Raw genomic sequence first — 111,834 nt, 5'->3', positions numbered from 1 at the left:
ATGCGCATCGCGCCGTAGCTCGCGGTCAGCAGCAGCGGCGAGGCGATCACCCAGAGATGCCAGTTGTCGGCCTGCACAGGCGCGGTGTTGGCGCCGGTCAGCGCATCCGTCGCCCATTTGAAGCTGAACGGTACGGCCAGCGTGATCAGCTTGGCGGCGAGCAGCAGCACCAGCGACCAGACCACCCGCATCTTCAGATCGACGCGATCGCCCGGCCAGATATAGGGCCACAGATGCGCCAGCGTGCCCATCAGCGTGGCCCCGGCCGGAGGTCCTCCGGCGGGAGGACCAGGAACATCGGCGCCGTCGAACGATTGAGGTTGGTCCATCAAGAAGCCCGAAAGCCCGCCGGATGCGGGCGCAACTGCGATTGACGATTTTCGTCCGTCATATAGAGCCTTCCCGATGCAAGCGCACCCCGCCAGATGGCGAATCTTTGATTGTTTGTCGTCATTTACCGGTAGATTTGCGGGAGTAGCGAATCACCGATTGGGCTTGACGCCTGTTCGCTGCAATGCATCATGACACCAATGAGCACGATCAAAACCGTCTGTGTCTATTGCGGCTCCGGCCCTGGAACAAATCCCCGCTTCACCGAAGGCGCAAAGGCGTTCGGCAAGGCGCTCGCCGAAAACGACATCCGCCTGGTTTATGGCGGCGGCTCGCTCGGCCTGATGGGCGCCGTCGCGACCTCCGTGCTCGACCATGGCGGCACCGTCACCGGCATCATCCCCGACTTCCTGCGGATGCGCGAGAACGCGCTGACGCGCGTGCAGGAGATGATCGTCACCCCCGATATGCACGAGCGCAAGCGCTTGATGTTCGAGCGCTCCGACGCCTTCGTGGCGCTGCCGGGCGGCGTCGGCACACTGGAGGAGCTGGTCGAGCAGATGACCTGGAAGCAGCTCGGCCGTCACGCCAAGCCGGTGCTGCTCGCCAATATCGACAATTTCTGGGAGCCGCTGTTCTCGCTGCTGTCGCACATGCGTCAGACCGAGTTCATTCGCGCGGGCCTTTCGATCGACATCCTCAAGGCCGATCGCGTCGAGGAGATCCTGCCGAAGCTGAAAGCGGCCGCGGCACAGATCGACGAGGCAGAGAAGAGGCTCGCGCCCGAAGTGGCACGCAAACTTTAATCCGCGGGAAACGTCACCGCCTCGATCCGGTTGCCATCGGGATCGGTGATGAAGGCCGCGTAGTAGCGTACGCGGTCGTGCGGGCGAATGCCGGGCGCGCCGTCGGAGGCGCCGCCAGCGGACAGCGCCGCAGCATGGAATGAATCGACCTCGGCGGTGGACTTCGCCCGCAGGCAGATGTGCACGCCGCTCTCCGGGGCTACGGGCAGCATGCCATCGCGCAAGTTGATCCAGAACTCCGGATACGCCTTGCCGAAGCCGACCGTCCGCGGCCGCGTGACGAGGCGCGCGAGGCCGAGCGCGGCGAGGGCCGCTTCGTAGAATCTTGCTGAGCGATCGAGATCGCTGACCCCGACGGAGATGTGGTCGATCATTGCCGTGCTCCCCCTCCCTCAGTCATTCCGGGGCACGCGCAGCGTGAACCCGGAAACTCGAGATTCTCAGGTGCGCAACCGCGCACCATAGTTCGGTCCTGCGGACCGCCCCGGAATGACTCCCTGCTAGCTACGCCGGCGCGCCCGACTTCACGAGCTTGTAGATCACCGAATCCATCAGCGCCTGGAACGAGGCGTCGATGATGTTCGGGGAGACGCCGACCGTGATCCAGCGGTCTCCGTTCTCGTCCTCGCTCTCGATCAGGACGCGCGTGACCGCGCCGGTACCGCCATTGAGGATACGGACGCGATAGTCGATCAGCGTCAAGCCCTCGATATATTTCTGGTACTTGCCGAGGTCCTTGCGCAGGGCGACGTCGAGCGCATTGACGGGGCCGTTGCCTTCGGCCGCCGAGATCAGATGCTCGCCGGCGACGTCGACCTTGACCACAGCGAGCGCCACGGTGACCCGCTCCCCCAGCGCGTTGTAGCGCTGCTCGACATTGACGTCGAACTGCTCGACCTCGAAATAGTGCGGCACCTTGCCGAGCGTGCGGCGCGCCAGAAGCTCGAACGAAGCATTGGCGGATTCATAGGCATAGCCGGCCGCTTCGCGTTCCTTCAATTCCTCGACGAGGCGCGTCAGCTTCGGATCGCTCTTCTCGTAAGCAATGCCGGCGCGGTCGAGCTCGGCGATGACATTGGAGCGGCCGGCCTGATCGGATACCAGCACCTTGCGGTGGTTGCCGACCAGCTCCGGCAACACGTGCTCGTAAGTCTGCGGATCCTTCAGCACGGCGGAGGCGTGGATGCCGGTCTTGGTGACGAAGGCGCTCTCGCCGACATAGGCTGCATGCCGGTTCGGGACGCGGTTGAGCATGTCGTCGAGCGTGCGAGAGACTTTTACGAGCGTCGCCAGCTTCTCGGACGTAACACCGATCTCGAAGGCGTCTGAAAACTCCTTCTTCAATTTCAGCGTCGGGATCAGTGAACAGAGATTGGCATTGCCGCAGCGCTCGCCGAGGCCGTTCAGCGTGCCCTGGATCTGCCGCGCGCCGGCGCGCACCGCGGCCAGCGAGTTGGCCACCGCCTGCTCGGTGTCGTTATGGGCGTGGATGCCGACATGATCGCCGGGAATGTGCTTCGTCACCTCAGTGACGATGGCTTCGACCTCGTTCGGCATGGTGCCGCCGTTGGTGTCGCACAAAACCACCCAGCGCGCACCCGCCTCATAGGCCGCCCTCGCGCAGGCCAGCGCGAAGCCCGGGTCTTCCTTGTAGCCGTCGAAGAAGTGCTCGCAATCGAGCATCACTTCGCGGCCGGCAGCCTTTGCGGCCGCGACGCTGTCGCGGATCGAGGCGAGGTTCTCCTCCTTCGTCGTCTCCAGCGCGACCCGCACCTGGTAGGCCGAGGATTTCGCCACGAAGCAGATCGCGTCCGCCTTCGCCTCCAGCAGTCCGGCGACGCCGGGGTCGTTGGAGACCGAGCGCCCTGCCCGCCGCGTCATGCCGAACGCGGTGAACCGCGCCTGATTGAGCTTCGGCCTGGTCGCGAAGAATTCGCTGTCGAGCGGATTGGCGCCGGGATAGCCGCCCTCGACATAGTCGATGCCGAGATCATCGAGCATCGTGGCAATGACCTGCTTGTCGGCCAGCGTGAAATCGACGCCGTTGGTCTGCGCGCCGTCGCGCAGCGTGGTGTCGAACAGATAGAGGCGCTCCTTCTTTGCCGAGTTCATCGCGAGCGTCCGTTCTTGTTACCTCCTCCCTTGTGGGGGAGGTCGGCGTCACTTAGTGACGCCGGGAGGGGGGTGCCACACGGGCGGTCTGAGCGCGAGGCTACCCCCCTCCCCAACCCTCCCCCACAAGGGGGGAGGGAGCGGAGAGAGGCTCGCGCTTGGTGAACAAGCTGCTCGCTCATTGCGCCGCTCCCAGCGTCTTCTTCATGGTGGTGTTGGCGAGCCACTCGTCGTTGATGGTGACGCTGTTGCGCTGCTGGGCGGTGTAGCCGCGCCTGGCGAAGAAGCCCTCTGCGGTATCGCTGGCATCGACCGACAGGCTCGTCGCGCCGCGGCCGCCGGCGAGTTTCTCCAGCGCGTCCACCAGCATGGTCGCGATACCCTGCCCGGCCACGGCCGGATGGACATAGAGCATGCGGATGTGATCGTTGCCGCGCAGCGAGGCGAAGCCGACCGGCGAGCCCTCGAGCGTCGCGATCAGAGTCAGGTCGGACGCAAGCCGCTTGCCGAACTCTTCGTCTTCAGCCGCCTCCATCCAGGCTTCCTGCTGCGCCTCGCTGTAGTCGTCGCCGGTCAGTTCCTCGATGCTGGCGGCGAAGATCGCGGCCAGCACCGGCACGTCGTCAGGCAGGAAGGGCCGCAGGGCGGGCTTTGGCAAACTCTGTCCCATCGTCTTCACCACATCCCATAGAGCTTGAGCACCAGCGCCACGGCGCCGGCGAGCAGCGCGATCTTCAGCGCGATGTAATAGAGCCAGTGCCGCGGGAAAGGCGTGTCGGGTCGCTTCATCGCGCGACCTCCCAGGTCGTGCCTTCCTTGGAGTCCTTGATCGCAACGCCCATCGCGGCGAGCAGATCGCGGATGCGGTCGGACTCCTTGAAGTCCTTGCGGCTACGCGCGGCCGTCCGCTCCGCGATCAGGCGCTCGACCTCCTTGGCATCGACGCCGCTTGCCTGCTGCTTGCGCCCCTCCCACTGCGCATTGCTCTCGGAAAGAAATCCGAGCAGCCGCAACGAGCCGGCCAACGCATTCACGTCGCCGCCGCGCAGACCATGCAGCGCCGCGATCGCCTGCGGCGTGTTGAGGTCATCGAGCAGCGGCTCGATCACGGGTGCGGCCGGCTTGCCGGGCGCGACATCGGCGGCGACGCGATACCAATCATCGAGCGTCTTGGCGCTCTCCTCCAGCGACTTCATGGTCCAGTCGATCGGCGAGCGGTAATGCGTCTTCAGCATGTTCAGGCGAAGCACCTCGCCCGGCCAGTCCTGCAGCAACTCATGGATGGTAATGAAGTTGCCGAGGCTTTTCGACATCTTCTCGCTCTCGACCTGGAGGAAGCCGTTGTGCATCCAATAGTTCGCCATGCGCTGCCGGTGGAAGGCGCAGCAGCTCTGCGCGACCTCGTTCTCGTGGTGCGGAAACACGAGATCGATGCCGCCGCCGTGGATGTCGAAATGCTCGCCGAGATGCTTCCAGGCCATGGCCGAGCACTCGATATGCCAGCCGGGGCGGCCCTGCGCGGCGATGCCGGCCGGCGACGGCCATGACGGCTCGCCGGGCTTGGACGGCTTCCACAGCACGAAATCTGTGTTGTCCTTCTTGTAAGGCGCGACATCGACCCGGGCGCCGGCGATCATCTCGTCCAGCGAGCGGTTGGACAGCGCGCCGTAGTGCGGCAGCACCGAATTGGCCGCGTTCATCGCCTGCGGCGAGAACAGCACGTGGTCCTCGGCGGCGTAGGCAAAGCCGCCGGCGATGAGCTTCTCGATGATCTCGCGCATCTCCGCGATATGCTCGGTCGCGCGCGGCTCGACACTCGGCCGAAGTGCACCAAGCGCGTCGACGTCGGCGTGAAACTGCTTGCCGGTCTGCTCGGTGACCTTGCGGATCGCCTCGTTCAGCGGCAGGCCGGGGAAATCCCACGCGGCGCGGTCGTTGATCTTGTCGTCGACGTCGGTGATGTTGCGGACGTATTTGACATGAGCTTCGCCATAGAGATGGCGCAGCAGCCGAAACAGCACGTCGAACACGATGACCGGCCGCGCATTGCCGATATGGGCGAAGTCATAGACGGTCGGTCCGCAGACATACATGCGGACGTTGTTGGCATCGAGCGGCACAAAGGTCCGCTTTTCCCGGCTCAGCGTATCGTAAAGACGCAATTCCATGACAACCCATCCCTCTCGGCCGGGCGTCCAAGGCTCTCAATGATTTTGAGAAAAGACGGCTCCAGCCAGCGAATCGCTAGCTCGTAATCTCGCAAATGATGCAAATGGCGAGGAGACCGTTCATGGGCCGACATATGGGCTATGAGGCGGCCCCACGTCAAGAGAGCCGCGAAAACGCCGTTTTATCTCCGCAAAGCGCGGCGGCTCGCCCTGATGGTTCATGATCCCCTAACCATTTGAGGTCATTCTGGAACCGGCGGTTCCTTCATTTTTGCCTCCAGGTATTTTCATGCGATCCTTGCTCGCGTTCATTTCCTGCGCCTCCATCCTTGCGGCTTCCGGCGCTTACGCCGAGACCCGCGTCTTCATCATTGCCAATCAGGCGGATGGCCATGGCAGCGACCAGTGCCTGGCCAAGGGCGAGACATGCGGCGCCTCAGTCGCGCGCACCTATTGCCAGTCACGAGAATTTGCCCAGGCATCAAGCTATCGCCGGGTCGATCCCGACGAAATTACCGGTTCTGTCCCCAAAACCGGCGCAAACTGCTCCCATGGCCGTTGCGACGAATATGTCGCAATCACCTGCCAGCGCTGAATTCGCTCGGAGCTGGCGGACCTTAGGCCCAATCCTTGGCCCTTGAAACGACGTGACGATGCCGCAGGAAGCGGCTATGGGAGGGCGCGCTTCGGCCCCCCAAAGCCACTTGGAACGTCACATTGGGCCGTGACCTCGCTAGAATGGCGGATATGCCTGAATTGTTGTCCCTGCCCCGTGCCCGCTTCCTCCTTGCCTGCACCATGCTCTTGAGCACGGTCGTGCTTGCTCATGGCGCCTTCGCGCAGGCGGGCCCGCCCGGGCCGCCGCCTCAGCCCGGCCAGAACGGGCTCGGACCGAACCCGATGTGCGTGCGACTGGAAGGCCAGCTCGCCGCGCTCGATCGTGGCGGTGGCGGTGACCCCGCGCGCGAGGACCAGATCCGCCGCTATCAGGATTCCCAGGCCAAGCAGCAGGCCGAGCTCGACCGCGTCACCATGCAGGCCAAGCGCATGGGCTGCGATTCCTCCGGCTTCTTCTCGCTGTTCAACGGCCGGTCGGCGCAATGCGGCCCGGTCAACACCCAGATCCAGCAGATGCGCGCCAATCTGGACCAGATCACCGCCAGTCTCGAGCGCCTGCGCGCCGGCAGCGGCGGCTTCAGCCCGGAGCACGACAACCAGCGCCGCTCGGTGCTGATCGCGCTGGCGCAGAACAATTGCGGCCCGCAATATGCCAACGCCGCGCAATCGCAAGGCGGCGGCAACTTCCTGAGCAATCTGTTCGGCGGCGGCAACAACCCGAACAATCCGCAAGGCGTGCCGCCCTCCGATCTCGGGCCACAATCCGGCACCTACCGCACCGTGTGCGTGCGCACCTGCGACGGCGCCTATTTCCCGATCTCGTTTGCGACCGTGCCGGCGCGCTTCGCCGACGACGAGAAGACCTGCAAGGCGCTGTGCCCGGCGGCCGAAGCCGTGCTCTATACCCATCGCAATCCCGGCGAAGACATGAACTCGGCGGTCTCGATCGGCGGCCAGCCCTACACCGCGCTGCCGACCGCGTTCAAATTCCGCAGCGAGTTCAACCCGTCCTGCTCCTGCAAGGCGGCGGGACAGACCTGGGCGGATGCGCTGAAATCGGTAGACGACAAGGCCGCGGCCGAGCAGCAGGGTGACATCATCGTCACCGAGGAGAGCGCCAAGAAGATGCAGCAGCAGCGGCTCAACAGGGGCACGCCTGCGAACGCGAAGAAGGGCGCAGCTCCGGCGCCGACGACGGCGAATGCGCCGCCCGCAACGCCGCCCGCGGACACGGGCCCCGCCGCCAGCTCCGAGAACAAGCCGATCCGCTCGGTCGGTCCCACGTTCCTGCCGCAACAGCAGAAATAGGTCCTCGCCCAAATAGGATGAGATATATCGGCTCCAGCGTTCCTCCTCCCCTTGCGGGAGAAGGTGGCGCGAAGCGCCAAATGAGGGGTTCTGTCCGCACGCAGATGCGTGCATGAGAGTACGCGGATAAAACCCTCACCCGAATGAGTCCGTTTCGACAGCAGCGCCGCCCTCTCCCGCAAGGGGCGAGGACAGAATAACACCCATCTCGCTCGCGGGTACGAAAGAGATAATCCGCAAGCCTGCCCTACCCCTCGAACGCGTCGATCGACGCCCGGCTGCCGCGCGACACCAGCGTCTCGTCAGGCACAGGGAACGGCTCGCCCCTGTCGCGGAAGCGGTTGGTGATGGGATAGCGACGGTCGCGGCCGAAATTCCTGGCCGTCACTTTCACGCCGGGGGCGGCCTGGCGGCGCTTGTATTCGGCGACGTTGAGCAGATGATCGATTCGGGTGACGATCTCGCGGTCGAAGCCGGCGGCGATGATCTGGTCCAGCGGCTGCTCGCGCTCGACCAGGCGCTCCAGGATGGCATCGAGCACGTCATAGGGCGGCAGCGAATCCTGGTCGGTCTGGTTCTCGCGCAGCTCCGCGGTCGGCGGCCGCGCGATGATGTCGGGGGGAATGACCTCGCCGGCTGGGCCGAGCGCGCCTTCCGGCTTCCAGGAATTGCGCAGGCGCGCCAGGCGAAACACCTGCGTCTTGTAGATGTCCTTGATCGGGTTGAAGCCGCCATTCATGTCGCCATAGAGCGTGGCATAGCCGACCGACATCTCCGACTTGTTGCCTGTGGTCACCACCATGAGGCCGGTCTTGTTGGAGATCGCCATCAGCAGCGTGCCGCGCGTGCGGGCCTGGAGATTTTCCTCGGTGATATCGGGCGGCAGATTCTTGAAGATGCCGGACAGGATGGTCTCGAAGCCGCTCACGGCCTCCGCGATCGGCAAGACCTCGTAGCGGATGCCGAGATGGCCGGCGAGCTCGCCGGCGTCGGCGATCGAGTGTGCAGCCGTGTAGCGATAAGGCAGCATCACGCCATGCACCTGGTCGGCACCGAGCGCGTCGACCGCGATCGCCGCGCACAGCGCCGAATCGATGCCGCCGGAAATGCCGAGCAGCACGCCTGGAAAGCCGTTCTTGGCGACGTAGTCGCGCAGGCCCAGCACGCAGGCGGCGTAGTCTGCCTTGTCGCCCTCGGGCTGCTCGGCGATCGGCCCCGCGCAGCGCCAGTCGTCGCCGTTTCTGGTGAAGCGCAGCGTCGCGATGCTCTCCTCGAAGGCCGGCAGTTGCGCCGCGAGCGAAAGATCGCCGTTGAGCGCGAAGGAGGCGCCGTCGAACACCAGTTCGTCCTGGCCGCAGACCTGGTTCAGATAGACCAGCGGCAGCCCGCTCTCGGTGACGCGCGCCACCGCAACCGACAGGCGCACGTCGTTCTTGTCGCGGGCGTAGGGCGAGCCGTTCGGCACGAGGATGATCTCGGCGCCGGTCTCCGCCAGCGTTTCGACCACGTTCTCGTAATCCTCGGATTCCTCCAGCCAGATGTCCTCGCAGATCGGCACGCCGATGCGCACGCCGCGCACCGTGACCGGACCGGCGGCAGGGCCGCGCGAAAACAGCCGCTTCTCGTCGAACACGCCGTAATTCGGCAGATTGCACTTGAAGCGCAAGCTCGCGATGCGGCCGCCGTCGAGCAGCGCGCAGGCATTGTAGAGCCTGCCCTCCTCGACCCAGGGCGTGCCGACCAGCATGGCCGGCCCGCCAGCGGCGGTCTCGCGCGCCAGCGCTTCGATCGCGGCGCGGCAGGCCGCCTGGAAGGCCGGCTTCTGCACCAGGTCTTCCGGCGGATAGCCGGCGATGAACAATTCCGGAAACAGCACGAGATCGGCGCCGTCGGCGATCGCCTGCACCCGCGCGGCCCGCACCTTGGCGGCATTGCCCTCGATGTCGCCCATGGTCGGATTGAGCTGGGCGAGCGTGACCGCGAATGCGTTGAGACGTTCGGTCATGGCCGCCCCTGTTCGATCTGCGTTAGACGAAACCCAACCGCTCGACGACGGCAAAGATCCAGAACGCGCCGGCCATCAGCAGCGCCACGCCGACCGCGGCCGAGCCCATGTCCTTGACCCGGCCGATCTGCTTGTCGTGGTCCATGGTCAGGCGGTCGGCCAGCTTTTCGATCGCGGTATTGAGCAGCTCGACGACCAGCACGAACGCGACGGCACAGATCAGCTCGACGGCGCGCATCGCGGTCGCGCCGATGAACCAGGCGAGCGGCACCGACAGCAGGAGCGCAAAGATCTCCTCGCGGATGGCCTGCTCCGATTGGAACGCAAAGGCCAGACCGTTACGGGAATTGATCGTGGCCTTCCAGATCCGCAGCAAGGTCTTAGAGCCCCGCTGCGACCGGCATCGGCTGGGCTTTGCCGGCGCGTTCCTGCTTGAGGAGCTCCGCGACCAGGAAAGCCATGTCGATCGATTGCTCGGCGTTGAGGCGAGGATCGCAGACCGTGTGGTAGCGGTCGTTGAGATCCTCGTCGGTGATCGCGCGGGCCCCGCCGAGGCATTCGGTGACGTCCTGGCCCGTCATTTCCAGATGCACGCCGCCGGCATGGGTGCCTTCGGCGGCGTGGATCGCGAAGAACGACTTCACTTCGGACAGGATGCGATCGAACGGCCGCGTCTTGTAGCCCGACGTGGAGGTGATCGTGTTGCCGTGCATGGGATCGCACGACCAGACCACCACCCGCCCCTCGCGCTTCACGGCACGGATCATGTTCGGCAGGTGCTCGCCGACCTTGTCCGAGCCGAAGCGGCCGATCAGCGTCAACCGGCCCGGCTCGTTGTCGGGGTTGAGCACGTCGATGAGCTTCAGGAGTTCGTCCGGTTTGAGCGACGGGCCGCACTTGAGCCCGATCGGGTTCTTGATGCCGCGGAAATATTCGACATGACCGTGATCGAGCTGGCGGGTTCGGTCGCCGATCCAGATCATGTGGCCCGAGGTCGCGTACCAGTCGCCGGTCGTGGAATCGACGCGGGTCAAGGCCTGCTCGTAGCCGAGCAGCAGCGCCTCGTGGCTGGTGTAGAAATCGGTGGCGCGCAGTTCGGGATGGCTCTCGAGATCGAGGCCGCAGGCGCGCATGAAGTTGAGCGCGTCCGAGATGCGGTCGGCCAGCTCCTTGTAGCGGCGGGACTGCGGACTATCCTTCAGGAAGCCGAGCATCCATTGATGCACGCTGCCGAGATTGGCGAAGCCGCCGGTGGCGAAGGCGCGGAGCAGGTTCAGCGTCGCCGCCGACTGGCGATAGGCCATCAGCTGGCGCTGCGGATCCGGCACGCGCGCTTCCCTGGTGAAGGCGATGTCGTTGACGATGTCGCCGCGATAGCTCGGCAACTCGACATCGTTCACCTTCTCGGTCGGCGATGACCGCGGTTTTGCGAATTGGCCGGCGATGCGGCCGACCTTCACCACCGGCACCGCGCCGGCATAGGTCAGCACCACCGCCATCTGCAGCAGCACCCGGAAGAAGTCGCGGATGTTGTTGGCGCCGTGCTCGGCAAAGCTCTCGGCGCAATCGCCGCCCTGGAGCAGAAATGCCTCGCCGGCCGCAACGCGGCCCAGCGCCTTCTTCAGATTGCGTGCCTCGCCCGCGAACACCAGCGGCGGAAAAGTCGCAAGCTGCGCCTCGACGTCGGCCAGGGCCTTGGCGTCGGGATAATCGGGCACCTGTAGCACCGGCTTGCTGCGCCAGGACTCGGGCGTCCACCGCTCGGACATCGAAATCTCTCCGTGAAGCAAAAAGCACAACCTGATCTGTGGGTTGCGAGGGCCGCCTTATACACAGGCTGGCAAAGGACCGCCAGTTGTAAATCCGTTTCGCATTGCAAACCCTTGCGGGCAAAGCCGAATTCGCATTTGCTTGGGCCGGCAAAGAAACTGACGGGATACCGACCGCCCATGGACGCGGTACTGGACGACGTTTTCATCGACGAGATCAGCCTCCCGGCGACCGACGGCTATACGCTCGCCGGCACCCTGTTCCTGCCGCGCGGCGCCAAGCGCCATGCCGTGCTGATCAATTCGGCCACCGCCGTCCCGCGAAAAATCTATCGGGGCTTTGCCTCCTACCTCGCCCATCGCGGTTGCGCGGTGCTGACCTACGACTATCGCGGCATCGGCGGCTCCCGGCTGCCGGCGATGGTCGGCTACAACCGGCCGAAATCGCTGGCCGGCTTCAAGGCCTCGATGTCGGACTGGGCCGCACTCGACGTCACCGCCGCGGTCGACTGGATGCGCGAGCGCTATAGCGCCTTGCCGCTTGCCTATGTCGGCCATTCCTTCGGCGGCCAGGCGCTCGGACTGATTGCGAACAACAGCGAGGTCTCGCGCGCCGCGTTCGTGGCCTCGCAGGCGGCGACGTGGCGGTTGATGACCTCTCCGGAAAAATACCGCGTCTTCGTTTTCATGAAGCTGATTGGGGTACCCCTGGCCCACGCGCTGGGCTACGCGCTGGGCTACGCGCCGGGCTGGGCCGGCGTCGGCGAGGATCTGCCCAAGGGCGTCTTCCTGCAATGGACCGAGTGGGTCTCGAGCCCCCGCTATCTCTTCGATTCAAACCTGCCGGCGCTGGAGAATTTTGCCAGGTTCAAGGGTGAACTGCGCGCGCTGTGCTTCTCCGACGATCCCTGGGCGACGCGGCCTGCCGTCGAGCTGCTCGCGAGCGGATTCACCGCGACTATGCCCGAGGTGCTGACGGTAAAGCCGTCCGACGTCGGCGCCAGGGCGATCGGCCATTTCGGCTTCTTCCGCCCCGAGCACCGCGACACGCTCTGGCGCGGCGTCGCGGAATGGATCCAGAGGGAATGAGATCAGAAATTTGCCGCGGGCAACCTGATCAGAACGCGCAATCCAGTGAGCCCGCCTTCTGCGAGATTCACAGCTTCAATCGCTCCGCCCAGCCGGTCGACAATCCGCTTGACGATCGAGAGCCCAAGCCCGGAGCCATCGCCTTCCGGACGCTGCCCACGGAAGAACGGCTCGAAGATGCGGCCGATCTCGTCTGCGGCAACGCCGGGCCCGCAGTCGTCGATTTGGAGGATCGCGGCATCGCTGCCCCGGTAGACGTATGCATCGATACGACCGTTCCGCGGTGTGAAGCGCATCGCATTGTCGAGGAGGTTGCGGACCACGGCCGCAATCATCATGGGGTCACCGCGGACCATGGCGGAATCGACGTGGGCAAAGCCAAGATCAACGCCGCGATTGGTCGCCTCGGGCAGCAGTTCAGCGACGACCTCCTTCGCAATATCGTCCAGCTTCACGACAGGCATTGTCGCGGCGTCAGCTTTTCCCGCTTCCTCTCTTGCCAGCGCGAGCAGTTGGTCGAGCAGATGCCTGATTCGACCGACGCCCTGCCGGAGCGCAGCAACGCGATCACGCGCACGCAGAGGCAGATCGACCGGGTCAAGATTCTCGACCTGCAGGCTCAGCGCCGCGATCGGCGTGCGCAATTCGTGCGCAGCATCAGCCACAAAGCTCCGCTGCTGCTCCATCAGGCCACGCATTCTTTGTAACAGCCCGTTGATCGAGGCGATGAAAGGATGCAACTCACTCGGCATCTGCCCGGTCGGCAGAGGCGTCATGTCGTCAGCGCGCCGTCCATCGAGATCACCAGCAAGACGCACCACCGGTTGCAGCGAGCGCGCGACGACGATCGCAGTTACCAACAGCAGACAGGGGATGAGTGCCGCAATCGGCAGCACCGTGCGAAATGCCATGTCGCTCGCGATCTCGTCGCGCATCGAAGTGCGCTGCGCCACCGCGAACCTCGTCCCGTCGTGCCGCGTCTGCATTAGCACACGAATCGGCTGCCCCTTTCGAGTCGCCAGCGCGAAGCCGTCCTTGAGCTTCCACAGTCGTGACTCGTACTCAGTATCGTGCGCCGTTGCAGCCTGGTCGATCAGCCATACCTCGGCGTCCTCGTCCACGCCATGCAGATCTCGGCCGCCGGCAAGGCTACCCGTCTGCACGAGGCCGGCGATCTGGATCAGAACGGAATCCTGCATCTCGATGGCCTCGTTGAAGGCCCAGCGATGGGCGAACAGGCCACCGATGATTCCAGTCAGCAGAATGATCGCGGTGAGGCCTGCGAATAGACGGCCCCGCAAGGACGTAATCATGGGCGATCCACCATCCAACCGACGCCGCGTACGTTGCGGATCGCGTCGGCTCCGAGCTTCTTGCGTACCGCGTGGATCAGGAATTCGATCGCGTTGCTCACAACCTCGTCATTCCAACCGTAGATCTGCCGCTCCAACTCGCTGCGCGCGAGGATTGCGCCGGGACGCGATAGCAACGCCTGTAGCAATGCGAATTCGCGCGCCGTGAGCACCGCGGATTTTGTCAGGTACGATGCCTTTCGACTCGCAGGATCGAGAGTGAGCTTACCATTGCCGAGCTGTGCCGGCGAACCGCTGGCCTCGCGGCGCGTGACCGCGCGCATCCGCGCCAACAATTCGCGGATCTCGAACGGCTTCACCAAATAATCGTCCGCGCCAAGATCGAGGCCTTCAATCCTGTCGTCGATGGCATCGCGTGCGGTCACGATGATGATCGGAATCTTGCGACCGCCGAACCGCAGCCGCCGCAGGATGGCGCGGCCATCCATGTTCGGCAAGCCGAGATCAAGCAGCAGCACCTCGTAGAACTCGCTCGCGGCGGCAAGCAGTGCAGTTTCGCCATCCCTCACCCAGTCGACGGCATAGGCAGCGTCCTTCAACGCCTGCTCGACAGCGGCACCGACCATCCTGTCATCCTCGATCAGCAACACGCGCAAAATTCGATCCTCAAAACCACAGGGCCATCCGGCCGCCGAAATCATGCCGGTGCCGACTTAGCACACAGTTAGCAACCGCCAGCGGGCCCGAATTGCGGCGAAGCCCTCCCCGTCTCGAAATTTCCGATCCCCTAAGCCAGGCCTAAGTCGCCTGCATTACGACCTTACATCGCTTCGCTTTGGGAGATTTTGGCGTGTCGCAACATTCAGGCTTGGGCGCAAGACGAATGCTGAACAAGGTTCCCGAGGTCACTGCGATCTTCTGGGTCATCAAGATCCTTTCAACCACCGTCGGCGAGACCGGCGCCGACTATCTTGCCGTGCATGTCGGCCTCGGCGCCGGCCTGACCGCGATCTGCACGAGCAGTCTGCTCGTCGCCGCACTGCTGTTTCAGCTCAGTCGCCGCGCCTGTGTTCCGTGGTTCTATTGGCTCACCGTCGTTCTTGTCAGCGTGGTTGGCACGCAGCTCACGGACCTCCTCACCGACAAGCTCGAGATCAGTCTCTACATCAGCACCGCCGCCTTCGCCGGCGCGCTCGCGGCCACCTTTGCGGCTTGGCACGGCGTCGAACGTACGTTGTCGATCCACAGCATCGTGACGACGCGGCGCGAACTATTCTACTGGACCGCGATCCTATTCACCTTCGCGCTCGGCACCGCTGCGGGGGATCTTGCCACCGAAGCGCTTGGCCTCGGCTTCCAACTCGGCGTCGCCGCATTTGGCATGCTGATCACGGCGGTGATGATGACTTACTACATGGGCGCGAATCCCGTCCTCACCTTCTGGCTTGCCTACATCCTTACCCGCCCGCTCGGCGCCTCGCTCGGCGATCTCTTGTCGCAGTCGCGCGAGTACGGCGGCCTGGGCCTCGGGACGATCCAGACGAGCATCGTCTTCCTGACCGTGATCGTTGGCCTTGTCGCCTGGGTCGCGTTCGAAGGCGACGGCGCGCGCCGTGCCGATGCGCCGCAGTAACTCCAATCGCCGACCTCAATGCCTCCTGCATGGACGCAGGAGCATCACCAGGAGAAACCACATCATGAAGTTCATTACCGCTGTCGCCGTCCTTCTGGTGACGAGCTTTGCCGGAGAGCCGCGCATACACGCGACCCAGAACTTCACTTTCGTGCCGCTTGCGGAAGCCGCCACCGCAAAGCTTGGCGACCTCACGCCGTTCCGCAGCATCGTCGTCGACGTCGCCGCGCTGGTCGACAAGGGCGACCTTCCGGGCGCCAAGACCCGCATCAGGGACCTTGAGACCAAATGGGACGAGGCCGAAGCCGGACTGAAGCCGCGCGCAGCAAGCGAATGGCACACCGTGGACAAGGCGATCGACCGCGCGCTGGAGGAGCTACGCGCGAGCACGCCGGATGCTGCAAAGTGCAAGCAAGCGATTGCCAATCTGCTCGCGACCATGGATGGCGTGGCCAAGACCTGATCCCACCCGCACCGCATCCCGCCAGCCACGGACATCCGCAGCTGACGCCGCAACGAGGATATCATGGAAGACCTTACGAGAAACAACATCATCAGGGAGAGCAAGGTTCCGGAAGTCACGCTTGGCTTCTGGATCATCAAGATCGCAGCGACGACGCTGGGTGAGACTGGCGGCGACACCGTCACGATGACGCTGAACTGGGGTTACCTTGCCGGCACCTGCCTGTTCCTGGTGGCCATGATCGTCCTTGTCGCAGCGCAAATCCGTGCCAACAAATTCCATCCGGCACTGTACTGGGGCACGATCGTCGCATCGACCACCTTCGGCACCACGATGGCCGATTTCGCCGATCGTTCCCTTGGCATTGGATACATGGGCGGCTCGACGCTGCTGCTCACCTGCCTCATGCTGGTGCTCGGCCTTTGGTATCGCACCGAGGGAACGATCTCGGTCGACAGCGTCAGTACTCCGCGCATAGAGGCGTTCTACTGGGGGGCGATCACCTTTTCCCAGACGCTCGGCACCGCGCTCGGCGACTGGATCGCCGACACCGGCAACATGGGTTACCGCGGCGGTGCGCTGATCTTTGCAGCCGGGCTCCTAGTCGTCGTAGCCCTCTACTTCGGGACGCGAGTATCGCGCGTAGTGCTTTTCTGGGTAGCGTTTATTCTGACTCGCCCACTTGGCGCGACTGTCGGCGACTTCCTGGATAAGCCGCTCGACCACGGCGGGCTGTCATTGAGCCGACCGCTCGCCTCACTTGTGATCGCGGCGCTCATGGTGGCATGCCTGTCGCTCATTCCGCAACGCGCGGGGCAACATCCCGGCGACACCGCGGCGCCCGAGCAGAGGTGAGTGACTAACCGTCAGCGGATGATCGTCGTCAGCGACGAGTAGCGCCTGTTCGGCTTGGCGTCGCCAGGTGCGAACTGCGCGAAGGCGTCGCTGACGCGCACGGCCGGCGGCGTGTTGCTCGCAAAACGAAACTCCCTCGGCCGCGGCGCGTAGAAGCTGGCGCGGTAGTAGGCGTCGTCGAAGCGCGCCTCGCCGACGCCGAACAATACGTCGCAGACGAGCAGGAGCGCGTAGACTCCCGCGACCGCAGCAACGACCTCCCTCACGATTGACATGTCAATAGCCCTGCCCTTTTGCGGGCAGGATGCAGGATGGTTGCAAAGGCCTGGTTTAAGGCGCCGAGCTTCTTGTCAGCAGCATTTGCCGCTGCTGAACGGATTGCCGACAACTTTATCGATCTCGACGAGCCCGCCGGATCGGATGATCAGGCGGGCTCCAGTATTGGCCGCTCGGGAGGTCTCAGGCGGCCGGGTTCAGCCGCCGTGGCCAGCCTCCTCCTTGCGATGGCCGCTCTCGCTGAGGCGGTCGACCCAGGCGATGCCGATCGCCGAGATGATGAAGGTCAGGTGGATCAGGACCTGCCACATCACGCCGCCCTCGGTGAAATTGCTGCGGTTGGTGCCGAGATTGCCGGCCTCGATGAAGGTCCTGAGCAGCGAGATCGACGAAATGCCGATGATTGCCATTGCGAGTTTGATCTTGAGCACGCTGGCATTGACGTGACTGAGCCATTCCGGCTCATCGGGATGCCCGCTCAGGTTCAGGCGGGAGACGAAGGTCTCGTAGCCGCCGACGATCACCATCACCAGCAGATTCGAGATCATCACGACGTCGATCAGCCCGAGCACGACCAACATGATCTGCTGCTCGCTGGCGTCGAACGAATGTACGACCAGGTGCCAGAGCTCCTTCAGGAACAGCAGCACATAGACGGCCTGTGCGACGATGAGGCCGATATAGAGCGGCAATTGCAGCCAGCGCGAGCCGAAGATCAGTTTCGGAAACAGGCCGATCGGCGGCTGCGGCGCGGTCGGCGCCGAAGGTGCCTGGGGTTCGGACGTCATTGATCACTCCGGATTGCAGACAGGAATGCGTCTCAGAGACTCGCGATGACAGGCGCGAGCTCGAGCGAGCCCCGATAGATCATCTCGAAGGCGACGTAAATAATGATCGCGAGGCCGACATAGGCGACCCAGCGCTGCTTCTGGAGCACGCGGCCGAGCAGATCGGCGGCGACGCCCATCATAGCGACCGACAGCAACAGGCCGAAGGCGAGGATGTAGGGATGCTCGCGCGCGGCGCCCGCGACTGCGAGCACGTTGTCGAGCGACATCGAGACGTCGGCGGCGACGATCTGCACCGCCGCCTGGCCGAAGGTCTTTCGCTGTACAGGCGCAGCATCCGCGCCGTTGCCATGGCTGAACGCGAGCTGCTCCGAATGCGCAGCCTGCCCGCGCAGCTCGCGCCACATCTTCCAGCACACCCAGAGCAGCAGCACGCCGCCGGCGAGCAGCAGGCCGATCACCTGCAGGAGCTGGGTGGCAACGCCCGCGAAGACGATACGGAGCGCCGTGGCGGCGGCGATGCCGACGATGATGGCGCGGCGGCGCTGCTGCGCCGGCAGGCCCGCCGCGGCGAGGCCGATGACGACGGCGTTGTCGCCGGCGAGCACGAGATCAATCAGGACGACTTGAAACAGCGCGGTCAGCGCTTCGGCTGTGATGAATTCAGTCATGTCTCGTCATTTTTCGATACCGACGGATCGAGCCAATGCGGCTTGCGGCGTTCGATCCAGTCGAAGACCTTCGACCGGGAGGAGCGCAGCGCAGGTACGTCCTCGGCGAGCAGCGCGAGGCCGAGCGGCAGCATCCAGACGCCGAGCAGCGGCAGGAAGGATAGCACACCGCCGGCGATCAGCAGCGTGCCCGAGGGGATCCTGACCCAGCGGCTGGACGGCTTGAGCAGATAGGTGAAGGTGTCGCCCATGCGCGGCGGCAGCCGGTCGACGAGCTTGGCCAGGCGCGGATCACCACCGGCGATCTCGCCGGTGGTGCCCTCGGCTTCCTTGGTACGCTCGTCCGAAACTGCGCTCATGCTTACTCCTTCAGGGCGACCTGCAGCTCGGCGCCCGCTGCACTGGGCACGACCGGCTTCGCGCGCGGCAGCACCAGCGTCAGCAAGCGCAACAACTTGATCGCCTGGACTTCGTGGGGATGTACGTCCTCATCTGCGGCAGCAACGCGCTCCGACAGCTCCATCAGATGGGACGAGAGCGGCAGGTTCGAAACCGGCCGCAGCGTGTCGATCACGACGTTGGCAAAATCCGGCTCCTCGAGCCGTTCGGCGAGTTCATCGAACATCGCATAGAGCCGTTCGTCCGAAATGTGAGGCGCCAGCTTGCGGTCCCTGATGAAACGGATCACCTCATCACGCTCGACCGGCGAGACGCGCCGGTCGGCAACCGCAACCAGCGCGCCCACGATCACCAGAGCGACCGCAGCCTGCTCGTTCAGGCTGGACGGCTCCGTGATCTCGATGTCGGTCGGATTGGAGGTTTTGGCGTCAGACATCGTAGCTCCCTTAGCTTGCGAAATGGCCGCACGGAGCTGCGATCGGGACGAATAGTCGGAGAGAACGAACAAAGGCCCGACGATCGGCCGATCCATCGCATTCGCGCGGGACAGGTCATCCGACATCACGAGGTTTGCCGACATCGTCGGCGTCCTCGCCAGAGGGGCCCGGATTCTTGTTCCGCCCAGAGATAAAGATGGCTCTGTCGGAATCAAGGCGAGATGACTGCGACCAGCCGCCGCATCGGCCATGTTGCCATGTTTGGTTGAGCAGTCGCGCGCCCCTCCGGTGACTTCGCGGTCGTGTCACGATGAAGTGCTACGATCTCGGGAACGAGCGCTCCGGATGGCGCGCAGTGTGCCGTCATAGCGCCCGCGCAAGCTTCGGCAACGAAAATGCCATTCCTGAATTCGACGATCGCGGAGGAGCGTATGAACCGCATCACATCCTGCACCGGCTGCGGCCACGCGCTCGTCCCGGTGCTGACGGCCAAAGGCCGCGCGGAACCGATCTGCCTCTGGTGTGAAGGCCTCGATGCCCGCGCGCTGGACATGGCGAAGTGGGCGGATAGCCCGTTCGGCAAACCCGGGCGGAGCGTCCGTCAGTCGTTCGAATGAACGGCTTGAGACACTGAGCCGCCGGGCATTTGCTTGTTGACGCCGCGAGCTGCACGGCTGCATGCCCTGCAGAACCTGCCGACAAATTAGACAGGATAGGTCGCTCCACCGAACTTGCGCACCTGCACGGAAAGGTCGGGCAGGTTGGCGAACCCGTTGTCTAACCTCTGGTGCAATCTCGCTTTTCTTACGCGCCGCGTGCGGCTGGCGAGTCTGTACGCGCACCGCGCAGGGACTGGCCCAAAATTCGCAAGACAGCATCTGGCCCATTCCCAGCCCGGCCACGATAGAGAGCGGAAAGTTGCGTGCGCCCAGCTCCGGGATGGACGGCCCCAGATCGGAGAATGCCATGAACGTGCATGCTGCCGGAGATCTCAAATTTGCCGGCCTCACCCATCCGAACGGCGCGCGGCTGCGTCTCAACGATCAGGACTTCGTGGCGATCGACCGCGACCGGGATGCGAAATTCGAGGCGACGTACCGGCCGCAGGCCCTCTACAACCGCGCCAACGAAGGCTTTCACGCCAACAACGAGACCTTCCTGCTGCACGAGGTCGCGACCAATCTACCGATCTATCGGCCCGACACCGGCCCCACGGATTTCCACCTTCATCTTCCGCCGGGCGGCTTTCAGCTCGTCCTGGTCACCTCGGGCGCGTTCACCTTCGACTATGACGGGCGCTTCTACAATGTCGGCCCCGGCGCGGTGATGCTGCAAAGCGCGATCGTCCACCGCCAGCTCTTCTACACCTGGTCGGGACTGCCGACCGAAGAGAATTTGAAGACGCCGCAGACCGTGGTGCCCGATCCGATCTCGATGGGCTATTCCGGTAAATTCCTCGAAGCCTTCATCACAGATCCGACGACGTTTCCGAACCCGACGATCGTCGGTCCGGATCAGATCGACGAGGCCGAGACGCCGCGCGTGGCCTGGAGCCACCCTCTGCATGACCGGCCGGCCGATGCCGGCTTCTGGCTTCAGGATCCGCTGACGCTGGATGCGCTGTTCAGGCCGCTCACCGATGGCTCGGTCAAATCGGCCATGCCGGTCCACGTGCGCGATATCGGCATCGAGATTCCGAGCGGCCATCTCGTCACTGGCCACATCATCGCGACCGACCCGCGCGGTCAGTCGCTGCTGCCGAAGAGCACGTCGAGCGCCGCGGACCCCGCTTGTTTCGCCAAGGGCAATGTCGTGATCTATCGCGTCATTCGCGGCACGGCCGAGTTCAAGAGAAAGACCGGCGAGAGCTTCGAACTGTCGGCCGGCGACGTGGTGACGGCGGGCAGGAATTCCATCAGCCTCACGGGTGTCGGCGAAAACACGCAGGTCCTGCGGCTCGGCCTGCTCAAGGGCATGAACGAGCTGCGCAGCTGGACGCCGACGCAGCGTGACGAGATCGACGGCCTCGCCGGTCAGATCATCACGCACAAGGACGTCCGCCCCCTGCGCACCGAGGGCAAGCCGGTCGGGTATCTCTACGGCTGAGCGCCGAGTTTACTCCGCCGCCTGACGCACGTGGCGCGCGGTCGGCGTGCGCATCGTGACGAGCTCTTCGGCCGCAGTCGGATGCAGCGCGATGGTCGCATCGAAATCGGCCTTGGTCGCCTTCATCTTCACCGCGATCGCGACAGCTTGCGTGATCTCGGCGGCGGCATCGCCGACCATGTGACAGCCGAGCACGCGATCGGTCGTGCCGTCGACCACGAGCTTCATCAGCACGCGTGTGTCGCGGCCGGACATCGTCGCCTTGATCGGACGGAACGTCGTCTTGTAGATGTCGACGCGGCTGAATTGCGCGCGCGCCTCGGTTTCCGTCAGACCAACCGTGCCGACCTCCGGCTGCGAGAACACGGCGGTCGGGATGTTGGCGTGATCGACCCTGACCTCGCGCTTGCCGAACACGGTGTCGGCAAAGGCGTGGCCCTCGCGGATCGCGACCGGCGTCAGGTTGAAGCGGTGGGTGACGTCGCCGATCGCATAGATGCTGTCGACCGAGCTCCTGGAGAAATGGTCGACCGCGATGCCGCCATTGTTCGGGTTGATTGCGACGCCGGCTTTCTCCAGCCCGAGATTGGCGACATTGGGATGGCGGCCGATGGCGAACATGACCTGCTCGGAGCCAATGCTCGATCCGTTCGACAGATGGGTGGTGAAGCTCTCGCCGTGGCGATCGACCCTGGTCACCGTGCAGCCGGTGAGAATCGTGATGCCCTGCTTCTCCATCTCGGTGCGGACATGGGTCCGGACATCCTCGTCGAAACCGCGAAGGACGTTGTCGCCGCGATAGATCACGGTGACGTCGGAGCCGAAGCCGGCGAAGATGCCGGCGAATTCCAGCGCGATGTAGCCGCCGCCCTGGATCACGATCCGCTTCGGCAGCTCCTTGAGGTGGAACGCCTCGTTGGACGAGATCACGTGCTCGATGCCTGGAATCGAGGCGCCGTGGTTGGGCGCGCCGCCGGTGGCGATCAGGATGTATCTTGCGGTGATCTTCTTGTCGTTCTCGAGCAGGCGGACGGTGTGCTTGTCTTCGATCACCGCGCGGCTCTTGACGATCTGCGCGCCCGACTTCTCGACATTGGTGGTGTAGGCCGCCTCCAGCCGCGCGATCTCCTTGTCCTTGTTGGCGATCAGCGTCGGCCAGTCGAAGCCGGCGGACGGAACGGTCCAGCCGAAGCCCGCGGCATCCTCGAGCTCCTGACGAAAATGCGAGCCGATCACGAACAGCTTCTTCGGCACGCAGCCTCGGATCACGCAGGTCCCGCCCATGCGGTACTCTTCCGCGATCATCACGCGGGCGCCGTAGCCGGCCGCGATGCGGGCGGCGCGCACGCCGCCCGAGCCGCCGCCGATGACGAAGAGGTCGACATCGAATTCAGCCATTGTCCACTCCGCCCACTTTCAACAATCTCTGATCAAATAGGATTGATCAGATCTCCTTGCCACGCTTGCGCATCTCGGCACGAAAGGCGCCCATCACGGTCTCGGAGAAGTTCTGGGCCCAGGAGTTCATGAAGGCCATGCTGAGCCCGATGGCGCGTGGTTCGGCCTCGATCAGCTTCTTGCCCAGCGGCGACTTGTAGAAGGTGACGAGATCCTTCAGTTCCTGCTCGGTGAACTCGCTGGCATAGATTTGCGCCATGCCTTCGCCGATCTCGTTCTGGCGACCGGCGAGCTGCTGGGCCACGATGGGCGCGACCTCGTTGAGGTCCTTCTGATAGTTCAGGTTCTGCTGGGTCAGCGCGATCTTGGTCTTCTCGACGAGGCCGGGCACGGCGCCCTGATACATCGCGGTCGCGTTCTTGATCTGCAATATCTCCCTGGCTGCCGCAATCGCGGCGGGCGAGGCCTTCGGCTGGGCCGGCGCCGCAGGTGCCTTCGGGGCCGCCGCCTGCTGCGCCACGGCCGGGACGGCCGCGAGGGCCAAGCCCGCAGCGAGGGTCGCGGCCGGCAAGAATTTCAAAACGCTCTTCATTCCTGGTCTCCTTTCGGCTTGCGCCGTTCAATCACGCGAATTCCTTCGCTGCCCGCCAGAACGGCCGAGCTGGCCAAGCCGATGAACAAGCCATGCTCGACCACCCCGGGGATAGCGCTCAACGCCTTGGCGAGACCGGGGGGATCCACAATACGTCCGAGCTGGGCATCGACGATCCAGTGGCCGCCATCGGTGACGAAAACGTGGCCGTCCTTGTCCCCGTCCTTGGCCTTGCGGACCGCCATTTGCCCGGAAACGCCGCATTCGGCAAATGCCTTTTCGATCGCCCGGCGCGTCGCCCCGAGGCCGAACGGGATGACCTCGACCGGCAACGGAAAGCGGCCGAGCGTCGGCACCCATTTGGTGTCGTCGGCAATCACGATCATGCGATCGGAGGCGGCCGCCACGATCTTCTCGCGCAGCAGCGCGCCGCCGCCGCCCTTGATCAGATTGAGCTCAGGATCGATCTCGTCAGCGCCGTCGACGGTGATGTCGAGATGGTCGATCTCATCCAACGTCGTCAGCGGCACGCCGCAGCGCACCGCATCGAGGCGCGTCGCCTCGGAGGTCGGCACGCCGACCACCTTGAGCCCGGCGGCGACGCGCTCGCCGAGCAGCTCGACGAAATGTTTGGCAGTCGAGCCGGTGCCGAGCCCGAGCTGCATGCCGTCGCGCACCTCCTCGAGGGCGCGCGCAGCAGCCTGCCGCTTCAACTGGTCCATGTTCACGTGCGCCCGCCTCTGAATCCCAGGGATGAGCCGCCGATGGCGGCCGCTTTCGGCGGCCTATGTAGCCTCGTTTTTCTTGCGGGAACAGACCTATAAGGTGATCTTATGTACCCGCCCCTTGCGCGGATACGACCGGGCCGGTAGCGCTTGGATCATGACCTCCTTCAAAAAGACTTGCCCTCACACCATCGTCTTCGATCTCGACGGCACGCTTGTGGATACGGCGCCCGACCTGATCACCGCCCTGAACTACGTGCTCGACCGCGAAGGGCTGCCGCCCGTGCCGATGGCCTCGGCCCGCAACATGATCGGGGCTGGCGCCCGCAAGCTGATCGAGCGGGGGCTGGAGGCCGAGGGCCGCACCGTCACCCCCAAAGACATGGACCGGATGACCGCGGATTTCATCGCCTATTACGCCGAGCATATCGCGGTCGAATCCCGCCCTTTCGAGGGACTCGAGGCGACGCTCGACCAGTTTGCGGCGCGAGGCCATCGCCTCGCGGTCTGCACCAACAAGCTCGAATGGCTGTCGAAGCGGCTTCTGGACCAGCTCGACCTCAGCCGCCGCTTCGCGGCGATCTGCGGCGCGGACACGTTTGGCGTTCAGAAGCCCGATCCGACCATTTTCCGGGAGACCGTTGCGCGCGCCGGCGGAGACGTGAAGGCCAGCATCATGGTCGGCGATGCCGGAACCGACGTCGGGGTCGCCCGTCGGGCCGGCGTGCCCGTGATCGGGGTCAGCTTCGGCTACACCGACGTGCCGATCGCCGAGTTGAAGCCGGACCGGCTGATCCATCATATGCGCGACCTGCCGGCAGCCGCCATCAGCTTGATGGCGACTCCATCCTCGAAACTTATTGATAAGACTATGTAATTTATCGGAACCCTGCATTAACCATTTATTATCTATGTGCTGCGCGCCGATTGCCTGCCCCAGGCGACACTTCTAGGGTCAGCCCCGGGGATGTGGCGGTTCGCCGCGGTAGAAGTGGATGGTTCATGCGTCGTGTCATCGCGATTGCGCTAGCGGGGGTGAGCCTGGGTGGCTGCTCCTCGATGTCCTGGGACATGTTCAAATCGGCGCCGCCGACCGTCCAGGTCCGGCTCGAATCCAATCCCCCCGGTGCCGACGCCACCACCTCACTCGGTCAGGGCTGCAAGACCCCCTGCTCCGTCTCGGTTCCCGCGCCCGACACGCCGTTCACGGTCGCTTTCGCCCTGCCCAAGTACCAGCCGACGTCCGTGCCGGTGAATGTGGTCAAAAATCCCGGCGATTTCACCACACCCGCCTCCGTCACCACCGATCCGAATCCGGTGTTTGCGGAACTTCAGCCGGCGGTGCCGCCGAAACCCGTCCGCAAGCCGCATCGACCGAAGAAGCCGAAGCCAGCCGCGCCCGCCGCAGCGCCGGCCGATGCTGCACCCGCAGCAGGCTCGCCGTTCCCCGATCCGAATGCAGGCAAGCGCTGATCTGTGCACACCATCGATTGTCCTGGCCGCGTCCGATGCTTAGATTGCTTTTACGGCACCGCTGAAGCAAAGGTGCACCGTCGCCGTAAGTGACAAGGCATTTGGTATGAACGGACCTTCTGCGAGCCCCCGCGCCGCGCTGTCGAGCGCGATGACCGATCCGTTCGGGCGGACCATCAGCTATCTGCGTGTCTCGGTCACCGACCGCTGCGACCTGCGCTGCTTCTACTGCATGTCGGAAGACATGACGTTCCTGCCGAAGGCCGACCTCCTGACGCTGGAGGAACTTGACCGGCTCTGCACGGCCTTCATCGCCAAGGGGGTGAAGAAGCTGCGGCTCACCGGCGGTGAGCCGCTGGTCCGCCGCAACGTCATGACGCTGGTGCGCTCGCTGTCGCGGCATCTTTCGAGCGGCGCTTTGAACGAGCTGACGCTGACCACCAACGGCACCCAGCTTGCAAAACACGCGCGCGAGCTCGCCGATTGCGGCGTCCGCCGCATCAACGTCTCGCTCGACACGCTCGATCCCAAAAAGTTTCGCGAGATCACCCGCTGGGGCGAGATCGACAAGGTGCTCGAGGGCATCGAGGCCGCCCGCGCCGCAGGACTTGCCGTCAAGATCAACGCCGTCGCCCTGAAGAACCTCAACGAGGACGAGCTGCCCGAACTGATGCGCTGGGCCCACGGCAAGGGCATGGGCCTGACGCTGATCGAGGTCATGCCGATGGGCGAGATCGGCTCGGGGCGGATCGATCAGTATCTGCCGCTATCGCTGGTGCGCGCGCGTCTTGCCCAGCAATTCACTCTGACGGATCTGGCCGAGAGCACAGGCGGTCCGGCCCGATATGTCAGCGTCGCCGAGACCGGCGGCAAGCTCGGCTTCATTACGCCGATGACCCATAATTTCTGTGAATCCTGCAACCGCGTGCGCATCACCTGCACGGGAACGCTGCACACCTGCCTCGGCCACGAGGATGCCTCCGACTTACGCAAACCTCTGCGTGCATCGAGCGACGACCTGCTGCTTGCGGATGCGATCGACCGCGCCATCGGGCTGAAGCCCAAGGGCCACGATTTCATCATCGACCGCCGCCACGACCGCCCCAGTGTCAGCAGGCACATGAGCGTCACCGGCGGCTGACACCGTCGGATTACGGCCTTATTCCCCTTAACTATCAACAAACTTCCGATTGACTGGCGGCACGCCCGCTGGTTTGGTGCGGCTGCCTCATGCCTGCGCGGCGAGACAAGCCACGCGCCCAGATCGGCGCAGTCAAGACGGCCGGGGCACAATCGGGGGAGGACCTATCGTTGCAAGCGCTCCTAAAGTTGAGCAGCAGGATTGACGCGTTCACGCGCTGGACGGGCAAACGCCTGGCGTGGCTGATCGTGGCCGCCGTCATCATCTCCGCAGTGAATGCGACCGTCCGCAAGACATTCGACACGTCCTCCAATTCGTGGCTCGAGCTGCAATGGGTGCTGTTCAGCATCGTGTTCCTGCTCTGCTCGCCCTGGACATTGCTCGACAACGAGCACATCCGCATCGACATCGTGAACAACGCGCTGCCGAAGACGGTCCGCAACGTGATCGACGTGATCGGTCACCTGTTCTTTCTCATGCCGCTGTGCATCGTCATGATCGTCACCGGCGTGCCGTTCTTCGAGCGCTCGTTCGAGATCAACGAGCAGTCCGGCAACGCCGGCGGCCTGCCGCAATGGCCGACCAAATCCCTGATCATGATCGGGTTCGCTTTCCTCCTCGTGCAAGGCATCTCCGAACTGATCAAGCGGATCGCGGTGATGCGCGGACTGATGCCCGATCCGCATGAATCCCAGGTCTCGGCGCTGGAGGCTGAAGTCGAGCATCTCGTCGAGGCGATCGAGAAGAAGTAGCCGTTGGCGACGGTTTAGGGGGAATCATGACCGCATTCATCATCGCCAATCTGGCGCCCATCATGTTCGCGTCGCTGGTCGTCGTGCTGCTGCTCGGCTATCCCGCGGCATTCTCGCTCGGCGCCGTCGGCCTGTTCTACGCCATCGTCGGCATCGAGCTCGGCGAATTCCGCCCGGACTTCCTCCAGGCCCTCCCCGAGCGGGTCTACGGCGTGATGAACAACGACACGCTGCTCGCCATTCCCTTCTTCACCTTCATGGGACTGGTGCTGGAGCGGTCGGGCATGGCCGAGGATCTGCTCGACACGATCGGCCAATTGTTCGGCACCGTCCGCGGCGGCCTTGCCTATGCCGTGATCTTCGTCGGCGCGCTGCTCGCTGCGACGACGGGCGTCGTCGCGGCGTCCGTGATCTCGATGGGTCTGATCTCGCTGCCGATCATGCTCCGCTACGGCTATGACCGCCGCGTGGCCGCCGGCGTCATCGCCGCGTCCGGCACGCTCGCCCAGATTATTCCGCCCTCGCTCGTCCTGATCGTGATGGCCGACCAGCTCGGCAAGTCGGTCGGTGACATGTACGAGGGCGCCTTCATCCCGGGCCTCGTGCTCGCCGGCCTCTATACCTCCTACGCCTTCCTCGTCAGCATGATCTTCCCGAAGGCGACGCCGGGCCTGCCAAAGGAGGCTATCGGCTTCCGCGAGGAGAGCGGCAGCCGCGGCCTTCTCTCCCTCGGCATGCTGTTCCTCGCGAGCTGCGTGTTCGGATGGTTCATGATGCGCGGTTCGGAGGTGCATGGCGCCGACTATGTCGTGCTCAGCATGTTCTACGGCATCATCTTCGCGTTCGTCGTCGCCGTGCTGAACTGGGTCATCGATAAGCTCACCGGCTTCCGTTTCCTCTCGAAGATGGCCCAGCAGACCACCTTCGTCATGGTGCCGCCGCTGTTCCTGATCTTCCTGGTGCTTGGCACGATCTTCATCGGCATCGCGACGCCGACCGAAGGCGGAGCGATGGGTGCGGCCGGTGCTCTCATCCTCGGTGCCGCGAAGCGCCGGCTGAGCTGGGACCTGATCCGACAAGCCACGGAATCGACCGCCAAGCTGTCGGCCTTCGTCGTGTTCATCCTGGTCGGGGCCCGCGTGTTCTCGCTGACCTTCTACGGCGTCAACGGGCACGTCTGGGTCGAGCACCTGCTCACCTCCCTGCCCGGCGGCCAGGTCGGCTTCCTGATCTTCGTCAACATCTTCGTGTTCGTGCTGGCCTTCTTCCTCGACTTCTTCGAGCTGGCCTTCATCGTGATCCCGCTGCTCGGGCCTGCGGCCGAGCACCTCGGCATCGACCTGATCTGGTTCGGCGTCATCCTCGGCGTCAACATGCAGACCTCGTTCATGCACCCGCCGTTCGGTTTCGCGCTGTTCTATCTGCGGTCGGTTGCGCCGAAGGAGCGATACACCGATCGCGTCACCGGCAAGAGGATGGACCCCGTCACCACGGGCCAGATCTATTGGGGTGCGGTGCCGTTCGTCGTCATCCAGATGATCATGGTCGGTCTGGTGATCGCGTTCCCTGCAATGGTCATGCACTATAAGGGCGTGCAGACCAACATCGATCCCAACACGATCAAGATCGAGGTGCCGCAGATCGAGCTGCCGCCGCTGGATCTTGGCCCACCGTCGAAATAGCGGGCGGCAAGGCAAGCCGCCTTTTGCCCTCCCCCTCAGGGCAGGGCTATCGCAAATGACTCGTGGCGGCGGCCTGCGCGCACGCCTCGTCCGTCGAGACGGCGCCTGCGCGCCTCCTCGGGATGAGGCTATCAGCGTCAGTGCCCGTCGAAACTGCTGCCACGCACTCCGTCCTCATCCTGAGAAGCACGCCTAAGCGGGCGTTTCGAAGGATGGCCGCAGGGAGAAGCTCTCAAGTGCGATAGCCCTGCCCTCCAGAGGAGGGTGAAGAGGTCACCTCGTCCGCCAGCCGAAACCGCAGCGTGAACTCCGCTCCGCTCCCCGGAAGATTCTCCACCGCAACCGTGGCCGCGTGATCGTCCACCACCGCGCGCACGATCGAGAGTCCCAGCCCCGCGCCGTCGCTGCGCCGGCGGTCGGCGCGCCAGAAGCGCTGGAAGATGAGCTCGCGCTCGGCTTCCGCGATGCCCGGGCCGCAATCGCGCACGCGCACCGAACCGTCGTCGCGCACCTCGACGTCGACGGAGGTGTCCTTCGCGGTGAACTTGATGGCATTTTCGGCGAGGTTGAAGATCGCGCGCTGGAGCATCTCAGAACTGCCGTGGATCCTGACCGGCGCGTCGGTCCCCTTCAGTGCGATGTCCTTGTGCTGCGCGATCGCGAACGGGGCGATCGCACCGACGACCTCGGCGCAGACCGCGCGCAAATCCGCGGTCTCCCCGGGGTCGAGCATCAATGTGTCGAGCTCGGCGATCTCCAGCAGCTGGGCGACGAGGCGGCTCATGGCTTCGATGTCGGCCTGCAGCGCCTGCCGTACCGCTCGGTCATCGAGCGTCTCGATCCGCGTGCGCAGAATCGCAAGCGGCGTGCGCAACTGATGCGCGGCGTCCGCCGTGAACTGCCGCTGCACGCGAAATCCGCCCTCGAGGCGATCGAGCGCCTGGTTCACTGCTGTGACCAGCGGCACGATCTCGCGCGGGATCCGGGCCGTGGGCAGGCGGATGTCGGTGCGCGCCGGGCCGATATTGCTGGCCTCCTGCGAGGCCTTCCACAGCGGCGCAATCGCGCGGCGAAAGATGATGATGTCGGTGGCAAGCAGGACCAGAAGGATCGGGATGGTGATCCATCCCACCCGCCGGAAGAAATTCGAGACGATGTCGTCGATGATCACGTCGCGGTGCGCGAGGTCCTCGGCGACCTGGACGCGCACCGTCTTGCCGTCGATGTCCCGCATGACACCGGCGCCGGAGATGGTCTCTGGGAAGCGTGGCGGCGCCGCGGCGGCCGAGCGCCGGTGCGAGGAGAACAGCAACCGGCCGTCAGCATCGCGAATGTCGAACTGGTAGCGGCCGTAGGCGTCCGAATAAAGTCCCTTGAGGCTGTCGGGCAGGTTGAACGTCAACGTGCCGTCCGGCTGCGCGACGATGCGCTCCGCCAGCACCTCGGCCTGCGCGCGCATGGCATCTCGATGCAGCTGGTCGATCTCGGAATTGAGCAGCCAGAACAACACCAGCGGCAGGAAGATCGCGACCACCGCGACCGCGACGATGTGCAGGAACACGATGCGCGAGATCAGCGATTTGAACGTGAGCGATCTGGCATGGCCCCCGGCGGGCACGCTATTTCTCCTCGGCCATCAGATAGCCGACGCCCCGGATGGTGTGGATCACGACCTTGGCGCCGTGTTCCGTGAGCTGCTTGCGCAGCCGCGAGACATAGACCTCGACCGCGTTGGAAGCGACCTCGCCATCGAGACCGAAGATGTGGTCCTCGACGTTCTTCTTCGGCACCACCCGCCCCTGCCGGCGCAGCAGGATCTCGAGCACCGAGGTCTCGCGCGCGGAGATGATCCGCGGCTGGTCGTCGACGAAGATCTGGCGGCTCTCGGTGTCGTAGACGAGGTTGGCGAGGCTGAGCGAGCGGCCGAGCAACTGGCCGGGCCGCCGCAAGATGGCCTCCAGCCGCGCCACCAGTTCCTCCATCGCGAACGGCTTGGCGAGATAGTCGTCGGCGCCGCTGCGCAGGCCGGTGACGCGGTCCTGCAAGCCGCCGCGGGCGGTCAGCACCAGCACCGGCAGCGGCTCCATCCTGAGGCGCAGCTCGCGCAGCACCGACAGGCCGTCGCCGTCGGGCAGGCCGAGATCGAGGATCATCGCAGCATAGCTGACGCTGCTCACCGCCTCCCGCGCCTCGGCGGCGCTGCCGACGATGTCGCTCTCATAGCCGGCCGCCGCCAGCCCGCCGGCAACGAGCCGCGACAGCTCAGCATTGTCCTCGACGATCAGAAGGCGCATGACATGTCCGCCGGATGCTCATGTGACCGCACGGCCGACACCATGGCCTTGCTCTCTTCCATCATTCGGGCCGCCTCGGCCAGCGAAAAAAGCGCAACCCTGGCCGCCCTGCCGTGTCAGATTCACGTAAGCCGAAGCCGCGCACATCTCCAGCGGACGAGCCGCTCGCACAGTTGATCAACCATCGCCGCGCTTGCCGTCCATCGGCTCGCCATCGACAGCGACCATGCCTTGCGCAGCGCTCCTTGAACGTCATCGGGATCGAATCTCATCGTCGTCTCCAACGTGGGTGCCGACGAACCAGATTTCGGATTATTCGATGACAGCATTCTGCCACTGTTTTGCCCGACAGGTCAAACTGCGGCTGGTCGCAGGAGCGGCCGAGCAAAACGATCCCATCGTCGGCGTGTTCCGAGTCGCCTTCTTCCACACACCGCAGCACCGGCCCCGCCTTCGCGAAGGCTGCTTGTACGAGAAATTTTTTCGTGACTTATCAAGCCGGTGGCTACTGTGCATGGGGTTGTTTTCATCTTTTCATTCCAGCCGCGCCAACAGCAACGCCCCGGAGGCTTCGCTCCGGGGCGTTGCGTGCGGCGGATCGGGCGATCAGCTCTGCGAGCGCCGCGCCATGAAGATGTCGTAGCCGACCTCGGCGACCTGGAACCAGGCGTAGCCGTCGCTCGTGAACTTGGCGAGCGAGTCGTGCACCTTCTTGAAGTTGGGGTTGGTTGCAGCGACTTCGGCGTGCAGCTCCTTGGCGGCCTTGTGGCAGGCGTCCATGACCGGTGGCGAGAAGGCGTGCAGCTTGGTGCCGCCCGCGAGCAGCTTCTTCAGCGCCAGCGGATTGGCGTTGTCGTAGCGTGCCATCATGTAGTTGTTGGCGTAGTGGCCGGCCTGCTCGAGCACGCTCTGGTAATATTTCGGCAGCGCGTTCCACTTGTCGAGGTTGACGAAGGCGAGCAGCATCGGCCCGCCTTCCCACCAGCCGGGATAGTAGTAGTGCGGTGCGATCTTGTAGAAGCCGAGCTTCTCGTCGTCATAGGGACCGACCCATTCGGCGGCGTCGATGGTACCCTTCTCCAGCGCAGGATAGATATCGCCGCCGGCGAGCTGCTGCGGCACCACGCCGAGCTTCTGGAGCACGCGGCCGGCGAAGCCGCCGATGCGGAATTTCATGCCCTTGAGATCCTCGGGCGTGTTGACCTCTTTCCTGAACCAGCCGCCCATCTGGCAGCCGGTGTTGCCCGCGAGCAGCGAGACGACGTTGTATCCCTTGTAGAACTCGTTGAGCACGTCGCGGCCGCCGCCCAGCATATACCAGGCCTGGTTGATGCGCATGTTGGGACCGAACGGCACGGCCGAGCCGAAGGTGAAGGTCGGGTCCTTGCCGAAATAATAGTAGGACGCGGTGTGGCCGATCTCGCAGGTGCCGTTCTGGACGGCGTCGAGCACCTGGAGGCCCGGCACGATCTCGCCGGCTGCGAAGATCTGGATCTGGAATTTGTTGTCGGTCGCTTCTGCGACCATCTTGCACATCATCTCGGCGCCGCCAAACAGCGTATCGAGCGATTTCGGCCAGCTCGTCGGCATGCGCCATTTGATTTCCGGCATCGACTGCGCGATCGCGGGCGCCGCGAGCGTGGCGGCGCCGGCCGCGCCAAGTCCTGTGACCTTGATGAAGTCTCTTCTCTTCATGATTTCCTACCCTGATGTACCAGTGATTGCGGGCCTTCTTGTCGAGGCTTGCCGCCAGCATGACGCAAGCCGCAGCCGAATGCCATCCCGATCGCACTGCGGCAAAGAAAAAGCCCGGCCTCCTGGGAGGCCGGGCTACTGGTCCTACGACTTAAGCCGTAGATCAGCCGCGGGTGCGCGAGCGGATCATGAAGCTGTCATAGGTGTATTCGGCAACCTGCCACCACAGATACTCGTCGGAGCGGTAGGCCTGCATGGCGTCGATCGACTTCTTGAAGTCGGCGTTCTTGGCCGAGGTTTCCGCCCACAATTCGTTGGTCGCCTTGAGGCAGGCTTCCAGCACCTCGTTGGTGAACGGGCGAAGCTGGGTGCCGCCGGCGACCAGGCGCTTCAGTGCGGCCGGGTTCTGCATGTCGTAACGCGCAGCCATCCAGGTGTTGGCATGGGCGGTCGCGTTGGCGAGGATCGCCTGGTAGTTCTTCGGCAGCGCATTGTACTTTTCCAGGTTGGCGAAGGCATGGACGGTCGGACCGCCTTCCCAGAAGCCCGGATAATAGTAGTATTTGGCGACCTTGGCGAAGCCGAGCTTCTCGTCATCGTAGGGGCCGACCCACTCGGCCGCGTCGATGGTGCCCTTCTCCAGCGCCGGATAGATGTCGCCGCCGGCGAGCTGCTGCGGCACCACGCCGACCTTCTGAAGCACCTGGCCGGCGATGCCGCCGATGCGCATCTTGAGGCCGGACAGGTCGGCAACGGTCTTGATCTCCTTGCGGAACCAGCCGCCCATCTGGGTGCCGGTGTTGCCGCAGGGGAAGCCGATCACGTTCGACTTCTTGAAGAACTCGTTGGCGAGTTCGTTGCCGCCGCCCTGATAGAGCCAGGAATTCTGCTGGCGCGCATTGAGGCCGAACGGCACCGAGGCGAAGATCGCAAAGGTCGGGTCCTTGCCGACATAGTAGTAGGAGACGGTGTGGCACATGTCGACCGTGCCGTTCGAGGTCGCATCGAGCGCCTGGAGGCCGGGGACGATTTCGCCGCCGGCGAACACCTGGATCTGGAACTTGTTGTCAGTCATCTCGGCGACGTACTTCGCCACCTGCTCGGCGCCGCCATAGATGGTATCGAGCGACTTCGGAAAGCTCGAAGTCAGGCGCCACTTCACCTCGGGCGAGGACTGCGCGATCGCCGGCGAGGCCACTGCGGTCGCCGCCGCGCCTGCTGCCGACACTTTGAGAAAATCACGACGCTTCATCTTCAGGTCTCTCCTTGCTGGGGCGTTTCCCCTTGACTTCTCTTCTTGCCGCCGCTCATTCCGGCGACGCGTTGGGACCGCATCGAACCGAAGGGGCTTGACTGCCGTGGGCCTTTAACACGGAAGTCCCGCTTGCGGAACGCGACAATGGCATGACGGGGCTCTACGAAAGTCGCATGTCCCCGCAGCTGGCTGTAGCGACCGGTTCAGGCCGCCGCGATGACACCCTTGAGCTGGTCCCGGACCTGGCCGGCGATGGCGCGGTAGATCGCCGCATGGGGACCGTCCGGCTCGCTGTCGACGACGGGCTTGCCGGCATCCGAGGTGGCGCGAATCGCCATGTGCAGGGGGATCTCGCCGAGGAACGGCACCTTGAGCTTTTCGGCCTCATGCCGGGCCCCGCCATGGCCGAAAATGTCCGAGCGCGTGCCGCAATGCGGGCACTGGAAGTAGCTCATGTTCTCGACGATGCCGAGCACGGGCACGTTGACCTTCTTGAACATGGCAAGCCCCCGCCTTGCGTCGATCAGGGACAGGTCCTGCGGGGTCGAGACGATCACGGCGCCCTTGAGCGGCACGTTCTGCGCCAGCGTGAGCTGGGCATCGCCGGTGCCCGGCGGCATGTCGACGACCAGCACGTCGAGCTTGCCCCATTCGACGTCGCGCAGCATCTGCGTCACTGCCGACATCACCATGGGACCGCGCCAGATCATCGCGGTCTCTTCCTCGACCAGGAAGCCGATCGACATGATGGCGAGGCCGAAACGCCGAAGCGGAATCATCTTTCGCTCGTCGTTCAACTCCGGCTTGTCCCGCAGGCCCGTCAGGCGCGGCACCGAGGGACCGTAGATGTCGGCATCGAGCAGGCCGACCTTGAGGCCGAGGTCGCGCAGGCCCAGCGCCAGATTGAGCGCAGTGGTCGACTTGCCGACGCCGCCCTTGCCGGAGGCGACCGCGATCACGGCGGCAACGCCCGGGATTTCCGCTTGCCGCGCCATCGGCGACCCACCGCCCTGCGGCGGCTTGTGAGCATGGGCCGGCTGCACGCCGGGCGCGCCGCGGCTCGGCTGCGGGGGTGGCGGCGGCGCGGAGCCCGGCTTGCGCTCGGCGGTCAGCGCCACCATGACGGTGGTGACGCCGGGAATGGTGCGCACGGCGGCTTCCGCTTCGGCCCGGACGGATTCCCAGGCCCTTGCCTCGGCGGCCTCGACATTGATCGAGAAGAACACCTTGCCGTCGGAGGCGCTGATCGTGCTCAGCACATTGGCAAGGGTGAGCGCGACCCCGCGGGGCGACTTGACCCCCTTGAGGCTGTCGAGAACCTGTTGCTGCGTCACGCTCAAAGCGCATCTCCTGAACAAAGCATGATCCGGAAAAGTGTGGAGCGGCTTTCCGATAAGATCATGCTCAAGGCTTGAGGATGCCCCATTAGAGCGGAAACGCCCAAAAGGCTACTGCCTGCCGATATCGTCAGCCTTTTCGGCGGGCGCCGCCCCCTGCTCCCTGGCCGCCTCGTAATTCAGCTCGATCATGACCCCATTGGGATCGTGGACGAAGATCTGCCAGAGGTCGCCGCCGGGCACCTGGCGGGACTCGAACTTCATCCCCTTGGACGCCAGCCGCTGTTTCATGCCCTCAAAGCCGCGACTGACGAAGGCGACATGGTGGACAACGCCGGAATCCGGCTTTTGTGGCTCGGCGGTCGCAGAAATGTCGACGAGGTGCACCACCGGTCTACCCTCGCTGTACATCCAGGCGCCCGGGAAGGCGAAATTCGGCCGTGCGCCTTTTTCCAGGCCCAGCACGTCCGCGTAGAAGCGGACGGTCTCGGCCAGATTCCGGGTCCGGATGTTGAAATGATCGAGGACGCCAACGCTCACGCCGCCCATGCTGTCGCTCCCTTTTTCGAAGTCCTTGGGTTCGCCATCCTAGCACAGGGGGCCGCCAAACGAAGCCGTTGCCCTCCCGGCCTAACGGTTTATGGTGCGCGTCCGATCCGCCCTCACCGCGGAACCCAGGCATCCCTCGCTTGGCAAGAACCGTAAAACCCAATCTACGGACAAGGTACCACAATGGCTAAAGTCGCTTTCCTCGGTCTCGGCGTCATGGGCTTCCCCATGGCCGGACACCTCGTGAAAAAAGGGGGCCATGAGGTCACCGTCTACAACCGCACCGCGGCCAAGGCGAAGGAATGGGCGGACAAGTTCGGCGGCAAGACCGCACCGACCCCGAAGGCCGCCGCCGAGGACCAGGATTTCGTGATGTGCTGCGTCGGCAACGACAACGATCTGCGCGCGGTCACGATCGGTCCCGACGGCGCGTTCGCCGGCATGAAGAAGGGTGCGACCTTCGTCGACCACACCACCGCCTCCGCCGAAGTCGCGCGCGAGCTGGACGCGGCCGCCACCAAGGCCGGCTTCAAATTCGTCGATGCGCCGGTCTCCGGCGGCCAGGCCGGCGCCGAAAACGGCGTGCTGACGGTGATGTGCGGCGGCGCGCAGGACGCCTATTCCGGCGCCGAGCCGATCATCGCAGGCGCCTATGCGCGGATGTGCAAGCTGCTCGGGCCCGCCGGAAGCGGCCAGCTGACGAAGATGGTGAACCAGATCTGCATCGCCGGTCTGGTGCAGGGACTCTCCGAGGGTATCCACTTCGCCAAGAAGAGCGGCCTCGACGTCGCCGCCGTGATCGAGACCATCTCGAAGGGCGCGGCCCAGTCCTGGCAGATGGAGAACCGCTACAAGACCATGAACGAGGGCAAGTACGATTTCGGCTTCGCGGTCGAATGGATGCGCAAGGACCTCTCGATCTCGCTGGCTGAAGCCCGCCGCAACGGCGCCAACCTGCCCGTCACCGCGCTGGTCGATCAGTTCTATTCCGAGGTCGAGAAGATGGGCGGCAAGCGCTGGGACACGTCGAGCCTGCTCGCGCGCCTGCAACGCTGAGGAGAGTGTTGCGCCTCGTCGAGGGCCATACAGCATCGAACCTCGTCGCGACCTCGGCCGTGACGAAGTTCGGCAAAGCGCGCTAACCGAAACAAGTCACAAACTTCCGGGGGAACCTTGCCCAGCGTGATCGCCGCCATCATTGTTGTTGCCCGTGTCGGCGTCGCGCCGGAGTTCCGGCTTGAAATTACCCGCCTCATTGCTCGCCTGCTCCCGGTCGCGCTCCTGATCCTGGCTGCAACACCTTCGCAGGCGCTGGCCGCATCGCTCGATGGGGCGAGCATTCGCCCGCAATGGGCGCTTCCCTTCGCCGGCATGCTGCTGTCGATCGCGATATTTCCGCTCGCGGCGCCTCACTTTTGGGAGCACCACCAGGGCAAGATTGCCGCGATGTGGGCCGCCCTGATCGTGCTGCCGCTTGCAGCCTGGCATGGCCTGCTTCCAACCGTCCATGCACTCATTCATACCGCGCTGCTCGAATACATCCCTTTCATTCTGCTGCTCCTTGCTTTGTTCACCGTGGCCGGCGGGATCGTGGTGCGCGGCAATCTTCACGGCTCTCCGATTCTGAATACGCTGCTGCTCGCACTTGGCACTCTGATCGCGAGCGTCATCGGCACGACCGGCGCGTCGATGGTCATGATCCGGCCGGTGATCCGCGCCAATGACGACCGGCGGCACAACGCGCACGTCGTTATCTTCTTCATCTTTCTGGTATCCAACATCGGCGGCTCGCTCTCACCCCTGGGAGATCCGCCGTTGTTTCTGGGATTCCTGCGCGGCGTGGACTTCTTCTGGACGACGAGGCACCTGTTCCCCCAGACCACGTTCGCGGCCTGGATTCTGCTCGCGCTGTTCTTTTGCATCGATGCTTATCTCTATCGCAAGGAGGGCCGCGTCAAACCGGACCCAACTCCGGACAATCCCTTGCGGATCAGCGGCGGCCTCAACTTCGTTCTGATGGGAGTCATCATTGCTGCGATCCTCTTGAGCGCCAAGCTCGACCTCGGCGGGTTTGAGGTTCTCGGCACGCACCTCCATGTGCAGAATCTTCTGCGCGATGCCGTCATGATCGTCGTCGTGTTCGCATCCCTTGCCGTCACGTCGAAGGAGGACCACGACGCGAACGGCTTCTCCTGGGGCCCTATGATCGAAGTGGCAAAGCTGTTCGCCGCCATCTTCATCACCATCATTCCCGTGCTTGCGATTCTCAACGCCGGCCGATCCGGCGCGTTTGCCTCCATCGTGAACATGGTCACCAATGCCGACGGCACGCCGAACAATGCCGCATATTTCTGGTTGACCGGCCTGCTCTCGTCCTTTCTCGACAATGCGCCGACCTATCTGGTCTTCTTTGAGCTTGCCGGAGGCGACGCCCAGCATCTGATGACGAATAGCGCGCTGACCCTTGCCGCGATTTCCGCCGGTGCGGTGTTCATGGGCGCAAACTCCTACATCGGCAACGCGCCCAACTTCATGGTGTACGCGATTGCGCGAGCGGGTGGCGTCGCAATGCCAGGCTTCTTCGGGTACATGGCCTGGACCTCCGTTCTGCTGCTGCCTGTCTTCGCGTTGGTCACGCTCGTTTTCTTCAGGTGAAGGGGTCGCGCGTTTCCGCGATCCGAGGCCGGCAAATTAACGCCGCGTTAACGTAATTCTTTAGCTCCTTAAGTCACCTCTTAAGGATTTCTTGCCAGAGATAGACAATGCAGAAGGCCCGCGTCAGGCGTGGGCAGGAATCGTGTTGCTTGATGAGTAACCCCGCTGAAAAGCCTGAGGTTGTGCAGCTGCCGGCCGAGCCGGTGAGCGCGCCATCGGCGAGCAGCCGAAGGGCTGCGGCGCAGCGGGTGCGCGAGGCGCGCGACAAGTTGACATCGACCAGTGGAACCCGGCCGGCTTTCGACGCCGAGATGCTGCGACAATACGCCCAGACGCGGCTGTCGGCCTCCTATGTCGTGATGCTGCTGGTGGTCGCGACCGGCGTTCTGTTCGGCCTGTGGATGCAGCCGATCCCGGCAGCGGCCTGGACGGTCGGCATGCTCTGCATCCACGGCGCCATGATCCGCAATTGCCGGCGCTTCCTGACCGAGCCCGCCTCTCCCGCGGCGACGCGCGCATGGCGGACGCGCTTCGTCGTGCTCGACCTGCTCCATGGCCTGTGCTGGATGACGATCCTGATCCATCCCGTGCTCGACATGGTCACGGAAACGCTGATGATGTTCCTGATGCTGCTGGTGATCGCAGTATCGAGCATGCTCGCTGCCAATCTGCCGATCGCAGCCCTTGCCGCCACGGCGCCGGTCGCGGTCGCGATGGCGCTGAGCTTTGCAGTGACCGGCTCGCTGGACAATTACATACTGGCAGCGCTGGCGCTCGCCGCCGAAGGCTATTTCGTCCTGCTGGCGCACCGCCTGCACTCGTCCACCTTCGCCACGCTGGAAGCGCGCGCAGAGAAGGACGCGCTGATCGGCGAGCTGGAACAGGCCAAGGCAATCTCGGACGAGGCGCGCCACCGTGCCGAAGCCGCCAACGTCGCCAAATCGCGCTTCCTCGCGCAGATGAGCCACGAGTTGCGCACCCCGCTGAACGCCATCCTCGGCTTCTCCGAGGTGATGAAGAGCGAGATTTTCGGTGCGCACGCGGTGCCGGTCTACAAGGAATATTCCGCCGACATCCATAATTCCGGCGTACACCTGCTCAACCTCATCAACGAGATCCTCGATCTGTCGCGGATCGAGGCCGGCCGCTACGAACTCAACGAGGAAGCGGTGTCGCTGGTCGGCATCGTCGCCGACTGCCATCATTTGATGAAGCTGCGTGCATCGAGCCGCGGCATCACCATTCACGAAACGTTCGAGCAGTCCATGCCGCGGCTCTGGGCCGACGAGCGCGCGATCCGCCAGGTCGTGCTCAATCTGCTCTCCAACTCGATCAAGTTCACCCCGCAGGGCGGCGAGATTTGGCTCAAGGCGGGATGGACCGCCTCGGGCGGACAATACCTCTCGGTGAAGGATTCCGGCTCCGGCATCCCCGAGGACGAGATCCCTGTCGTGCTCGCCTCGTTCGGCCAGGGCTCCAATTCGATCAAATCGGCTGAACAGGGCGCCGGCCTCGGCCTGCCGATCGCCAAGAATCTGATCGACCTGCATGGCGGCACGTTCACGCTGAAATCGAAGCTGCGCATCGGCACCGAGGTGATCGTCACCTTCCCGCCGGAGCGCGTGATGAGTGCGCTTGCCCCGCTGTCGGATGATTCTCCGCCGCTCCAGCCGGAGAGTTCCGTCCTGCCCGACGAGAAACGCCGGCCACGCCACAAGCCGATCATGAGCGCTGGTACAGGCTCTTAACGAGATGCTTGCAGAAATGTCCGACGATCCCTCACTATGTCCGAATGAGCAAAGAAACACCGTGCGTCGCCGTCTGCATGATCGATCCCAAGACCAAGCTCTGCTTCGGTTGCGGCCGGACTTTGCCCGAGATCGCACGCTGGCACGCCATGGAAAGCGCGGACCGGCTTGCGATCATGGCCGTCTTGCCGGCGCGCATGACGGAAGCCGGACTTGCTCCGATCGCGGGGTTGGCGAAACACATCTGATTGGCCTGCGTGCCTTCGGGGGCGCGCGATGATCCGTTTCCTGCTCGTTCTGGTCATGCTCGCCGGCACGGCAGGTGCCGTCGTCGCCTATGGCGATCCCGGCCAGATCGCGCGCGCCAGCCACAAGGTCTCGCACATTTTCCGTAAGCAGACCGCAATGCCTGCGCCCGCCGTGCAGATCCAGCGTGGCCAGGGCGGCGAATTCGCGCTGCGTGCGAAGATCAACGGCGTCACCGCACCGATGGTGATCGATACCGGCGCGACGTCGGTGGTGCTGACCTGGGAAACCGCGAAAGCGATCGGGCTGCCGCTAGAGATGCTCGAATATGACGTCGATCTCGAAACCGCCGGCGGTCATACCAAGGCTGCCCGCCTCACGCTCGACCGTCTCTCCGTCGGCCAGCTCGTCGAAAAATCGGTGCCCGCTCTCGTCGTCCAGCGTGGGCAGATGAAAACCAATCTGCTCGGCATGAGTTTCCTCGATCGCCTCGAGAGCTGGGGGGTGCGTGCCGACACGCTGATGCTCACCGGGTATCCGGAACTCCAGCGTAGTCATCGCCGCTCGCGCATGGCAGTCGACTAGCCGACTTACGCCGCCTCCGCCGGCGCGCGCGCGGCGACGTGCGCGATCGCATCGCGCAACACCTCGAGACCGGCGCCCGGCTTCACCCCTTGCTCGGCCAGATGACGGCGGAAGGCCCGCGCACCCGGCACGGCATGGAATGCGCCGACGAAATGCCGCGTGATCGCATGCAGTCGCGTTCCGCGGACGAGCTGCTGCTCGATGTAGGGCATCGTCGCCTCGAGCGCATCCTGCATGGTCGCATGCGGCGCCGCTTCGCCGAAGATCTCCCGATCCACGGCGAGCAGCCGCCACGGTTCCTGATAGGCAGCGCGGCCGAGCATCACGCCGTCGACATGTTCGAGATGTGCTTTCGCGTCTTCGATGCCGGGAATGCCGCCGTTGATGATGACGGTCGCACCAGGCATTGCGCGCTTGAGGCGATAGACGCGGTCATAGTCGAGCGGGGGAATGTCGCGATTCTCCTTCGGAGACAACCCGTTGAGCCAGGCCTTGCGGGCATGCACGATCAGTGCGTCGCAGCCGGAGGCGACCACCGCATGTGCAAGCGCATCAAGCGCGACTTCCGGGTCCTGCTCATCGATGCCGATGCGGCACTTCACGGTGACGGGAATTGCGACCGTGCGCTTCATCGCATCAACGCACCTCGCCACCAGCTCCGGCTCTGCCATGAGGCAGGCGCCGAACCGGCCATCCTTCACGCGATCGGACGGGCAGCCGACATTGAGGTTGATCTCGTCATAGCCGAACGCCTCGCCGATCCGCGCAGCCTCGGCGAGTTCGCGCGGATCCGAGCCGCCGAGCTGAAGCGCCACCGGATGCTCGCATGGATCGAACCCGAGCAGCCGCTCCCGGTCGCCATGAATGATTGCGCCCGTGGTCAGCATCTCCGTATAGAGTAGCGCCCGCCGCGTCAGGTGACGGTGGAACACCCGACAATGCCGGTCCGTCCAGTCCATCATGGGTGCCACGGAAAAGCGATAGTCTTGATATTTCAAAGTTTTCCTATCTTTACAATGGGCTACTAGAGCAGGAACAAGTGCACACGTGTGCACTCCAAACCAGCCAAGATTGTATACGTTTGTACCGCATTTGATCTCGCGGTGCACGCGTAGCGCACACGAAATCGGAGTGGGAAAGCCCGCCTCCGCCGTTCCCCAAAAGCAACGACCGGCCAAATCAAAGCCGAGGTGACCATGATGCTCATGGCACCGGGCGGCCCATGAGCCTTTGCTGCGGCGCACGCCGCCGGAGCGCATTCCGCCATCAAGCATTGGACCGGTTCATCGATGCCCGATCGGCGAAGAGAAAACCGGCGGTGCCGGTCGGTACGGAGCGACGGACACACCAAAGTTCCGGCCATATTGCTGCTGAACGCCGGAGATAGTGACGACCACCCACCTTGGGGTCCGGCGACCTGGCGTCTTTCGACGGCGGGTTGATGCTCGGATTGACCTGATCGTTCGATGATCACGGTCGCGAACGGTGTCGGCGATTGCAGATCGCAATGGTCCCAGTTGCTGCGCCAGAAACCGTCGAGATCGCGAACGGACCACTGCCGCATCTCCTTATGGCTCGAGAAGAAAAGGCCGCGCGTATTGTGATGTGCGTGTCGCAGCCGTTCAATGACTCGTCCGACGATGCGCGAGCATCACACCTCAAGCCATTCCTGGCGAACCGCAGCGTTCGCCTTGAGCTCATCGGGCGTGCCTTCGAAAACCACGCGGCCGTGCCCCATGATATAGACGCGCTTCGAAATGCGCATGGCGATCGACAGCTTCTGCTCGACGAGCAGGATTGCGACGCCAGCTTGCGCGATCCGGGCGATGAGATCTCCAACCTGTTGAACGATCAGCGGCGCGAGCCCCTCCGTCGGTTCGTCGATCATGATGAGGTCAGGGTCACCCATCAGAGTGCGGCAGGTCGTGAGCATCTGCTTTTCGCCGCCGGAAAGTACGCCGGCGGGCGTATCGGCTCGCGCGGCGAGATTGGGAAACATGTCGAGCATGTCCTGCAGCCGCCACTTGCCCGGACGGCGGATGTCTTTGATGCCGAGCAGGAGATTCTGCCGTACCGTCAGACTCGGGAAGATATCGCGATGTTCGGGCACATAGCCGAGCCCGAGACGGGCGATCTTGTAGCTGGGGAGGCCCGCGATATCCCTTCCCTTGAAGCGGACCGTGCCCTGTGGGCTCACCTCGCCCATGATCGCCTTGACCGTGGTGGAGCGCCCGACGCCATTGCGGCCGAGCAGACTCACCACTTCGCCCGCCGCGACGTCGAGGTCGACGCCCTGAAGGATGTGGCTCTTGCCGTAATAGGCGTGGAGATCCCTGACCTCGAGCATCAATGTGCTTCCTCGCCGAGATAGGCTTCCCTGACCTTCGGATCGCGCCGGATCTCCTCGGGTGTGCCCGAGGCGATAATATGACCATAGACCAGCACCGAAATGCGGTCGGCAAGGCCGAAAACGACGCTCATGTCGTGCTCGACGATGACAAGCGTGCGCCCTTCGGTCAGGCGCCGGATCAGCGACACTGCTCGCTCGGTTTCGGCGTGGCTCATTCCAGCGGTCGGCTCGTCGAGCATGACGACGGTGGCGCCGCTTGCGATCGTGACGCCGATCTCCAGTTCGCGCTGCTCGGCATATGTCAGGAGGCCGGCCGGGACGTCCCGCCGATGCGTGAGATGAATGTCCTCAAGAATCCGGGCGGTCCGCTCTCGGACCTCCGGCAGGCGGTCCACGTTCTTCCAGAACGCATAGCGATGCCCCGTGGCCCAGAGCACGGCGCAACGGACGTTCTCCCAGACCGTCATGCGGGCGAACACGTTGGTCACCTGGAACGAACGCGACAGGCCGCGCCGATTGATCTCGAACGGCCGCAGGTCGGAAATCAGCTCACCGTTGAGGCGCACCTCGCCCGAGGTCGGCCTGATATGCCCACTGATCAGATTGAACGTCGTCGACTTGCCTGCGCCGTTTGGACCAATGATGGCGTGCCTCTCGCCCTGCGCGACGCTGAGGTTGAGATCACGGATGATGCTCACATTACCGAAGCGCTTGTCGACGGCGCGAACTTCGATGGCTGCGGTCATGCCAGATACCCCCGATCCCGCGCGACCGTCGCAGCCCTGTCCCAGGCCTCCGCGACCCGCCGCCAGGTCAGGCGAGCGACGAGGAACCCGCCGACAAGGAGAACCGCAGCAGCGATCCACGTCACCGGCGACGTCGGTTTGAAACCGATGCCGAATAGGTTGATCGGATTGCCTTCCCCACCGGAATAACGCGCGATCGTCTCGATGGTCAGGATGACGCCGCAGGCGAGCGCCACAGTCGGCACCATCGAGACGATATAAGATGGGATCACGGTCCGTAACGTTCCGGCGCGGAGAAGCGGCCGGTGCATCATTACGAGCCCGGCGATGCCGCCGGGCGAGAACATCACGATGCCGACGAAGATGATGCCGAAATAAAGCTGCCAGACACTGGTGACGCTGGTCAGTCCGAGTTGCAGATAAGTCACCAGGATCGCGCCGAGGATCGGCCCGAAGAAATAAGCCGTACCGCCGATGAAGGTTGAAAAGAGCACGAGCCCGGATTGGATCGCGCCGAGATAGGCCGAGTTCGCTATCTCGAAACTGATGGCAGCAAGTCCCCCCGCGATGCCAGCGAAGAATCCTGCAAAGCAAAAAGCGAGATAGCGGACGACGTGAGGATCGTAGCCGATGAACTGGACGCGCTCGGGATTGTCACGGACGGCATTGCTGATCCGACCGAGCGGGGTCCGCGTCAGCGCGTACATCGCAATCGCCGATATCACCAGCCAGAATGCGATGAGATAATAGATCTGAATCTGCGGCCCGAAGGTCCAGGTCAGCATGCGCGGCAAGGCGGTGCGGTCCGTCGTGATGCCGGCTTCGCCGCCGAACACCGACCGCAGGATCAGCGACGAGGACGCAACCAGTTCACCGATACCCAGCGAGATCATGGCGAATACGGTGCCGGCACGCTTGGTCATGACCCAGCCGATGACCATTGCGAACGCAAGACCGCCAAGGCCGCCGAACAACGGGATGAACGGAAGCGGGATAGGCCAGCCATGAGACACGACCGCGTTCATCATATGGCAGGCGGCGAAGCCGCCGAGGCCGTAATGCACGGCATGGCCGAACGACAACAGGCCGGTCTGACCGAGCAGGATATTGTAGGACAGCGCGAACACGATCGCGATGCCGATGAGGCTGAATGACGTGAGCGAGCCGCCCGATGAGAACACCAGCGGCAGGACGATCAGCACGATCACGCCGATCAGCCACATACCATAGAAGCGAAGGTTCTCGCCGGCCGCATTCGCCGCGCGTGCGGATCCCGATATCGTTGCCGTCATCATGATTCGCGCGTCCCCATCAGGCCCATGGGGCGTACGATCAGGATGATCACCAGCAGAAGATAAGGAATAATCGGCGCGACCTGAGCAATCGTGACGTTCCAGATGTCGGCCAGGGCTGACGGCTCCCACCAGGGATCGAGCGGACCGAATACGCTTGCGAGGGAGCCATTCAAGGCGACGGCAAAGGTCTGCACCAGACCGATGACGAGCGAGGCGATGAAGGCGCCGGGCAAAGAGCCGAGGCCGCCGAACACGATGACCACAAACAGAATGGGCCCGAGCGAAGCCGCCATGTCCGACTGCGTGACCAGCGCGGGCCCGGCTATGACTCCGGCAAGGCCTGCTAGCGCGCTCCCCACGCCGAACACGACCATGAACAAGCGCCCGACGTTGTGACCTAGATGCCCGACCATGTGCGGATGCGTGAGCGCTGCCTGCACGATGAGGCCAACCCTTGTGCGTTTGAGCACCAGCAAGAGGGCGACGAAGATAAGGACAGATACCCCGAGCATGAACATCTTGTAAGCGGGATAGTTGGTCGAGAAGACGGTGAACGCGGGAAAGTCCAGCAGCGCCGGCACACGATAGTCGACCGGACTCTTGCCCCAGATCATCGACACGATCTCTTCGATCGCAAAGGCGAGGCCGAAAGTCAGCAGCAATTCCGCGACATGGCCGTGCTTGTGGGTGTTGCGGAGGCCGTAGCGCTCCACCGTCATGCCGATACCACCGACCAGGAGCGGTGCCATCACGAACGCCGGCCAGAATCCGATCCATTTCGTCAGTTGAAAGCCGAAGAAGGCACCCAGCATGTAGAAACTGGCATGAGCGAAATTAAGCACGCCCATCATGCTGAAGATGACAGTCAATCCGCTCGACAACAGGAACAGCAGCATGCCGAACAGCACACCGTTCAGGGTTGAAATGACAATGAGTTCAAGCACAGCGTACTCGTGAATACCCGGGGCGCTCGGCCCCGGTGTCAGTCATCTGACCGGTGAAGCATTCTGGCCGCCGCCTGCCCGCAACGACGACGTCGCGGGGAGGCGCAACGTGCATGGTTTATGGCCGCGTCATCTTGCAAGTCGTGGAGACCATGGCCTTGGGTGTATCGACCTTGGCAACCAGATGCCAGCCCCAGCCTGTGTTCTCCTCGTCGAACGGCTCGTTCGCAGCAAGCTTGCCGAACGAGGAGATGTAGATCGGCTGAAAGAACTGGTGGTCATCCTTGCGCATGACACCCGTCCCACCGTCGAGGACATCGAACTTCAGGTCCTCGAGCGCGGCCGCCACCTTCACCGGATCGATGGAATTGGCCTTCTCGGCTGCGGCCTTGAACATCCGCATCTCGTTGACCGCTCGCGGATACCAAAGCGACATGTTCACCTTGGCACGGAACGCCTTTTCGTAGTCCATCGCACTCTGATTGCCCGAATTGGCGAAGCCTTCGGTCAGCTGGAACACTTGGTGATCGAGGCCGGTTTGCTTGATCGCGGTCGGCCCGCCCGCGCCACCGGCATAGTAGGTGTACCAGTTGACCTTCAGGCCGGCATCGGCGGCCGCCTTGAGCAGCAGCGCGATGTCCTGGCCCCAGTTGCCGGTGACGACGCTATCGGCTCCGGAGGCCTTGATCTTGGCGATGTAGGGTGAGAAGTCGGTGACCTTCAGCAGCGGATGCAGTTCGTCGCCGACGATCTGGATGTCAGGCCGCTTCGCGGACAGCATCTTTCGCGCATCGCTGCGTACCGACTGGCCGAAGGAATAGTCCTGGTTGATCAGGTACACCTTCTTGATCGAAGCGATGTCCTTGATGTAGTTGGTGAGAGCTTCCATCTTGATGTCGGAGCTCGCGTCCCAGCGGAAATGCCAGTAGCTGCATTTCTCGTTGGTCATGGCCGGGTCGACGGCGGCATAGTTGAAGTACAGGACTTCCTTGCCGGGGTTGCGCGTATTGTATTTCGTGACGAAATCCTCGAGCGCGAGGCCGACCGACGAACCATTGCCTTGCGTGATATAGCGGACGCCCGCGTCGATCGCCTTTTGGGCCTGCACCAAGCTTTCTTGCGGATTGGTCTTGTTGTCGAACGGTACAATCTCGATCTTACGACCGAGAATGCCGCCCTTGGCATTGAGCTCATCAGCCAGATACTGGAATGTCTTCAGACCGCCCTCGCCGACGCTGGCTCCGCCGCCGGAGAGCGGATCGATGTAGCCGATCTTGACGGTATCCTCCGCTCGTGCCGCATGGCCGAGCATTGGGGCGATCAGGGCGACGGCTAAAATCAATCTACGCATTATGTTTCCTCGCTGATTTTCGACTTTAGTCGATGCGTGCATGCACATCGCAGCACGATTTGAACCGACACTGAGCAGAATAAACTCCGGCTGACAAGCTCACCCTGGCATAGCTGCAGACGCAGGTACGCTAAAATGTAAAAGCGCGGACGCCACCTTTGCCAGCGGGTTTTCCCGCGACGCGAAATCAAGAGGCTGCTCGTCCATCTCGCCTTTCGTTATTCCCGTTGACCGGGTCCGCCTGCCACCATGTGCCGAATATTCCCGGCCAAGTCAGCGAGCCGGGAGACGCTTCCGCAGCTCCGATGGGCCATGGCCAAATCTGCGTCGGAAGACTGTGCTGAAATGCGACGAACTTCTGGAGCCGAACCGGTAGGCGACCTCCGTCACTGACAGGGAGCGCAGCTCCGGACGGGTCCTCGATCCAGGCCTAGACTGAGCGAAGACACGCCTTCTCAGCCGTCGCGTCCTCGGAAAGCTCCCACAGTCCTCCCTTTATCCTTGCAGTCGCTCACCAGCGAGTCGGCCCAGCCGAGATAGCGTCAGTCGACGGGAGCGCGTCGCGTATGCCAGTCGGTCACCGACTGGAAGGCATGGGCCGCGCGAGCAAGCACATCCTCGGACAGATGCGGGCCGACCAGTTGCATACTGAGCGGCAAGCCGTCCGACGCCATGCCGTTCGGCAGCGTGATGGTCGGGCTGCCCGAGAAGTCGAACACCGCGGTGAAACGCAGGATGCTGAGCAGAACGCTGGGATCGGCGCCGTATTCGCCCATCCTGGTCAGCGTCGGGATCGGCACCGGCATGGTGGGGATCAGGAGCAGGTCGATATCGCCGAACAGCGCCGCGAGGCTGCCACAGAACTTCAGCCGCTCATGATGGATCTGCGCGATCTCGACCCCACTCACCGACCTGCCCTGCTCGATCAGCTGTGCCAGATCGGGGCCGTATTCCGACCTTCGTGACGGATAGGTCTCCAGATGCGCCTCTGCGGTCTCGATGGAGCACATCGGAATCCACATGCTCACGAGCTTCTCGTAGGCCGGAAACTTGACCTCGCGGATATCGGCCCCGAGCGCCGCAAGCGTACGCTCGGCTTCGAGCAAGGCGGCGACCACCTGCGGATCGATTCCGTTCTGGGTGTAGCTGCGGTCCACGCCGATCCGCAAGCCTCGGATGCCGTCTCCGATGCCGGCCAGATAGTTCGGCACCGGCGCCAGCAGGGCCGTCGGGTCGTTGACATCCGCCCCCGCGATGACGCCGAGCATGGCGGCCGCATCGGCTGCGCTGCGGCACATCGGCCCGACATGGTCGAGCGAATCCGCCAGCGGAAAGACGCCGTGACGGCTGACGCGTCCCCACGTCGGCTTGATTCCGGTCAGCCCGCAGGTTGCCGACGGAAACCGGATCGAGCCGCCGGTATCGCTGCCGATCGAACCGAAGCAGAGCCCCGCCGAGGTCGCCACGCCCGATCCGCTCGAGGAGGAGCCAACCCAGTAATCGACGGCCCAGGGATTGAGCGGCGCCTGATCGTTCGGATGGTGGCTGGTGTAGGCGCCCTCGGTCATCTTCAGCTTGCCTAACGTGACGGCGCCGGCGTGCTCGAGCCGATCCACGATCGTCGCATTGAAGGAAGGGATGAATTTGGCGTGGATCGTGGTGCCGCCCGCGGTCGGTGCGAACGTCGTGTAGCAGAGATCCTTTAGTCCCACCGGCACCCCGTGCAGCGGCCCGCGCCAGATGCCCTTCGCAAGCTCGGCATCGCAGCGCTTCGCCTGCGCCAAGGCGCGCTCGGCGAGGACGAGTGCATAGGCGTGGAATTTGCCGTCGAGCTTCGCAATCCGGCTCAGCATGGCCTCGGTCACTTTCGAGGGCAGCAGCTCGCCGCGGCGGAACAGCTCGGAGAGCTCGGTGATCGACTTGTAGTGAATTGGATCTGCTGACATCTGACAGCCCTGTTGTTATCGGAAACGGTCTCGCCCACCGGCGCCACAGACGGCCCGGCCTCGAGTCTGCGCGGCTCTGGATGCGCCTAGAACTGCACTCCGCGCGTGAGCGCACCATCGATCACAAGGTTGGTCCCCGTGATGAAGCTTGCAGCCCTGCTGGCAAGGAACACCGCACCGTTCGCCATTTCCTGCGGCGTCCCCATGCGGCCGGTCGGGTTCAACGCCAGTGCGGTCTTGTACAACTCGGGATTGCCGTCCTTGATCTGATTCCAGACACCACCCTCGAAATAGGTGTTGCCCGGCGAGACCGAATTGGCGCGGATACCCTTGCCGGCAAGCTGGAAGGCCAGCCCCTGCGTGTAGTGAATGATCGCGGCCTTGAACGTGCCGTAGGGGCCGCTGGCGAAATCGACCTCACGGCCCGACACGCTGGAAATGGTGACAATCGCGGCGGCCTTGCTCTTCTCGAGATATGGCATCGCCGCGTTGACCAGCCGCACCGTGCCCATCATGTCGGTGGAGAACTCCTTCTCCCAGCTCTCCTCGTCCTGCCCGATCGACAGCGCGCTGACATTGGCGACGACAATGTCGATGCCGCCGAGCTTGGAGGCCATATCCTCCACCCAGGCCTTGAGCGCCGGGCCGTTGGAGACATCGACCGAGCTGCCGAATGCAGCGACGCCCTTCGCCTTGATCGCGGTGACTGCGTTGTCGACGTCGGTCTGGTTGCGAGCGCAGATGCCGACATTGGCGCCTTCGGCCGCGAAGGTATCGGCGATCGCCCTGCCGATGCCCTTGGTGCTGCCGGTGACGAGAACCTTCGCTCCCTTGAGTCCCAGATCCATGTCCATTCCCTCCCTGTTGACGATTTCAGAACATGCATGCGGCCATTCAGAGCAGGAGCTGCTCGCGGACATTGTCCTCGTTGACCTCGCCGCCCGCCAGCGACTGCGTGATCCTGCCCTTCTCCATGATGTAGCAGCGCTCGGCGATCGCCAGGATCGTGTCGAGATTCTGCTCTACGAAGATGATGGTGGTTCCGAGCTCGTTGCGGAACGACCTCAGCGCCTCGCAGATGTGCTGGACGATCGACGGCTGGATGCCTTCGGACGGCTCGTCCAGAATCATCAGGGATGGATTGCCGATCAGCGCTCGGCCAATGGCAAGCTGCTGCTGCTCGCCACCCGACATCGTGCCCGCAGCCTGCCGCCGACGCTCTTTCAGCCGCGGAAAATACTCATAGACGAGCTCCGGCAGCTTCTTGCCGCCGGGACCGCCGATCAGCTCGCCGACCTGCAGATTCTCCTCGACGGTCATCTGCGGAAAGACGTCGCGCCCCTGCGGGATGTAGCCGAAGCCCGCCCTCGCCCGCGCGTCGGCCTCCAGCTTGGTCACGTCTTGCCCCATGAAGCTGATCGTGCCCCGCCAGGTCTGCAGCAGCCCGATCAGGCACCGCATCAGGGTCGACTTGCCGACGCCGTTACGGCCGATTACGCCGACGATCTCGCCGCGTAAGACCGACATGGTGACACCCTGCAGGATCGGCGTCGCGCCGTATCCCGCCCATAGTTCCGATACGTCCAGAATCCGGTCAGTGCGCACGACTTTAGTGAGCATGGGTTTTACCGAGATAGATCTCCGCGACTTTCTCGTCCTGCAAAATGCTTTCGAGATTGCCGCGCGCGAAAATCTTGCCGAGATGCAGCACCGTGACGCGCTGGGCGACCTGGCGCACGAAGGCCATGTCATGCTCGACGACGAGAACGGTCATGCCCTCGGCATTGAACGACTTGATGAGCTCGCCGGTCCTGAAGGTCTCCTCCGGCGACATGCCGGCGGTCGGCTCGTCCAACAGCAGGAGTTGCGGCTTCAGCGCCAACGCCATCCCGATCTCGAGCCATTGCTGTTGACCATGCGACAGCGCACCCGCGAGCTTCTCGCTGTCCGGCCTGAGGTTGAGCAGCGTCAGCAGGCGATCCTCCTCGGCGATGCGTTCCGCGCCTGACAATCGCTCCTGGAGCGCAGTCTGGATGTTCTGCCGAACCGGCAGCTCTTTGAACACGCTCGGAGCCTGCATCTTGATGCTCATGCCTCGCTGCACGCGCGCATATGGGCGCTCGGCAGTGATGTCGATGGCATCGAAAAAGATGCTGCCCTGGGTCGGCGGATAGAGGCCCACGATCAGCTTGAACAGCGTGCTTTTGCCGGCGCCGTTGGGGCCGATCAGGCAGTGGACCTCTCCAGCGTTGACGGTGAGGTCGACGCCAGAGACCGCTGTCAATCCGCCAAAGCGCTTGGATACGCCTTTGACTTCGACCAGCGCCATGATCAGGACTCCTCCGACTGCAAGCGGCCAGCCTCCGCCATCACGGCGCCGTCGTCGCGACGACGTCCGCGCCACCAGCCGGCGACGAGCCTGCCGATACCGAGCACGAAGCCCTGCGGCGCCAGCATCACCGTGGCGAGCAGCAACGCCCCCATCAGCACCAGCGCAGCCTGCTGACTGTAGACCGTGATGGTCTGAAAGCCGAACAGCAGCAGAACCGACCCAACCAGCGTCGCCGTCAGATCGCTGCGCCCGGAGAAGGCCACCCATACGATCGGCATCGCAGCCGCGGGCAGGCCGATGCTGGACGGCGTGATGAACTGCCCCCAGGACGTGTACAGCGCGCCGCTCAGCCCAGCGAGGCCGCTGCCGATCACGAAGGTCAGAAGCTGGTACTTCCGGACATCGTAGCCAAGCATCTCCGCGCGCTGCGGGTTTTCGCGCGTCGCCACTATGACATTGCCGATCCCCGAATTCACCAGCATGCGCAGCGCGAGATAGACGATCACGATCAGCGCGATCATGACGTAATAAAGCGCCGATCCCTCGATATAGAAGTCGCCTACCGTCAGCGGGTCCATGCCCTTCATGCCGTTGAAGCCGTTCAGCCGCGCCGGCCCGATATGCCATTCCGGCCCTGCGGTCTGGCCGAGGAAGAAGGCCAGCACCAGTGTTGCGGACAGCGTCACGATACCGAAGAAGATGCCGTTGATACCGCCCCAGATCATGAAGTAACCGAGGATACCAGCGGCGACCATGGCAAGAAAAACCGAAAGGACGAGCGCGCCGATCGTCGCAGTGCCACCCCCCATGTTGATCGCGAGCACGCCATAGCCGTACCCTGCGATGCCGAAGAACAGGGTCTGGCCGAAAGACAGCATGCCGCCATAGCCCCACATCAGGCAGAGGCCGAGCGCCATGAAGATCCAGATCAGGAAGTAAGCGAAATTGCCGACGTCGTAGGAATCGGCGAAAAGCGGATAGGCTAGCGCGCCCGCGAGCACGGCGAGGAAGCAGGACCAGAAGATCTTGCCACGTCCGAGCGTCTGCGGGCCTTCCAGCAGCTTGAACATCAACTTCCCCTTTAGCGCCCGCGACGAACCAGAACGCTGGAGAGCCCTTCGGGCATCACGCGGATGATCAGGATGACGGCGACCAGCATGCCGATCTGCCCGATGATCTGACCATAGCTCGCGTTCAGCGCCATGCGGATCATCGCCAGTAACACGGCGGCCGGCGCCGTTCCGAGCAGAACGTTCGCTCCCCCGATCACGACGGTCACGAAGCTTTCGACCACGAAGGTCGCACCCATGGTCGGGATCAGCGTCATGGTCGGCGCGTAGAGCGCTCCGCAAAGTCCGGCGAGGCCGGTACCGATCCCGAAGCTGATCGCATAGATCCGGCCGGTACGCGCGCCCAACGCCTTCGCCATCGCTGCATTCTGCATGGTGGCACGGGCGATCACGCCGAAACGCGTCTTCATGAAGATGACATAGAGACCGGCCAGCACGGCCACCGCACAACCGAACAGCACCAGGCGATAAGTCGAAAACGTATAGCCGCCGATCGCAAAACTTCCCTCGGGCGTGCCGATGCCTCGTACGGCAGACCCGACGATCAGGAGCATCGACTGCGTGACGATGAGGCTGAGCCCCCAGGTCGCGAGCAGAGAATCCAGCGGCCGTTTGTAGAAGCGCCGCACCACCAGGAATTCGACGAGAACACCGATGAGTCCCGCCGTCAGCGCGGCAAGCGCCTGAGCGATCGCGAGCGGCACACCCAGATTCACCAGGCCGACGGTGACATAGGCACCGCACATGATGAACTCGCCATGCGCCATGTTGATGACGCCCATCATGCCGAACACGATGGCGAGACCCGCGGCCGAGAGAATGAGGAACGCAAACACATCGGCGAACTGGTAGAATACCGAGAATACCTCAGCCGACATCTTGATCCCCTTGCCGCTCCCGGCGCCGCATCGTTGCGGCGCCGGCCTTGTTCAAGATCGTGACGTTCAACACGAGCAAGATCCGTGCCCGCCAGATGTCACGACTTCTTGGGCAGATGACTCGGCGTGTACTGATCCTTGTCGTTCTTCTTGGTGAGGTCGCAGCCGATCTCGCCGAGCCAGTAGGGCTGGATAGTGCCGTAGTCCTTCTCGACTTTCACCTCGTGCTTCGGCCCGACCGAGATCAGGCGCATGCGGTGTGAGGTGTGCTGGCTCTTCGGATCGATGCAGACCTTGCCCTCGGGAGCGTCGATGCAGGCATCGCCGGCCGCGATCACCTTGCGCATGTCCTCGAGCTTGGTCGACTTCGCCTTCTCGACCAGCGTCTTGTACATGTAGAGCGCGTTATAGGCGTTGTAGCCCATGTCGTTGATATAGAGCTCGTCGGGGAATTTCGCGTGCCATCGCTTCTTGAACTCGGTGGCTTCGGGCGTGTCGATCTCCTCGAACCAGTTCGCGGTCGCGTGCATGTTGTTGAGCGCCGGCGGCTTGAAGCGCTTGTGCTCGAAGCCGAGCATGATCTTGATCGACGAGCCCATCGGCAGGTTGAGGTTGGCCGCGGCCGCCTGCTCGAAGAACGAATCCTGGGCAGCACCGACATTGATCGTCAGCAGCCAGTCCGGCTTCGCTTTCTGGATGTTCTGGATGGTCTGCGCGAACTGCGACACGCCGAGCGGGATGAACTCCTCGCCGACGACCTCGCCGCCGAGATCCCTCATGATCTTGCGGTTCCACTCCGCCGAGATCTGACCGAAATTGTAGTCGGCGGCGATGACATAGACCTTCTTGCCAAACTTCTCGACCATCCAGGGAATCAGCGTCGAGAACTGCTGTTCGGGCACCGCGCCCATGCTGATCATGCTGGCGTCGCACACACCGCCTTCGTACTGATTGGTGTAGAAGTACGGCGTCGTGGTGCGGTCGACGATCGGACGCAGCGCCTCGCGCGAAGCCGAGGTGATGCCGCCGATCAGCACGTCGACCTTGTCGCGATTGAGCAGGCGCCGGCCGAATTCCTGATAGCGTGCATTGTCGCCTTGCGGATCGAGATGGATCAGCTCGATCTGCCGCCCCAGAATGCCGCCGCTCTTGTTGATCTCCTCGACCGCCAGCTGCGACCCGTGCAGCTTCGGCATGCCCATGAAGGCAAGATCGCCCGACACGTCCTCGAGCAGCCCCACCTTCAGCGGAGGCTCGGCCGCCTGGGCAGCACTCATCGACGCCGCAGTACCGAGCATGGCGCCGAGCAAAACCATTCCTAACTTGCGTCCCGAAATCATCGTGATGTCCCCTGTTCCTGAAAGCGGCTGGATGTCATGGCTTGAGGTAATTCTTCAGGATCGACGCCCCCATCGTGTATTTGGGGTCGACCATGTTGCCGAGGCGCATGCGGCCGGCCTGGCTGAGCAGCATGTAGGCGTCGATCTCGTCGAAGCCGTAGTCGGCCGCCATCCACCGCACGAGCTCGCGATAGGCGATGCGTGCCGCGTCCTCGAGCGGACGCGCGCTGCCGATCGTCATGATGAAGTCCCTGGTCTCAAGCCGGGGCCAGGCGAAGCTCCAGTTCTTGATCAGATCGACCTGCAGCGTAACGGTTGCGCGCTGCTCGAGCGCCACGCCGGAGAGCTCGCCGTCCCCTTGCGTCGCATGGCAATCGCCGACATAGAGCATCCCGCCGTCGGTATGCACCGGGAAATAGATGATCGCGCCGGGGGCAACATCGGGCAGATCCATGTTGCCCCCGTGGTAATCCGGCTGCAGCGACGAAATCGCCTCGATCTCAGGCGAGACTCCGATGGTGCCGATGAACGGTTCGTAGGGCAGCGTGAGCTTGTCGTTCCAGCGCACGCCGTTCCTGTCGACATGCAGCTTCTTCACGCGTTCCGGCAGCGGCGGATTGAGCAGCGCCGTCGAGCCGGTCCCGACCAGTCCGCCGAACTCCGGAATGATGCAGGTCGTGCCGGCCGGCTGCTCGCCCCGGGTCTCGACGTCGCGGATGTAGATCGCGAGGCAATCGCCCTTCTTGGCGCCCTTCACCGCGATCGGCCCGCATTGCGGGTTGAGATAAGGGAAGTTGAGCTTGGCGGTGGGGCTGTCGGTCTCCTTGGTCAGCACGCCGCCGAAGGCATCTTCGGTTTCGACGACGACCACCCCACCGGGGTCGATCGACAGGGTCGGCTTGGCATAGGGACCGTAGACGTAGTGGAAGCCGCCCTGCTGCTCGATCGTCAGGCTATGGGTCGCTCCGGTCGCGCCCTTGGCGACCGCGCGCTTGGCCATGATGGATGTCTTCAACCAGTCTTCGGACATGAGATCGGCTCCTCGGCTCAGATCGCGGGATGACGCTTGTGCCAGTCGGTGACGCGCTGGAACGCATCGCCTGCGCGAACGAGGCCGGCCTCGTCGAAATGGCGGCCGACGAACTGGAAGCCGACCGGGCCGCCGTTCGCCGCGAAGCCGCCGGGCAATGTCACGGTCGGACTTCCCGTCATATCGAACGGACATGTAAAGCGGAGCAGGCCTCCAATCAGCGAGGCGTCCTCACCGAGCGCCGCCATCTTGTCGAGCGTGGGCGCCGCGAACGCCTGCGCCGGCACAGCGATGAGATCGACCGTCTCGAACAGCACACGCACCGCACCACGAAACGCTTCGCGGCGGAGCACGATCTTCTGGTAGTCCATTCCGGACTGCTGCCGGCCGAGATCGAGCAGGCCCGCGAGCGCCGGGCCGTACTCGTCCTTGCGCGCCGGATAGGTGTCTTCGTGCGCGACCGCCACTTCGATGCCGCAGAGCGGGAACCAGTCGTCGATGATCGCCTTGGGATCGGGAAACGTGATGTCCTTGATCTTCGCACCGAGATCGGCCGCCACCCGCAAGCCCTCGGCCAGCACCTTGGCCGCATCGCCGTCGGTGCCTTCGCTGGTCCAGCGCCGGTCGAGGCCGATCGTCACGCCGCGCAGGTCACCGGAGAGACCGGCGAGATAGTCGGGCACGGGGAGCCGGACCGATGTCGTGTCCTTGGGATCCTGGCCGGCGATCACGCCGAGGATGGCGCCGCAATCGACTGCGCTCCGCGCTATCGGGCCGATGTGATCCAGCGTCGCCGCGAGCTCGAACGCGCCGTAGCGGCTGACACGTCCCCAGCTCGGCTTGAGCCCGGTGACACCATTGGCCGCCGACGGAAAGCGGATCGATCCACCGGTATCGGTGCCGAGCGAACCGAAGCAGAGGCCCGCCGCGGTGGCGACGCCGGAGCCGCTGGAAGATGCGCCGGGCCAGAGATCCGCGTCCCATGGATTTTTCGGCGGGTCGATCTTCGGGTGATGATCGGCGTAAGCGCCTTCGGTCTGCTGCAGCTTGCCGAGAATGATTGCGCCGGCGTCCTTCAACCGTGCGACCACCGTTGCGTCCTCAGTCGGACGGAAGTCTCGATGGATCGTCATGCCATGCGCGGCCGGCGCGCCCTTGGCCCAGCAGAGGTCCTTGACCGCCACCGGCACACCGTGTAGCGGCCCCCTGATCTTGCCGGAGGCGATCTCCTTCTCGGCAGCGGCGGCATCGGCAAGCGCCGCGTCAGCCATCACATACGCGAAGCTCTTGAGCTTGCCGTCGAGCTTCTCGATCCGCCCGAGCATCGCCTTCGTCGCTTCGACCGGCGACAGCTCCTTCGCCTGGATCTTCCGTCCGACATCAACGAGTCCAAGATAGTGGAGATCTGCTGCCGCCATCGTTCTTCATCCTCCCACTCGACAAGGCGCACGGTTGGCCACACGCATAAGTCACCGTTCTGGCGACGCGGACGCATCGTCAGCTCCCTGGCGGCAAACGAAAAAAGCCACCCGCCCCTCCCGAATGAGGTGACGAATGGCGCAAATGCCGCGGCTATGATCTGTCGCTTTAGGGTCCGTGATCGAACGAAGCACTTAGTGCAAAGAGCTGGACGTCATCGGCCAGATCGGCGCACGCGAGGTTCGACAGGTAGCCCTGTAAGAGAAAAGTCTAAGTAACTGCCCATCGCATTGTCAACGTTGCTGTCTGCCTAAATTTCGAAAGTGCTGCGCAGCAAAACGGCAACCCACTTGCGCTGCCATGGGCGATGATGATTTCATCTTCGCGTTGCGTCGTCGAAAGCTGTCAATGACAAAGCCGTCTGTTCCCGTTGGCATCATCTGCTCGCAGTCCGGGCCCTATCAGGCCATGGGCCGCGAGATCCTCAAGAGCGCGATGATGGCGGTCGATGAGATCAACAAGCAGACCGAGTTCGAGTTCTCGATCGCGCCCCATATTCGCGATCCCCGCGGCATCATCTCCGAATATCACACGGTCTGCGACGACCTCATCCGCAATGTCGGCGTCGAGCACATCATCGGCTGTTACACGTCGGCATCGCGCAAACAGGTGCTGCCGATCGTGGAGCGCACCGATCGCCTGCTCTGGTATCCCGCCCGCTATGAAGGTTTCGAGTGTTCCGACAACGTCATTTATGTCGGGGCCTCGCCCAATCACAACGTCCTGCCGCTCGTCCGCTACGTGCTCGACAATCTGTCGCGTGAAATCTTCTGCGTCGGCTCCAACTACGTCTGGACGTGGGAGACCAATCGCGTCACCCGCGAGCTGGTCAGCGCGGCAGATGGCCACATCCTCGCCGAGCGGCTGCTCGAGCTGGGCGAAAGCGCCGTCGGTCACATCGTCGACGAGATCGTTCGCCGCAAGCCGCCGATCGTGTTCAACACGCTGGTCGGAAGCTCGAGCTACGACTTCATTCGCGCTTTCCACGTCGGCACCAGGGCTGCGGGGCTGGAGATTCCCATGCTGAGCTGCAGCCTGTGCGAGCCGGAACTGTCGATCGTCGGGCCGGCATCGGCCGGATGCATCACATCGTCGGCCTATTTCGAGAGCATCCGCCTGCCTGAGAACCGCGCATTCGTTGCGCGCTGGAAGGCCCGCTATGGCGAGCACAGCAGCCCCTCTGTTGACGGCCAGTCCGCCTATGTCGCGGTCTACCTGCTGGCGCGCGCGCTGCAGCGCGCGGGTACATCGAACATTGCCGAGGTGCGGCGCGCCGCGGCCGGCTATCGCTACAATTCGCCGCAGGGGCCGGTCTGGATCGACGGCGGCAACAATCATTGCGTCCTTACACCGCGGCTTGCCGTATCCAATCCGCAAGGACAGTTTGATATCTTCTGGGAAGCCGATACGCCCGTTAAGCCTGACCCTTACCTGACGCAGCTCGACGTTGCCGTCAGCCCCACGAGGGAGACCTCGACGGGCGGCGCATTGCCGAATGCGCCGCATCTGCGGGTTGTGAAATGAGCAGACGGTCTTCATTTTCGCTGCGCGGCCGCAAGGCGCTCATCGCCATCAAGGACGAACGCGACGCGACCATCGTGCGACGCCAGTTCGAACGTCTAGGGATCGACGGCGTCGCATGGACCCCAGGCGAGCCAGCGAACTTCGTTCCGGATCTGTCGCTGATCGACGACGAGTTTCTGCATTTGCTGCAACCGGCGCAACGTGCATTCCTGGCGCGGTCGCCTGTCATCGCCCTGCTCGGCACCGAGACGCCGAGCCGTCTGAAGCTGGTGTTCGAGCTCGACCCGGCCTCGTTCCTGGTCAAGCCGCTGCGCTCGGCCGGTATCTACGCGGCGCTCGTCATGGCGTTCGAACGAAACGAACGCACCAACGAATTGAAGCAACAGGTCCTCAAGCTCGAGCAGCGTCTCCGGTCGCGTCGCGTCGTCCTCGCCGCCGTTCTCCAGGTGATGCATTCGCACGCGCTGGCGGAACCAGCCGCCTTTGCACTGATCCGCAGATCCGCCATGGAACAACGCAAGACGATCGAAGAGCTCTCGGCGGAGATTACGGCAAAGGGCCTTCTTCCGCGTGCCACTGGTTAGATCAACTGCGGGTTGGCCGCGGTGCGCTCATGTCGCGCAGCTCCAAGGAACGCCGAGCCTGCTTGTGCACAGGGCATCGCGCAGGCAACGAATGGCTTTGGCATGAGCGATTTTGCGTGTACCCAGAAGCGCCATGTGATGGGCTGCTGTTCACAGCAGCCCACCAAGATCGCTGTTCACCGACAGACGCGCACCCGAGTCACGACCCGTCGGCCGTGATAGCCGCGCTTTACAACGGTGCGCAGCTTGCACACCTTCCGGGAATGATATCGATGGTGATGGTGATACTGCGTTTGCACCAGGTCGGTTGCTACGGCGGGAGCAATCGGACTTGCCGGCGCCGCGTTGGCTGGAGCCGAAAGTGTTCCGACAGCGAGCAGAACGGCAATGACGAGACCGTGACCGATTTTCTTCATGAAGTTTCCTTACGAGACACCCCCATTGTCAATGTTACGGCAGCCGGTGAACATGAGATGAACGGCACCGTCGTGCAGAGCTGCGCGCCGATCGGTCGCACGATCTTCGCACACCTCAGAAATACTTCGCCGGGATACACACCCCACAATCTGGTCTGCCGAGCGTAACCCGAGACAGTTTCCGCTCGAACACGACACCAGACGCCAGCGCACCTCTCCACCTTGACGAGAACGCGGCTCAAAGACGGAGTTGACCGTCGAGTTGGGCCCGGAATGGTTTGGAAGACGCACCGGTTGGCCGCCGACCAGCCTTTTTGCTCGTTTGAGGTCCCTACAGAATTTTCCTTTGTCAGAATGGCGTTTGAGGAAGTCGCGACCTGACGACGAAGCACGCGAGAGCTTCCGCTCAGAGCCGCGCCCCTCGTACCCCTCACTTTGATATTCCAATTACTTGTCCCTTCCCTACATGGACTGGAGCGGGAACAGGTGCACACGTGTGCAGGTGTGTGATTTCATGTTGGATCAACGGGCACCCAGCCGCTGGTGGACGGGTCCTCAGAACGGAATTTGGTCAACGAACTTGGTAGCGTCCGGTGGTAGATCCTTCTTACGGCCTCGAAGGCTTGACGAATGCACCTCAGCTCCAAGGCCGCGAGACGGATCCCGAGTCCCGCCTGCGCTGGTGATGCGCTCACCGCTCCATATAGGCCGCGTATTTGCTCGAGGGCTGTTGTCAACGCCCCGCGGAGATCCGCCAGATCATGGCCAAGGGGTAACGCCATGAATGCCGACCCGAAGGCTCCGTAGCCACGAAACAGGCTGCGGTCTGGATGGCATATGCGTGCGCGCTCAATCAGCAGCGGCTCGCCGCCCGATTTCCTCAGGCGGAACGTCGATTCCAGCTCCCGGAAATAGCGGCCTTCGCCCAGGGGGTCGTGCATCGTGAACGCATCGAAGATCAACGCGTGAGCGTCGGTCGCGCAGTCAAGCTCCATAGTCTGTGACAGTGCGGCGTCGGGAAACAGAATGCGCGGCTCAGGCAGGTATTCGAGACTGGCGCCGCTCGCGACATCAAGCGTCACCGTCTCTGTCGCGCGCGCCCCGGGGGCAGCGCGATGAACCGACGTCGCCCCCTGATTGGTCAGACAGACGGCCGTTCCTGGACCAAGCAACAGGCGCTGTGCAAGACTGTCCTCTCCGTGAATCGCTCCGCTCGCCGTCTGCACGATCACGCTGAGGCAATGCGGCCGATACGGATCGACATGAAAGCTGCGCGTGAGCGCGAATGGCCAAGCGAACATCCGTCGATCGATGACTGTACGTCCGGCACGACGGACGAAGCTCAGGTCGAGCCGTGCACAATCGCTCGACGTCATGTTTTTCACGTTTTGAACAAGACCTCGCGTTCGAGGAGATCGACGATCGACGCAACACCTTCACCGCGCCGACAATTGGTGAGCAGCACTGGGCGGTTGCCGCGGACGTCCAACGCCTCCCGACGCATCCTCGTCAAATCGGCACCGACGTGCGGCGCCAGATCGACTTTATTGATGACGAGCAGGTCAGCGCGAATGACACCTGGACCGCGCTTACGCGGAATGTCGTCACCTCCGGCCACATCGATCACAAACATCCAAAAGTCCGTCAGGTCCCGCGAAAACGTCGATGCGAGATTGTCGCCACCGCTTTCCAGCAGAATCAGCTCGACCCCGGGGAAACGTCGCTCTAGTTCATCCGCCGCTTCAATATTAAGCGTGGGATCCTCGCGAATGACGGTATGAGGACATGCCCCCGCCTCGACCGCCGATACGCGTGCCGGGTCGATCAATCCAGAACGCCTGATCCGATCGGCATCCTCGGCCGTTACGAGATCGTTCGTGATGACCGCGATATCGATGCCGCGGTTAATAAGTGCTGGAATCAAGCGCTCCACCAATGCAGTCTTGCCCGAACCGACCGGGCCCCCAATCCCGACCCGCGCGGCCGCGATTCGTGGCTGGGCTAATCCGTTGTTGAGCGAAAGTCGGCTCATCGAAGCATATACCGCCTGGCCAGCGGCACCTTCGTCGCCGGCGGGCACATCAGAAGCTTTCCATCCGCACGAACCTCGAAGGTTTGCGGATCGACCTCGACATGCGGCGTCGCAGCGTTGTGCAACATGTCCATCTTCCGCAACCTTCGCACATTCTTGATCTGCACCGGATCGCGTCCAAGGCCGAGCTTCCGGGTCACATCGGCCTCCATCGCAAGCTTCGACATGAAGTTGACGCCCAGTCTTTGCGGCGCAGTACCGAGCGCGCCCCACATCCGCTTCTGGATCATCGGTTCTGACAGACCGAGGCTACCGTTGCCGTCCCCCATGGCACCCCAGACGACGAAGCCGTTCTTGATCACCATATAGGGCTTGATGCCGAAGGAGGCGCGCGGCCAGAGAACCAGGTCGGCCATCTTGCCAGGCTCAATCGAGCCGACCATGTGGTCAATGCCAACCGCGACTGCCGGATTGATGGTGAGCTTGGCAATGTAGCGCTTGATCCGCTCATTGTCTGCACACGCCGTCTTCTCCTCCGGTAGACGGCCGGTCCGATCCTTCATGACGCTGGCAAGCTGCCAGCACTTGGCAACGTTCTCGGCGAGGCGGCCCATGCCCTGCGTATCCGTGCCGAATATCGATATCGCCCCCATGTCGTGGAGAAAATCTTCAGCCGCCATCGACTGGGCACGCACTCGCGCCTCGCCGAACATTACGTCCTCTGGTGCATTGTAGTTGAGCTGATGACAGATCATCGTCATCGGCACGCCCTCTTCCATGCCGTAAGACGTGTACGGATTGGTCGGATTGGTGGATGAAGGAATGACGTTGTCCCACGACACAACTTTCAGCAGATCCGGTGCATGACCGCCGCCGGCGCCCTCCACGTGATACATATGGATGGTGCGGCCTTCGACAACAGCCATCGTATCCTCGCAGAAGCCGTACTCATTGATCGAGTCGGTATGGAGGTGAACCGCGAAATCATTGCGGTCCGCCGCAATGAGGCTCTGATTGATCACCGAAGGAGCGGCGCCGAAATCCTCGTGGATCTTCACGGACATGCCACCGGCCGCGACGGCTTCCTCGACGGCTTCGGGATTGGACCCCGCACGTCCGAACAAGGCAAAATTGAGGGGCGAGAACTCGATCGCCTGAAGAAAGCGCGCAAAGCTTGAAGCGGCGCCGCTGCCGACGTCAAAGACCGGACCCGATCCGTTCCCAACCAGGGTGGTCGTCCCTCCAGAGAGCGCGTGGTCGGATTGTTCAGGCGAGATCAGATGAGCGTGCGATTCAACTGCGCCGGCGGTGACGATGAAGGGACCGCCGGCGATCGGTGCCGTAGTATGTCCTACAACCATGTCGGGATGCACGTCGGGCATCACGTCGGGATTGCCGGCCTTGCCAATGCCGACGATGCGCCCGTCGCGGATGCCGATGTCGGCCTTCACGATACCGGCTACGGCGTCGACGATCGTAGCGTTCTTGATGACAACGTCGAGAATCTTGTCCAATGAGGTTTTGTTGGCGTTTACACCCTCGCCATCGCGCAAGTTCTTTCCAGCGCCAACCAGCAACTCATGTCCGTAGATCGTATAGTCATGTTCGATCTCGGCAAGCAGACTGGTGTCGGCCAATCGCACGAGGTCGCCCTTGGTCGGCCCGTAGAGTTCGCCGTAGGCGCGGCGGGACAGTATCGCCATGGTGGTCAGGCTCCCAGATAGCCGCGTGCCCGGGCCTGCTTTAGAGCCTCCTGCCGTGCGAACGGCGCATCCAACGGACCGTTAACAAGACCCGCCTGCCCATGTACGACGCGGTCGCCTGAAATCGGAACAAGCTGCACGGACTTGGTGACCCCGGGTTCGAAGCGAATCCCGGCGCCCGCGGGCCGATCGACCTTCATGCCCCAGGCCGCCGCGCGATCGAAGCGCAACGCGCGATTGACTTCGAAGAAGTGAGTGTGGCTGCGAACCTGAACGTCGCGGTCGCCGGTGTTCGTCACATCGATGATGATTTTGGGCAGGTCCGCAAAGCTCTCAATGTCTCCACTGCCCGCGATGATCTCACCTGGTACGACATGGCCCTCGACCGAAGCGTTGCCGGGACCGACCGGCTCGAACAGCGCCATCACCTTGGTTCCTTCGGCGAACATGCACTCGATATAGAGCATCGGAATCATCTGCCCGACGCCGGGCTCGACGTCGTCCGACGTCAGCAAACACCCGGCCATATCGCGGATCTCGGCATAAGGCAGGTTGCGGCGCGCCGCGGTCATCACCTCGTCCGTGATGTAGGCGACCGCCTCCGGGTGGCTCAGCCGAATTCCGAGCGACCGATTGCGGCGTGCCATTTGCGCGGCATTGAAGATCACGAGGCGATCCATTTCGGTCGGCGACAGATTCATCATGGGAAATCACCCTCTCTCATGTCGTGAACATGCGGACATGACGCAGCGGTCCGCGCGAGACTGCGATGTCGATGAACGGCGTAAAGCTCGCGGGCAGCGCATCGGCCGGCGGCGCTTCCGCAAGCAATTCCGCAAGCAACGCGCGCGCGATCTCCTGGCTGCGCTGCGCCTCGATATGGCCGATGATGCCAAGCCGCACCGCGGCGCTGACGAGGCCGGTCACGAGCGTCCAGCCCGAGACAAGTTCGGCGGCGTCCTGGCTGAGTCCCGCATCCCGCCCCACGACGGCCTGCACGACCGCCAGATGGCCGAGCCTGCCGTCCGACGACACCAGGCCACGGTAGGCCACCGATAGGGGTCCATCGAGCTTGACCCATACCCCGAGCAGCGCCCTGCCCGCCCGCCGTGATCCTTCTCTCATCTCGGCCGAAGGTGTTGCAGCCTCGGCCAGGCGATCCACGCAAGCGACGGCGGCACAATCCTCTGCCCGAAAGGCTTGGCGCAGCAGAATGCGGTCCATGCTTGCCCAGCGGCGCTCCAGCTGATCCGCGATGATCCGGTCGAGTTCGCCGCGATCGGCAAGCATGCCGTCCGCAGCGAGTCCCTCCAGCCCCCAGGAGAATGCAAAGCCGCCGGCCGGGTAGGCACTGTCCCCGAGCTGCAGCAAAGCCAGTGTCTGCAATCTGTCAAACAGCGTCGCTCTCCACCACTTCGCCGGCTTCGAGCAGCGGCTTGATGCGCGCGCGGTAGGTGTCGAGCGGCCCGTCCAGCAGGACAACAAGAACATTGTCCTCGAAGCGAACCCGCCAATGTAGATTGCCGGCATTCCAGCCGAGCTTGAGTGCCGCTGCCTGATCGACTGGCTTCAATCGCCAACATTCCTGCTCGCCGAAGCGGGCAATGATGGCGCGATCGTGCGCGAGAAACAGCAGTGCGCCGTCGACCAGGTCCTCGTCCCGGTCCAGGCTGACCGCACAGTCGGTTCCGCGATCGGTCGTCAGGCGAAAGCGCTTTCGTCCGACATCGGACGGCGGCACGAACAGCAGCTCGATCCCGCCATGATGCTCGACATGGTGGAGACGACCCGCATAGGCTGCGTCGTCGGATCGTCCGATGATGCCATGAAGCCGTAACGTCACGATTTTCTCCCGCAGCAGGCCGGAATGCCGGCTTACCGGATTGTCGCCGACACCTCCGTAGAGGTCACCAATGTGACCTCTCCATCCAGAATGGGCCCGGCGATCCCGAAGAAGGTGGCGACGACCGCCGAACCATTGTGACGATCCATCGCCGCCTTGTCGGAAAATCGCTCATACGTTGTGAACACGCACGGATCATTCTCGCTTTGCGAGATGAAGAAGCCGATCGTCTCCGGCTCGTTCGCCGCGACATTCGCGGCGACGGTTAGGAGTGCGTCGCGCATCGTGACCTCGTGTCCCGACTTTGCCTTGATGACGGCGGTGATGGTGATCATCAGAACTTCTTCCAATCGCCGTCGGCTTCGACGGCGCTGGCCGCCTGATAGATGGTCGCCTCATCGTAGTCCTTGCCGATCAGCATCAGCCCGACCGGAAGGCCGTCCGAAAGGCCGCAGGGTATGGTCATCGCGGGATGGCCGGTAACGTCGAACGGACTGGTCGTGGCCGTCATCTCGAAGGCGCGCTGGACGATCTCGGAGAGCGGCGCGTCCTTGGCCGGGATCGGCGTGGCGACACAGGGCAAGGTCGGCATCAGCAGAAGGTCGTAGGAGCCGAATACCGCATCATAGGCGGCCTTGGCCGCGATCGCGATGTTGCGCGATTTGGCGTAGTAGCGACCGCGATAGTGGCTGACGCCCCACTGCCCGACCAGCATGGTGAGCTTGAGGGTCTCCGACAGGTCGTCGGCACGCGTGCGCCAACCGGAATGGGCGTCGACCAAGCCAACGTCATAGAGTCCCTTCCAGTTGAACCCCATGCCATTGCCGATCATCATCTGGACCAGGAAACCTTCCAGCGTGATCGGGTTCCATGCCGCGAGTGCATGAAGGTGTTCGGGGATCGACACCTCCGATACGCTGGCACCGAGCTTTGCGAACCGCTCCGCACCAGCCTTCACCTTGGAGGCCACGCCCTCCTGCATGTTCGCAATGGCAAATCCTTCCTTGAGGATGCCGATCTTCATGCCTTTCACGCCCTTGCGAAGCATCTCCGTGTAGCTCGTCATTTTCGGCGCATATTGGCGGGGATCGAGCCCGTCGGGGCCGGCCAGCACCTCCAGCAACAACGCATTGTCGGCGACGTTGGCCGTCATCGGACCGGTGTGGTCGATCGTCGACTCGATCGGCATCACGCCCGTGTACGGGACCAGCCCGTGCGTCGCCTTCATGCCGTAGATGCCGCAATAGGATGCCGGGATACGGATCGAGCCGCCCTGGTCGCCGCCGATCGACATGTCGACCTCGCCGGCTGCGACCAGCGCGGCGCTTCCCGACGAGGAGCCGCCCGCCGAATACCCCATCTTGAGCGGGTTATGAACCGGAGCGGGATGGGAGGTGTGACTGCCGCCCGACAGGCAAAAATGCTCGCACACGGCCTTTCCGACGATGGTGCCGCCGGCATCGAGAATGCGGGTCACGATCGTCGCGTCGGCGGCGGGAATGAAGCCTTCGAGCGTGGTCGAGCCGTTCATCATGGGGACGCCGGCCAGGGCGACGTTGTCCTTCAGCACGATGGTACGACCCGCGAGCTTGCCGGTGGCCGCACCCTTGACCTCGGTCTTGATCGCCCACGCACCGTACTTGTTGTCTTTCGGCATCGGCTTGGAGCCCGGCATGCGCGGATATTTGACCGGCGGCAGCGGGTTCGGCAGTTCGTCGATGACGTCGTACGCGTCGAACATCCCACCCATGAGTGCAAGATAGCTTCCGGCCTCTTCGACCGTCATGTTCATGTGCAGGCTCGCGGCGAGCTCGGCGACATCTTCGGCAGTCGGGCGTTTGATAGACATAGGTCATCCTTTCTTGTGAGGACAAGCTGGCAGTAACGAAGTCAGCAATTGCAATGGCCGGCGCTGCCGCGCCGGAATTCGAACCTAGGTAGGGTGCATGGCGCCGTCCCGAACCAATAGGCTTTCCCGGTCGAGCTCACCGGTGATGCGCCCCTTCTGGATATTGAGGATTCGGTCCGACAGGGATGTGATGAATTCGAGGTTCTGCTCGACGACGATCAGCGACATGTTCCACCGCTTCTTCAGCGCGAGCAGCGTCTCGACGATCTCTTCGATGATCGATGGCTGAATACCCTCGGTCGGCTCGTCCAGCAGGATCAGCCGGGGTTTCGTGCAGAGACAGCGCGCCAAGGCCAGCAATTGCTGCTCGCCGCCCGACAGGGCTCCACCACGCCGGTCGAGCAGCCGCACCAGGCGCGGAAAGTCTTGCAGCACCGCGTCGATGACCGAACGGTCCTCCTTCGGAGCCGCTGCGAGGCCCATTCGCAGGTTCTCAAGGACGCTCAGGTCGGGAAATATCTCTCGTCCTTGCGGCACGAGCCCGATCCCAAGCCTGGATCGCTCATACGGCTTGAGATGCGTGATCGTCTTGCCGGCGAACGTGACGGCACCACCCGTCGTCGGCAGATGCCCCATCAGCGCACGCAGCGTCGTGGTCTTGCCCATGCCGTTGTGGCCGAGAATGCCGAGATATTCGCCATCCTGAACCACCATGTCGAGACCGAACAGAATCGGGATGCGGCCGTAGCCGGATCGCAAATCGCGGACCTCGAGAAGCGCGCTCATGCCGCCACCTTCTTGCCGAGATAGACGTCGCGCACGCGCTGATCGGCCAGGACCTTGTCCACGGTGTCTTCGACCAGCACCCGGCCCTGGTGAAAGACCGTCACCCTCTTTGCGATCTGCTTAATGAACTCCATGTCGTGCTCGACGACGATGATGGCCCGGGTCTGGTTGATCTCGCGGATGATGGCGGCAGTGTGCAGGGTCTCTTCGTCGGTCATCCCGGCGGCCGGCTCGTCGAGCAGGATCAACTCCGGCTCCGCCGCGAGCACCATACCGATCTCGACCCATTGTCGTTGGCCGTGTGACAGCGTCGCCACGATGCGGTCGGCATGATCCGTCAACCGGATCATCTCCAGCACGGCATCGACCGCCGGCCCCTGGGCACGCGGCGTGGCGTTGCGGCGAACGGCGAGCCAGACATTCTCTCGCACCGAAAGACCGTTGAAGACATTCGGCACCTGGGTCTTGATGCCGATCCCCATCCGGGCAATTTCGTGCGAAAGCTTGCCCGCAATCGGCTGTCCGCGAAACGCAATTGCGCCCGAAGTCGGAACCAGCTGGCCGGTCAGAGTCTTGAAGAACGTGCTCTTGCCAGCCCCATTCGGTCCGATCAGGCAGCGCAGCTCCATCTCCTCCAAGGTGAAAGTGATGTCGTCATTGGCGACCACGCCGCCAAAACGCATCGTGAGGTGCTCGGCCTTCAGCAGGGGTACGAGGTCTGCCATGGTCATTCGGCTCCGGCCATGTGGGAGGCGGCTACCGGCGGCGGCACACGATCATCTGCGTGTTGCGCCTTCGGTTTCGGCGCGGGCACGAGCCGCATCAGCAGATCGCGCGCCGTCGGCACCAGTCCCTTGGGCAGCAGCAGCACGAATACGACCAGTACGGCGCCGAGCACGAGGTTGGAATTCAAGGCCTGCTGAGAGCCGATATAGGCGACAATGTATTCGATCAGCACGCAGCCAACGATAGGTCCGAGCAAGGTGCCCAGCCCGCCCACAGTAATCCAGATGATGATCTCCGCCGACAGCGACAGGCTGAAGATAGTCGGCCCAACGAACGCGCCCCAATTGACGTAGAGCGCACCGGCGAGCCCGGCGATCGCTCCGCTCAGGATAAAGGTTAGCAGCTTGACCTTGCGCGGGTCGTAGCCGAGCAGCGAGGCACGAACCTCGTTTTCGCGTACGGCCACGATGACGCGTCCAGCCGGAAGGGAGAGCAGCAAACGCAGAAGCAGGAATATCCCGAGCAGCGCTCCGCCCGTTACCCACCATGATTGCTCGGGTGACAGGATTTGGTCCGGATAGAACGGAACGTTGAAGGTGGGGACTGCCGGCATGCCGTTGAAGCCGCCGAGCAACGCCTTGCCGATCCTGTACTCATCGCCCGAGGTCGAGTTGACGCAGTTGAACAGGATCAGTGTCACGGTGAGCGTGATCACGCCGAGGTAGACGTCGGAGATGCGACCGAAGAAGATGAAGTAGCCGAGGATCGCGGCGAACAACGAGGGAATGATAATGGCAAGCAGGATCGACGGCGTTGAATCCTGGAAATTGACCGCGGCGATCGCATAGGCATAGCCGCCGAGGCCGAAGAAGGCCGTCTGTCCGAACGACAGGATACCGCCAAAGCCCCAGATGAAGGCGAGGCTGAGCGCCAGCACAGCCATTGCCGCGAACAGCGTCAACTGCATCAGCGCAAAGAGCTCGATCACGCCGGGAATGAGCGCGATCGCGATGATCGCGACAATGACGGCAACCGCCTGAGCCCCAAGGCGAAAGCGGGCGGGCATTACAAATTCCCCTTGAAGAAGCGGCCGGAAATCCCCTGCGGAAGCAGGCGGATCAGCACGATCGCAGCCGTAAACACCAGGACTTCGCCGTAGACCGGCGTGGTGAAGAAGGCCCCGACCTGATTGACGGCACCGAACAGGCTCGCCGCCGACATCGTCCCCGACAGAATGGCGGCGCCACCCCCGACAACGGTCATGAAGGCCTTCGCGACGTAGGCGCCACCCATGCCGGGCGTGATGCCCGAAACCGGAGCCAGCAGACCTCCGGCGAGACCTGTGATGGCCGCCCCGACCGCGAACGTGCTCATGTAGACCCGCGCCGGATTGACGCCCAGCGTGGCCGCCATCGCGGGGTTCTGCATCGTGGCGCGGGCGATCAGGCCGAAGCGAGTATAGCTCATCACGCCGTAGACGACGGCCATCATCACGATCGCCATCCCGGCCAGGAACAGCGTGTAATAGCTCGACTGATACGACCCGATCGAGAAGCCGCCGAGCGGGGTCGGTACGCCTTGCTGAGTGTTGCCGTAGATTGTAGTGACGATTCCGATGATTAGAAGGCTGAGCCCCCAGGTCGCGAGCATCGAATCGACGAGACGACCGTAGAGAAAGCGAATAAGACAGCGCTCGATGACGAGGCCAACGAGACCGACGAAGAGCGGCGCAACGACCAGCATTGCAATCCATATGTTGACGCCGGCATTGGCCGATATGACAGTCGCATACGCACCAAGCATGATGAACTCGCCATGGGCGAGGTTGATGATCTTCATCATGCCGAAGATGATCGCCAGTCCGAGGCACAGCAGGAACAGCGACGATATTCCATTCAGGACGTCGAGCGCGACGATGAGATAGATCGCCATTCTTGGATTCTTTCGGTCCCTCAATGCTACGGGCCTCGCCGCGAGGCCCGGCCGTGTCAGAGATTGATGATGTACTGCTTGGTGTCGTTCGGGTTCTTGACGAGATCACAGACACTCGCAGTATCGGTCGGCTTGACGTCGGAGTAACTCTCCAGCACCGACCATTTGCGGTCCTTCACCTCGGCGAGGAACGCGTTGCGGGTGGTGTGATGGGTCGGCTTGTCCAACGCGACCTTGCCGCTCGGGCCGTCGAAAGCGATTCCGTCCTCCAGAGCCGCGATCACCTTCATGCGATCGATACTGGCGGCTTTCTTCACGCCGGCGGCCCAAAGCATGACGCCCTCGTAGGTGCAGGCAGCCAGCTCGCTGACATAGGGGGAGTCGGGATGGGCCTTCTTGATCTTCTCGACGAAGCTCTTCGAGGCCGGCGTGGTCAGCTCTTCGAAGTAGCCGTAGGCGCCGAGAATGGAATCGCTCTCGGCCGCGTCGAGCGTGGTCGGCTCGTTGACGAGGCCGAAAGTGGTCGACGCGATCGGGATCTTGCTCTTCATGCCAGCGGAGGTCCATTGCCGGTAGAAGGCAGTGTGATTGCCGCCGACCAATGCCGACAGGATGAGGTCGGGCTTTGCCGCCTGGATCTTCGAGATGGTCGTGCCGAAATTGGTGACATCGAGCGGGAAGAAGTCAGTCGACAGCACCTCGCCGCCATTGTCCTTGACGTATTTCGTCATCCACTTTGCGGTGATCTGGCCGTAATTGTAGTCGGCGGCGATGATGTAGGCCTTCTTGCCCGCCTTCTTCATTGCGCTCGGGACGAGCTTTTCCACGGTCTGGGCGGGCGTCGTCCCCGTGCAGAACGTATTGCGATCGCAAACACCGCCCTCGTAGAGAACGTTGTAGAAGTACAGCACCTTGAAACGATCGAAGGTCGGACGCACCGCCTCGCGCGAAGCCGAAGTGATGCCGCCATGCACGACATCGACCTTGTCTTTCACCGCAAGTTGCTGAGCAAATTGCGAGTACATCTGAATATTCGACTGCGTGTCGTAGTGGATGACCTTCAACGGTCGGCCCAACAATCCGCCGCCAGCGTTGATCTCATCGACCGCAAGCTGCAGCGCATAGACCATCGGCGTGCCGGACGCTGCGATCGGACCAGATTGGTCGTGCAGGCTGCCAACGACGATCGGATTTTCTGCGCCGAACGCGCCGGAACGGAAAACCGCAGGTGAAGCGATCAACGTCGTCGTTGCAATAGCTGAGCGCTGCAGGAAGCGACGGCGAGAGAAAGTCATAAACGTCCCCATCAGTTCTTGAGATGGAAAATATTAAGAATACAATATTTGAAAAAGCAAGCGTTTTTATCGCCGCGCAATGATGGAGAAATCGTAACCATCGAGCCGAGCGAGATAGATGGGATGACGGCCGCCGACCACCGATTGCGCCAAATCGCCTCGTGCCGTGCGCCGCTGGAACGTCCTTCCGTACAGGCTGGTCAATTTGCGCGCATCGAGGCTGGCGGCTTCCTCGATCAAGGACGCGAGCGAGTAGATGCCCTCGTAGCAGGACTGACCAAAGGCATTCACAGGAGGCGGACTATCGCCGAACGCCGTGTGGTAACGCTCCAGAAACGCGCCATTGTTGCGGGAGCGGATCGATCCATAATAGCTCGATGCAGCGTAGAGATTCTCGGTTTCGTTCAAGCCGAGACCGTACGCCACGGTCTCGTCGACCGCCGAGGAAAATCGCAGCACACGCGGACTCAACCCTGCCGCATAGAAGGCCCGATTGAATGCGATGCAATCGCCGCCAAGGAAATACGGAAGAACAACGTCCGAGCGCGTTGCCTTGATCCGCTCCAGTATCTCGTCGAAGTCATGTTCGCCGACAGGCAGATAGTATTCACCCGTGACCGCGCCGCCAAAGCGGGTGATCAATGCACGCGCAATCTGAAGGGATGAACGAGGCCATACGTAATCATTGCCGCAAAGAAAATAGCGGCGTGCACGCCTCGTTTCCGAGAGCCACTGAACCGCTGGAGCAAGCAACTCTTCGGCTGTCTCACCGGTCGCCATGACGTCCAGCGTCGATGAGCGGCCCTCGAATTGCGGGGTATATATGAACGGAACGCGACCACCGGCAGCGCGCGCCACGAAATCGCGTGCGAAGCTCGGCAACATCCCGACTATGCCGTCAACACCATCGATTTCGATCGCATCGCGCGCGGCCCGGCCCGCGCTCGGACCGGTTTCTCCGGCGTTCACGACGTGCAATTCAACTGGACGTCGCAGGACGCCGGACATTCCGTTGATCTCGTCGACGGCCAGGCGTCCGCACGCCTCGGCTGACGGGGCCCAAAGCCCCGCAGCCCCGTTCTGCGGTATGAGCAGACATATCCGGACGCTACGCAACGGTGGTGTCTCCGCACTTTCCGTGCACAGAGCACTCACGAATCATGCCAACGGCAATCCAGTGCCGCTTGAGCCGGTTTCACTACGAAAACACTCGATCTGGAAAGCAACCTGCCCATTTTCGCGGCGCCACCTGATGCACTAGCCGCTTCACTAGGCATTTGCGCTCAAATCTGCTTTTCGCTTGCTCCCTTTTACATTCCAAGGCAAATGTTGAAATATCAAATAATTCGCTGAAGGTGCAACGTGGACCTCCCTGAACTCATCCGAGGTGTGAATCGCCGGCTTGAGCAGATGCTGGAAGCGGAGCTCAAGCCACGAAGCATGTCTCTTCACCAGTACCGCGTGCTCGAGGCGCTGACCGAAAGAAACGGGCTGGCGATGGGCGACCTGGCAACCCGGCTCTTTGTCGATGGTCCAACGCTCACAAAGATCATCGATAGAATGGTCGAGTCGGCGCAGGTCTATCGCGCTCCCGATCCACATGACCGGCGCAGGGTCCTGATTTTCCTCTCGCAGCGAGGCGCAGCGCAATTCAAGGATATCGGCCCACTCATCAAGTCCATTCAGCAGGACGTTCTGGACAGGCTCGGCGCATCGGATGCCGCAGCTTTGACGAACCTGCTTTCGGAGCTGCTTAGCGATCGCATTGGTACGCATCCATATCCTGTTCGCGGGCGTGAAACACTGAACTACGAATGATGGCTCTCACCCATGAACTACGGCAAGCCGCTGTAGATCACCACCAGCTGGATCAGCAGCGGCGTGCCGCGGAAGAACCAGGTGCAGAAGCGCGAAAACCCGACAGCAACGGGTTGGACGACATGCGCATCAACGCGATGCCCATGCCGGGGATCAATCCACCGATGACAGCCGCCGCCGTCGATCCGATGGTGACGAGCACACGCTTCATCAGAAGTAATTGAAGAAGTAAGTGACAGCGGCCGTCGGACTGGAATGGCTCGTCGGCTCGTCTCCGTAGGTATCAGGCCGGACCGGGACCGGCGATCGCAAGCGGCTGGTCGGCCGGCATGCTGGTTAGGCCGAACTTATCGAACAGCCCCTAGTAGCTGCCATCGGCGCGCGTCGCATTCAGCGGCTTCACGACGGCGTCAACCACCGTCCTGTTGCGGGAACCGAGCGTGGTCCGTGCCGTGCCGAGCCCGCTCAAGACCTCTTTCACCCGACCACGGCCGACGAGATCGCGCGCCACGCCGTCGACGAGCAGCGCATTGTCAATCTACCACGTTCGCCATTCGCGGCGACGGGCCGATGAACCGAGCGCGGGCATCGTCGCGGAGCCAGACCACACGAAAGATCAGATCAGGCTCGACTTGCCGCGGCTGAGAACTTCGCCGGCGCCTTTGTCGCCAACGATCCGTCCCTGCTCGCACACAATTCGCCCGCGGGCGATTGTCGTCACCGGCCATCCCGTGACCTCGAACCCTTCCCATGGCGTGTAGTCCGAGCCGTGATGCAGATCGGCCTGCCGGATGGGCTTCTTCAATTTTGGATCCCAGAGAACGATGTCGGCATCAAAGCCGACGCCGATCGAGCCCTTGCGCGGATAGAGGCCGTAGATGCGGGCGTGGTTGGTCGCTGTCAGCTCGACGAACCTTTGCAGGGTGATGCGGCCCTTCGAGACGCCCTCGGAGAACAGGATCGGCAGCCGGGTCTCGACGCCGGGAATGCCGTTCGGCACCCAGCGGAACGAGGTGCGCGCATTCGGCGTCAGCTTGCCCTTCGGATCGTCGTAGCGGAACGGACAGTGGTCGGACGAGAAGGTCTGGAACACGCCTGATGTGATGCCCTCCCAGATCGCCTGCTGGCTCTCGACATCTCGCGGCGGCGGCGAGCAGACGTATTTCGCGCCCGTGATGTCCATGTTCAGGCCCTTCATGTCGTCGGCCGTCAGCGTGATGTATTGGGGGCAGGTCTCCGCATGCACCGGCAATCCGCGCAGCTGGGCCCAGCGCACCTGCTCCATCGCCTCGCGCCCGGAGACGTGCACGATCATGATGGGCACGCCGACGATCTCGGCGTGGCTGATGGCACGATGCGTCGCCTCGCGCTCGACGGCCTGGGGCCGCGAGGTGCCGTGGTAATAGGGCGCGATGTGGCCCTCGCGCTCCAGCTTGCTGGTGAGGAAGCGGATGGCGTCATAGCCCTCGCAATGAACCATCACCAGCGCCTCCTCGCGGCGCGCGACGTCGAAGACTTCGAGCAACTGCCTGTCGCTGAGCACGAGGTCGTCATAGGTCATGAACACCTTGAAGGAGGTGTAGCCGTCCTTGACCAGAGCCGGCAGTTCCTGCCCGAGCACGACCGCGGTCGGATCGGAGATGATGAGATGGAACGCCGTGTCGATATAGCACTCGCCTTCGGCGAGCTTGCGGTAGTTCTCGACACAGGTCCGCAGCGAGGTCCCCTTCTCCTGGAGCGCGAAGGGCAGCACCATGGTGTTGCCGCCGGCAGCAGCCGCACGCGTCGCCGAGGCAAAATCGTCGGCCATCACCACATCGGGACCCGACGGCTGGGAGATGTGGACGTGGCTGTCGATGCCGCCCGGCAGCGCGAGCAGGCCTGTCGCATCGATCTCGCGCACAGCGCCCTCGAGATGATCGGCAATGCCGACGATGCGGCCGTCGCGAATGCCGATATCGGCGCGAAACTCGTCGCTGGCCGTCACGATGATGCCGCCGCGAATGGCGAGATCGAGCTGCGTCACATGAGTCTCCGTCACTTGATGACTGGCACCGTCTGGAAGATCCGACCCCATTGCTCGAGGACCGTGTTGTCACCGCCGGCGAGGCCGAGCGTCCGCCACAACGTGACCGCCACCGAATCCAGCACGGCGATGTTCAACTCCCGTTCGAGCGAGGCGGCCAGTTCGGCTCCGTCGAGATTGGTGCAGAGGATAACGACGGCATCGGCGCCGTCTGCCACCACCGAGCGGATCATGTCGCCGATCGTGGCAGGTGCGACCTCGCCGAAGGAGAAATTGTCACGGAGACCGAGATGCCGCTCTGCGTGCGGCGCAACTCCCTCCCCGGCCCAGACACCGGCGATCCGTCGCTGTACGTCATCGGTATAGGGCGAGACCAGTCCGACACGTTTTGCGCCGAGCGCGCGGGCGGCGTCGATGCATGCGAGCGTGGACGTCGTCGCCGGGACACCCGTGCGCGCCGTGATCGCTTCGCACAGGCTTCTGTCGCGGCCGATCCCGAGCCAGCTCGCCGAGGTGCCGTTCCAGGCTATGGCGTCGACCTTGGCATCGGCCAGCAATTCCGCGGCCGGAAGCATCACGGATGCATCGAACTGGCTAAGCGCGGCAGCGTCGAGCGCAATCTCGGTGACGCGGAAGCGCGAAAAATGTGCGGTGACGCCGGGAGCGCCGGCCAGCATGGCGCTGGTGACGGGCTCGAGCACCGAGTTGGAGGACGGCGTGATCATGCCGAGACGCTTGCGCATAGCCATACCTTACGACGCCTGCGCAAGGCGCGTCGACTCCTCCCGGATCAAAGCCAGGATGTGGCGCTTGGCGTCGTTGAACTCGGGGCTGGTGATATCGCGCGGGCGCGGCAGGTCGAAATTGACGGCCTCGCGGATCCGGCCCGGCCGCCTGGTCATCACCACGATCTTGTTGCCGAGCACCAGCGCCTCGTCGACGCTGTGGGTGACGAACACGATGGTGCAGCGGCGCTTCTGCCAGATCGCGACCAGTTCCTCCTGCATTTCGAGCTTGGTCTGGGCATCCAGCGCCGCGAACGGCTCGTCCATCAGGATCACGCTCGGGTTCATCAGGAGTGCGCGGGCAATGCCGACGCGCTGATTCATGCCGCCCGACATTTCGGAGGGATGATGATGCTCGAAGCCGCGCAGGCCGACGAGATCGATGAACTCCATGGCGCGGTGGTGCCGCTCGGCCTTGGCGACGCCCTTGAGCTTGAGATGGAAAGCGATGTTGTCGATTGCCGTCAGCCACGGCATCAGGGTCGGCTGCTGGAACACCACGCCACGGTCCGAACCGGGCCGCTCTACCTGCTTGCCATCCACCAGCGTGCGGCCGGAGGTCGCCTGCTCGAAGCCGGCGATGATGTTGAGGAGGGTCGACTTGCCACAACCGGACGGGCCGAGCAGACAGACGAAATCATTGGCCTCGATGTCGAGATTGATGTTGTCCAGCGTCAGCAGGTCGCGGCCGCGCCGCTTGTCGGAAAACACCTTTACGATGTTGCGAATCTCGATTGCCGCCATCAGCCCGCCCTGCCCTGCACGGTGGTGGTCTGCTGCCAGCGCAGCGTGCGCGCCATGATCGCCTTGAGGCCGAGGTCGGAGAGATAGCCGAGCAGCCCGATCGAGATCATCGCAGCCAACACGATGTCGTAGCGCAGAAAATAGTAGGAATCCCACAAGACGTAGCCGAGGCCGCTTTTCACTGCGACCATCTCGGCCGTGACCGTCAGCATCCAGGCCGAGCCGACCGCGATGCGCAGGCCGGCGAAGATCGAGGGCAGCGCCGCCGGCAGCACGATGTCGGTCAGCATCTGCCGTCCGTTCGCGCCCATCATCGCGCCGGCCCGCACGAGATTGTGGTCCACGGTCTTGACGCCATGGATGCTGTTCATCAGCACCGGAAAGAATGCGCCGAGAAAGACCAGGAAGATTGCCGGCTTGTCGGCGATGCCGAACCAGATGATGGCGAGCGGAATCCAGGACACCGGCGGGATGGGGCGCAACATCTGCAGTGTCGGCTCCAGCGTTTTCTCGAACAACCGGGACCAGCCGATCGCGACCCCCGCGAGGATGCCGAGCAGGCTTGCCAATGCAAAGCCGCCAAAGACGCGAAGAGCGCTGGCGAGCGCATCACGCAGCCAATGGCCGGAATAGGTCTGCGTGGTCTCGTCGAAGCCGAACACCCAGTCGCCGAGGGCATGCAGCACCGCGCTCGGCGCCGGCAGCAGCGCGGGCGGAAGCATGCCGCTGCGGGCAAACGCCTCCCAGCCCGCGATCAGCAGCGCGGGAACGACGAGGCGCTCCAGGCCCTGAAACGCCCGCATCGGCCGAAACGCCGGCTTGGCCGGCGAGACGTCAGTAACCGAGGTCATTCTTGGCCTTTCCGGTGGCCTGCTCCAGGAACGAATAGTCCATATTCTTCTCCGCTTCTGCGGACACGTCCTTCGAAATGTACTTGAGGTCGCGCATCATCGCCGCGATCGCCAGCGTCTGCGGACGATGGATCGCTGGATCGGGTGATGCATTCTTCAGTGCCTCGGTCGCCACCGTCTTGTCGAGGCCAGTGAGCTTGTTGATGACCTCGACCCACGGTCCCTTGTCGGCGATCAGCTTGTTGTCGAGTTCGACCACCGCGCTGACGACGCCCTGGACGCCGGCGCGCCGGCTCGCGATCACGTCGGAACGGGTGACGATGAGGTTCGTGAGATTCCCAGCGGCCTGTTCATACGGCAGCACGAAGTGCTTGCCGGCGCCGGCGAGCCGGATCTGCGAGGCAAACGGCTCGACCGAGCAGATCATGTCGACCTCGCCGCGCTGGAGCGCTGCGAGATGGTCGGACGGATTGGGAATGTTGATGAATTGAATGTCCTTGTTGGGGTCGACACCCTGCTTGAGGAACGCGCCGCGCATGTGGATGTCCTGCGCGTTGCCGCGGGACGCGGCAACCTTGAGCGGCTGGCCGTCGCTCTTCGCCTTCGCGACGGTTGCCTTGAACGTGGCCCAGTCTTCGGCCGGCAGGTTCAGCTTCGCGGAGGAGAGACATTCCGAGCCGCCGTTGATCTGGCCCGATACGGCGACGACGTCGAATCCTTTGTCGAGCGCGGTGATGTAGTGGAGGTAGGTGACCTGCGCGACGTCGATGCTCTTCGATACCAGCGCGGTGAGAACGTCATTGCCGGAGTTGAAGCCCGTGGCTTCGACCTCGACGTTCCTGGCCACCCCGGGGACCAACGACATCGGCAGGCAGTGTGCGCATTTGGCGTAACCGAGCTTGATCTTCGCCGTCTGCGCCAAGGCGAGATCGCTTCCGCCAAGCATTGCCGCCATCGCCACGAGGCCCAGTCGCAAACTCGTCCGCATCGCTTACTCCGTTTCGAAGGCGCGAGATCTCGCGCGTCTGGCGCGATCATCGACCGGCCTTTGCGGCAGCGCAACGGAGATTTTGCATGCTGCATACAATTTGCGCGTTGTGCCATTGTTTTCAGCTAGATGGGTCGGTATTTTAGGCAACTCGAAGGGCCGGAAACGGCTAACATGAATTGAAGCAGTGAGGCACGCGTGCAGCAGAAATCGGATGCGCCGAAGGGACGAAAGTCGCCCAAGCTCAAGCGGATAGGCCTGCATGAGCGCGCCGCCGCGCGGATGCGAACGATGATCATTCGCGGCGAGCTGCCGCCGGGATCGCAAACGCAGGAGACCCGGCTGTCGAAGGAGCTCGGCGTGTCGCGCACCCCGTTGCGCGAGGCGATGAAGGTGCTGGCGGCCGAGGGGCTGATCGAGCTTCGCCCCAACCGCAGCCCGCGCATTGCCGATATCGCGGTCGACGGCATCTCGGAATTGTTCGAGGCCCTCGCCGGCATCGAGCGGCTGGCCGCCGAGCTTGCAGCAGAGCGCGCCACCGCGCGCGATCTCGCCCGCCTGCGCACGCTTCAGACTCGGATGGAAGGTCATCACCGCAACGGCAGGCTCGACGACTATTTCGCCATCAACGGCGAGATCCACAACACCATCGTCCGCATGGCCCGCAACACGCCGCTGCGCGAGGCGCACGAGACGCTGATCTCCCGCGCCGAGCGTGCGCGTTACCTCGCGCTCGGCGCTAGCAGGCGCTGGAGCAATTCGGTCGACGAGCACGCCGATATCCTGGCCGCCCTCGAAGCGCGCAACGGCGAAGCGGCCGGCCGCCTGCTCGGCGCCCACGTCGCCCGCACAGGAACCGCGCTGCTCGAAGTCCTCGCCGCCTCTCAAGCCAAGCAGACGGCGGCATAATCATGAAGCTGCTGCTGCTCAACCCGAACACAAGCAAGGAGGTCACGCACCTGATGATGGGTGTCGGGCAGCGCACGGCCTCCCCCGGGACCGAGCTGATCCCCTGCACCGCGACCCGCGGCGTGCCTTATATCGCGACGCGCACCGAGGCGCAGATCGGCGGCGCCATCGCACTGGAGATGCTGGCCGAGCAGCATCGGAGGGTCGATGCTGCGATCATTGCGGCGTTCGGCGATCCCGGCCTGTTCGCCGCGCGCGAGACCTTCGACATTCCCGTGGTCGGCATGGCGGAAGCCGCGATGCTGACCGCCTGCATGGCCGGGCGCCGCTTTGCCATCGTCACTTTCGCCCAGGCGCTGGGGCCCTGGTACGAGGAATGCGTGCGCGCCCACGGGCTGTGGGCGCGCTGCGCCGGCATCCGCATGCTTGATACGCCCTTTCAGGCGATCTCCGAGGTGGGCACCGAGAAGGAGGACGTGCTGGTCAAGCTCGCCCAGCGCGCCATCGTCGAGGACGAGGCGGATGTGCTGATTTTTGCAGGCGCGCCACTCTCCGGCCTTGCCGAGCGCGTCGCCGACCGGATTCCCGTCCCTGTCGTCGACCAGGTCGCTGCTTCAGTGAAGCAGGCCGAGGCGCTGGTGGCCCTGCGCCTGCGCAAGGCAACGGCAGGCACGTTCCGCCGCCCCGCCGCCAAGCCGACCATTGGCCTCGCCGACGCGCTCGCCGCCCGGCTCGAGCATCGCGACAGCTGATCAGCAAGGCGGCCGGCGGTGCGAAAAACCCAGTTCGTTCTCGAGGATACGGCCAAAGGCAAACAAGCGGGATTCGCATCCCGGCGGCGCGATGATCTGGATGCCGAAGGGCAGTTCGCTCGCTTCTCGTCGTACCGGCACGGTCAGGACCGGAAAGCCGACCAGCGACACGATGAAAGTGACCGCGAGATAGTCGATCGGCGTCTCCAGTGCCGCTCCGTCAATCGCGGTGACATCGCTGATCTCGTTTGGCCAGGGAAAGACCGATGCCGCCGGCGCGACCAGGAAATCGGCGCGGGTGAACAGCTCGCAAAAGCTCCGATAGATCGCGGTGCGGCGGCGCTCGGCGTTGAGGTAATCGTCGGCCGAGAGGCTTGTACCCGCCTCGATGTTCCAGACCACCGTGGGCGTCAACTCGGCGCGGCGCGTCCTCAGCAGCTCACCGTGGCTGTCGGCAATGTGCGCGGCACGCAGCGTGCGGAAGGTCTCGATCGCACCGTTGCAATCGGGCGAGGAGGGCACGACATCGGCAACACGCGCGAGCGCCTCGCAGGCAGCGGCGAAACGGGCGCGGACGTTGCGCGCAACCGGCGCAACACCGAAATCGGGCGTGACGGCGACCCGCGGACGTCCTGCGAGCGGCCGATTGTCATGACCGACAGCAGTCGAGAGCGGATCGTTCGCATCACCTCCCGCACAGACCGACAGCGCAAGGGCGAGATCATCGACACCGCGGGCAAGAAAACCGTGGGTCGCCAGCATGTCCCAGCCGAGCGGACGGCTTGGCGACGGGATGCGGCCGGGCGTCGGCCGGATCGAGGCGACGTCGCAGAAGCTGGCGGGTGTGCGCACCGAGCCGCCGAAATCGGTGCCATGCGCCAGCGGTACCATGCCGGCCGCGACCGCGACAGCAGCGCCACCGGACGATCCGCCGGAGGTCAGCGCGGGATCGAACGGATTGCGTGTCGGCCCGCACAATCTGTTGGTGCAGACCGCACCGAAGCCGAATTCCGGCGTATTGGTCTTGCCCAGAACGACCGCACCGGCGCGACGCAGCCGCGCGACCACGAGATCATCCTCGGCCGGCACATGATCGCGGAACAGAACCGATCCATAGGTGGTCGCAAGCCCCGCCGTGTCGGTGAGATCTTTGATCGCGACAGGCACGCCATGCAGCGGGCCGATCGGCGTGGACGCATCACAGGTTTGCGCTGCACGACGGGCACCGTCGGCATCGACGGTCACGAACGCCGCCAATTGCGCGTCCTGATCCGCGATCCGAGCCAGATGGGCATCGACGACCTCTCGCGAGGACAGCTCGCGCTTCGTGATGGCGCGCGCGATGCTTGTGGCGGAGAGGTCGCAAATCGATGTCATCCGGCCACCATGCCAAAACCCGCGTCGAAAAGCGACAGGCGCGGGCACGAGACTTGCTTTCTCCTCTGGGGCAACGAGAGGCAACACCATGGCTGATGCGCCAAGCGGACGTTCGCTCGTCGTCGATGCGGTCACCCACCGCTATCCGAACGGCGCGCTCGCGGTCGAGAACATCAATCTGGACGTCAAGGGCGGCGAGATCATCGCCCTGCTCGGCCCGTCCGGCTGCGGCAAGACCACCCTGCTGCGCATCATCGCCGGCTTCATCGCGCAGAGCCAGGGCCGCATCATCATCGGCGATGACATCGTCGATGCGCTGCCGCCGAACAAGCGCGCCGTAGGCATCGTGTTCCAGAATTACGCGCTGTTCCCGCATCTGTCGATCAGCGAAAACGTGGCCTACGGGCTCGCCGCCCGCGGCATCGACAAGGCGACGCGGCAGCGCGAGGCGCAGCGCCTGCTCGAACTGGTGCAGCTTCCGACGATGGCCGAGCGGCTGCCGCGGCAGCTTTCCGGCGGCCAGCAGCAGCGCGTCGCGCTGGCCCGCGCGCTGGCGATCAAGCCGTCGATCCTGCTGCTCGACGAGCCCTTCGCCGCGCTCGACAAGAACTTGCGGCTCGACATGCAGATCGAGGTCAAGCGGCTGCAGCGCGTCTCCGGCATCACCACGTTGATCGTGACGCACGACCAGGAAGAAGCACTCTCGATGGCCGACCGCGTCGCCGTGCTGAGCCATGGCAAGCTCGAGCAGTTCGGCTCGCCGTCGGATGTCTACGACCGTCCGCAAACCCTGTTCGTCAACACATTCGTCGGCTCGACCAACCGCATGCCGGGCGTCGTGGTGTCGGCGGATCGCACGGCGGCAAAGATCCGTCTCGATGCCGGTGCCGAGATCATCGCACGGCCTGCGAGCGGTACGCTCAGCGAAGGCGGCCGCGTCACCGTCTGCATCCGGCCCGAACATCTGCAATTCGTCGGCGACGAGACCGGCTTTGCCGGCGTCGTCGGCATGTCGCTGCCGCTGGGCGCGACCGTCGTCCACGAGGTCACGACCGCCGACGGCTCCGGCGTGAAAGTCTCCCAGGCGCGCATAGGCGGGACGCGCGCGCTGGAGAATGGTGCTGCGGTGCGCCTTGCTCCGCTCGCCCCGTCGCTCGCCAACGCCTTTCCCGCCACGCTTTGATCCAGTCATAGTCCACGGAGCTCGACATGATCCTCAACCGCCGAAGCCTGCTGACGACCGCACTCACACTCGGTGCCATGAAGGCATTTCCCGGACTGAGCTACGCCCAGGCTCGCCCGCTGGTGTTCGCGACGTTCACCGGCAGCTGGGAGGAAGCGCACAAGGCCGTGCTGGTGCCGGCATTCCGGAAAGCCAACGCGGATGCCGCGATGGTGCTCGACCCCATGCTCTCGGTCGACCAGATCGCCAAGGTCAACGCCGCCAAGGCCAATCCGCCGATCGACGTCATGCTGCACGATCCCGGTCCCGCGCTCGTCGCAATCGGCCAGGATCTGGTCGAGCCATATCCGGTGGAGAAGAGCGCCTATTACAAGGACCTGATCGCCGAGGCGCAGGAGCCGATGGGCCCCGCCCCGTTTTTCCAGGTCGTCGGCCTCACCTACAATCCGGAAGCGATCAAGACACCGCCGACCTCCTGGGCCGATCTCTGGAAGCCCGAGTTCAAGGGCCGCGTCGGCATCACCAACCTCAATTCGACGCTCGGCACCGGCTGGCTGGTCGAGATCGCCAAGATGCGCGGCGGCTCCGAGGCGAACGTCGACCCCGGATTCAAGGCGCTGGACGAGCTCAAGCCCAATCTTGCGGCGGTCGCCGCCAATCCCGGCGCGCTCGCCACCCTGTTCCAGCAGGGCCAGATCGACATTTCGCCGGGCAATTTCAACGCCATCCAGATCCTGAAAGCGCGCGGTGTCCCGGTCGAGTTCGTGGCGCCGAAGGAAGGTGCCATCGCTTTCAAGACCACGATCCACATCGTCAAGAACTCGCCGAACCGCGAGCTCGCCTTCAAGCTGATCGAGGCGACCCTCACGCCGGAGGTACAGACTACGCTGATGAACCCGCCCTATCTGATCGTGCCGACCAATTCCAAGGTGGCGATGGGCGGCGAGATCGCACGCGTGCTCGCCAAGGACACGGCCGAGCTGAAGAAGAAGTTCGTGTTCCAGGACTGGAAGAAGATCAACGAGCAGCGCTCGGCCTGGATCGAGCGCTTCAACCGCGAGATCAAGATCTAGGGCCGGGACCTGGCGATGGGCGCAGCACCGGCATCACGGGACGTCACCTCCTACGGGATGGGATTGGCAGCGCCGCTGGCGCTGTTCTTCCTCGTCTTCTTCGTCGCGCCGCTGCTGCAATTGTTCTGGCTCTCGCTGCACAACGACACGGCCGCGCTCCATTGGGGACTCGGCCAGTACCTCCACTTCCTCACCGATCCCTTCAGCCTGGGCGTGCTCGGTTCGACGCTGTTGCTCGGCGCGGAGGTGACCGCCGTCTGTCTCCTGCTCGGCTTTCCCATCGCCTGGCTGTATCAAAGAGTCGGACCAAGGCTTCAGACCATCATCATCCTGATCGTGCTGCTGCCGCTCCTGACCAGTGTGGTGGTCCGCACCTTCGCCTGGATCGTCATCCTGGGCCGCCAGGGCATCATCAATGCGATGCTGCAATCCCTGGGCATCATCGATACACCATTGAAGCTGCTCTATACCCAGTTCGGCGTGGTGATCGCGCTGGCCCAGGTGCAGATGCCCTTGATGACGTTGCCGCTGATCACGGCGCTCGGCCGCATCGATCCCAACCTCGACGATGCCTCCTGCTCGCTCGGCGCCGGAAGCTGGCGCACCTTCTTCAGGATCGTGCTGCCGTTGTCGCTGCCCGGCGTGATCGCCGGCTGCACGCTGACCTATGCGGCGGCGATCACGGCCTTCATCACCCAGTCGCTGATCGGCGGCGGGCAGATGCTGTTCATGCCGATGTATCTCTACCAGCAGGCATCGACGCTGCAGAACTGGCCGTTCGCGTCGGCGATCTCGATCATCTTCCTGCTCGCCGTGCTCGCGGTCGTCTCGGTCTTCACCACGCTGGGCCGCATGTCGCGCGGCCATGGAGGCGGATGATGAGCAGCCGCAAGCGCACCTGGGAGGCGATCAGTTTCGAGTTGGTCATGACCGTGATCGCGATAATCGCGCTGATCATCATCATTGCGCCGTCGCTGGTGGTGCTGATCGTCTCCTTCACCAGTGGCTTCTCGCTGCGCTTTCCGCCGCCTGGCTATTCGCTGCGCTGGTACGCCGAGCTCTGGAATGCCTGGCAGCTGCATTTCGCGGCGAAAAACAGCCTAATCGTGGCGCTGTGGGCGACGGGGCTGTCCGTCGTGCTCGGCGTCGCCGCCGCGCTTGCGATCTCGCGCTCGCAAACACTGTCGGCCCGACTGCTCGATTCCCTGTTCATGTCGCCGCTGGTGCTGCCGGCGCTGGCCTTCGGGCTCGCCGCCTTGATGCTGTTCTCGCTGGTCGGCCTGCCGGTGTCACCGCTGACGCTGGTGATCGGCCACACCGTGGTCTGCGTCCCCTATATCGTGCGCAACACGGTTGCTGCGCTCGCCCAGTTGGAGCCGACCCTGCTCGAAAGCTCGGCCGTGCTGGGCGCCAGCCGCCTCTACACGTTCCGCCGCATCGTGCTGCCCCTGATCCGGCCCGGCATCATCGCGGGTGCCTTCATCGCCTTCATGTCATCCTTCGACAACGTGCCGGTGTCGCTGTTCCTGCGCGATGCCGCGACCGACATGCTGCCGATCCGGATGTGGCAGGATCTCGAAGGCAAGCTGGATGTAACCATCGCGGCCCTGTCTGGCGTGCTGATCATCGCGACCGTCGCCTTGGTCGCAGTCATGGAGCGCGTCACCGGCCTGTCGCGGCGACTGACGAATTGATCAGGCGCCGCGAAACAGCGAATAGCCCCAACGCGTGAATTTCAGCGGCAGATGAAAATGCTCGTCAGCATTCTTGATGCGGAAGCGGAACGGCGTCACGGTCAGGAAGCCGTCCCTGTCGCCGAAAAACTCGCCGAGATGAAACAGGACCTCGTACTCGCCTGCCGAAACGTCCTCGCCTCGCGCAATGGGATGATCGAGCACACCATTGGCGCCCAGTCGCCCCTCCGCGACACGAACCTTCTCGGGATCGATCCGCCAGATCTCGACGCGCAGTCCTTGCGCGGGCCGGCCGCTCGCCACATCGACTGCGTGAATGGAAATGCCGCCTGCCACCATGTTCCTCCGTAAGCGCGCCGCCATGGTAGACGCAGACAGTGCCGTTCGGCCAGCACCGCCGGCGTTGCTGCCGGCCCTGGGGGCGATGATCTCGCTTCAGGCGCTGGTGGCGCTGGCCCTGTTCGCGCCGGGCGTGGTGGCACCGCGCGCCCATATCGAGGTCTGGCAGATCTCGATGTTCTCCTGCGCGGTCTTTGCCGTCGGCATCCCCGCCTCGTTCTGGTGCGGCGGCTTCATCACGCGCATGGGCTCGCTCCGGATCGCGAGCCTGTGCGCGGCGGCCATCGTCGTCAGCATGGCGCTGGCCTCGCTCGGCTCGGCGGCGGCCCTGCTCGCTGCCGGCCTATGCCTCGGCCTTGCCTTCGGACCAGAGACGCCAGCGAGCGCGGCGCTGCTGGCACGCCTCGTGACGGCCGAGCGTCGCGCTTTTGTGTTCTCGGTGCGTCAGACCGGCAACCAGATCGGCGCCGTTTGCGGTTCGCTGGTGCTGCCCGCGATCGCGATCTCGCTGGGACCCGCCTGGTGCTACGCCGCGGTCGGCGCCTGTGCGCTGCTCGCGATCCCGCTGTTTGAGCGCCTGCAGCGGGCCTACGCAGGCAAGGCCATCCCGCCTCCGGAGCTCGACCTCCGCGCCCGGCTGGCCCTCGTGACCGCGGACCGGCGCATCGCGATGCTGGCGCTGGCCTCGATGCCGTTCAGCGCCATGCAGGTCTCGCTCAACACGGTCTTCGTCACGCTCGGCACCCGCGAGCTTGGCCTCAGCCACATCGAAGCCGGTATGGCGCTCGCCTGCGCGCAGGCCGGCGGTCTGGTCGGCCGGCTCGGCTGGGGCTATGTCGCCATGCGCCTCGACGCCTCGCGCATGGTGCTCATCGTCATCGGCCTCGGCATGGCCTTCTGCGCCGCGCTGCTTGGCCTCGATGGCGCATCGCTCGGCCGCACCGGCCAATTTGCGATGGCGGCGCTGTTCGGCCTGACGGCCTCGGGCTGGAACGGTGTCTTCATCGCCGAGATTGCCCGCCTCGCGCCGCAGGACCGGATCGGCGAGACCACCGGCGCGGTGCTCACGGCATCCTATGCGGGCTTGCTCGCGGCCCCCACATTGTTGTCGATCCTGGATGCTACAGCGAGCCTCGGCGCGGCCTTCTTTGCCTTGGCGTGCCTTGCGCTGTGCGGCACATTGGCGCTGATCTGGGGAGGCCATGGCAAAAAGGACAAGTAGCGCGCGCGAGATTGCGGCGGACGTTACGGCAGGGCGGACGAGCGCGGTCGAAACCGCCAGGGGCGCCCTCGGCCGCATCGAGGCTGCGAAGAGCTTGAACGCCGTGGTCACGACAGATCCCTCGCGCACGCTTGCCGATGCCGCCGCCGTCGACGATCGCCTGCGCGCGGGCGAAGCGATGCCGCTTGCCGGCGTCCCCATTGTGGTCAAGGACAACATCTGGACCGGCGGCTGGCGCGTGACACAGGGCTCGCGCCTATTTGTCGATTTCGTCGCGCCGCAGGATGCGATCGCGATCGAGCGGCTGCGCCAAGCCGGCGCCGTCGTTGTCGGCATCGGGGCGACGTCGGAATTCGCCTGCAAGGGGGTGACGACCTCGCCGCTGTTCGGGCCGACGCGGCATCCTCTTGATCCCAAGCTGACGCCGGGCGGCTCGTCCGGCGGCCCGGCTGTCGCCGTCGCGGCCGGCCTCGTGCCGCTGGCGATCGGCACCGATGCCGGCGGCTCCAGCCGCAGGCCGCCGGCCCATGTCGGTGTGGTCGGCTTCAAGCCATCCTGCGGCGCGATCCCTTATGGACCCGGCTTCGCCGAGCCGTTCTTCGGTCTCTCCGTCATCGCGCCGATCGCCACCGACGTCGCCGACATCGCGCTGGCGTTCGAGACCATGGCCGGCGTCGATCGGCGCGATCCGGATTCGGCGAGCATTGCGCAAGAGACCGCCGATGTCGCTGGTCTACGCATCGCATTCTCGCCTCGCCTCGGTCTCGATGTCGCCGTCGATGATGCCGTCGCGAACGGGCTCGCTTCTGCCGTCGGGCGTCTCTCGGCCGCAGGATTGCGCGTCGTGCAAGACGATCCCGTCTGGCCGGCCGGCGCGACGGAAGACGCCATCATGCCGCTCCAGCATGCCGGCCTTGCCGCGCTCCATGGCGAACGCTTCCGCAAGGATCCGGCCGTCTTCGATCCTGATATCGCCACGCAGATCGAGCGAGGGCTGTCGTGGTCAGGCGCCGAGGTCGCCGGAGCGCTGGTCGCAAGTGCGGCAATTGCCACGGCGTTTGCGGCGTTCTTTGACGAGATCGACCTGCTGCTGACGCCAACCGTCCCATGCGTCGCGTGGCCGCTTGCGCAGCTCGGCCCTGACATGATCGGCGGAAACGCCGCAAGCCCGCGTGCCCATGCGGTGTTCACGCCCTTTGTCAATCATGCCCGCCTGCCGGCGATTTCGATTCCGTGCGGAGCGGATCGGTGCGGACTTCCGTTCGGCCTTCAGATCATCGCCGCGCGCGGACAAGACCGTCCGCTGCTTGAAGCAGCGCAAGAGATCGAAGCCATATTGCGAACGTAAATCCTGCCGTCACACGTCTCTTCCCGACTGGTCGTCACCAGCGGCCATGGCGTACCATCCGCATGATGACGATGAGGCCAAAGCACGATGCGCAAATGAAACGCATCAGGCGCCGTGCAAGACAAGCGAAAGGAAAGTGACCGCTTGTCGGAATGAGAGAGCCTTGACGCGCCAAGTCATTGAAATCGCTGGAGCGGGTGAAGGGAATCGAACCCTCGTATTCAGCTTGGAAGTCTAAATTCAGCACTATCCGCGAACTTCACTGAACGTCATTTGCTCTCACATTTCAACACTTTAGAGCAAAATCGAACTTCACTCAGAATCACGCAAAAACACCACCAATCTGGGGATTCTGCGCCCGATGAGCGCCCGAGAATCTGGTACAACATACGCGTCCGCTCTGGATTCATTAACGCGCGGGCAATCTACTGCGCTTTGCCGAGACGGAACCGGGAAGATCATTCCCAACCAACAGTCAGATGGAAAAGAATTTAAAGTCATTCAGATGGGCCAGAAAATTTTCCGTGTTCAGCTACGGAATTAGCCACGGACCTCTGTTGCTCAGAAGTGGGAAGACCGATGAGCACCATAGCCGCGTCGACGTGCTCTTCCAGGACGTCCGCGCGATCGAAATTCGATCGTGGTTCGAAGGTCTTGAAATAAACGAGGTGGATCGAAATTATCTCCGCGACTTCTCAAGTAATCCCATTGAGATGATGGAAGTCGGTCTCCGAGTTTACGCGCTATCTGGGAACGGATGGCAGGGGTTCGTTGTTGGAGGCATCCTTAGTGTCCACGAAGATGATGCAGACTTTATGGCGCCAAGTGCGCTATTGCCTACGTTGGACACGGACAACGAGATAGACAAATATGGGCGCTACGTCGATCCCGCCGAAGCCTATCAGCAATTCATGCTCAAGCTATTTGACATAGAGGAAGAGGCGCGAGAGCTAGCCTATTCAAAAGAGGCGCTCGCTCGCCTTCATGAAGCGCGGCTCGTGTTCTTGGCTGAGTTTAAACATGAATTTCCCGGCTACGGAAAGGGGCGCGCTGTCTGGGAATAGTGCCTTCCGTTCATAAACATCATTCACCTTTGAGCTAAGTGTCCAACGTCGCTTATCATGAGCACACGGCCTTAGGCTAATCTGCGCGAGTGAACTTCCTCAACGCCTCCTCCGCCTTTTCCCTATCCTCGTCCGTTTTTGCCTCGTCTACGTGCGACTGGAGAATCCGGCGCAGCTTGTCCGGCAGCGGCTCCTTGTCGGAGTCGTCCCGCGACGTGGCGAGCGCGGATTTGAGGATTAGGACCATCATAGGCATATGATGAGGTCACGACCATTAACGCAGATCAGAATAGATTGGTCTGTTCTGCATTGTCGTTCGCAGCCTTCAGGTTGTCGTTCGCTGCTCTTGGCAATCGCGTCTCAGTCAGTATCGAAAGTTTGAGATGCGGCGCATTAGATAGGTACACTGCCTCAGCAAACCCCATTGGTGTTGCGCTCCTGAAATTCGCCCGCTCAGGACCCGGCGGTGCTGTATGAATGCGGTTGTCTGGCCCACCCAGCGTGCTGTCCTTGAAAGCTGGTGGCATCACGAACCCATTGCCAACCCACAGGCATGTTTTCTTTGTGTAGTTGTCGTTGGCGCAGTGGCCGGTGAAATCTTCAGGGCTGAACGTGTGATCAGGCAGCCCGAAGATGCTGCTGAACACCGACACTGGGTTTTCAAAGAACCATGGTGCACCAGACAGCATTCCAACCATTCTGCACTGCTCGGCCACCAGCGCGGCCTTCGCTTGGAAGTGCTTGTCCAGCGCGGCCTTGGCCGCGAACCAGCGCGAACCAGACACGGCAACATCAGTGCACGGCGGGAATCCTGCGACGAAGACAACGTTTTCAGTCCGCACAATTTGGCCAAGTCGGAAAGCCGCACCTAGTGCCGTGTCCGCGATGCGCTCGACGCGCCCATCATCGCTACTGATGCCGTGCTGAGGATCGACAAGAACCGCGCGATAGCCAGCGTCTACCCAAGGCAGAACCATGTGGCCGGTCAAGTCGCACAGAGAAATTACTGTGCCCAAATTTCGATTGTGCATACGCTGTGAAGCCACGTTGGTTCGTGGCTTTGATGATCGTGTCACGAATTTTATTTGATGAACGACTTCGCGTGTCGAACCGTGAAAAATTCACAACACGCGGGAGAGAGCGCGATATCAGAGCGCATCACGTGATCGAATTTGATGTACGATTCAGTTCGAGATCATCAGCCGAAAATTCCGATGATCTAATCGCTCAGAGTAGGAAGAGACTGAGAATCAATATGCTTAGGAGTTTTTTGCGCCCGACCTGCGCCCGAAGTATCCACAACTTCGTTGTGAAGGGCGATTGACTGCAGGCGCGTGCGCAGGTGACTCGTTGAATCGTCGATGATTTTTACGATGCCGTTGGAGCGGGTGAAGGGAATCGAACCCTCGTATTCAGCTTGGAAGGCTGCTGCTCTACCATTGAGCTACACCCGCGTCGGGCGATCCCCTAACACGGCCGGGCGGCGGTCTCAACTGCCCAGAACGTAGCTTTCCGGCTTCTTCTCCCCCTTGCCGAACCGCCTCTGGTTCCTCCGGGAGTCGCCGCCCCTTAACAGCGACAGCAATGCCGCCTATATTCAAGACTTCCGAAACCAACGAAAGGAGGTGATCCAGTGTCTTATCTCAAGCGCTGTCACCTCGCTGGGATCGTCCGCTGAGCTTTGACCAAAGCTTGGCATCGGGGCGGCCTCAGCCCTGGACCAGCGAGCAAGAAATCGGGCGCGACGGGGCTTCCCCGCCGCGCCTTTTCCTTGAGATCTACCTGAAACCGAAAGCCGGATGGCCGGGTCGGCCGCCGCGAAGCCGCTCGCGCGGCGCGACGGCGGCGATCAGCAGGCCGACGGGCTCGTCGAAAGGCTTCAGAAGCCGCAGATGTTGAGCGCGCGCGGCCGTTTGCCGCGCCGGCTCTCCGCGATCCGCTCGCCGCCGTTCTCGGCCGAGCTGCCGTAGTAGCGGTGATGGCCGGCATGGTCGTGCAGATCGGCCGGCTCCGTCTGTCCCGCCCGCCGCGCGTCGCAGATGATCTTGATGGTGTGACCCGACATTGCCGCCTCCAGCAAAAGCTTGTTGTTTATGGTCCATCAGTCGCGCCCCGCTCCGGCGGCGTTCACGTGGCAGGACCGCAATCGGGTTTCAGGACCGTTTCGCCGCCAATATCTTGTTTCGGGATTGTCGGGACGGGCCGCCGTGCTACGTCCTTGGGACTTTCGTAAAACCTTGCGCAAAAGAAGAGGTGACGATGCTCTACGCAATCCTGGCCTACCACGTGGAAGACGAGATCTTGTCCTGGACGCCGGAGCAGGACGCCGCGGTCGTGGCCAAAGTCATCGAGGTTCAGGCGCCCCTCCGGGCAAGCGGGCAGTTTGGACCGGCGGCTCGCCTGGATGAGACCCGAAAGGCCCGCACCTTGCGTGGTCCGGGCGCGGGAATGGTGCTGGACGGGCCGTTTGCCGAGACCAAGGAACAGCTTCTGGGCTTCCACCTGATGCAATGCGCCAGCGAGGATGAGGCGATCGCGGCGGCGCGGAAGCTGCGCGCGGTCAATCCGACGGCGGTCTACGAAATCCGCCCGGTCAAGCTTTACGTGGCGGCCGATGGGTTCGGCGCGACAGAGAGGTAAGGCTAGGCGTCCGGCTCGGTTCGCGCATTGTAGAAGCGCTGGATCGCGATTCCGCCGAAGGCGATGAACCACAAGAAGGGTGCGACGCGCGGCGCGAACGCCGCAACGATCGTGCCCGGGATGAACACCAGCAGCGGAAACAGCGAGGCCATGATTTCATGGCGCCAGCCGCCCAGGATCGTCCACCACAGCCAGGCGTTGAGGCCGGCGATCGCGGTCAAATGCAGGCCGTAGAGCACGGCGACGGCGCTGCTCATGCCGTAATTGGTGTAGAGGCCGTTGGTGACCGGCAGCAGCACGATCGAGAGCAGGAAGAACAGGTTGAGGATCACGTCGCCGCGGCTGCCGATCGGCTGGCGCGCCAGCCGGCGGTGATGGCTGATCCAGAACACGCCGGCGATGATGAAGCTGAGCGCAAAACCTATCAGCTTGCCCGAATAGACCCGGGCAAGATCGTTCCAGTCGGGCGCGCTGGTGAACACCGCGGCCTTGGGCAGATCATAGGCGAGAAGCGTCATGCCGACACCGAAAATGGTGTTGCTGAGCGATTCCAGCCGTCGCATCTCGAACTGGTCGGGCTTGAGCTCGGTCATGTCGGGCATGGGGGGCGCTGGAACTGGGGGCCGCCTTTCCCCTAGTCCTAATTCCGGTTCCGTCCAGCCGCATTGCGATTCGCGCCGGGATCGCCGATTCTCATCCTTTCACCGGGGCGATTCGTGGCGACATATCTGGACACGCTCAACGCGGAGCAGCGCCGCGCCGTCGAGCATGGCGTGGCCGAGGGCTCGACCGTGGGCGCTCCCCTGCTCGTCATCGCCGGCGCGGGCTCCGGCAAGACCAACACGCTGGCCCACCGCGTCGCGCATCTGATCGTCGCTGGCAGCGATCCCCGCCGCATTCTGCTGATGACGTTTTCCCGCCGCGCCGCGGCGGAAATGGCCGGCCGCGTCGAGCGCATCGCCCGCAAGGTGCTGGGCGAGAGCAACGCCGCGATCATGCGCGATGCGCTCACCTGGGCCGGTACCTTCCATGGCATCGGCGCGCGGCTCTTGCGCGAATATGCCGAGCGGATCGGCGTCGATCCCGCCTTCACCATCCATGACCGCGAGGATTCTGCCGATCTGATGAACCTGGTGCGGCACGAGCGCGGATTGTCGAAGACCACGAGCCGCTTTCCCGCCAAAGGCACCTGCCTGTCGATCTATTCCCGCTGCGTCAACGCCGAGATGGAGATCGAGAAGGTACTCGGCCAGCACTATCCCTGGTGCAGCGGCTGGGCCGCCGAGCTGAAGGGCCTGTTCGCCGCTTACGTCGAGGCCAAGCAAGCCCAGCACGTGCTCGATTACGACGACCTGCTGCTCTACTGGTCGCAGATGATGAGCGATGCGCTGATCGCGGAAGAGATCGGCGGCCGCTTCGATCACGTGCTGGTCGACGAATATCAGGACACCAACCGCCTGCAATCCTCGATCCTGCTGGCGCTCAAGCCCGACGGGCGCGGCCTCACCGTGGTCGGCGACGACGCGCAGTCGATTTATTCGTTCCGCGCCGCCACCGTGCGTAACATCCTGGAGTTTCCGCAGAGCTTTTCGCCACGCGCGGAGATGATCACGCTCGACCGCAATTACCGCTCGACGCAAGCGGTGCTTGCGGCAGCCAATGGGGTTATCGGGCTCGCGCGCGAGCGCTTCACAAAAAATCTCTGGACCGACCGCACCTCCGGGCAGAAACCGCAGCTCGTCACCGTCCACGACGAAGCCGACCAGGCGCGCTACATCGTCGAAGCGGTGCTGGCGAACCGCGAGCAAGGCGCGTTGCTCAAGCACCAGGCCGTGCTGTTCCGCACCTCCTCGCATTCGGGTCCGCTGGAGATCGAGCTCACGCGTCGCAACATCCCCTTCCTCAAGTTCGGCGGGCTGAAATTCCTCGATGCCGCGCATGTCAAGGACGTGCTGGCCCTGTTGCGCTTTGCCGAAAATCCGCGCGACCGCGTCGCCGGCTTTCGCATCCTGCATCTGTTGCCGGGCATCGGCCCCGCGACCGCACAGCGCGTGCTCGACCAGATGGCGGAAAACGCAGACCCACTTGCCGCGCTCGGCCGGCTCCCGGTGCCGGCGCGCACCGGCGACGACTGGACCGACTTCGTCCGCACGGTCGAAAATCTGCGCTATTCGGAATGGCCGGTCGATCTCGAGCGCGCGCGGCTCTGGTACGAGCCGCATCTGGATCGCATCCACGAGGATTCCGAGACCCGCCGCGCCGACCTGATGCAGCTCGAGCAGATCGCCAGCGGCTATGCCTCGCGCGAGAAATTCTTGACCGAGCTCACGCTCGATCCGCCGGATGCGACCAGCGACAAGTCAGGCCCCCCGTTGCGCGACGAGGATTATCTGATCCTCTCCACCATCCACTCCGCCAAAGGCCAGGAGTGGAAATCGGTGTTCATGCTCAATGTCGTCGACGGCTGCATGCCATCCGATCTCGGCGCCGGCACCAGCGCCGAGCTCGAGGAGGAGCGCCGCCTGCTCTATGTCGCGATGACGCGCGCCAAGGACGATCTTCACCTCGTCGTGCCGCAGCGCTTCTTCACCCACGGCCAGGCCGCCAAGGGCGACCGCCACGTCTACGCCTCGCGCACCCGCTTCATCCCGGAATCCCTGGTCTATCTGTTCGAGCGCACCGCCTGGCCGAAGGCAGCGGCGAGCGCAGCGCGCACCGCGGCGCAGGGGCCCAAGATCGACATCGGCGCGAAGATGCGCGGGATGTGGCGGTAGGCCGGCCACGGAAACCGAGCATTTCCACATGTGCGCTTGTGACCCGGCCGCCGTCCCTTAGATCTGGTCGATCATCCCACAGAGACCTGATCGATGACCGCACCGCTTGAATTCGGACTGGATACCTTTGGCGACGTCACCAGGGACGCCACAGGCAGCATGCTCCCGCACGCGCAGGCGATCCGCAACGTCGTCGACGAGGCGGTGCTGGCCGACGAGCTTGGTCTCGACTTCATCGGCCTCGGCGAGCATCACCGCGCGGATTTCGCGATCTCCTCGCCCGAGACCGTGCTCGCGGCGATCGCCTCGCGCACCAGGCGCATTCATCTTGGTTCTGCCGTGACGGTGCTGAGTTCGGACGACCCGATCCGCGTGTTCCAGCGCTTTGCAACGCTGGATGCGCTGTCGAACGGTCGCGCCGAGGTGATCCTCGGCCGCGGCTCATTCACCGAATCCTTCCCGCTGTTCGGCTTCGACCTGCGCAAATACGAGGAGCTGTTCGAGGAGAAGCTTGATTTGTTCGCCGCGCTCTTGTCGCAGCAGCCGGTGACCTGGGACGGCAAGCTTCGTCCGCCGCTGCGGGATCAGCTGGTCTATCCCCCGGTCGAGATCGGCACGCTGAAAACCTGGATCGGCGTCGGCGGCAGCCCGCAATCGGTGGTGCGCGCCGCGCATTACGATCTGCCCCTGATGCTCGCGATCATCGGCGGCGATCCCGCGCGCTTTGCGCCCTATGTCGATCTCTATCACCGCGCCTTCAGGGAATTCGGCCGCCCGGCCCAGCCAATCGGCGTGCATTCTCCGGGCTACGTCGCCGAGACCGATGCGCAGGCGCGCGAGGAGCTGTGGCCCGACTACAAGGCCATGCGCGACCGCATCGGCAAGGAACGCGGCTGGCCGCCGATGGGGCGCGACGAGTTCGTGAACGAGGCCGAGCATGGTTCGCTCTATGTCGGCTCGCCGGAAACGGTGGCGCGCAAGATCGCGAAGACCGCGAAGGCGCTTGGTATCTCGCGGTTTCAGTTGAAGTATTCGGCGGGGCCGTTGCCACACGACAAGCTGATGAAGAGCATCGAGCTCTATGGGCGGAAGGTGATGCCGATGGTGCGGGAGATGATGGGGTAGCGTACGTTTGAGACGGACTCAGTCCGTCTTCGCTCACCAGAGTCTCTTCTTCGCAAAGGCGTGGCCCGAACCGGATTTCAAATAACGCTCGAACGCACGTGCCTTTGCGATGTCCGAAAAGGCCACGTAAGTCACCAGTCGCCAGGGAGTGTACTTCGACGTGTGCGGTGACTTGCCTGCATCGTGGTCTGCTAGGCGTTGTTTGAGATTCGTCGTCACGCCGATATAGCGCTGACCTACGAATGCTTCGCTCTCCAGAAGATAGACATAGTGCATTGACGCCGCCCTCCTTCGCCAAGGCTTCGGAGGGCATCCTGCTTCGCGCAGTGAAAGGCTGCAATCCTGCGAAGCGCATCAGCGCGAACCGAACTTCACCAGCTGATTGTCAACGGTGTCCAGGCTCTCGCTGGTCTCCGTCAGAAACTCCCGCAACAGATCATCCATGAGCTACGCCTTACTGACCTGGACTTGAACTCGTCGCCCGAGCACCCTTGGCACGGACGGACGCCCTATTCTCGATCGTTAGACATCCCCTTTCACAGTCTCGTTAATTTCATCCTCCGTGCTACTACGGATATTGAAGAGAAGTTTGCGGTTCAGCTGTATGCTGCGGCGCTTTTCGGCAAAGCCGGCTCCGCGCCGCAACGGAAGAGCGGGCGAGGTCGACGGGCCGAGAACAGCGGGCGAGATGTGCAGGAAAGTCCTGCTCGCGAAGAGCGATAGAGACGGCCCGCGGGACGTTGGTCCAAGCCGCCTGCAACCAGCGGCGCTCTCGTGAGCTGCGTTTGGTGGTGTTGCCGCGATGTGCGCATTCCGCGCATCAGGTAAACGAATGGTTACCCTGCGGCCATGGCGGGCTCGTGCCGCGCTAACCGAGCCGCGCGCCTGTTCAGTTTCGCTGCAAACGAGACACGCCGTCTGACCCAACGGGTATATGTACGACATCACAATCTTCAGGATAACGTCGGTTTGCCGCGCAGACCGAACAACGAACGGGCGCCGCACCGATCATCCATCGAACCAGCCGGATTGACCCTGCATGAACACAAGCGGCCAGCCGCCGAAATCAGCTGCAACTGCTCGACGCGGCGGATTTCGATCCGTTGCGTCCGCATCTCGCTGCGATCGAAATGGTCATGAAATCTGTCATGGACGAGGTCGGCACGCAGCGCCGCAGGATCGATTGCCGCGCCCGAACGACCTGTCCCAATTGCCAATATATCCCGGCCTGAACATGATGGAACTTGGCCGTGCAGGCCGTGATTTCGCGCGTCGCGATTCGAGGGAGCAGGAACGGGGAGGCAGCTTTGGAAACGATGGTGCGTCCATCCAACGGTTTCCTGTCCGCGCTGTCGCCGGACGATTATGAATTGATCGGCCCGCACCTGCGAACGGTTGATCTGCCCCATGATGCGGTGCTGGTCGAGACCGGCAAGACGCTGAAGCGTGCCTATTTTCCCCACCGCGGCGTCATCTCTCTGGTGGTTGAACTGGCCAAGGGCGAGCGTGTGCAAGTCGCCATGATCGGCCGCGACAGCCTGCTTGGGACGCTCTCGATCATGGGCGACGCAGATGCATTGAACACCGCCATTGTGCTGGTTCCCGGCGTCGCCTCGGTGGTGGATCTGGACCGGCTGCGGATCGCCGCCGACCAGAGCAGCACCCTGCGCACATTGCTCACGCGCCACGGGCTGGCGGTCTATGTCCAGGCGCAGCAGACCGCGGGCTGCAGCGCCGCCCATCCGGTGGAGTCGCGGCTATCGCGGTGCCTGTTGCAGACTCATGATCTGTCGGGCGACTCCCGGCTCCTGCTGACCCAGGAAACGATGGCACAGATGATCGGGGCGCGGCGCAACAGCGTGTCGCTGGTCGCCACCTCCTTGCAGCAGGCCAATTTCATCCACTACAGCCGTGGACACATCCAGATCGTCAACCTGGACGGCCTGCGCCAGACGGCGTGCGAATGCTACGCCACCGTGAAGGCCCAGTACGACCGGCTGCTCGGCGCGCGCTGAACGCCGCCGCCGCAGCCAATTGGTAAACCGCCGGCTAATGCCGGCCTGCAAACGCCGGCCATCCTGCTACCGGAACTGAAATTCGCATGCCATAGACACGGGGCGTGCGTGCTGCGCGACAACGAAACCCGTGATGAAGGCCATGCTTGACGTAACCGCCGCGCCTGCGCGGAAGGCGCTCGATGCCGAACCCGCGCGCGAGCCGCGCGCGTATGAAGCGCTGGTGCGCGAGATCGGCGAGGACGCGGCCTGTGAGGTGCGCGATGTGTTCTGGAGCGAGACCTGCGCGCGCCTGCAACGGTTCCGCACGCTCTCGCCTGCGCAGCACCACGCCAGGATCGCCCGCGAAGCGCATTCGCTGAAGAGCGCGGCCGGGACGTTCGGCTATGTCAGGCTCGCAGCGCTGGCGTTGCGGCTGGAGAAGGCCGCGGAGGACCTCGGCGAGGCCGAATTCCGCGTTCTCGTGGACCTCATGGATGCCGCCTACGCCGCCGCGCGCGCACAGGAGCCGGAGGTCTAGAGCCATTTGCTTGCCGACTGCGCGCAACCCGCCGTACTTCTACGGTTTTGGATCTTCACAGATGGCTAATCATAGATGGCGATAGTCCCCGAAAACCAGGAGGGTTTTCCATGTTCACGTACGAGACCGCAGACCAGAAGGAGGTTCGTCGCTTCCGCATCGCACAGTTCAACGGCCGGATGGCGACGGTGAAGGCTGGCGATTCGACCGTGACCGGCTTCGTGCGTTCGGTGCTTGAGCAGGAATCGAGCATGCCTCCCCGCTGGACCATCACGATCATCCCGAACGCGCGGAAGGAAGAGATCAAGCCGCTGCGCCCCGCCTCCCGCACGCGTCCGTTCGCGGAAGATTATTTCTGAACACCACGGGTTTCCGCACCTATCGAGAGATGTCGCGGGCCTTGTCCGTACCGCCTGCCGGCGGCGCAACACGTCAGCCTCAGTCGATCGAATGCAGCAGCGCCGCACGGACGAGGTCCGCGGTGTTGCGCGCACCGAGCTTGCGCATCGCCTCGGCGCGATGGCTCTCGAAGGTGCGCGGACTGATCTGCATCCGAAGCGCGCCCTGCTTGTTCGAGTAGCCTTCGCTGATCAGCCTCAGCACCTCGCGCTCGCGCCTGGTCAGTCGCTTCTGGCCCGACGGGCCGACGAGTTCGGCGCTCGGCACGCGCTGCGGCTGCAGTGCGCGGGCAGTCTTCGATTGTGCCTCCTCGGTGCTGGGCGGGATCGGCAGGCCGCCCTTGTGAGGTCCGGCAAGCTGCTTGACCAGATGGCAAACGCGTTCGGTCTGTACCAGCGCGTTCTCCACCACCCGCTGCAGATAGGCACGATCGCCCGTAACAGGCGCGAGCTGATCGCTATGATGCTTGATCTCGCCCATGTAGAGCAGGAGCGCCGTCAGAGGGCCGTTGAGCTCGCGGGCGATGGCAGCGGCCATTTCGTCCGCCGCCTTGGCACGGGCGGCGCTCAGGCGGACGAAATCGGGCTCTTCAGCTGAAGCAGCGCTGCCCTCATGCCATTCCGACGGCCGCGAATCAGTGGCCGTATCGTTCTGTGACCCCATGTCACTCGTTTAGCGGAACCAGGGCGGGTCTGTGCTTAACTTTCTGCTCCGTAAGACTACGGTGATTTGGGCTCTTTTGCGCTGAAACGGCGGCCTCGGCACAATTTGTGCTTGCGCGCGGCCGCAACCGACCATGCAGGGGTTGAGTTTCCCGCCGAAATCCGGGGCGGCCAGGCGGGGAACTCCCTTTGACCGTCGCCTTCGCCCGATGTCCGCCCGGGGCCCCGCCCCCGGTTTTTACGGATTAATTAACGGCGACTTGCTTCTCTAGGGAGGTTGAGCGCGCAAATGCCTCCACGCATTGGGCCCGCAAGCCCGCGGGACACGCTGCGAAAGAGTGCGTGCCATGAACGAGATCAATCGACTGTCGGAATTCCTGCAGAGGCTGACGCCGCTGTCGCGCAGCTGTCTGCTCAGCGAGCTCGAACGGCTCGAGCTGTGCGGCATCGACATGCCGGGTTCAGCCGACATCCAGTCGCGCTTGCGCGCCGAGTTCCGCAAGGACGGATCGACCCAGGCGCGCGCCGCCAACCCTTCGCGCTATTTCTTCGCGCCGCTGGAGCTGCTGCTGATCGACGGCGCACCCGAGCATGCCAATCTGGGGCGGATCTCGCGCAACACCCTCACCCCGATCTGGGAGTGGATCTGCCGCGACCTGCTGCCGACCATGGCGCGCGACTACATCAAGGCGATCAACGACCAGGTCGCGGCCAACAACCCGAAGGAAGTGCAGAAGATCGCGTCGACCTTCCAGACCAAGGTCGTCAAGGTCCTCGAGAGCACCCTCACCTCGCCCGAGAACACCGAATCCGCGCGAGCCAAGCTCGCGCAATACACGGCCTCCCGCACCGCCTTCGACGACGTCCTGAAGATGCTGCATGTGTTGCGCGCCGGCGATGCGCTAGCGAAGTTCAACGAGAAGCTGCCTGAGAAGATCGCGAAGTTCGACGACGGCCAGGTCGCCCAGATCACGGCGCAGCTCGACGCCTTCAAGAAGGCGCATCCCGATGCGCTGCCGTTCGCCCTGGCGCTGGCGGCACGGCGCCTGAAGACGTCCTGGCAATTGGTGCGGCTTGCCACCAAGGCCGCTGCGAGCAAGGCCGCCGCAGATGTTGCCGCCACCCCCTATGCCTGCGTCGTTCCCATGGTCCTCGACCGGCTCGACGACAAGCGCCTCGCGCTTCGCATCGCGCTCCGGAACAACCGGGTGCTGGTCGCCCGCGACCTGCTCGCCGAAATCTATGACACCGAATATGCGCTCAAGGTCCGCATCGACGGCCTTGAACATTGCGACTGGGGCGTGCGCCTCCAGCAATTGATGGACGCGATCGCCGCGCTTGTGTCCGCCGAGGTGGGCCGCTTCCCCGCCAATGTCGGCCACATCCTCGGATCGCGGCGGCTGCGCAGCCACGACACACTCGGCGGCAAGCTGACTTATCTGGCGTGGAAGGGGCGCGACGCGATGCAGGACGGAGCGGCGGCGTTCCGCAAATTGATCGGGCAAGCCTAGATCGGGGTTCGGCCGCGAAGGGCCCGTTGCGCAGCGTGGCTAACGCGGCAAGCACAGGAAGCGATCCATAAATCGCCCTGACAGCACGAATCTGAACCACCAATACATCATTCGCCGCATCGACATAGCTGGAGTCCTCGACAGTCCACCACCGGCTGCGCGGAGCAATAGCGCATGTGCAGCAATGCGCGTGTGATGCACTTCACATTCGCGGCTGCCGGCCCGGACCCGTTGTCGCAGAACCGTCACGAGCGAAAGGGGACTATGCGCGCATCGCGGGAAGACGTTCTCCAGCGCAGCAGTCGCTCCGATGCGCCGCAAGAGCTGCGCGATGGGAATAGGCGATGAGCTCGGCACGAAGGGATTGACGATGGCGGCGCCACCCAATGGGCGCGCTGGCGTCCACGTCCACGTCGACGACGATGGCGCAGACGTCACCGCCGCGAGGTAACGCAGCGCCGATGTGGCCCTGCTTCCGGGCTTCTTCAAACACGACCAGCGACTTCATCGCTGCGTCGGAGCGACAGCGCGACGGCAGTGCGCGACGCCCTCGCTCGGCAAGTCGCGCGCCCATTGCGCGCGGGAGACATTTCAGGCGCGCCGACCGTGGTTGCGCGTGAGGCGCCCGGATGTGCGAATTCTTTTCGAAGATAGTGTCGACAAATTAGCTCGAATTGCAGGGCTTAACGTTACTCAAATAATTCAAGAACGATGTGATGCTCTCCTTATTTGAACCCACGCTCGCCGTTTAAGAAACTGTCACGGAACGGGAGTGGTGTACGATGAACGATGGGACTGTTGAACTCGTCGGACGAAGGCCTGTGACCTTCGGACGGCGAAAGGTGACACCGCGCGCCTGTGTGGCCGACAGCAAGCGACACTTGCGCGCCTTCCTCAGCGAGATTCTCGAGGACCTCGGTTTCGTCACCAGCGAATGCGCCAGTGCCGACGAGTTGCAAACCGTGCTCGCCAGCGAATTGCCGGATCTGATCCTGCTCGGCGTCGCCGCCGATGGCATCGAGCCGGGACGATTCCTCGAAATATTGGTGCGCGAGGCATTTGCCGGCAGGGTCCTCGCCGTCGGCGCCCGCGAGTCGATCATCGTCAAGGCCGTGCGGCAGGTCGGTGAGGAATATGGCCTTGCGATGCTGCCGCCGCTCACGACGCCCTTTGCCGCGGAGACGCTGCGCGAGCGCGTTGCGATGCTGCTGCCGGAGGAGCCGGCGCCGAGCCCGGCCGTGCATGTCGGCGAGGCCCTGCACGCCGGCTGGCTCGAGCTCTGGTACCAGCCCAAGATCGACGCGCGCACGCTGGTCCGCAGCGGCGCCGAGGCGCTGGTCCGGATGCGGCATCCGACCTGGGGCGTGGTGCCGCCGGCCTATTTCATCCCGGAGCCGCACGATCCGCATTTTCGCGAGCTCTCGGAGTTCGTGATCGATCGCGCCGTGCGAGACTGGCACTATCTGCTGGAGCAGCAAAGCCCGATCGATCTGTCGATCAATCTTCCCGCCTCCTATCTCAGGGAGCCGCATGCCGTGCGCGACCTCTGCCGCCGCGTGCCGACGCATCCGGCCTTCGGCGGGCTGACGGTCGAGATCGACAGCCAGGAGGCGACCCGCGATCTCGACCACCTGACCGAGGTCGCGCGCGAGGTGGGCCTGCACAACATCGGCCTGGCGGTCGACAATCTCGGCGCCGACTGGCCGGCGCTGATGGGCCTCGACAAGATTCCCTTCGTCAGGCTGAAGGCCGACCGGCAGTTCGTCACCGGCAGCGGCAATGACCGGCTCAAGCGCACGGTGTGCCGTCACATCGTCGAGCTGGCCCAGAGCTTTGGCGCGCGCGCGGTGGCGCAAGGGGTCGAGAGCCGCGCCGATCTCGTCGCCGCGAATGAGCTCGGCTTCGACCTCGTGCAGGGCTTTCTGTTCGGCAAGCCGATGCCGCTGAAGAAATTCGCAAGGAGCGCATTGACGCGGACGGTGATGGGGCAGGCGTGAGGCACGGGCCTCACGCAAACCGTCGTGCGAAGAAGACGCAGACGACCACGAGCGCGGTCGCGGCGATCATGCTCCAGGCCACGGGCTCGTGCAGCAGCAGACCTGCGAGCGCGAGACCGAAGAACGGCTGGAGCTGCTGCAGCTGGCCAACACGCGCAATGCCGCCGACGGCGAGCCCGCGGTACCAGAAGATGAAGCCGACGAACATGCTGAAGACGGAGACGTAGGCGAGCCCGATCCAGGCGGGCACGCTGACGCCGCCTAGGGCGGGCGGCCACGTCAGGGTTGCGAGCGCCACCATCATCGGCAGCGCGAGCAGCAGCGCCCAGGAGATCACCTGCCAGCCGCCGAGGCGGCGCGACAGCGCGGCGCCTTCGGCATAGCCGAGGCCGCACAGCACGATCGCGGCCACCATCAGGAGATCGCCGATGAGCGACGCCGAGGCGTCGCCCGCGAGGGCAAAGCCGGCCACCGTGGCGCTGCCGAGACCAGCGAACAGCCAGAACAGCGGCTGCGGCCGTTCGCCGCCGCGCAGCACGCCGAAGATCGCGGTCGACAGCGGCAGGAGCCCGATGAAGACGATCGAACGCGCCGAGGTGATGTGCTGGAGCGCGAGCGCGGTCAGCAGGGGAAAGCCGACCACGACGCCGACAGCGACGATCGTGAGCGAGGCGAGATCCTGCCGCCGCGGCCGCGCCTGCCGGAGCAGACCGAGCACCGCCGCACCGATCAGCGCGGCGATCACGGCGCGCGCGGACGTCAGGAACAGCGCCGAGAAGCCGCCGACCGCGACCCGCGTCGCCGGCAGCGAGCCGCTGAAGATGATGACGCCGAGAAGGCCGTTGCCCCAGCCGCTGCCCGCAGATTGCATATCACCTTATTCCCTGGCCGCGATCTATCCCCCGGACCATGGCAAAGCCAGCGACAATCCAATACAATCCGGCAGAACTGTATTGGTATGGAAGGCCATACACATTGGCTGCCGACACACGCATGAAGGGCCGCAGCGGCACCCGGACCGCTGACGTCATGAGCGCGGTCCGCGCCAAGGTCGTGGGCCGCGCGCTCAGTGCCGGCGACCGCCTGCCCTCGATCCGCAGCCTTGCCGCGACCATGGATGTTTCGCCCTCCACGGTGGTCGAGGCCTATGACCGGCTCGCCGCCGAAGGCCTGATCCGCGCGCGCCGCGGCTCCGGCTTCTATGTCTCCCCGACGGCAACGCCGCCGCTCGCGCTGGCCGAAGCCGAGCCGCGGCGCGACCGGGAGGTCGATCCGTTCTGGGTCTCGCGGCAATCGCTCGATGCCGATGCGGCCGTGCTCAAGCCCGGTTGCGGCTGGTTGCCGGCAGGCTGGATGCCGGAGACCGGCTTGCGGCGGGCCGTCCGTGCGCTGGCGCGGACCGACGACAGCCTGCTGACCGACTATGGCAGCACGCGCGGCGCGCCGGCGCTGCGCCGGCTGCTGATCGCGCGGCTGGCGGAAGATGCAGTTGAGGCATCGGTCGATCAGCTCATGCTGACGGGCTCGGGGACGCAGGCAACCGACCTCGTCTGCCGCTTCCTGCTCCGTCCCGGCGACACCGTGCTGGTCGATGATCCCTGCTACTTCAATTTCCGTGCGCTGCTGCGGGCACATCAGGCCAAAGTCGTCGGCGTGCCCACCACGCCGTCGGGCCCGGATGTCGCGCGCTTCGATCAACTCCTCGGCAGCGAGCGGCCGCGGCTCTACATCACCAATTCAGCGCTGCACAATCCGACCGGCGCGACGCCGTCTCTTGCGACCGCCCACCGGCTCCTGACCGCGGCCACCGCGCACGACCTCACCATCATCGAGGACGACATTTTCGGCGACTTCGAGCCGGAGCGCTCGCCGCGCCTTGCCGCGCTGGACGGATTGAACCGCGTGATCCGCATCGGCAGCTTCTCCAAGACGCTGTCGGCGTCGGTGCGCTGCGGCTACATCGCGGCACGTGCCGACTGGATCGAGCATCTCATCGACCTGCAGGTTGCAACAAGTTTCGGCGGGCCGAGCCCGGTCGCGACCGAGATCATCGCGCAAGTCCTGGTGGGCGGCAGCTATCGCAAGCACATGGACGAGCTCAGGCAGAGGCTCACGCGCACGCGTCGCGACGTCGCGCGCAAGCTTCAGGCCTTGGGGATCGAGCCGTGGCTGATGCCGCGCGGCGGCTTCTTCCTGTGGTGCCGTCTCGCCGGCGGGCAGGACGCCACGGCCGTTGCGCGCACGGCACTCGAGGAAGACGTCGTTCTGGCACCCGGCAACGTCTTCAGCGTGTCGCAGACGGCGTCGCACTTCATGCGCTTCAACGTGGCGCAGATGAGCGAGCCGCGAATGTGGGACGTGCTGCGGCGGGCGTTGAAGTCGGCGCCCGGAATGACCCGCAGCTGAAGCGCGATGCGATTGGGATGAATCGTCATCGCGCTTTAGTTTGCCTTGATGCCGGCCTCGCTGATGAGCTTGCCCCATTTCGTGCTTTCGCTCTGAATGAAGCGGCCGAACTGCTCCGGCGATGTCGGCGCGGGCTCCGCACCGAGGGTCCGGATCTTCTCGGCTACCGCCGGGTCCTTCAAGGCCTTTGCGAAGGCCTCGTTCAACCTGGCGACGATATCCGCTGGCGTGCCAGCCGGAGCAACCAGCCCGAACCAGCCGATGGATTCGAAGCCCGCGACACCGCCTTCGGCAAGCGTCGGCACGTCGGGCAAGGATGCCAGCCGCCGTGCCGACGACACGCCGATCGCGTTGAGCTTGCCATCGAGGATCAGCTGCTTCGAGGCAGGGATGTCCAGGACCGCGAACGGGACGTGACCCGCGAGGACATCGACCGTTGCCGGGCCGGTGCCGCGATAGGGAACCAGCTCCATGGCGAGCCCGGTCTTCTGCGTGAACAGCGCCGCAGTCAAGTGCATGGCGGTCGAATTGCCGCCGTGTCCAATCGACAGCGCGCCTGGCTTTGCCTTGGCGAGGGCGATCGTTTCCGCTGCGCTGTGCGCAGGCACGTTCGCAGACGCCACCAGCACGAAGGGAATTTCCGCAAGCAGGGTGATGGGCGCAAGATTCCTCGGATCGAACGGCATCGACGGGTTGAGATGCGGATTGACCGTCAGCGCCCCCGCCGGCGCGACTCCGAGTGTGTAGCCGTCGGGCTTGGCCTGGGCGACCGCGGCCATGCCGATATTGCCCCCGGCCCCGGCGCGGTTCTCGATGACCAGGCCTTGCTTGAGTTCGGCGGTGACCAGCGGCTCGAGCGCACGGATGACGGTATCGGCACTCCCGCCGGGCGGGAACGTCACGATGATCTTGATCAACTGCTCCGGATAGGCCGCCTCAGCAGCCTCCAACGGCAGGCCGGCAAAAGTTGCTGCCGTCAGCACGGCCAGAATGCAGCGCCTTGCTACGTCAAACACATTCTCCTCCCCAGTCTATTGTTTGCAGGCACGACCAGGCTGCCAGCACCGCGGGCCGCCTGCGATCGAGTTACGCCGCCGCGCCGGTGATGCGCGCCAGCAAACCCAATGGATCCTCGGGCGCGGCCTGTCCGCGCCAGGCGATGTGCTGGTCAGGCCGGACCAGCACCAGCTTCTCGGCGTACGTCCCGTTCGCCTCGCCCGGGGCGATGTCGACCAGCACCAGCGGCACGCCGCGTTCAGCTGCGGCGGACTTCAGTCGCGCCACATCGACTGCCGGATCGAACCGCAACAATGTGTAGCCCGGTCCGAAGGCGTCATAGAGCGATCGTCCGTCGCGCAGGAACAGATGCGGCGCGCGTGCGCCCGGGGCCGTGGAGGGCGTAAAGCTTCCCATCGTGTAGGCCGGCGGCGTCTCGCCATCATAGGCGATGATCGGCGAAGCATCGTAGTAGTAGCCGAAGTTGAGGCCGGCGCAGCAATATTGCTGCACGTTGAGATCATAGGCCGCTCTCGCCAGCGCCGCGCGCGCGGCTTGGCCGCGTGGCGTGGCCTCCTCGATCTCCGCAGATACACCGCCGCGCTGCGCCATCATCTTCATCGCATGATCCATCGCGAAGCGCGACACCTGCTCGGTGATGGGCTGGCGCTCCGCCTCGTAGGCATCGAGGATCGCGGCCGGCGCCCAGCCGTTCAGATGCGCCGCCAATTGCCAGCCGAGATCGACGGCATCCGCAATGCCCGCATTCATGCCGTAGCCGGCATAGGGCATCCACAGATGCGCGGCATCGCCGCAGATGAAGACCCTGCGATCGCGGAAGCGATCGGCCACGAGGCGACGTCCGACCCAGTCCTCCTTGCTGAGCACACGATATTCGAAACGCTCGTCGACGCCGAGGATGGCGCGGATGGCCCAGTCGCGGTCGACCGAGTCGAACTCGGGCTCGTCGGGCCTGAGGTGATTGTGAATCAGCCAGCGGTCGTGGCCGTCGATCGCGACCGTCGTGCCCGAGCGCCGCGGATTGAGCGACAGCACCATCCAGGCGGGCTTGTGCGCGTCCATCAGCTGCCTGAGTTGCGGGGCTTCGATGAAGGTCGATTGCACCCGCTGGATCACCGGCGTGCCGGACAGGCTGGCGCCGATCGATTTGCGAACGAGGGAACGGCTGCCGTCGCACCCGATCACGAAGCTGGCTTCGATATGCAGCGAGCTCCCGCTGTCGAGATCGCGCGCGAGTGCGACCACATGGTCGTCGTTCTGCTCGATGTCGGTGATTTCCGTGCGCGCCAGGATCTTGATCCGCGGCTGCGCGGCGGCATGGCTGAACAGGATCGGCTCGAGATAGATCTGGTTGATCCGGTGCGGCGGCTCCGGCGTCGGCCACCAGGTGTCAGGGCCACCGGTTGCGGTGTAACGGCGCGCGCGCGAGGGGATGTCGATGCGGCAGAGCTCGATGCCGGTCGCCGTGGTCCGATAGGAGCAGTCGTTCGGAAAGTCTGCCGGCAGGCCGGCGTCGCGCAGCTTTGCGGCAATGCCCAGCCTTCGGAAGATTTCCATCGAGCGCGCCGACACGTGATTGCATTTGACGCTGGGCGGATCGCCGGCATGCCGGATCTCCGCGACGACGACGTCGATCCCGCGCGAGGCCAGATCCATCGCCGCCGTCAATCCGACGGGCCCGGCGCCCACCACCAGCACCTGTGTCCTCATGCTCGTTTCATCCCCTTGCGGCGCCGCGGCTTCACCGTCCGCGCAGCATGCATTTTATTGCATGCCCGTTTATGCGATAAGCCGGAAAGAACTTATCAATTCATGAGCTTTGCCTATGAATGTCACCTTGCGCCAATTGCGGGCCTTCACCGGCGTGTATCGTACGCGCAGCATCACGCGGGCCGCCCGCGAGCTCGGGATCACGCAGTCGGCGGCGAGCCTTCTGGTTCAGCAGCTCGAGAGCCAGCTCGGCATCAAGCTGTTTGACCGTTCGACGCGTTCGGTGCAGCCGACACTGGCCGCCGATGAGGCGTTTCATTCCGCCGAACGCATGCTGAGCGATGCGCTGGGCCTGTCACGGCGCATGCGCGACCTCGCGCAAGCGCGCGCCGGCCGCGTCGCGTTTCTCGCCTCCGCCGGCGCCGCATCGGCGCTGCTGCCGCTGGTGCTGGCAAGATTCCGCGCTTGCCATCCCGACATCGAAATCGACATGCGCGACGTCGCCGCCGACGATCTCGTTCCGCGCCTGAGCGCGACCGATGCGGAATTCGCGATCGGCAGCGTGGAGGGTCGCTTTGCCGAGATGACGATCGAGACGCTGATCCGCGGTCGCCTGAGCGCAATCGGCAGGCGCACCGCCGACTTCGCCGCGCGGCGTGCGCTGACATGGGACGACCTGGCGCAGTTCCCCACGATCGCGATGCGCCGCGAGACGCGGATCCGCATGCAGATCGATCAGGCACTGGGTGCGCAGGGCAAGCGCCTCGATCCGACCTATGAAGTAACGTTGATCAACACCGCGCTCGCCATGACCGCGCAGGGCCTCGGCCTTGCCATCCTCCCTGCGGCGATGCTGCCGGCCGACCAGTTTCCGACGCTGATCGCAAGACCTCTGGTGCGACCGGCCATCACGCGACCGGTGTCGCTGCTGCAGCGCCAGGGCCGGACGCTGTCGCCGGCGGCGCAGGCGTTCGTGGCGACGGCGCGGACGGTGCTGGCGGAGCGAGCGGGGCAGGCTTCTTGAGCTGAAGGACGGTCGCATACGGAAGCCCGGTCGTCTCAAAAGCCGGGACTATCTTGCAGCTGCTCCTCTGAGCGGCTCGAGACATAGGTGACAAATCGTACCGGACACATGGGTTACACTTTCCGCTTTTGTTCTGCGGGAGGTGTGGATGCCGTGGAAAGCGAGTTCGGTAATGGAAGAGCGCCTGCGCTTTGTCGCCCGGCTTCTGGATGGGGAGGCCATGACCGAAGTGTGCCGGGAGTTCGGCATCTCCCGCAAGACCGGGTACAAGATTTTCGACCGCTACAAGGAGCACGGGCTGGAGGCGTTGAGCGACCGCTCCAGGCGGCCGGTCCGCCCCCCCCCCCCCCCCCCCCCCCCCCCCCCCCCCCCCCCCCCCCCCCCCCCCCCCCCTACGCCAACCAGCTCCCGCAGCAGCTCGAGACCCTGATCGTCCGGCTGAAGAGCGAGAAGCCGCACTGGGGCGCCCGCAAGATCCGCGAACTGCTGGTGCGCCGGCTCGACGGCGACGTCAGGGTTCCCGCCAAGAGCACCATTCATGCGGTGCTCGATCGCCACGGCCTGGTCAAGCGCGGCGGCGGGCCGCGCCACCGCGCGCGCGGCACGCCGCTGTCGCAGGGCACGCTTGCCAATGATCTGTGGTGCGCCGACTTCAAGGGCGAGTTCAAGCTCGGCAATGGCCAGTACTGTTACCCACTGACCGTCACCGACCATGCCTCGCGCTTCCTGCTGCTCTGTGAAGCCCTGGACTCAACGCGCGAAGACCCTGCCATTACCGCCTTCGAGCGGCTGTTCCGCGAACGCGGTCTGCCGCTGGCCATCCGCTCCGACAATGGCGTGCCCTTTGCCAGTCCCAATGCCTTGTTCAACCTCTCGAAGCTGTCGGTGTGGTGGCTCAGGCTCGGCATTGCGATCGAGCGGATCAAGCCCGGCCATCCGCAACAGAACGGCCGTCATGAGCGCATGCACCTCACGCTCAAAAGGGAAGCGACCCGGCCGCCAGGCTTCAACAGCCTGCAGCAGCAGGATCGCTTTGACCGCTTCCTGCACGAGTTCAATACCGAACGTCCCCACGAGGCGCTCGACATGAAGTGCCCTGCCGAGCTCTACACCGCGTCAGCGCGCCACTACGATGGC

Annotated in this window: 116 protein-coding genes, 1 tRNA gene and 2 pseudogenes (1 of these 119 only partly in view); 44 read left to right on the top strand and 75 right to left on the bottom strand. The window is 63.8% G+C overall.

The window, feature by feature from the left end:
- Positions 1-329: the start of an ABCB family ABC transporter ATP-binding protein/permease gene (locus XH87_RS16395; protein WP_271588080.1), read on the bottom strand. It extends 1,630 nt beyond the left edge of the window; only the first 329 of its 1,959 coding nucleotides appear in the window; its start codon is at positions 327-329; its stop codon lies off the left edge, out of view.
- A 201-nt stretch (positions 330-530) separates the two neighbouring features.
- Between XH87_RS16395 and XH87_RS16390 the strand changes: the two genes are divergently transcribed.
- The gene (locus XH87_RS16390; RefSeq protein ID WP_199762948.1) at positions 531-1,136 is read left to right on the top strand and encodes a TIGR00730 family Rossman fold protein; all 606 of its coding nucleotides are present in this window, start codon (positions 531-533) and stop codon (positions 1,134-1,136) included.
- Here the strand turns inward: XH87_RS16390 and XH87_RS16385 are convergent.
- From XH87_RS16385 to cysS, 4 genes are all read right to left on the bottom strand, one after another.
- The gene (locus XH87_RS16385) at positions 1,133-1,510 is read right to left on the bottom strand and encodes a VOC family protein (protein WP_271588079.1); all 378 of its coding nucleotides are present in this window, start codon (positions 1,508-1,510) and stop codon (positions 1,133-1,135) included. The two genes, XH87_RS16390 and XH87_RS16385, sit on opposite strands and share 4 nt — an antisense overlap.
- 130 nt (positions 1,511-1,640) lie before the next feature.
- Complete coding sequence (cimA, locus tag XH87_RS16380) at positions 1,641-3,248, bottom strand: citramalate synthase (RefSeq protein ID WP_271588078.1); 1,608 nt, start codon at positions 3,246-3,248, stop codon at positions 1,641-1,643.
- Between the two features lie 178 nt (positions 3,249-3,426).
- Positions 3,427-3,918 carry a GNAT family N-acetyltransferase gene (locus XH87_RS16375; protein ID WP_271588077.1) on the bottom strand — a complete coding sequence of 164 codons (492 nt, stop codon included), beginning with the start codon at positions 3,916-3,918 and terminating at the stop codon, positions 3,427-3,429.
- Positions 3,919-4,033: 115 nt separating this feature from the next.
- A complete protein-coding gene (cysS, locus tag XH87_RS16370) occupies positions 4,034-5,416 on the bottom strand; it encodes a cysteine--tRNA ligase (RefSeq protein WP_271588076.1) in 1,383 nt (460 codons plus the stop codon).
- A gap of 289 nt (positions 5,417-5,705) precedes the next feature.
- Between cysS and XH87_RS16365 the strand changes: the two genes are divergently transcribed.
- Together XH87_RS16365 and XH87_RS16360 are read left to right on the top strand one after the other, a co-directional pair.
- Positions 5,706-6,011, top strand: coding sequence for a hypothetical protein (locus tag XH87_RS16365; protein ID WP_271588075.1), 306 nt, complete (start codon positions 5,706-5,708; stop codon positions 6,009-6,011).
- A gap of 143 nt (positions 6,012-6,154) precedes the next feature.
- Entirely contained in the window at positions 6,155-7,342 is a 1,188-nt protein-coding gene (locus tag XH87_RS16360; RefSeq protein WP_158668741.1) for a DUF2865 domain-containing protein, read from the top strand.
- Between the two features lie 247 nt (positions 7,343-7,589).
- Here XH87_RS16360 and XH87_RS16355 read toward each other — a convergent pair whose 3' ends face one another.
- Genes XH87_RS16355 through XH87_RS16345 form a run of 3 tightly spaced genes read right to left on the bottom strand, consistent with a single transcriptional unit; the run spans position 7,590 to position 11,116 of the window.
- Complete coding sequence (locus XH87_RS16355; RefSeq protein WP_271588074.1) at positions 7,590-9,347, bottom strand: NAD+ synthase; 1,758 nt, start codon at positions 9,345-9,347, stop codon at positions 7,590-7,592.
- Between the two features lie 22 nt (positions 9,348-9,369).
- Entirely contained in the window at positions 9,370-9,723 is a 354-nt protein-coding gene (locus tag XH87_RS16350) for a diacylglycerol kinase (RefSeq protein ID WP_035701449.1), read from the bottom strand.
- Positions 9,724-9,727: 4 nt separating this feature from the next.
- Positions 9,728-11,116 (bottom strand): class II 3-deoxy-7-phosphoheptulonate synthase, encoded by a 1,389-nt coding sequence (locus tag XH87_RS16345; RefSeq protein ID WP_035701452.1) that lies wholly within the window; start codon positions 11,114-11,116, stop codon positions 9,728-9,730.
- A gap of 180 nt (positions 11,117-11,296) precedes the next feature.
- Between XH87_RS16345 and XH87_RS16340 the strand changes: the two genes are divergently transcribed.
- Positions 11,297-12,205 carry an alpha/beta hydrolase family protein gene (locus tag XH87_RS16340; RefSeq protein WP_271588073.1) on the top strand — a complete coding sequence of 303 codons (909 nt, stop codon included), beginning with the start codon at positions 11,297-11,299 and terminating at the stop codon, positions 12,203-12,205.
- A gap of 2 nt (positions 12,206-12,207) precedes the next feature.
- On the opposite strand, the gene XH87_RS16335 is transcribed toward XH87_RS16340, so the two are convergent.
- Both XH87_RS16335 and XH87_RS16330 read right to left on the bottom strand, forming a co-directional pair.
- A complete protein-coding gene (locus XH87_RS16335) occupies positions 12,208-13,536 on the bottom strand; it encodes an ATP-binding protein (RefSeq protein WP_271588072.1) in 1,329 nt (442 codons plus the stop codon).
- Positions 13,515-14,219 (bottom strand): response regulator, encoded by a 705-nt coding sequence (locus XH87_RS16330; RefSeq protein ID WP_442868279.1) that lies wholly within the window; start codon positions 14,217-14,219, stop codon positions 13,515-13,517. The genes XH87_RS16335 and XH87_RS16330 overlap by 22 nt, the downstream gene beginning before the upstream one ends.
- 182 nt (positions 14,220-14,401) lie before the next feature.
- Between XH87_RS16330 and XH87_RS16325 the strand changes: the two genes are divergently transcribed.
- The 3 genes from XH87_RS16325 to XH87_RS16315 all read left to right on the top strand — a co-directional run bounded on the left by XH87_RS16325 (position 14,402) and on the right by XH87_RS16315 (position 16,469).
- Positions 14,402-15,151, top strand: coding sequence for a COG4705 family protein (locus tag XH87_RS16325; RefSeq protein ID WP_271588070.1), 750 nt, complete (start codon positions 14,402-14,404; stop codon positions 15,149-15,151).
- Between the two features lie 64 nt (positions 15,152-15,215).
- A complete protein-coding gene (locus tag XH87_RS16320) occupies positions 15,216-15,614 on the top strand; it encodes a hypothetical protein (RefSeq protein WP_271588069.1) in 399 nt (132 codons plus the stop codon).
- Between the two features lie 63 nt (positions 15,615-15,677).
- Entirely contained in the window at positions 15,678-16,469 is a 792-nt protein-coding gene (locus XH87_RS16315) for a COG4705 family protein (protein ID WP_271588068.1), read from the top strand.
- A gap of 11 nt (positions 16,470-16,480) precedes the next feature.
- Here the strand turns inward: XH87_RS16315 and XH87_RS16310 are convergent, their stop codons facing one another.
- The 5 genes from XH87_RS16310 to XH87_RS16290 form a co-directional block, all read right to left on the bottom strand.
- The gene (locus XH87_RS16310) at positions 16,481-16,744 is read right to left on the bottom strand and encodes a hypothetical protein (protein WP_271524225.1); all 264 of its coding nucleotides are present in this window, start codon (positions 16,742-16,744) and stop codon (positions 16,481-16,483) included.
- Positions 16,745-16,942: 198 nt separating this feature from the next.
- Complete coding sequence (locus tag XH87_RS16305; protein WP_271588067.1) at positions 16,943-17,533, bottom strand: TIGR00645 family protein; 591 nt, start codon at positions 17,531-17,533, stop codon at positions 16,943-16,945.
- A 32-nt stretch (positions 17,534-17,565) separates the two neighbouring features.
- Positions 17,566-18,204: a TerC family protein gene (locus XH87_RS16300; RefSeq protein ID WP_271524221.1), complete on the bottom strand. Its 639-nt coding sequence runs from the start codon at positions 18,202-18,204 to the stop codon at positions 17,566-17,568.
- The gene (locus XH87_RS16295) at positions 18,201-18,563 is read right to left on the bottom strand and encodes a hypothetical protein (RefSeq protein WP_271588066.1); all 363 of its coding nucleotides are present in this window, start codon (positions 18,561-18,563) and stop codon (positions 18,201-18,203) included. The genes XH87_RS16300 and XH87_RS16295 overlap by 4 nt, the downstream gene beginning before the upstream one ends.
- A 2-nt stretch (positions 18,564-18,565) precedes the next feature.
- A complete protein-coding gene (locus tag XH87_RS16290; protein WP_271588065.1) occupies positions 18,566-19,039 on the bottom strand; it encodes a TerB family tellurite resistance protein in 474 nt (157 codons plus the stop codon).
- Positions 19,040-19,471: 432 nt separating this feature from the next.
- Here XH87_RS16290 and XH87_RS16285 point away from each other — a divergent pair, with 432 nt between their 5' ends.
- Both XH87_RS16285 and XH87_RS16280 read left to right on the top strand, forming a co-directional pair.
- The gene (locus tag XH87_RS16285) at positions 19,472-19,657 is read left to right on the top strand and encodes a hypothetical protein (RefSeq protein WP_271588064.1); all 186 of its coding nucleotides are present in this window, start codon (positions 19,472-19,474) and stop codon (positions 19,655-19,657) included.
- 349 nt (positions 19,658-20,006) lie between these two features.
- Entirely contained in the window at positions 20,007-21,146 is a 1,140-nt protein-coding gene (locus tag XH87_RS16280) for a hypothetical protein (protein ID WP_271588063.1), read from the top strand.
- 9 nt (positions 21,147-21,155) lie between these two features.
- Here XH87_RS16280 and gor read toward each other — a convergent pair whose 3' ends face one another.
- From gor to rpiA, 3 genes are read right to left on the bottom strand one after another with little or no spacing between them, the layout of a single operon-like run.
- Positions 21,156-22,544 (bottom strand): glutathione-disulfide reductase, encoded by a 1,389-nt coding sequence (gor, locus tag XH87_RS16275; RefSeq protein WP_271588062.1) that lies wholly within the window; start codon positions 22,542-22,544, stop codon positions 21,156-21,158.
- A 46-nt stretch (positions 22,545-22,590) separates the two neighbouring features.
- Positions 22,591-23,136: a DUF2059 domain-containing protein gene (locus tag XH87_RS16270; protein ID WP_271588061.1), complete on the bottom strand. Its 546-nt coding sequence runs from the start codon at positions 23,134-23,136 to the stop codon at positions 22,591-22,593.
- Positions 23,133-23,864, bottom strand: a complete 732-nt coding sequence (gene rpiA, locus XH87_RS16265; RefSeq protein ID WP_271588060.1) for a ribose-5-phosphate isomerase RpiA — start codon at positions 23,862-23,864, stop codon at positions 23,133-23,135. Before rpiA ends, XH87_RS16270 begins: the two co-directional genes overlap by 4 nt.
- 154 nt (positions 23,865-24,018) lie before the next feature.
- Here rpiA and XH87_RS16260 point away from each other — a divergent pair, with 154 nt between their 5' ends.
- The 5 genes from XH87_RS16260 to XH87_RS16240 all read left to right on the top strand — a co-directional run bounded on the left by XH87_RS16260 (position 24,019) and on the right by XH87_RS16240 (position 28,909).
- Complete coding sequence (locus XH87_RS16260; protein ID WP_271588336.1) at positions 24,019-24,738, top strand: HAD family hydrolase; 720 nt, start codon at positions 24,019-24,021, stop codon at positions 24,736-24,738.
- Positions 24,739-24,863: 125 nt separating this feature from the next.
- On the top strand, positions 24,864-25,334 hold the full coding sequence (locus tag XH87_RS16255) for a hypothetical protein (RefSeq protein WP_035701511.1): 471 nt from the start codon (positions 24,864-24,866) through the stop codon (positions 25,332-25,334).
- Between the two features lie 106 nt (positions 25,335-25,440).
- On the top strand, positions 25,441-26,475 hold the full coding sequence (gene moaA, locus XH87_RS16250; RefSeq protein WP_271588059.1) for a GTP 3',8-cyclase MoaA: 1,035 nt from the start codon (positions 25,441-25,443) through the stop codon (positions 26,473-26,475).
- A gap of 170 nt (positions 26,476-26,645) precedes the next feature.
- Entirely contained in the window at positions 26,646-27,227 is a 582-nt protein-coding gene (locus tag XH87_RS16245; protein ID WP_271588058.1) for a TRAP transporter small permease subunit, read from the top strand.
- A 26-nt stretch (positions 27,228-27,253) separates the two neighbouring features.
- Positions 27,254-28,909 carry a TRAP transporter large permease gene (locus XH87_RS16240; RefSeq protein ID WP_035701518.1) on the top strand — a complete coding sequence of 552 codons (1,656 nt, stop codon included), beginning with the start codon at positions 27,254-27,256 and terminating at the stop codon, positions 28,907-28,909.
- Positions 28,910-29,141: 232 nt separating this feature from the next.
- Here XH87_RS16240 and XH87_RS16235 read toward each other — a convergent pair whose 3' ends face one another.
- Positions 29,142-30,527 carry an ATP-binding protein gene (locus tag XH87_RS16235; RefSeq protein WP_271588057.1) on the bottom strand — a complete coding sequence of 462 codons (1,386 nt, stop codon included), beginning with the start codon at positions 30,525-30,527 and terminating at the stop codon, positions 29,142-29,144.
- A gap of 1 nt (position 30,528) precedes the next feature.
- Positions 30,529-31,203, bottom strand: coding sequence for a response regulator transcription factor (locus tag XH87_RS16230; protein ID WP_271588056.1), 675 nt, complete (start codon positions 31,201-31,203; stop codon positions 30,529-30,531).
- 319 nt (positions 31,204-31,522) lie between these two features.
- Between XH87_RS16230 and XH87_RS16225 the strand changes: the two genes are divergently transcribed.
- Positions 31,523-31,846 carry a hypothetical protein gene (locus XH87_RS16225; RefSeq protein WP_271588055.1) on the top strand — a complete coding sequence of 108 codons (324 nt, stop codon included), beginning with the start codon at positions 31,523-31,525 and terminating at the stop codon, positions 31,844-31,846.
- Here the strand turns inward: XH87_RS16225 and XH87_RS16220 are convergent.
- The 4 genes from XH87_RS16220 to XH87_RS16205 all read right to left on the bottom strand — a co-directional run bounded on the left by XH87_RS16220 (position 31,810) and on the right by XH87_RS16205 (position 36,039).
- The gene (locus XH87_RS16220) at positions 31,810-32,898 is read right to left on the bottom strand and encodes a TRAP transporter substrate-binding protein (RefSeq protein ID WP_271588054.1); all 1,089 of its coding nucleotides are present in this window, start codon (positions 32,896-32,898) and stop codon (positions 31,810-31,812) included. The genes XH87_RS16225 and XH87_RS16220 overlap by 37 nt on opposite strands.
- Before the next feature lie 163 nt (positions 32,899-33,061).
- Positions 33,062-34,150 carry a TRAP transporter substrate-binding protein gene (locus XH87_RS16215; RefSeq protein WP_271588053.1) on the bottom strand — a complete coding sequence of 363 codons (1,089 nt, stop codon included), beginning with the start codon at positions 34,148-34,150 and terminating at the stop codon, positions 33,062-33,064.
- A 206-nt stretch (positions 34,151-34,356) separates the two neighbouring features.
- A complete protein-coding gene (locus XH87_RS16210; RefSeq protein WP_271588052.1) occupies positions 34,357-35,493 on the bottom strand; it encodes an Mrp/NBP35 family ATP-binding protein in 1,137 nt (378 codons plus the stop codon).
- A gap of 108 nt (positions 35,494-35,601) precedes the next feature.
- On the bottom strand, positions 35,602-36,039 hold the full coding sequence (locus XH87_RS16205; RefSeq protein ID WP_035701527.1) for a VOC family protein: 438 nt from the start codon (positions 36,037-36,039) through the stop codon (positions 35,602-35,604).
- A 183-nt stretch (positions 36,040-36,222) separates the two neighbouring features.
- Here XH87_RS16205 and XH87_RS16200 point away from each other — a divergent pair, with 183 nt between their 5' ends.
- From XH87_RS16200 to XH87_RS16180, 5 genes are all read left to right on the top strand, one after another.
- Positions 36,223-37,095 carry an NAD(P)-dependent oxidoreductase gene (locus XH87_RS16200; protein ID WP_271588051.1) on the top strand — a complete coding sequence of 291 codons (873 nt, stop codon included), beginning with the start codon at positions 36,223-36,225 and terminating at the stop codon, positions 37,093-37,095.
- 198 nt (positions 37,096-37,293) lie between these two features.
- Positions 37,294-38,694: a sodium:proton antiporter gene (locus XH87_RS16195; protein WP_442868283.1), complete on the top strand. Its 1,401-nt coding sequence runs from the start codon at positions 37,294-37,296 to the stop codon at positions 38,692-38,694.
- A gap of 152 nt (positions 38,695-38,846) precedes the next feature.
- Positions 38,847-40,442: a sensor histidine kinase gene (locus XH87_RS16190; protein WP_271588050.1), complete on the top strand. Its 1,596-nt coding sequence runs from the start codon at positions 38,847-38,849 to the stop codon at positions 40,440-40,442.
- A 44-nt stretch (positions 40,443-40,486) separates the two neighbouring features.
- The gene (locus XH87_RS16185) at positions 40,487-40,690 is read left to right on the top strand and encodes a DUF1289 domain-containing protein (protein WP_271588049.1); all 204 of its coding nucleotides are present in this window, start codon (positions 40,487-40,489) and stop codon (positions 40,688-40,690) included.
- Positions 40,691-40,718: 28 nt separating this feature from the next.
- Positions 40,719-41,273 (top strand): TIGR02281 family clan AA aspartic protease, encoded by a 555-nt coding sequence (locus tag XH87_RS16180; protein WP_271588048.1) that lies wholly within the window; start codon positions 40,719-40,721, stop codon positions 41,271-41,273.
- Between the two features lie 5 nt (positions 41,274-41,278).
- Here the strand turns inward: XH87_RS16180 and dusA are convergent, their stop codons facing one another.
- The 17 genes and pseudogenes from dusA to XH87_RS16095 form a co-directional block, all read right to left on the bottom strand.
- Complete coding sequence (dusA, locus tag XH87_RS16175; protein WP_271588334.1) at positions 41,279-42,271, bottom strand: tRNA dihydrouridine(20/20a) synthase DusA; 993 nt, start codon at positions 42,269-42,271, stop codon at positions 41,279-41,281.
- Between the two features lie 461 nt (positions 42,272-42,732).
- A pseudogene (locus XH87_RS16170) lies at positions 42,733-42,915 on the bottom strand (hypothetical protein); the annotation flags it as partial.
- Between the two features lie 9 nt (positions 42,916-42,924).
- Positions 42,925-43,620, bottom strand: a complete 696-nt coding sequence (locus XH87_RS16165; RefSeq protein ID WP_271588047.1) for an ABC transporter ATP-binding protein — start codon at positions 43,618-43,620, stop codon at positions 42,925-42,927.
- The gene (locus XH87_RS16160) at positions 43,620-44,369 is read right to left on the bottom strand and encodes an ABC transporter ATP-binding protein (protein WP_271588046.1); all 750 of its coding nucleotides are present in this window, start codon (positions 44,367-44,369) and stop codon (positions 43,620-43,622) included. The genes XH87_RS16165 and XH87_RS16160 overlap by 1 nt, the downstream gene beginning before the upstream one ends.
- Positions 44,366-45,664: a branched-chain amino acid ABC transporter permease gene (locus XH87_RS16155; RefSeq protein WP_442868278.1), complete on the bottom strand. Its 1,299-nt coding sequence runs from the start codon at positions 45,662-45,664 to the stop codon at positions 44,366-44,368. The genes XH87_RS16160 and XH87_RS16155 overlap by 4 nt, the downstream gene beginning before the upstream one ends.
- Positions 45,661-46,608 carry a branched-chain amino acid ABC transporter permease gene (locus XH87_RS16150; RefSeq protein ID WP_158671747.1) on the bottom strand — a complete coding sequence of 316 codons (948 nt, stop codon included), beginning with the start codon at positions 46,606-46,608 and terminating at the stop codon, positions 45,661-45,663. Before XH87_RS16150 ends, XH87_RS16155 begins: the two co-directional genes overlap by 4 nt.
- Before the next feature lie 118 nt (positions 46,609-46,726).
- Entirely contained in the window at positions 46,727-47,959 is a 1,233-nt protein-coding gene (locus XH87_RS16145; RefSeq protein ID WP_271588045.1) for a branched-chain amino acid ABC transporter substrate-binding protein, read from the bottom strand.
- A gap of 273 nt (positions 47,960-48,232) precedes the next feature.
- A complete protein-coding gene (locus tag XH87_RS16140) occupies positions 48,233-48,349 on the bottom strand; it encodes an AraC family transcriptional regulator (protein WP_271588044.1) in 117 nt (38 codons plus the stop codon).
- Between the two features lie 152 nt (positions 48,350-48,501).
- Positions 48,502-49,905 carry an amidase gene (locus tag XH87_RS16135; RefSeq protein WP_271588043.1) on the bottom strand — a complete coding sequence of 468 codons (1,404 nt, stop codon included), beginning with the start codon at positions 49,903-49,905 and terminating at the stop codon, positions 48,502-48,504.
- A gap of 86 nt (positions 49,906-49,991) precedes the next feature.
- A complete protein-coding gene (locus XH87_RS16130; protein WP_271588042.1) occupies positions 49,992-50,753 on the bottom strand; it encodes an SDR family NAD(P)-dependent oxidoreductase in 762 nt (253 codons plus the stop codon).
- 46 nt (positions 50,754-50,799) lie between these two features.
- Complete coding sequence (locus XH87_RS16125) at positions 50,800-51,525, bottom strand: ABC transporter ATP-binding protein (RefSeq protein WP_081492376.1); 726 nt, start codon at positions 51,523-51,525, stop codon at positions 50,800-50,802.
- Positions 51,515-52,234, bottom strand: a complete 720-nt coding sequence (locus tag XH87_RS16120; RefSeq protein WP_035701580.1) for an ABC transporter ATP-binding protein — start codon at positions 52,232-52,234, stop codon at positions 51,515-51,517. Before XH87_RS16120 ends, XH87_RS16125 begins: the two co-directional genes overlap by 11 nt.
- Positions 52,235-52,236: 2 nt before the next feature.
- A complete protein-coding gene (locus tag XH87_RS16115; RefSeq protein WP_271588041.1) occupies positions 52,237-53,307 on the bottom strand; it encodes a branched-chain amino acid ABC transporter permease in 1,071 nt (356 codons plus the stop codon).
- 11 nt (positions 53,308-53,318) lie between these two features.
- Positions 53,319-54,185, bottom strand: a complete 867-nt coding sequence (locus tag XH87_RS16110; RefSeq protein ID WP_271588040.1) for an ABC transporter permease subunit — start codon at positions 54,183-54,185, stop codon at positions 53,319-53,321.
- A 98-nt stretch (positions 54,186-54,283) separates the two neighbouring features.
- Complete coding sequence (locus tag XH87_RS16105) at positions 54,284-55,501, bottom strand: urea ABC transporter substrate-binding protein (protein ID WP_271588039.1); 1,218 nt, start codon at positions 55,499-55,501, stop codon at positions 54,284-54,286.
- 58 nt (positions 55,502-55,559) lie between these two features.
- Positions 55,560-56,555 carry an acetamidase/formamidase family protein gene (locus tag XH87_RS16100; protein ID WP_035701593.1) on the bottom strand — a complete coding sequence of 332 codons (996 nt, stop codon included), beginning with the start codon at positions 56,553-56,555 and terminating at the stop codon, positions 55,560-55,562.
- A gap of 17 nt (positions 56,556-56,572) precedes the next feature.
- Positions 56,573-57,973 carry an amidase gene (locus XH87_RS16095; RefSeq protein WP_271588038.1) on the bottom strand — a complete coding sequence of 467 codons (1,401 nt, stop codon included), beginning with the start codon at positions 57,971-57,973 and terminating at the stop codon, positions 56,573-56,575.
- 409 nt (positions 57,974-58,382) lie between these two features.
- Between XH87_RS16095 and XH87_RS16090 the strand changes: the two genes are divergently transcribed.
- Complete coding sequence (locus tag XH87_RS16090) at positions 58,383-59,558, top strand: transporter substrate-binding domain-containing protein (protein ID WP_271588037.1); 1,176 nt, start codon at positions 58,383-58,385, stop codon at positions 59,556-59,558.
- A complete protein-coding gene (locus tag XH87_RS16085) occupies positions 59,555-60,142 on the top strand; it encodes an ANTAR domain-containing response regulator (RefSeq protein WP_035701598.1) in 588 nt (195 codons plus the stop codon). The genes XH87_RS16090 and XH87_RS16085 overlap by 4 nt, the downstream gene beginning before the upstream one ends.
- 176 nt (positions 60,143-60,318) lie before the next feature.
- On the opposite strand, the gene XH87_RS16080 is transcribed toward XH87_RS16085, so the two are convergent.
- The 16 genes from XH87_RS16080 to XH87_RS16010 form a co-directional block, all read right to left on the bottom strand.
- Positions 60,319-60,558 (bottom strand): hypothetical protein, encoded by a 240-nt coding sequence (locus tag XH87_RS16080; RefSeq protein ID WP_271588036.1) that lies wholly within the window; start codon positions 60,556-60,558, stop codon positions 60,319-60,321.
- On the bottom strand, positions 60,555-60,950 hold the full coding sequence (locus tag XH87_RS36785) for an SH3 domain-containing protein (RefSeq protein WP_442868277.1): 396 nt from the start codon (positions 60,948-60,950) through the stop codon (positions 60,555-60,557). The genes XH87_RS16080 and XH87_RS36785 overlap by 4 nt, the downstream gene beginning before the upstream one ends.
- Positions 60,951-61,070: 120 nt before the next feature.
- Complete coding sequence (locus XH87_RS16075) at positions 61,071-61,934, bottom strand: urease accessory protein UreD (RefSeq protein ID WP_271588035.1); 864 nt, start codon at positions 61,932-61,934, stop codon at positions 61,071-61,073.
- 5 nt (positions 61,935-61,939) lie between these two features.
- Complete coding sequence (gene ureG / locus XH87_RS16070; RefSeq protein ID WP_271588034.1) at positions 61,940-62,590, bottom strand: urease accessory protein UreG; 651 nt, start codon at positions 62,588-62,590, stop codon at positions 61,940-61,942.
- Positions 62,587-64,293, bottom strand: a complete 1,707-nt coding sequence (gene ureC, locus XH87_RS16065) for an urease subunit alpha (RefSeq protein WP_271588033.1) — start codon at positions 64,291-64,293, stop codon at positions 62,587-62,589. Before ureC ends, ureG begins: the two co-directional genes overlap by 4 nt.
- A gap of 5 nt (positions 64,294-64,298) precedes the next feature.
- A complete protein-coding gene (ureB, locus tag XH87_RS16060; protein WP_271588032.1) occupies positions 64,299-64,997 on the bottom strand; it encodes an urease subunit beta in 699 nt (232 codons plus the stop codon).
- Between the two features lie 16 nt (positions 64,998-65,013).
- The gene (locus XH87_RS16055) at positions 65,014-65,664 is read right to left on the bottom strand and encodes an urease accessory protein UreF (RefSeq protein WP_244429547.1); all 651 of its coding nucleotides are present in this window, start codon (positions 65,662-65,664) and stop codon (positions 65,014-65,016) included.
- 19 nt (positions 65,665-65,683) lie between these two features.
- A complete protein-coding gene (gene ureE / locus XH87_RS16050) occupies positions 65,684-66,136 on the bottom strand; it encodes an urease accessory protein UreE (RefSeq protein WP_035701606.1) in 453 nt (150 codons plus the stop codon).
- A gap of 32 nt (positions 66,137-66,168) precedes the next feature.
- A complete protein-coding gene (locus XH87_RS16045; RefSeq protein WP_035701608.1) occupies positions 66,169-66,471 on the bottom strand; it encodes a putative quinol monooxygenase in 303 nt (100 codons plus the stop codon).
- Positions 66,471-67,985 carry an amidase gene (locus XH87_RS16040; RefSeq protein ID WP_271588031.1) on the bottom strand — a complete coding sequence of 505 codons (1,515 nt, stop codon included), beginning with the start codon at positions 67,983-67,985 and terminating at the stop codon, positions 66,471-66,473. Before XH87_RS16040 ends, XH87_RS16045 begins: the two co-directional genes overlap by 1 nt.
- A gap of 84 nt (positions 67,986-68,069) precedes the next feature.
- Positions 68,070-68,771 carry an ABC transporter ATP-binding protein gene (locus tag XH87_RS16035; RefSeq protein WP_271588030.1) on the bottom strand — a complete coding sequence of 234 codons (702 nt, stop codon included), beginning with the start codon at positions 68,769-68,771 and terminating at the stop codon, positions 68,070-68,072.
- Positions 68,768-69,496: an ATP-binding cassette domain-containing protein gene (locus tag XH87_RS16030; RefSeq protein WP_035701616.1), complete on the bottom strand. Its 729-nt coding sequence runs from the start codon at positions 69,494-69,496 to the stop codon at positions 68,768-68,770. The genes XH87_RS16035 and XH87_RS16030 overlap by 4 nt, the downstream gene beginning before the upstream one ends.
- A gap of 2 nt (positions 69,497-69,498) precedes the next feature.
- Positions 69,499-70,563, bottom strand: coding sequence for a branched-chain amino acid ABC transporter permease (locus tag XH87_RS16025; protein ID WP_271588029.1), 1,065 nt, complete (start codon positions 70,561-70,563; stop codon positions 69,499-69,501).
- Entirely contained in the window at positions 70,563-71,429 is an 867-nt protein-coding gene (locus XH87_RS16020; protein WP_035701621.1) for a branched-chain amino acid ABC transporter permease, read from the bottom strand. The genes XH87_RS16025 and XH87_RS16020 overlap by 1 nt, the downstream gene beginning before the upstream one ends.
- A 56-nt stretch (positions 71,430-71,485) precedes the next feature.
- Positions 71,486-72,724, bottom strand: a complete 1,239-nt coding sequence (locus XH87_RS16015; protein ID WP_271588028.1) for an urea ABC transporter substrate-binding protein — start codon at positions 72,722-72,724, stop codon at positions 71,486-71,488.
- A 66-nt stretch (positions 72,725-72,790) separates the two neighbouring features.
- Positions 72,791-73,840 (bottom strand): substrate-binding domain-containing protein, encoded by a 1,050-nt coding sequence (locus tag XH87_RS16010; protein ID WP_271588027.1) that lies wholly within the window; start codon positions 73,838-73,840, stop codon positions 72,791-72,793.
- A 246-nt stretch (positions 73,841-74,086) separates the two neighbouring features.
- Here XH87_RS16010 and XH87_RS16005 point away from each other — a divergent pair, with 246 nt between their 5' ends.
- Positions 74,087-74,542, top strand: a complete 456-nt coding sequence (locus XH87_RS16005) for a MarR family winged helix-turn-helix transcriptional regulator (protein WP_271588026.1) — start codon at positions 74,087-74,089, stop codon at positions 74,540-74,542.
- Positions 74,539-74,766, top strand: coding sequence for a hypothetical protein (locus XH87_RS16000; protein ID WP_271588025.1), 228 nt, complete (start codon positions 74,539-74,541; stop codon positions 74,764-74,766). Before XH87_RS16005 ends, XH87_RS16000 begins: the two co-directional genes overlap by 4 nt.
- Positions 74,767-75,158: 392 nt before the next feature.
- Here the strand turns inward: XH87_RS16000 and hydA are convergent, their stop codons facing one another.
- The 5 genes from hydA to XH87_RS15975 are packed head-to-tail and all read right to left on the bottom strand — an operon-like array spanning position 75,159 to position 79,936.
- Positions 75,159-76,619: a dihydropyrimidinase gene (hydA, locus tag XH87_RS15995; protein ID WP_271588024.1), complete on the bottom strand. Its 1,461-nt coding sequence runs from the start codon at positions 76,617-76,619 to the stop codon at positions 75,159-75,161.
- Positions 76,580-77,317, bottom strand: coding sequence for a maleate cis-trans isomerase family protein (locus XH87_RS15990; protein ID WP_271588023.1), 738 nt, complete (start codon positions 77,315-77,317; stop codon positions 76,580-76,582). The genes hydA and XH87_RS15990 overlap by 40 nt, the downstream gene beginning before the upstream one ends.
- A gap of 3 nt (positions 77,318-77,320) precedes the next feature.
- Positions 77,321-78,097: an ABC transporter ATP-binding protein gene (locus tag XH87_RS15985; protein ID WP_271588022.1), complete on the bottom strand. Its 777-nt coding sequence runs from the start codon at positions 78,095-78,097 to the stop codon at positions 77,321-77,323.
- A complete protein-coding gene (locus XH87_RS15980; RefSeq protein WP_271588021.1) occupies positions 78,097-78,948 on the bottom strand; it encodes an ABC transporter permease in 852 nt (283 codons plus the stop codon). The genes XH87_RS15985 and XH87_RS15980 overlap by 1 nt, the downstream gene beginning before the upstream one ends.
- Positions 78,932-79,936 (bottom strand): ABC transporter substrate-binding protein, encoded by a 1,005-nt coding sequence (locus XH87_RS15975; RefSeq protein ID WP_271588020.1) that lies wholly within the window; start codon positions 79,934-79,936, stop codon positions 78,932-78,934. Before XH87_RS15975 ends, XH87_RS15980 begins: the two co-directional genes overlap by 17 nt.
- 198 nt (positions 79,937-80,134) lie before the next feature.
- Between XH87_RS15975 and XH87_RS15970 the strand changes: the two genes are divergently transcribed.
- Together XH87_RS15970 and XH87_RS15965 are read left to right on the top strand one after the other, a co-directional pair.
- Positions 80,135-80,845 carry a GntR family transcriptional regulator gene (locus tag XH87_RS15970; protein WP_271588019.1) on the top strand — a complete coding sequence of 237 codons (711 nt, stop codon included), beginning with the start codon at positions 80,135-80,137 and terminating at the stop codon, positions 80,843-80,845.
- A 2-nt stretch (positions 80,846-80,847) separates the two neighbouring features.
- A complete protein-coding gene (locus XH87_RS15965) occupies positions 80,848-81,597 on the top strand; it encodes an aspartate/glutamate racemase family protein (protein ID WP_271588018.1) in 750 nt (249 codons plus the stop codon).
- Here the strand turns inward: XH87_RS15965 and XH87_RS15960 are convergent, their stop codons facing one another.
- Positions 81,598-82,974, bottom strand: coding sequence for an amidase (locus XH87_RS15960; protein ID WP_271588017.1), 1,377 nt, complete (start codon positions 82,972-82,974; stop codon positions 81,598-81,600).
- Between the two features lie 88 nt (positions 82,975-83,062).
- On the opposite strand from XH87_RS15960, the gene XH87_RS15955 reads away from it, so the two are divergent.
- From XH87_RS15955 to XH87_RS15940, 4 genes are read left to right on the top strand one after another with little or no spacing between them, the layout of a single operon-like run.
- Positions 83,063-84,157: an ABC transporter ATP-binding protein gene (locus tag XH87_RS15955; protein WP_271588016.1), complete on the top strand. Its 1,095-nt coding sequence runs from the start codon at positions 83,063-83,065 to the stop codon at positions 84,155-84,157.
- Positions 84,158-84,183: 26 nt separating this feature from the next.
- Positions 84,184-85,230 (top strand): ABC transporter substrate-binding protein, encoded by a 1,047-nt coding sequence (locus tag XH87_RS15950; protein ID WP_271588015.1) that lies wholly within the window; start codon positions 84,184-84,186, stop codon positions 85,228-85,230.
- 15 nt (positions 85,231-85,245) lie between these two features.
- The gene (locus XH87_RS15945; protein ID WP_271588014.1) at positions 85,246-86,109 is read left to right on the top strand and encodes an ABC transporter permease; all 864 of its coding nucleotides are present in this window, start codon (positions 85,246-85,248) and stop codon (positions 86,107-86,109) included.
- Positions 86,109-86,924, top strand: coding sequence for an ABC transporter permease (locus tag XH87_RS15940; protein ID WP_035701676.1), 816 nt, complete (start codon positions 86,109-86,111; stop codon positions 86,922-86,924). The genes XH87_RS15945 and XH87_RS15940 overlap by 1 nt, the downstream gene beginning before the upstream one ends.
- Here the strand turns inward: XH87_RS15940 and XH87_RS15935 are convergent, their stop codons facing one another.
- Positions 86,925-87,260 carry a hydroxyisourate hydrolase gene (locus XH87_RS15935; protein WP_199762905.1) on the bottom strand — a complete coding sequence of 112 codons (336 nt, stop codon included), beginning with the start codon at positions 87,258-87,260 and terminating at the stop codon, positions 86,925-86,927. It lies immediately after the preceding gene.
- 25 nt (positions 87,261-87,285) lie between these two features.
- Between XH87_RS15935 and XH87_RS15930 the strand changes: the two genes are divergently transcribed.
- The 3 genes from XH87_RS15930 (at position 87,286) to XH87_RS15920 (ending at position 90,897) form a co-directional block, all read left to right on the top strand.
- Complete coding sequence (locus tag XH87_RS15930; RefSeq protein WP_271588013.1) at positions 87,286-88,485, top strand: MFS transporter; 1,200 nt, start codon at positions 87,286-87,288, stop codon at positions 88,483-88,485.
- Positions 88,466-89,833, top strand: coding sequence for an amidase (locus XH87_RS15925; protein WP_271588012.1), 1,368 nt, complete (start codon positions 88,466-88,468; stop codon positions 89,831-89,833). The genes XH87_RS15930 and XH87_RS15925 overlap by 20 nt, the downstream gene beginning before the upstream one ends.
- Positions 89,834-90,312: 479 nt before the next feature.
- Entirely contained in the window at positions 90,313-90,897 is a 585-nt protein-coding gene (locus tag XH87_RS15920) for a hypothetical protein (protein WP_271588011.1), read from the top strand.
- 284 nt (positions 90,898-91,181) lie between these two features.
- Here the strand turns inward: XH87_RS15920 and XH87_RS15915 are convergent, their stop codons facing one another.
- The 3 genes from XH87_RS15915 to XH87_RS15905 form a co-directional block, all read right to left on the bottom strand.
- Positions 91,182-91,943, bottom strand: coding sequence for a hypothetical protein (locus XH87_RS15915; protein ID WP_271588010.1), 762 nt, complete (start codon positions 91,941-91,943; stop codon positions 91,182-91,184).
- A gap of 334 nt (positions 91,944-92,277) precedes the next feature.
- A tRNA-Gly gene (locus tag XH87_RS15910) sits at positions 92,278-92,351 on the bottom strand.
- 425 nt (positions 92,352-92,776) lie between these two features.
- On the bottom strand, positions 92,777-92,962 hold the full coding sequence (locus tag XH87_RS15905) for a hypothetical protein (protein ID WP_035701686.1): 186 nt from the start codon (positions 92,960-92,962) through the stop codon (positions 92,777-92,779).
- 194 nt (positions 92,963-93,156) lie between these two features.
- Here XH87_RS15905 and XH87_RS15900 point away from each other — a divergent pair, with 194 nt between their 5' ends.
- Positions 93,157-93,537 carry a YciI family protein gene (locus XH87_RS15900; RefSeq protein WP_271588009.1) on the top strand — a complete coding sequence of 127 codons (381 nt, stop codon included), beginning with the start codon at positions 93,157-93,159 and terminating at the stop codon, positions 93,535-93,537.
- A 2-nt stretch (positions 93,538-93,539) separates the two neighbouring features.
- Here XH87_RS15900 and XH87_RS15895 read toward each other — a convergent pair whose 3' ends face one another.
- The gene (locus tag XH87_RS15895; protein ID WP_271523346.1) at positions 93,540-94,130 is read right to left on the bottom strand and encodes a TMEM175 family protein; all 591 of its coding nucleotides are present in this window, start codon (positions 94,128-94,130) and stop codon (positions 93,540-93,542) included.
- A 123-nt stretch (positions 94,131-94,253) separates the two neighbouring features.
- On the opposite strand from XH87_RS15895, the gene XH87_RS15890 reads away from it, so the two are divergent.
- On the top strand, positions 94,254-96,311 hold the full coding sequence (locus XH87_RS15890) for an ATP-dependent helicase (protein ID WP_271588008.1): 2,058 nt from the start codon (positions 94,254-94,256) through the stop codon (positions 96,309-96,311).
- A 93-nt stretch (positions 96,312-96,404) separates the two neighbouring features.
- Positions 96,405-97,436 carry an LLM class flavin-dependent oxidoreductase gene (locus tag XH87_RS15885; protein WP_271588007.1) on the top strand — a complete coding sequence of 344 codons (1,032 nt, stop codon included), beginning with the start codon at positions 96,405-96,407 and terminating at the stop codon, positions 97,434-97,436.
- 33 nt (positions 97,437-97,469) lie between these two features.
- Here XH87_RS15885 and XH87_RS15880 read toward each other — a convergent pair whose 3' ends face one another.
- Positions 97,470-97,712, bottom strand: coding sequence for a GIY-YIG nuclease family protein (locus XH87_RS15880; protein ID WP_271588006.1), 243 nt, complete (start codon positions 97,710-97,712; stop codon positions 97,470-97,472).
- Between the two features lie 677 nt (positions 97,713-98,389).
- A complete protein-coding gene (locus XH87_RS15875) occupies positions 98,390-98,653 on the bottom strand; it encodes a hypothetical protein (protein ID WP_271588005.1) in 264 nt (87 codons plus the stop codon).
- A gap of 99 nt (positions 98,654-98,752) precedes the next feature.
- Here XH87_RS15875 and XH87_RS15870 point away from each other — a divergent pair, with 99 nt between their 5' ends.
- The 3 genes from XH87_RS15870 (at position 98,753) to XH87_RS15860 (ending at position 100,330) form a co-directional block, all read left to right on the top strand.
- Positions 98,753-99,451, top strand: a complete 699-nt coding sequence (locus XH87_RS15870) for a Crp/Fnr family transcriptional regulator (protein ID WP_271588332.1) — start codon at positions 98,753-98,755, stop codon at positions 99,449-99,451.
- A gap of 142 nt (positions 99,452-99,593) precedes the next feature.
- The gene (locus XH87_RS15865) at positions 99,594-99,971 is read left to right on the top strand and encodes an Hpt domain-containing protein (RefSeq protein ID WP_035715872.1); all 378 of its coding nucleotides are present in this window, start codon (positions 99,594-99,596) and stop codon (positions 99,969-99,971) included.
- Between the two features lie 110 nt (positions 99,972-100,081).
- Complete coding sequence (locus XH87_RS15860; RefSeq protein WP_271588004.1) at positions 100,082-100,330, top strand: hypothetical protein; 249 nt, start codon at positions 100,082-100,084, stop codon at positions 100,328-100,330.
- 79 nt (positions 100,331-100,409) lie between these two features.
- Here XH87_RS15860 and XH87_RS15855 read toward each other — a convergent pair whose 3' ends face one another.
- On the bottom strand, positions 100,410-101,033 hold the full coding sequence (locus XH87_RS15855; protein WP_158672143.1) for a helix-turn-helix domain-containing protein: 624 nt from the start codon (positions 101,031-101,033) through the stop codon (positions 100,410-100,412).
- Between the two features lie 346 nt (positions 101,034-101,379).
- Here XH87_RS15855 and XH87_RS15850 point away from each other — a divergent pair, with 346 nt between their 5' ends.
- Entirely contained in the window at positions 101,380-102,543 is a 1,164-nt protein-coding gene (locus tag XH87_RS15850; RefSeq protein ID WP_271588003.1) for a hypothetical protein, read from the top strand.
- A gap of 262 nt (positions 102,544-102,805) precedes the next feature.
- On the opposite strand, the gene XH87_RS15845 is transcribed toward XH87_RS15850, so the two are convergent.
- On the bottom strand, positions 102,806-103,051 hold the full coding sequence (locus XH87_RS15845) for a hypothetical protein (protein WP_271588002.1): 246 nt from the start codon (positions 103,049-103,051) through the stop codon (positions 102,806-102,808).
- Between the two features lie 274 nt (positions 103,052-103,325).
- On the opposite strand from XH87_RS15845, the gene XH87_RS15840 reads away from it, so the two are divergent.
- On the top strand, positions 103,326-104,540 hold the full coding sequence (locus XH87_RS15840) for an EAL domain-containing response regulator (protein ID WP_271588001.1): 1,215 nt from the start codon (positions 103,326-103,328) through the stop codon (positions 104,538-104,540).
- A gap of 10 nt (positions 104,541-104,550) precedes the next feature.
- Here XH87_RS15840 and XH87_RS15835 read toward each other — a convergent pair whose 3' ends face one another.
- Positions 104,551-105,411 carry a DMT family transporter gene (locus XH87_RS15835; protein ID WP_271588000.1) on the bottom strand — a complete coding sequence of 287 codons (861 nt, stop codon included), beginning with the start codon at positions 105,409-105,411 and terminating at the stop codon, positions 104,551-104,553.
- Between the two features lie 122 nt (positions 105,412-105,533).
- On the opposite strand from XH87_RS15835, the gene XH87_RS15830 reads away from it, so the two are divergent.
- A complete protein-coding gene (locus XH87_RS15830; RefSeq protein ID WP_271587999.1) occupies positions 105,534-106,946 on the top strand; it encodes an aminotransferase-like domain-containing protein in 1,413 nt (470 codons plus the stop codon).
- A 35-nt stretch (positions 106,947-106,981) separates the two neighbouring features.
- Here the strand turns inward: XH87_RS15830 and XH87_RS15825 are convergent, their stop codons facing one another.
- Entirely contained in the window at positions 106,982-107,962 is a 981-nt protein-coding gene (locus XH87_RS15825; RefSeq protein WP_158668628.1) for a Bug family tripartite tricarboxylate transporter substrate binding protein, read from the bottom strand.
- Between the two features lie 70 nt (positions 107,963-108,032).
- Positions 108,033-109,673, bottom strand: coding sequence for an FAD-dependent oxidoreductase (locus XH87_RS15820; RefSeq protein ID WP_271587998.1), 1,641 nt, complete (start codon positions 109,671-109,673; stop codon positions 108,033-108,035).
- Positions 109,674-109,788: 115 nt separating this feature from the next.
- Between XH87_RS15820 and XH87_RS15815 the strand changes: the two genes are divergently transcribed.
- A complete protein-coding gene (locus tag XH87_RS15815; protein ID WP_271587997.1) occupies positions 109,789-110,697 on the top strand; it encodes a LysR family transcriptional regulator in 909 nt (302 codons plus the stop codon).
- A 148-nt stretch (positions 110,698-110,845) separates the two neighbouring features.
- A pseudogene (locus tag XH87_RS15810) lies at positions 110,846-111,834 on the top strand (integrase core domain-containing protein); the annotation flags it as partial.

The organism is Bradyrhizobium sp. CCBAU 53415, from assembly GCF_028128735.1.
Taxonomy (GTDB): Bacteria; Pseudomonadota; Alphaproteobacteria; order Rhizobiales; family Xanthobacteraceae; genus Bradyrhizobium.
The sequence above is the reverse complement of the archived record's forward strand: the minus strand, read 5'-3'. Positions and strand labels throughout refer to the sequence as shown.

What these genes read in the sequence shown, in the direction of transcription:
- XH87_RS15965 (WP_271588018.1), top strand. Translation starts at nt 80,848, where the DNA reads ATGAAGCTGCTGCTGCTCAACCCGAACACAAGCAAGGAGGTCACGCAC.
- XH87_RS15865 (WP_035715872.1), top strand. Translation starts at nt 99,594, where the DNA reads ATGCTTGACGTAACCGCCGCGCCTGCGCGGAAGGCGCTCGATGCCGAA.
- XH87_RS16270 (WP_271588061.1), bottom strand. Translation starts at nt 23,136, where the DNA reads ATGAAGAGCGTTTTGAAATTCTTGCCGGCCGCGACCCTCGCTGCGGGC.
- XH87_RS15820 (WP_271587998.1), bottom strand. Translation starts at nt 109,673, where the DNA reads ATGAGGACACAGGTGCTGGTGGTGGGCGCCGGGCCCGTCGGATTGACG.
- XH87_RS16260 (WP_271588336.1), top strand. Translation starts at nt 24,019, where the DNA reads ATGACCTCCTTCAAAAAGACTTGCCCTCACACCATCGTCTTCGATCTC.
- XH87_RS16130 (WP_271588042.1), bottom strand. Translation starts at nt 50,753, where the DNA reads ATGGATCTGGGACTCAAGGGAGCGAAGGTTCTCGTCACCGGCAGCACC.
- XH87_RS16285 (WP_271588064.1), top strand. Translation starts at nt 19,472, where the DNA reads ATGAACCGCATCACATCCTGCACCGGCTGCGGCCACGCGCTCGTCCCG.
- cysS (WP_271588076.1), bottom strand. Translation starts at nt 5,416, where the DNA reads ATGGAATTGCGTCTTTACGATACGCTGAGCCGGGAAAAGCGGACCTTT.
- XH87_RS15895 (WP_271523346.1), bottom strand. Translation starts at nt 94,130, where the DNA reads ATGACCGAGCTCAAGCCCGACCAGTTCGAGATGCGACGGCTGGAATCG.
- XH87_RS16200 (WP_271588051.1), top strand. Translation starts at nt 36,223, where the DNA reads ATGGCTAAAGTCGCTTTCCTCGGTCTCGGCGTCATGGGCTTCCCCATG.
- XH87_RS16040 (WP_271588031.1), bottom strand. Translation starts at nt 67,985, where the DNA reads ATGTCTATCAAACGCCCGACTGCCGAAGATGTCGCCGAGCTCGCCGCG.
- XH87_RS15905 (WP_035701686.1), bottom strand. Translation starts at nt 92,962, where the DNA reads ATGTCGGGTCACACCATCAAGATCATCTGCGACGCGCGGCGGGCGGGA.
- XH87_RS16225 (WP_271588055.1), top strand. Translation starts at nt 31,523, where the DNA reads ATGACAGCATTCTGCCACTGTTTTGCCCGACAGGTCAAACTGCGGCTG.
- ureB (WP_271588032.1), bottom strand. Translation starts at nt 64,997, where the DNA reads ATGATGAATCTGTCGCCGACCGAAATGGATCGCCTCGTGATCTTCAAT.
- XH87_RS16230 (WP_271588056.1), bottom strand. Translation starts at nt 31,203, where the DNA reads ATGCGCCTTCTGATCGTCGAGGACAATGCTGAGCTGTCGCGGCTCGTT.
- XH87_RS15860 (WP_271588004.1), top strand. Translation starts at nt 100,082, where the DNA reads ATGTTCACGTACGAGACCGCAGACCAGAAGGAGGTTCGTCGCTTCCGC.
- XH87_RS15850 (WP_271588003.1), top strand. Translation starts at nt 101,380, where the DNA reads ATGAACGAGATCAATCGACTGTCGGAATTCCTGCAGAGGCTGACGCCG.
- XH87_RS16090 (WP_271588037.1), top strand. Translation starts at nt 58,383, where the DNA reads ATGACAAAGCCGTCTGTTCCCGTTGGCATCATCTGCTCGCAGTCCGGG.
- XH87_RS15885 (WP_271588007.1), top strand. Translation starts at nt 96,405, where the DNA reads ATGACCGCACCGCTTGAATTCGGACTGGATACCTTTGGCGACGTCACC.
- XH87_RS16190 (WP_271588050.1), top strand. Translation starts at nt 38,847, where the DNA reads ATGAGTAACCCCGCTGAAAAGCCTGAGGTTGTGCAGCTGCCGGCCGAG.
- XH87_RS16120 (WP_035701580.1), bottom strand. Translation starts at nt 52,234, where the DNA reads ATGGCGCTGGTCGAAGTCAAAGGCGTATCCAAGCGCTTTGGCGGATTG.
- XH87_RS16015 (WP_271588028.1), bottom strand. Translation starts at nt 72,724, where the DNA reads ATGACTTTCTCTCGCCGTCGCTTCCTGCAGCGCTCAGCTATTGCAACG.
- XH87_RS15845 (WP_271588002.1), bottom strand. Translation starts at nt 103,051, where the DNA reads ATGAAGTCGCTGGTCGTGTTTGAAGAAGCCCGGAAGCAGGGCCACATC.
- XH87_RS16295 (WP_271588066.1), bottom strand. Translation starts at nt 18,563, where the DNA reads ATGAGCGCAGTTTCGGACGAGCGTACCAAGGAAGCCGAGGGCACCACC.
- XH87_RS15925 (WP_271588012.1), top strand. Translation starts at nt 88,466, where the DNA reads ATGGCAAAAAGGACAAGTAGCGCGCGCGAGATTGCGGCGGACGTTACG.
- XH87_RS16315 (WP_271588068.1), top strand. Translation starts at nt 15,678, where the DNA reads ATGGAAGACCTTACGAGAAACAACATCATCAGGGAGAGCAAGGTTCCG.
- XH87_RS15900 (WP_271588009.1), top strand. Translation starts at nt 93,157, where the DNA reads ATGCTCTACGCAATCCTGGCCTACCACGTGGAAGACGAGATCTTGTCC.
- XH87_RS16320 (WP_271588069.1), top strand. Translation starts at nt 15,216, where the DNA reads ATGAAGTTCATTACCGCTGTCGCCGTCCTTCTGGTGACGAGCTTTGCC.
- XH87_RS16045 (WP_035701608.1), bottom strand. Translation starts at nt 66,471, where the DNA reads ATGATCACCATCACCGCCGTCATCAAGGCAAAGTCGGGACACGAGGTC.
- XH87_RS16375 (WP_271588077.1), bottom strand. Translation starts at nt 3,918, where the DNA reads ATGGGACAGAGTTTGCCAAAGCCCGCCCTGCGGCCCTTCCTGCCTGAC.
- XH87_RS15815 (WP_271587997.1), top strand. Translation starts at nt 109,789, where the DNA reads ATGAATGTCACCTTGCGCCAATTGCGGGCCTTCACCGGCGTGTATCGT.
- XH87_RS15835 (WP_271588000.1), bottom strand. Translation starts at nt 105,411, where the DNA reads ATGCAATCTGCGGGCAGCGGCTGGGGCAACGGCCTTCTCGGCGTCATC.
- XH87_RS16155 (WP_442868278.1), bottom strand. Translation starts at nt 45,664, where the DNA reads ATGATGACGGCAACGATATCGGGATCCGCACGCGCGGCGAATGCGGCC.
- XH87_RS16030 (WP_035701616.1), bottom strand. Translation starts at nt 69,496, where the DNA reads ATGGCAGACCTCGTACCCCTGCTGAAGGCCGAGCACCTCACGATGCGT.
- XH87_RS16390 (WP_199762948.1), top strand. Translation starts at nt 531, where the DNA reads ATGAGCACGATCAAAACCGTCTGTGTCTATTGCGGCTCCGGCCCTGGA.
- XH87_RS16075 (WP_271588035.1), bottom strand. Translation starts at nt 61,934, where the DNA reads ATGACGTCGAGCGATTGTGCACGGCTCGACCTGAGCTTCGTCCGTCGT.
- ureG (WP_271588034.1), bottom strand. Translation starts at nt 62,590, where the DNA reads ATGAGCCGACTTTCGCTCAACAACGGATTAGCCCAGCCACGAATCGCG.
- XH87_RS15955 (WP_271588016.1), top strand. Translation starts at nt 83,063, where the DNA reads ATGGCTGATGCGCCAAGCGGACGTTCGCTCGTCGTCGATGCGGTCACC.
- XH87_RS16385 (WP_271588079.1), bottom strand. Translation starts at nt 1,510, where the DNA reads ATGATCGACCACATCTCCGTCGGGGTCAGCGATCTCGATCGCTCAGCA.
- ureC (WP_271588033.1), bottom strand. Translation starts at nt 64,293, where the DNA reads ATGGCGATACTGTCCCGCCGCGCCTACGGCGAACTCTACGGGCCGACC.
- cimA (WP_271588078.1), bottom strand. Translation starts at nt 3,248, where the DNA reads ATGAACTCGGCAAAGAAGGAGCGCCTCTATCTGTTCGACACCACGCTG.
- XH87_RS16180 (WP_271588048.1), top strand. Translation starts at nt 40,719, where the DNA reads ATGATCCGTTTCCTGCTCGTTCTGGTCATGCTCGCCGGCACGGCAGGT.
- XH87_RS16310 (WP_271524225.1), bottom strand. Translation starts at nt 16,744, where the DNA reads ATGTCAATCGTGAGGGAGGTCGTTGCTGCGGTCGCGGGAGTCTACGCG.
- XH87_RS16305 (WP_271588067.1), bottom strand. Translation starts at nt 17,533, where the DNA reads ATGACGTCCGAACCCCAGGCACCTTCGGCGCCGACCGCGCCGCAGCCG.
- XH87_RS15880 (WP_271588006.1), bottom strand. Translation starts at nt 97,712, where the DNA reads ATGCACTATGTCTATCTTCTGGAGAGCGAAGCATTCGTAGGTCAGCGC.
- XH87_RS16110 (WP_271588040.1), bottom strand. Translation starts at nt 54,185, where the DNA reads ATGTCGGCTGAGGTATTCTCGGTATTCTACCAGTTCGCCGATGTGTTT.
- XH87_RS15980 (WP_271588021.1), bottom strand. Translation starts at nt 78,948, where the DNA reads ATGACCTCGGTTACTGACGTCTCGCCGGCCAAGCCGGCGTTTCGGCCG.
- XH87_RS15930 (WP_271588013.1), top strand. Translation starts at nt 87,286, where the DNA reads ATGGTAGACGCAGACAGTGCCGTTCGGCCAGCACCGCCGGCGTTGCTG.
- XH87_RS16345 (WP_035701452.1), bottom strand. Translation starts at nt 11,116, where the DNA reads ATGTCCGAGCGGTGGACGCCCGAGTCCTGGCGCAGCAAGCCGGTGCTA.
- XH87_RS16080 (WP_271588036.1), bottom strand. Translation starts at nt 60,558, where the DNA reads ATGAAGAAAATCGGTCACGGTCTCGTCATTGCCGTTCTGCTCGCTGTC.
- XH87_RS16025 (WP_271588029.1), bottom strand. Translation starts at nt 70,563, where the DNA reads ATGCCCGCCCGCTTTCGCCTTGGGGCTCAGGCGGTTGCCGTCATTGTC.
- XH87_RS16220 (WP_271588054.1), bottom strand. Translation starts at nt 32,898, where the DNA reads ATGAAGAGAAGAGACTTCATCAAGGTCACAGGACTTGGCGCGGCCGGC.
- XH87_RS16020 (WP_035701621.1), bottom strand. Translation starts at nt 71,429, where the DNA reads ATGGCGATCTATCTCATCGTCGCGCTCGACGTCCTGAATGGAATATCG.
- XH87_RS16360 (WP_158668741.1), top strand. Translation starts at nt 6,155, where the DNA reads ATGGCGGATATGCCTGAATTGTTGTCCCTGCCCCGTGCCCGCTTCCTC.
- XH87_RS16240 (WP_035701518.1), top strand. Translation starts at nt 27,254, where the DNA reads ATGACCGCATTCATCATCGCCAATCTGGCGCCCATCATGTTCGCGTCG.
- moaA (WP_271588059.1), top strand. Translation starts at nt 25,441, where the DNA reads ATGAACGGACCTTCTGCGAGCCCCCGCGCCGCGCTGTCGAGCGCGATG.
- hydA (WP_271588024.1), bottom strand. Translation starts at nt 76,619, where the DNA reads ATGGGGTCGGATCTTCCAGACGGTGCCAGTCATCAAGTGACGGAGACT.
- XH87_RS16095 (WP_271588038.1), bottom strand. Translation starts at nt 57,973, where the DNA reads ATGGCGGCAGCAGATCTCCACTATCTTGGACTCGTTGATGTCGGACGG.
- XH87_RS15920 (WP_271588011.1), top strand. Translation starts at nt 90,313, where the DNA reads ATGGAAAAGAATTTAAAGTCATTCAGATGGGCCAGAAAATTTTCCGTG.
- XH87_RS16330 (WP_442868279.1), bottom strand. Translation starts at nt 14,219, where the DNA reads ATGATTTCGGCGGCCGGATGGCCCTGTGGTTTTGAGGATCGAATTTTG.
- gor (WP_271588062.1), bottom strand. Translation starts at nt 22,544, where the DNA reads ATGGCTGAATTCGATGTCGACCTCTTCGTCATCGGCGGCGGCTCGGGC.
- XH87_RS16125 (WP_081492376.1), bottom strand. Translation starts at nt 51,525, where the DNA reads ATGCTCACTAAAGTCGTGCGCACTGACCGGATTCTGGACGTATCGGAA.
- XH87_RS15950 (WP_271588015.1), top strand. Translation starts at nt 84,184, where the DNA reads ATGATCCTCAACCGCCGAAGCCTGCTGACGACCGCACTCACACTCGGT.
- XH87_RS16085 (WP_035701598.1), top strand. Translation starts at nt 59,555, where the DNA reads ATGAGCAGACGGTCTTCATTTTCGCTGCGCGGCCGCAAGGCGCTCATC.
- XH87_RS16100 (WP_035701593.1), bottom strand. Translation starts at nt 56,555, where the DNA reads ATGTCCGAAGACTGGTTGAAGACATCCATCATGGCCAAGCGCGCGGTC.
- XH87_RS16160 (WP_271588046.1), bottom strand. Translation starts at nt 44,369, where the DNA reads ATGACCGCAGCCATCGAAGTTCGCGCCGTCGACAAGCGCTTCGGTAAT.
- XH87_RS16215 (WP_271588053.1), bottom strand. Translation starts at nt 34,150, where the DNA reads ATGAAGCGTCGTGATTTTCTCAAAGTGTCGGCAGCAGGCGCGGCGGCG.
- XH87_RS15940 (WP_035701676.1), top strand. Translation starts at nt 86,109, where the DNA reads ATGAGCAGCCGCAAGCGCACCTGGGAGGCGATCAGTTTCGAGTTGGTC.
- XH87_RS16105 (WP_271588039.1), bottom strand. Translation starts at nt 55,501, where the DNA reads ATGGTTTTGCTCGGCGCCATGCTCGGTACTGCGGCGTCGATGAGTGCT.
- XH87_RS15945 (WP_271588014.1), top strand. Translation starts at nt 85,246, where the DNA reads ATGGGCGCAGCACCGGCATCACGGGACGTCACCTCCTACGGGATGGGA.
- XH87_RS16035 (WP_271588030.1), bottom strand. Translation starts at nt 68,771, where the DNA reads ATGAGCGCGCTTCTCGAGGTCCGCGATTTGCGATCCGGCTACGGCCGC.
- XH87_RS16165 (WP_271588047.1), bottom strand. Translation starts at nt 43,620, where the DNA reads ATGCTCGAGGTCAGGGATCTCCACGCCTATTACGGCAAGAGCCACATC.
- XH87_RS16145 (WP_271588045.1), bottom strand. Translation starts at nt 47,959, where the DNA reads ATGCGTAGATTGATTTTAGCCGTCGCCCTGATCGCCCCAATGCTCGGC.
- XH87_RS16325 (WP_271588070.1), top strand. Translation starts at nt 14,402, where the DNA reads ATGCTGAACAAGGTTCCCGAGGTCACTGCGATCTTCTGGGTCATCAAG.
- XH87_RS15985 (WP_271588022.1), bottom strand. Translation starts at nt 78,097, where the DNA reads ATGGCGGCAATCGAGATTCGCAACATCGTAAAGGTGTTTTCCGACAAG.
- XH87_RS16365 (WP_271588075.1), top strand. Translation starts at nt 5,706, where the DNA reads ATGCGATCCTTGCTCGCGTTCATTTCCTGCGCCTCCATCCTTGCGGCT.
- XH87_RS16115 (WP_271588041.1), bottom strand. Translation starts at nt 53,307, where the DNA reads ATGTTCAAGCTGCTGGAAGGCCCGCAGACGCTCGGACGTGGCAAGATC.
- XH87_RS16135 (WP_271588043.1), bottom strand. Translation starts at nt 49,905, where the DNA reads ATGTCAGCAGATCCAATTCACTACAAGTCGATCACCGAGCTCTCCGAG.
- XH87_RS16290 (WP_271588065.1), bottom strand. Translation starts at nt 19,039, where the DNA reads ATGTCTGACGCCAAAACCTCCAATCCGACCGACATCGAGATCACGGAG.
- XH87_RS15840 (WP_271588001.1), top strand. Translation starts at nt 103,326, where the DNA reads ATGAACGATGGGACTGTTGAACTCGTCGGACGAAGGCCTGTGACCTTC.
- XH87_RS16255 (WP_035701511.1), top strand. Translation starts at nt 24,864, where the DNA reads ATGCGTCGTGTCATCGCGATTGCGCTAGCGGGGGTGAGCCTGGGTGGC.
- XH87_RS15960 (WP_271588017.1), bottom strand. Translation starts at nt 82,974, where the DNA reads ATGACATCGATTTGCGACCTCTCCGCCACAAGCATCGCGCGCGCCATC.
- XH87_RS15855 (WP_158672143.1), bottom strand. Translation starts at nt 101,033, where the DNA reads ATGGGGTCACAGAACGATACGGCCACTGATTCGCGGCCGTCGGAATGG.
- XH87_RS15830 (WP_271587999.1), top strand. Translation starts at nt 105,534, where the DNA reads ATGAAGGGCCGCAGCGGCACCCGGACCGCTGACGTCATGAGCGCGGTC.
- XH87_RS16355 (WP_271588074.1), bottom strand. Translation starts at nt 9,347, where the DNA reads ATGACCGAACGTCTCAACGCATTCGCGGTCACGCTCGCCCAGCTCAAT.
- XH87_RS16340 (WP_271588073.1), top strand. Translation starts at nt 11,297, where the DNA reads ATGGACGCGGTACTGGACGACGTTTTCATCGACGAGATCAGCCTCCCG.
- XH87_RS16280 (WP_271588063.1), top strand. Translation starts at nt 20,007, where the DNA reads ATGAACGTGCATGCTGCCGGAGATCTCAAATTTGCCGGCCTCACCCAT.
- XH87_RS16300 (WP_271524221.1), bottom strand. Translation starts at nt 18,204, where the DNA reads ATGACTGAATTCATCACAGCCGAAGCGCTGACCGCGCTGTTTCAAGTC.
- XH87_RS15990 (WP_271588023.1), bottom strand. Translation starts at nt 77,317, where the DNA reads ATGGCTATGCGCAAGCGTCTCGGCATGATCACGCCGTCCTCCAACTCG.
- XH87_RS16000 (WP_271588025.1), top strand. Translation starts at nt 74,539, where the DNA reads ATGATGGCTCTCACCCATGAACTACGGCAAGCCGCTGTAGATCACCAC.
- XH87_RS16205 (WP_035701527.1), bottom strand. Translation starts at nt 36,039, where the DNA reads ATGGGCGGCGTGAGCGTTGGCGTCCTCGATCATTTCAACATCCGGACC.
- XH87_RS16185 (WP_271588049.1), top strand. Translation starts at nt 40,487, where the DNA reads ATGAGCAAAGAAACACCGTGCGTCGCCGTCTGCATGATCGATCCCAAG.
- XH87_RS15870 (WP_271588332.1), top strand. Translation starts at nt 98,753, where the DNA reads ATGGTGCGTCCATCCAACGGTTTCCTGTCCGCGCTGTCGCCGGACGAT.
- XH87_RS15975 (WP_271588020.1), bottom strand. Translation starts at nt 79,936, where the DNA reads ATGCGGACGAGTTTGCGACTGGGCCTCGTGGCGATGGCGGCAATGCTT.